Here is a 115,343-nt window from a genome sequence, read left to right on the forward strand (position 1 = left end):
CATAAGGAGAAATGTATATGGGAACTTATATTAGTCCCCAACGTTTTAAAATTAAGAGAAAGTGTAGAAAACTTGAGATTTAAGTGTGATATTTAGAATGTGGTGAAAAAAGTTCAAAGATAGTACCACCTAAAATATAACGGATGTAGTTAAAGATCAATGTAAAAACTGAATATTGTTAAGAGCGATATTGAATCCCTACTAAAGTAATTAGATAGTGTAATTTCTTCAAGGCAAATGATGGGAGAGATGATATGGAAAACGACTGGGACAAAGCTATGGGTTCTCTTTCTAAAATAAAAGTTTTTTCAAATCCAAATAACGAGCCGGTAACCATATGTGGTGAGGCTGATGATTTGAAGTGTATAGGTGTTGGTACAGATGCAGCTGTTTTTCAGTCTCTTTCCGCCCCGGCTTATGCATTTAAAATATATGCCAAAGACAAAGTACACAAAGTAAAAATTGAAGCAACTGTTTATCAAGTATTAGAAGAATCACCTTACTTTTCAAGATGTTTTGCTTCATACAACGAATATCTGGTTTTAAGTTACGAAGAAGGAAAAACGCTCTTTGACTGCATTCTTCAAGGTATTCACATTCCAAAACAGGTTGTAAATGAAGTGGAGGAAGCAAGAGAATATGTTCGGAGGAAGGGACTTAACCCTCGTGATATTCATTTGAAAAATATTTTACTACAAAATGGAAGGGCAAAAATAATTGATGTCTCTGAATACACTCTTCAAGGTAATGATCATCGATGGGAGCATTTAAAAAAAGGATATGAGCAATACTATCATTTAATAGATGGAAATTCAGTGCCATTTTGGTTAGTAGAAACGATTCGAAAGTGGTATAACCAGCGTGGAAAAAATTCTTCATTTGAAGAGTTTACAAAATATATTTTAAAACTTCTGTTAAAAAATAATTGAACTTACGGCTAGTTTAATAACAAGTAGGAGCCTAACCTCTTACGAGATTATTTCATATTGGTCAGTAACGCTACTCACACACTGAGTAGCGTATTTTTTAATAGTAAGAGGGTGAGAGTATGTCAATTTACTACAGCTATCATGATTATTATTATGATCCATTTTAAGTGTGATAGATTAATTAACAACTATAAATAAAATCATTGTTAAAAGCCTCCAATTGTATGGAGGTTTTTTATATGCATTTTACATTTTAGCTATATCTTGTTACTAAACGTCTTTAATATTGCTATCTACGTCTTTGTCTTTTAATCTTCTGAACATAGCTATGAAAAGCAGTAACAGCAATAGCTAGGGGCCAAGTCTGCTGGTTGTGTTTAACGGAATGAATGATGTTTGAATGAACAATTTGAGAAAGCGCTATGGAAATCATTCCAAGTGGTAGAATTACAACCGCAAAAGCTAGCCTTAAACTAATCTTAAAACGACGATAGACGCGCTGATAACCGGTGTGCCTCCAATAATTGTGTTTAATAAAGCTGTTGGGTTCGGATGAATATTTCTTAAAGTAAGAACATCCGATGAATTTAAAGGTGTTATTACTTGACCATTTTGCGGGTCGGAACCACCATTGCCTCCATAATTGGAACCTGCTATTTGGTTGTCGCCATTGAAAAGGGAAAATGCAAAAGGACCACCTGTAACGAACACTTCATAGGTAATAAGATAAATCCCCGTTTGATTGATAATGATAGGTTCTGTTCCTGGTACATGTGATACAAATCCCGCAGGTGTAATATTACCATTTGTATTGAAAGTAACTTGGCCATTATTCGGGATAGCTGGTTGTGCAGTTGTATCATAAATATAAGCAAACCCTGGAAGCCCCGTCCCTACAGGTTGTTGTGGAACCTGTACTCCATCATGAACATTTTTGTTAATACAACTTTTTTCACAATCATCATGAATTCTGCTAATTTTTTTATAAGTAGGTTCCTTTTCATTTCTATTGAAATTGTCAAAACCCAATTTATCACGCTCCTTGTTTTTACATTATTCAACAAAGAGATACATTTAGACCAAACCTTTATGTTTTATTTGCTCAAAATTATTAATTTATGGCGAAAATTTAATTAAAATCATGCTTTATTTCCACAAATTAATACTTGTCAAAACGTAAATATTTGTTCTGAAATAATAAAAACAAATGTTCTGTCGAAAGGGGGTTAATTATCGAAAAAACTAAAGCACCTCCTAAAAAGAAAGAGCCACAACATCCAGAGCGAGATGAGTTTGATTTAGAGGAACCTCAAAAGGTCATGACGTCTGTTTGGCTCTTGTATGTTTTATTGTTTTTCGTTTATACGGAAGTGTCGAGTTTGTATAAAGCCGGTCGTAGAGAATGTGTATTGATTATGTCATCCAATTTGGGATACTATCTATTCAGGCTAAACGATAATGATTATCACTGTAAACAATCGAATTGTTTTGCTACTATACATAAATTATGGGAGTGAATTTAATCATGGCAAGATTGATGCTTATGAAAACAGGATGGGTATCGCTTATAACCGCAGGAATGATTACGATGTCATGTTGCTCCTCGACAGGCGACCAAGCTGTGGGAACGGCCGATCAGCCTGCAAACGCAGCGGCAGTGTCAAGTGAAGGTACGCCTCAGATCGAAACACGCGTCGTAACCGATGGCTTCGGAGAGGTAGAAATTCCGATAAATCCGAAGCGTGTCTCAGCTCTTTATCGTGAAGATTATTTGGTTGCACTTGGGGTAACGCCTATTGTGCAATACTATAACCCGATGTGGGGCAAGCAGGATTATTTGAAACTGGATGTGCCATTGTTCGACGTGACTGGGAACATTGAAGCTTTGCTTGTATCCGAGCCAGATTTGATTATCGGCGCTGGAGAGGTAGATGCAGAACAATACGAGCTCTATTCTAAGGTTGCACCGACGTTCCGTTTGCCAGACGACGTACTTGTGGATACGCGCAAAACATTGACCTTAATCGCCGATTTGCTTGGTCTAAGCGATAAGGCGAAGCAGGTTCTTGCTGATTACGATGCACGTATTGCGGATGTGAAAACTAAGCTCAACGCGGCGATCGGCGATGAGAAGATTGTTGTTCTACGAATGAACGTCGTAGACAAATCGATTAATATTTTCGGCATTCATAACACGTTTGTTGGACAAATTTTGTATGAGGATCTTGGACTGAAGGCTCCGGGGTTCGCCGAGGCAATGACGGAGGGCAATATCGTCTTGTCGGAGGAGGTCATTCCAGAGCTTGACGCGGATCATATTATTTTGCTTCCATCCAATGGGACGTGGGAGGAAGAGAGCAACGCGAAAGCTTTTGAGGAAATGAAGGCAGATCGGTTATGGCAGACCGTTCCTGCATTTAAGAACGGCCATGTATATCCAGTAGAGAGATCGTATTGGCAGACGGGAGCCATTACGGCTAACGAGTTGAAACTGGATGATTTACTTCGATTACTGGCTCCTTAGTACGAAATACGGTGATGACGTTCCTTGGCATGACTTATCGCCATAATGGGAAATATAACTATACCTTTTATAAAGGACAATTTTAAGAAAGGCCGGGTACTTTTTTGAAGCTGCCGCTGTATTTTGCGGCAGCTTTTTCAACTTCCATTGACAATTTTTTCTTCTAAGCTTTCACCTTTTGACGAACGTCTTGTATTTGTTTTTTCGCATATCTTGTAAACTTTCTACTCTAGTTATACGTTAAGATGGTACGCCAACGTTTCCCCTGAATACGCTTTAAACCAATTCATTCAACATCTAAAACTGCTGCTTTAAAAATTTCTCTAGGTAATTTACCTTTTTCAGTTCTCCTAATAAAATGACAGTGACATATTTTTGTATATGTAATCGCTAGAATTGCATTTTAATGGTTCCTGTTTTTTTAGTAAAGTATCTATTGGACATTTCTGCATCGACTTCTTTTTTCTCCACTTAAAAAAGTACAGTTTAAGGTTGATGGGCGGCTCTTTTTGAATTACACTATATTCATTGAGAATGAATATCAATTAAAGGCGGTAGTTAGTAACAATGGATATCGAACAGTGCAAACAAGCCGAGATGGCTCCATTAGTCCAATATGTGCTGAGATCGATCCGCTTCATCGTTGTGGGCGATCAAGCCGAAATGAATGATTCAGATGGCAGCAATAGAAACGATAAGGAAAGCTTTGAACTCCTCTTTATTATGAGTGGCACGGGACAAGGAAAATGTTATTTAAAGGGGCCTGGCAGATATTTCACTATTGATCAAAAGATTTCGAACTGCAGTTACTATCAGGTGCGCTTCGTAACGAGAGGCTATGACGCAGCTTCGCGTTTACTGCCGGAAAAGCAAGAGCTTACCTGCTCACCATTCACAAAGACAATAGAGCTCCTTAATGAGTTATATGGACTCCGCAGAGCGAGCAACGAGCTCGAGCTGTTCCAACGATTTGTGAAATTCCAAGAGTTGCTGCTCTTTCTATTCCACCAAAATGCACCTGCAATCGAAGATAAGGGAACGAATACCGAGTATCCTGGGATCGAGCTCAGTATACGGCACATTCATCAATATTACCGTGAGCTTCTGACCGTGGAAGAGCTGGCCTCCCTCGCAGGTATTGATCGTTGGAAGTATACCCGTTTGTTCAAAGAGGCTACTGGTCAAGTACCGCTCCAGTACTTGAATGAAGTACGGATTAATCAAGCCAAGAAGTGGCTAGCGAGCGCCGATGACAAGTTGCTCGATATTGCTCTAAATGCAGGCTTCAGCAATGAATATTATTTCAGCCGTCGATTCAAGCAGACGGTAGGCATATCACCCGGACAATACCGTCGCAGTCGCAAGGAAAAGCTTAGAGTAGTAGCACCATATTTGGAGGATTTCATCGTCGCGCTGGATATGGAGCCTATCGCCCAATATTGGCATGAGAAATGGGGAAAACAAGACTATCTAGACTTAAACCATATTCCGACGTTTGACGAGAACAGCGGCAATCTTGACGAGCTTTCCTATTATAAACCAGATTTGATATTGCTTGTGGATCGTTACGAACAACAGCAATATGCTCAGTGCCGACGCATATCCAACACGTGCATCTTGCGTGAGCCGACCAATAATTGGCGTACACTGCTGCGTACTGTCGCCGATTATTTCGGGCGGGCGGAGTTGGCCGATGAAGCTATCGCAAATTATGATTTCAAAGCACGGAGTGCGAGTGATACGCTGAGTCATCTTATGAAAGGTCAGAATGTTGCTTTTTTACGTATCTCGGCGGACCAAATCATCCAATATACGGAAGGAGGGCAAGGCTTTGTTTCAACAGTTCTCTATGGCGATGTTGGTTTACGCTCCCACTCCGCAGTAGGTGTAGCCTCAAAAGGGAACAGGCCAGGTATGTTCACTCTCACTGTGGATGACCTCCGTATGCTAACCGCAGATCACCTGTTCATTACTTTCGATACATGGCATAGCCAGGAAGAAGGGAAGGAGAGGGAACTGCTCGAGAAGCCAGAGTGGCGTGATCTACCCGCTGTTAGAAACAAACGTGTGTACGAGGTTGATTTTCTAACTTGGATGAATAATGGAATTATTTCCAATGGCAAAAAAATCGATGATATACTGCGATCGTTAGCTTGATTTGGTTTTACTTGGGGGTCTCAGCTTTTACTGTTAACGGTAAGCACCTCATCCAAGGTATGCAGTCCACCGTTCTATTTTTTGCGTGCTTTTAAAGAAGCTACCAAACTTATATCCTAGGAGACATCTCATTTTTGGCAGTACCTTAAACGACCTCCTTCATAAACAAACACATCATTAATACTTTTTTTGAATTATTCTACACCGTTAGTTGAAAGATACGCCCTCTTTTGACTTTGACAGCTAGATTTTTCAATTTACGTCTATTTACTTTTTCTCCCTTTACTTTAATACGCTTCATATGAGTAAAAGTTCCATTTTAAAACAATTCGCCCAGTAAATATGATGTGTATGGCTAAAGACGACATAGTGTTACAAAGGCATATCAAGATTATTAAAATGTTATCTAACTACAGCAGGAAATGACATTGCACTACGCTATGCTAAAATGGCTTTTAAAGCACGAGTAGAAAATTATTAATCATTCACCAAAAAAGCCCAGGCACTCATCAATTAATTTTGAGCTTGGGCTTTTTGTGTATTTTCTTAAATACTTGACCATTCTATAATGGACAGGAGTGAAACAATGAACGATATAAGTTACTTACAAATAGCCAGTGAAACGGTTATAACTTTTTTTGTCCTTTTAGCTCTTACACGTCTCTTAGGAAAAAAACAATTAAGTCATTTAACTTTTTTTAACTATGTAACAGGAATAACAATAGGATCAATGGCAGCAAATATGGTTGTTCTTAGTACAAAAGATTACACAAAAGATCTACTCAGCTTAGTAATTTGGTGTTTACTTACTATAATAATTAGTTATATAAGTCTTAAGTCAGGGAAAATTAGAGTAATCCTTGATGGTCAACCTACAATTATTATAAAACATGGGGAGATAGACAGAAAAGCATTAAAAAGAACAGGTGTTAATATCGATGATTTAACGATGTTGACTAGGCAATATCAAATCTTTTCAATAACAGAAATAGATTTCGCCATTCTAGAACCCAATGGTAGACTTAGTATTCTCAAAAAGCCTGAATTTCAAGGAACACAAAAAAGTGACTTAAACCTATATCCTTCACCACCGACTTATTTACCGATTGAAATAATTACGGATGGAAAATTATTACCTAAAAATTTATTAGAAGTAGGTAAAAGTAGAGATTGGTTAAAAAATGAATTAAGCAAGGCCAATATAAAAGAGGTAGAAGAAGTGTTTTATGCTGAGATTCAATCTGATGGAAGCTTATTTATACAAAAATTCTAAACAAAAGTAACCAGGCACTCAAAGGACTACCTGGTCATTTTTTTGAAGCTCAGGCAGCAGCCAGTAAAAAATTTATCGAAGACTAGCTACGCAAGTAATAAAATATAGCTATATTTATTGACCTTCCCCTTACAGGAAACATTATATTTAAAGTAATTTATTAAAGGAGGTGATTATTATGCTTTCAATTGGTGAATTCTCGAAAATATCACATCTTACGTTGAAGACACTTCGATACTATGATGAAATTGAGCTTTTAAAGCCTGCTTCCATAGACAGTCAAAATAACTATCGCTACTATCATCTTTCCCAATTAAGAACGGCTCTTTTGATTACGCGATTAAAAAACTATTTATTTTCGCTTGAAGAAATTAAGGTTATTTTAGCAAATTTGGAAGATACGGACTTTTTAAACGCTAAAATGCAAACCAAGCAAGAAAAATTAACAAAACATATAACTGATTATTGTTCGCTATTAAAAAAATTAGAGCTTGATATTCAACGCTTAAATAAAGCGGAACCTATCATGGGTTACTTAGATAAAATAGAGATTAAACTTATGAATCACTTGACCTTTCATATATTATCTCAACGAAAACAAATGAATACCGCTGATTTTCTATTACACTTTAATGAATTATTGAGTAGAGCTTTGTTTGCAAATTTAGCACCTATTGCGAAACCACTTGCCATTTTTCATAGCTCAGAATATGTACCAGAACAATATGATGTAGAAATAGCAATTCCCTTGGAAGAGGCCACAAATGAAACAAAAGTGTTTAACCCCGGTCTTTGCGCAATGGCAACGCTTACCGGTTCTTATGATGAATTACCGTCTATTCATACAAAGCTACATATGTGGATTAAAGATAATAACTATAATCTGAATGGAGCGCCGTTTGAAGTTTATCAAACGAATCCATATAGTACATCGGAGGAAAATAATATTGTAGAAGTATATTTTCCTATCCAATAAATAGTTGAAGGAGTGTAATACAATGTATGGCATTAACCAGCCAACGATAAAAGAAAAAATCTTGATTGTAGTTGCTGAAATTGTCTATCTAGTCATTGCATATTATTTACTTTTCATTACTTATGACAAATCAGGCATTGCACTAGGGCTTTTTATTGCTTTGATCATTACAGCTTTACGATTAACGTCTATGATGTTTATATGGTTGACTAGAGGCATAGCATGGCAAGAAGCTATCATGAACAGTATTGCTTTTGGGATCTATTATTTAGGCTTCCCAATCTTAATGATTACTAGTAATCAAGATCCAAATGTTATAGTAGTTATTTTAGGTTGGGTATTATTTGTAGGAGGAAGTATGCTAAACACCGTTTCAGAGCTGTTAAGAAAGCCTTTTAAAGACAATCCTGCTAATCAAGGAAAGCTATATACAGGAGGATTATTTAAATATGCGATTCATATTAATTATCTAGGGGATTGCCTCTGGGTATTAGGTTTAGCGCTCATCTCTAACAATATTTATAGTTTACTTATACCACTTGGTCTAATTTTAGTATTTGTATTTGGATATATTCCAAAATCCGACGATTATCTACAGAGCAAGTATGGTGAACAATTTACAGTGTATAAACTGAAAACAAAAAGGTTAATTCCGTTTATCTGGTAAATCCGAAACAAGCGTTTCAAACAGAGCAAAATCACCCTTTAACTTAGGACAATTGCCTATTTTTATTCTATAAAAAATAATTATTAATATGTACCATTAACGGGTTTTGCTTGTTGCTTTGCATGTTTGGACTATCTAGTTCTTCGTCTTACAAAAATAAAAAAGCTGTGGCTTTCAATAAATGCCACAGCCTATAAAAAGTGCGTGCGAGGCACCAATATTAATGTATGTAATGGAATGTTCCTTATTACTTTTTAATTATTTCAACTAGGACGTGATGTTCTAAAATAAAGGATCTAAGAAGAAATGTACTTGTTATAATAAAAAACAAACGTCACTTTGAAATCTCTTCAGCTTCTTTAATAGAGAAAAACAATGTGAAGTTCATTTTATACTTCAAAAAGCTTATGGAGTGATGAGATTCCACAATAGCTTTGCGGGAGGATTCTTAAGAAAGAATGTAAATACAACCGGCAAAGGCTGCCGGTTGTTGATGATGAGTAAATTTACTTTGTATTGTTTTCGTTTGAAAATTGACCAGAAGCAAATTTTTTGTTAGCTTCAGCTTGTTGAATTTGCTGTCTGATTTCATTAACATCAGTCTCGTTTCCAAATTCTTGGCTCATCGAATTCGTTGAACCAGAAGCTTGCATTTTTTTAGCTTCAGCTTGTTGGATTTGTTGTTTAATTTGATTTACATCAGTTTCATTTCCAAATTCCTGGCTCATGGCATTTGGAGTTTTTGAGTTAAAGTTTTGATTGTTGTTCGCCATTAAAATCACCTCCTGAAATTAGTGTGTACAGAAGGTGTATTTGTATCCGTTTTTTTCCAAAGCTCGAACGTTTAAAGGTTTCGACCTAACAGAAGCTTGGCTTGAAGAGGCAGAAACAAAGTAATAATATAAATAGCACAAATCTCAAATATTGTAGATAGCCTAATAGAAATGACCAGCAAAGCCAATTTAGCGAAGCTGGTCATTTTAATTTACGTAGTTAATTATAGGTCTTAAGCCTGAAAGGGGATAAGTCTATCATTGTATTTACGAACATAGTATACTACGATATTCTATTTATAGTAAATATTTCTTTTTCCTAAGAAATGTATGCTTAAAATTAATTACTTCACTAAGGAGGAAATTTTTTTATGAAAATTAAATTATCTGGAGTATTAGCTGCTACATTAGCGTTAACGATGAGCCTACCAACAGGGGTTATGGCAGTTTCAGACAATCAGACTACGGTTGTAGTTAGCCAAGAAGTTGCTAGCCGTGAATTGAAAAAAATTGCAGCAGAGAAGGCAAATTTACTCACTCAGTCCTACGAGACGACTAGTGTACAGTATGCGCTAATTGATAATGGCAAAGTCATTTTGTCGGATCAAACAGGCAAGAACGACATGGAAGGGAAACAGCCGCTGACTAAAAATACCCTATACGGGATTGGCTCAGTTAGTAAAATCTATACAACGGCGGCTGTGATGAAATTGGTCGACGAAGGAAAAGTTGATTTAGATGTTCCAGTCGTTCATTATGTTCCTGATTTTCAGATGAAAGATGAGCGTTACAAACGCATTACGCCACGTATGCTGTTGAACCACTCATCTGGCTTACAAGGTACTGGGTATGGCAATAGTTTTTTATTTGAAGATAATGATACCTATGCCCATGATAACTTGTTGCAACAATTGTCCAAACAGAGCTTAAAAGCGGACCCTGGTGCATTCTCGGTATACTGCAACGACGGCTTTACGTTGGCTGAAATTATGGTAGAAAAAGTAAGTGGAATGAGCTTTACCGAATTTATACATCAGCAGTTCACGGAACCCTTAAAGCTCAATGATACGAAAACACCACAGGACATAGGGGAAAACGACAAGTATGCTGGGCTTTATTTTCCAACGTACGAAGGGCAGCTTCCTGCTGAATCGGTGAATGTGATTGGAACGGGAGGAATATCATCCACAGCAGAAGATATGGTGCGATTCTCACAAATATTTATGGGACAGGGAAAAGGAATTCTCTCTGATAAGGCATTCAAGGCAATGGAGCAAGAGGAATATAAAAAAGGAATGTGGCCAGGGGATGGAGATAGTATAGTCAACTATGGTCTTGGCTGGGATAGTGTGAAACTATATCCATTCAGTGAGTATGGGATAAAGGGCCTAGCTAAAGGTGGCGACACGGGACTTCAACATGCTTCACTGGTCGTACTTCCTGAACAAAAGATGGCAGTAGCTGTGTTGTCATCTGGCGGTAGTAGCTCTACAAATCAAATGATGGCGACAGAAATACTGCTCGCTGCGCTTAAAGAAAAGGGCGTAATAAAGGATATCAAGCCGAACAAATCCTTTGGCAAGCCAGTCGAGGCCAAGATGCCTCAAGACATAGCAAAGAAAGCGGGTTTATACGGCAATAGTTTCAGTCATTTCAACATAGAAATTACGAAGAATGGAGAACTAATTTTACCCGGTAATTCAGAAGAAAAATATGTATATACTGCGGATGGAAGCTTCATTCATGAAACAGGCACTTCCAAGCTCTACTTCATCAAAGAAAAGAATAACCGAACATATTTAGTGGAGAGCTCATTTATATCGTTACCAGGTTTAGGGCAAGTAGCGGTTACTCAATATTTAGCCGAGAAACTAGAAGACAATATGCTATCGAAGGAAACGACTGTCGCATGGGCACAAAGGGAAGGGGTTAAGTATTATCTCGTAAACGAAAAATATAGTTCTGCTCTATATCTCCTACCAATGATGCTGACAACACAAATTAATCGTAATGAAGGTCTAGATGGCTATTGGAATGGCAGAAAAATTACAGGTCCAAACACGGCTGCGCATGAGCTTCAGATTCCTGTAATGGCAGGTCGTGATACGACGGAAGCTCGTTTTTATAAGGAAGACGGTAATGATTATATGGAGATGGGCGGATTGTTATATGTCAGTGAATCCAACCTAAAATCACTTGATGCAGATCAATCATCCAAAGTGAAGCTACAAGCAAATGGGCATGCGGAATGGTTTACGATCCCGCAAGCGGCAGCAGGGAAAACGATCACTGTGTCGATGCCAGCCAAGGGTTCTTTCGCAGTGTATGATGAGGAAGGACTATGCGTCAATTTTACTGTTGTGAGCGGCAATAACAAAGTAAAGCTGCCGAAGAACGGAACGGTTGTATTTGCGGGTGCGCCGAACTCAGAATTTGCAATCACATTGAACTAGCTACTCTGATGATAAATTTAAACCACATAACGCATTAACTTGTGTCATGAAATATGTAGAAGATCATAAATAATACACAAATGAAAGATAAAATGTAGGGATTCAGTAAAGCCCAATTCTAGTAATACTGCAGGAGCAGAATTGGTCTTAAAAACATTCACTGCCTTTAACACCACGTTTTTTAATAAATAATATCATAAATAAATTGAAAATATAATTAGTCCATAATCGGGGCTATTGTTGTACAAAAGTAAAAGAGTGATACATATTAGTCATATGTATCACTCTTTATTTTTTATGACTTACAGGGAGGATGCAAAGTTTATAGGAAACTTGGGAAAGAACTAGAGCATAGTGGTCTTCTGTGTAGGTGTACTAAGTGGAAAATTGAAACATATTGTGCAGTAAAAATCTACAAATAAAATAATTCTTACTGCACAGAAAAATTAATCGGTAGTTGATGTGTTGATAAGGTGTTGGTGGATATACTCATTTACTTGATCAGGTCTATCTAAATTTGTTGCGTGATGAGCACTTTTAATTATTTTTAACTGTGACATTTTAATCTTTTTATGTAGATACTCTTGTTGCCTTTGAATCATAGTATCGTGGTCACCATGCAAAATTAAGGTGGGACAATTTACTTTATCTAATTCATTTCCACTTTCCATTCTAGATACGGCATTCCAAATTCGAATCCAATTCTTATAAGACATTGCTGCAACTGTGGAATAAATATAGTGTTTATTTGCTTCGTTAAACTTAGATAGTGTATAAGCCTGTATTTTTGCAGAAAGTGACATTGGAATGAACAAGCTAGAAAAACGATTAACAGGAACAAGTATCTTTTCATACCAGTTGAATTTGTTTGTAAAGGGTGTACCTATTAATATAAGTGATTTTACGTATTCTGGATAGTGAATGGCTGTTTGTAAAGAAATGTGTCCACCCATTGATAAACCACATAAATAAGCCTGCTTGATTTTTAGATGATTCATCAAACCGATTAAATCTTTACAGAAATCTTCAGCATGTACCTTCCCCTTTGGAAGAGAAGAAGCTCCATGACCACGAACATCCCAGGTTATGGTTTGATAATATTTAGAAAAATAATCCACTTGTTTATCCCATTGTTTATGATCCCATGATGCACCATGAGTAAAAATTAATGGCTCACCATTGCCTTTTGTTTCATAATACAAATCTACATTATTAATTGTACATTTTGGAATTTGGAACACCTCCCATTTAAATTTTAACATGAAAGGAATTGTCAGAGAAAAATATTCCAATTTTATATTTTGATTAAAAAAATGCTGTGAGGATATATAACAATGGTGGAATAACTGAACAAAATGAGATTTTCCTCCCTTGGTATTTATTTCAACCCTAAATAGTAGGAAAAGAAAGATTGACGACCAATCTGCGCCCTATAAACATGTTCAAGGCAAGACATACATACCGCCCTATTTTTAAAGGTAACTCTATGTGCACAAGATCCATCAAAAGTAATTTGCCATGCCTCTGCAAATCGCCCATCATTTACAGACGTTTTGTCCCATCATTGGCTGTAAATGCAATCGATCAAGCAAGTAGATGGAGGATTATGACGGGGAATAGTGAAACGACATTTAATCCAGACGGTTCCTTAACAAGGACGCAAGCCTTAAAAGTACTCAACCAATTATTTGAACGACCAGCTCAAAAAGGAATCACAACGTCTACATTTAGTGATGTCCCTTCTCCACATTGGGCGATTGGAGAAATTGAAGCGGCTGCAACAGAAAGAATAGTCAAACAATAAAAAGATACTACACATGGTATGAGCCAATGCTGACGTAACATGTGTAGTTTTTTATTGGCTTCATCCTTGCCAAGCTCTAATCAATCCCTTGCCCTTTACCCGTAATCGTCTACCTTTTTAGAGCAGTTTTAATCAAGCGTCCATATAAATCCGCATAGAAAAATGTATTTTTACAATGCGGTAAAGGGGAGGGAGGGGAATGGAGGTACGACATATAATCTCCTATAAAATATGAAAAGTACATGTAACCAAAAACCTTTAGAAAAAACACTCATTTTTCCCTAACATAAATACCAAGCTTTATTCAATAGCTCAATACCTTGATAAATCTCTTCTTCATCTAAGTTTGCAAACCCAATCATTACTTTTGCAGACAATTCTTCTGAAGGATTAGCGTAAAAAATGGAGGTTGGATATACTTTTACTCCTTCGATTTTTGCCTTTTCAATAAGTTCTTCCTCAGTCATATTATTATGGGGCTCTAGTAGTAAATGCAGACCACCACTGTCCCCATAGATTTTCACTTTATCACCGAATAGTTGGTGGATGGCTTTTATGAGGGCTTCATATTTTTTCTTATAACTATTTCTCGATTTATTGAGATGTCTCTCCCAATGGCCACTTTTCATAAATAGCTGTAATGTATATTGATGTAATCTCGATACAGTTTGAACATAATAACTGTTTTTACAATATACATTCATTAAATTCTTAGGTAGTACCATATAGCTTATTTTGATGGATGGAATTAAGGATTTAGAAAAGGTCCCCATATAAATTACATGATCAAATGAATCCAATCCCTGAAGTGCGGGTATTGGTTTTCCAGCATATCTAAATTCACCATCATAGTCATCCTCTATAATATAGGCATTCTCTTCTTTGGCCCACTCTAACAATTCTAGTCTTCTTGAAATAGGCATCACATTACCTATTGGGAATTGATGGGAAGGAGTGACATAAATAGCTTTTATTTGACTGTTTCTTAAATGGGTAATACTTATTCCTTTTTCATCTAATGGTATGGGTTTCATCTTTATTTGATGATCTTTAAATAGATAGCGAACTCGGTGATATCCTGGATCTTCCATTCCATAAAGCTCGTTTCTCCCAATTATGTTACACAACACGCCTAAAAGATACTGCAAACCAGCTCCTATGACAATTTGATCTGCTGAACATTTAACACCTCTAGCTTCATAAAGATAGGTTGCAATACATTGTCTTAATTCAAGCTCACCTTGTGCATCTCCATACATAAAAAGGTGACTCTGTTCTTCATGAAGGCTGTGCATACTCAATTTACGCCAAATTTTATAGGGAAAATCTTTTACATTAATATCTCCATATTTAAAATCAAGCTTAATGGCAGAGCTATCTTTTACTTGGTTAAATTTTTGGGGCATCCTCTCAGCTGATTCTAAACCAGAATTCTGAAAATAATGCTTCTCGAGTTCTACAACATAAAGCCCTTGTCGTTCCTTACTTACCACGTAACCCTCTGCAAGGAGTTGTTGATAGGCCGTATCTACAGTATTACGACTAATATTTAAGTGATTTGCTAGACTTCGTTGAGAGGGCAGCTTGGTTTTAGCGACAATATGGCCATTTTGAATTTCAGCTTTTAAATATGTATATAACTGAAAATAAAGTGGTTCTTCATTGTTTAATATGGGGGTAATTTCAATCATATGTTTCACTGGCTCCTTCCAAAATTACATATTTGGCTCTGTTAACAGGTGCAATCAACCTCTTATAATCAAATTACATTGTGAAAGAGAAACTGTAAACAAATTGAGGATCGTTATTTTTTGTTTCACAATGATTGTAAATAGGAGGGGTTATATGTTTATTCCAAAGTATTATAAAATAACAGATATGAAAGAAATTAAAGAATTTATTAAAATGAATTCATTTGCGACAATCGTGGCAATAAGTAAGGGGAGACCCGTAGCATCCCATGTTCCATTACTGCTTAATCAAGATCAGGATGACTATTACCTAACGGGTCACTTCGCTTACGGCAATCCGTTATGGAAAACGTTCGAGGAGACGGATCAACTATTAACTATTTTTAATGGTCCACATGCTTATATTTCTTCATCTTGGTATGAACAAGAAAATGTACCCACTTGGAATTATCAAGCCGTTCATATTTATGGGAAAGCAAGTATTATGGAAGGTAAGGAATTAGAACAGGATTTATCAAAATTACTAGAAAAATATGAGAAATTCCGTGAAAACCCTGTCCTGTGGGAAAAGCTATCTCCTGAAATGTTACAAAAAGAAATAAAAGGAATAAAAGGATTTAAAATAAAAGTAGAAGAGGTTCAGGCTGCCTATAAATTAAGTCAAAATCGAAATAGTACGGATTACGCCAATATTATTAAAGAGCTTTATCAAGAAGACGATCCACATGCTTCTGCAGTAGCTGAGGCAATGAAGAAAAACAGAAATGACTAAAACAAAAGGCAGAAACGAGGTATTAAGAGCGTTTCTGCCTTTTGATGAAATTGAGTGAGTGGAATCGAAGAAAGCGAAGAATAAAAATCAAAAAAGAGCTGTGCAATAAAAGAACAGCTAATAACTAGTAAAATTATTTAGCACATTTAAAAAGAGCTTTCCCCTTGTTGTATACAAATCTTTCCCACTTAGCTAACAGCCCATTTCCGTTCTCGCCATTATCTAATGATAACACGTGATTTTTAGGGGCGACCCTTTTATGATAAACATAGAAAAGGAAGTTATGATTATTTTACCTCGAAGAAGGGAGGGGATATGAAGACTATTAATTATTGCCCGACATTTATTTTGAGCAAAGCTAGCGCCTAGTACCGACAATAATTAATAGTATGAATAGGACAACGATTAGTGCGAATGATAAATTATCGTGTTTGTCATAGTTTGTACCCATTATAAATCCCTCCTTCCTATCATCTAGAATATGTAAAGTTATAGATAGAAGAGATGCTATTCATCTAATCAATGCTTTCTTTTGAAAAAATTAATATTAATATTTCGTCGATAAAGTTCCTATTCATTTCATGTAAATAGAAGATTGCTGAAATCAGTCGCTTAGTGCTGTAATATGAATCGATAATGTCAGTTCCTGCGCTTACCCGGGAAATTTTTTCTTATTTCCTAGGTGAGTAACCCAGTTGATTAGGGAAATATAGATTATGGCAGTGTATGAAATAATAGCGTATGAACGGATAACCGAGGAAATAAGGCTGTACAGGGAAAGTCATTTTGCAGTGAAATGATTGCTAGCATATAGAGAACAACTCTTCATTTTAAAAAAGAGGAAATAAACTTGTTATATTAATGCCTTTACAGATACAAAATTTGGTGGGAATCCAATTATCACTTTAAAAAGGTGAACTTTAATAAGCATACGGCTCTATAGAAATGAATTACGTTCTAAAAATGTTAAAAAACAGGATACAATTTGTGTTAAAATAATACAAAATTAAGGGGTGATTCATTTGATCAACTATCCATTTTTAAAACAGGACATGACCATTGGCGTTACAGCACCATCCTCTGGTGTACCCATTGAACTTCATGATTTATTGAAAACAGCCTGCATTCGTATGGAAAATAAGGGGTTTAGAGTCATTTGTGGAGAAACTGTTTGGACTCAGGATAAGGCAAAATCTGCCCCGGCTATTAAGCGTGCCGAAGAGCTTCAGCACATGATGGCTAATGATGATATCGATATTATTATTCCTCCATGGGGTGGGGAGCTTCTTATTGAAATACTTGAATATATTGATTTCTCCAATATTCAGCCAAAATGGATATTAGGGTACTCAGATGTTAGTCTATTATTGTTGTCAATTACATTAACAACGGGTATCGCTACTGCACATGGAACGAACTTAATAGATTTAAGAGGAGAGTACTCTGATGATACAACGGCCATGTGGCAATCAGTTTTATCCTTAAAAAAAGGAGAATCCATCGTACAGCATTCGTCAGACCAATATCAAAAGGAATGGCAGTTCGATAACCCTACGCCTTATGTTTTTAATTTTACGGAAAAAACGAAATGGCAATCTACATCAGTGGAGAGGGTGAAAATTGAAGGGCGTTTACTTGGTGGATGTATAGATACTATCCAACATTTGATTGGAACGAAATTCGGTGATGTTCAAAGCTTTCAAGAAACGCATATTCAAGGTGATTCTATTATATGGTACTTTGAAAACTGCGAATTATCCACGACTGATCTACGCAGAACCTTTGTACAAATGAAATTAGCTGGATGGTTTAATGATTGTTCAGGTATTCTGTTTGGTAGAAGTGCTGCTAATACATCCGTTGGAAATTATACAATTGAAGATGTCTATCAAGAACTTTCCGGGGAGCTACAAATTCCTATAATCTATGACATTGATTGTGGGCATGTGCCACCACAAATTACTTTTATAAACGGAGCATATGCAGAAATAGAATCATATAACGGTAAAGGGACTATTGTGCAACACTTTATTTAAGTAGTTCCCAATATAAAACCACCCTCTAAAAGATTTAGAGGGTGGTTGTTTGTATGGTTATGCGATTAGATGGAATTTCGATAAGCTTTTTGTGTGGTGAAGTACTTAGATTTTGATAAAATATTTTGGAGATTATGTTGCGCTAATGGTCCTAATTTATTACTATTAGAGCCCAACAAACCATCCTTAGCCGCATTTTTAAGTGTGTCAATTTGTTTAGTTGTGAGTTTAGAGGTTTTGCTGCTTTCAATAATTTTATTCACATGATCGATTCTCTCTTGTTTCTCTTTAGGAGTACGGTTAATGTCGTTACTGTTTTGGTTGTTTTGCTTTTGTTGTGTGAGACCTTGTTTATAAGATCGACGAGTCATTAAATATTGCATAGTTGATGATGAGTTTCTCGATGTTATCATAAAAAGTTTCCACCTTCCTAATTTTTTAGTATTTACCATACATATCCTATTATCGTCCAAAACTCTCTTCACATTAGCTTCAAAATTAAATTATGGAGAAGATGAACATGAAAATTAACTTAGCACAGATGAATTTAAAAACTTTACCTCATTTCAAGGAATCCCAAATAAAGGGAATAGGGGATTTGAATCTATTTGATAACGATTTGAGGGAAATACCTACACAAATCTTTGAAATGACGAATATAGAAATACTGAATATTTCAGTCAATAAAATTAACAATTTGCCAGCAGAAATCACGAACTTAAAGAATCTGAGAATGTTAGATGCAGGGCATAATCATATTGATCTCATTCCTCCTGAAATTGGTCATTTAGTGAATATGGAGGACTATTTGTATTTTCATCATAATCAATTGCAATCGATTCCTCCAGAAATCGGCCAGCTTACAAAAGTAAGATATTTAAACCTAAGTGATAATCTGTTGAGTGAACTACCAGAGGAAATTGGGAATCTAAATAAACTGGTAGAACTGCGAATAATGAATAATCGTTTAACGGAGTTGCCAGAAAGTTTGAGTAGATTAACGAATTTAAGAGAATTACATTTGAAAAAAAATAGCATGACCTTTTTGCCTGAGAAAATCGGAGAACTAGCATTATTACGGGTATTGGAGTTAGAAGAAAATCAATTACAGGAAGTACCTGATTCAATACATACATGTATAAAATTAAGACGGTTAAATGTAAGACAAAATAAATTGAAAACATTGCCAGCATCGATTGGTCATTTGAAAAATCTATTAGAATTAGATCTACGAAGTAATGATTTAACGGAATTACCTGAATCACTATTAGCAATGGAAAGCTTAGAACGACTAGATTTAAGGTGGAATCATGAATTAAAAATCCCGAGCTGGTTAGACGAATTAGAGGCAAGAGGCTGTATCGTATATTTGTAGAAGTAGAACAGTTGAGTATGCTTTGACCATATAAGTAAAGTTCGAAAAATACGTGAATAGTTCTCGCTAAACGTTTTTATCGTAAATAAAAAGGCCTTCCACAATCAAATGTGGAGGGCTATTTTTATGCAATTGTCTAAGGCTATCCAGTATGGTTAAAAGTTTTTTACCTTGATCAAATGGTCTTGATAAATTGTAGTTTCAACTATTTATCCTCTTTTTTTGTGCAAAAGTATCTTTCTTTTCAACAATAAAGATTTGTGTAACAGAACATATAGATTATTTTTACAATAGTGTTTAATTTCGCTTGTTATTGTAACAACAATAGTGTACGATACATAGTATGAATTATACACTGTATGTCATATAGTATAAAAAATTGAGGTGGGTGAATGAGTACACTACTGAATTCATTATCGACAGAACTTAGGAGAGGAACGCTGACATTAGCCGTTTTAAGTCAATTACGAACACCCCAGTATGGGTATTCCCTTGTTCAGTTATTAGAAGATTCGGGCATTAACATTGATCAAAGCACCCTATATCCATTGCTTCGCCGATTAGAAAAACAGGATTTAGTGACGAGCAGCTGGGATACATCTGAGAGTAGACCACGAAAGTACTATGTATTAAGTGAATATGGATTAGAAATCTTTTTGCAATTAAAAAGTGAATGGATTCATAATTCAAAACAACTCTATGAGTTATTAAAAGGGGATGAGGATAAAGATGAATCTGATTGATATTTATATTCAAGAGGTTACACGGAGATTGCCAGAAAAAAATCGTGAGGATATTGCACTGGAGTTACGCTCAACTATTAGCGATATGCTGTCTGATGATTACAGTGATGATGATGTAAAGGATGTTCTTGAAAAATTAGGGAATCCAGCAGAATTAGCGAGTGGCTATCGAGATCAACCTATGCATTTAATTGGCCCACGCTACTTTGATGTATATTTATCGTTATTAAAAATGATCTTACCAATTGCCGCTGTCATTGCGTTAATCTCGATGGTGGCTGAATATTTTATTGGTTTTGGAGGAGAAGAAGAGGTTATCAATGCGGTCCTCACACTTTTAGGTGAAGGCATATTTAGAATCATCGAAGTAGGAATCCACGTCTTTTTTTGGCTAACGCTTGTTTTTGTTATTGTTGAACGAACGGATAAAGATAAAGATCAGCATCCATTGTCAACGAGTCTTAAAAAATGGACCCCTGAAGATTTGAAAAACGTCATTTATATTCCTAAGAAAAAGGCGATTACGAAGCTTGAAGTATTTGGCTATTTAATGTGGACGGCGATTTGGGCAACTATTTATTTTAATGCCAATCACCTTTTAGGAATCTATGAAGGCGGGAGAAATGGACTCGAATTTGTAACTCCAGCATTTAATCAGGATGTATTCCTTCGTTATTGGCCAATTATAGTAGTTGTGATCGCACTTGAAATTGGGTTAGCACTCTACAAATTATTCAAAAGACAATGGACGAAAAAAATAGCCATCTTAAATGCTATTCTTGAGCTTTTATCAACGGTTGTCTTTATTGTGATAATAAGTAATCCGAATGTCATGAACCAAGAATTTATAACTCACATGAGTAAATTATTTACCACAACAACGAAGCAATTTGAAATATGGGTAGTTAGCGGGGGAATCATCATATTTATTTTATCTGTAGCCATCAATATATTCGATGGATTCCGTAAGGCTCGAATCCGTTAATTCTTTTTGTATCTTCCATTACTACATGTAACTTAAATGATTTTAGCTATTCCAAAAAAAGAACGCGAATATGAACGTTGAATAAGATAGCTTCCATCTGTTTTTTGTGTGCCAGCTCATGTTATAATGAGGAGCTTAAGTTAATTAAGACCTTGAACGGATGCCAAGAAAAGCCTCCGCAGAACGAGAAAGTATGGAGGTGTAAGAAAATGAATAAACGTTGGACGATTGGTAAAATTAAAGAATTTGTTGAGAACAATTCGGAAAGTAAGTTGCTATCGACGGAATATCACGGGTTTTCTCAAAAGTTACTCTTTAAATGTGCATGTGGTAGTAACTTTGAAAAAACATTTACTAAATTTAAAAATAAACATCAAAGAAAATGTGATGTATGCCAGCCACCAAAAGAGTCACGCTAAACGTAGTGCCGAGATTTAATAAAGCTATGTGTGACCTATAGCATAATAGCATAATAATTTTATATGAGTTTGATGTTAATCACCTTCCTCCTATAGTTTCTTTATAGAGGAGGTGATTTTTTGTGTCTGCTGCTGAAGTTTTTCCAAGCAGGATGCGGGAGGAGAATAGTGTCATCAAAAAGGAAGACATAGATACAGTAACGCTTATTAGTTATGAAAGAAATCTTCAGTAAGACGGTTTATCTGTTTTGGGTGTTGAACATCTGGAATGGAGAGAAGGGGAAAGTGTCATTTTTCATTCAAGCTATGCCACTACAAGAGTCAAATTGCGCTAGCCATTAAAAAGGCAGAAATGTTGCCTACACAACATTTCTGCCTTGTTTCGTTTATTTTTGGGTTATTCGTTGGAAAAATTCGCGTGTTCTATTCATATCTGATACATGCTCGTTACATGTTTGGCTATCTGCACAAATATAATTACTATGGTTAGTAAATGTACCAACGACTTGCCCTTTAATGGAAGTCGTAAATAAGCCAACATCTGAATGACGGTTACAGATGGCGCAAATACCGCGAACAGTATTGTTGGAAAATACCCCTTTAATCCCCTGTAGTTTGTCGTCTTGTTCGAGGACAACGTATTTTCGATGTGTCCCAACATCATCCCATGCTAGATAACAAATTTGTTGAAAATCAAGTTCATCTAAATTAGGTAGCTTCAGCTTTTTCTCCTTTTTAAACAATGATTTAAGCGTGCTAGCTGTTACTGGCTTAAACGGTATGACATAAGGCTTTAACTGCTCTAACAAGACATCGCCGTGCGCACGATCTGTGACGGTGAAAAGCTGTTCAACAAGCTGTGTTTCCTCAGTGGATAACTCTAATTTGGTAGTAATTTCCGTTTCGACAAGACCTCTTACTGCAAGAATGACACTTTTGTCCTTCGTTGTGGTAAGGGCATGTAAAATTTTACTCAATTGCTGTTCCAGTAAGTGATAGTTTGCGACCGTTAAGAACGGCTGAATTGTTTGTTTTTCCATTTGAAATCTCTCCTGTTTTATAGGCTAATTTTAAAAGCATTTGGCCTAAGAGATCATTCAATTTCTGTTATGGTTATAACTTAATTTAGACCTCTTTGACCTCAGAAGCCGTTCTAGAGCATGCATTACAAGTGAATGCGGACATTTCGATCCCTCCCTTAAGGATGATTGATTTATATAAGTTTTTTATTTTTAGTCTAAAAAGCGAATGATCTTGATTTTTTAATTTTATCAAATGTTACGCTTGATTTTCAATAGTCAAATGACCAGTGAAGTGGTGATAAGTATTTAAACATGTATGACCCAATTGCCTTCATTAACTATGGCATATGGATCGAAGTTATGTCTAAGACCATGTAAATTTATCAAGTTGAGATCGTTTATACTTTAAATAATTCAAGCATGATGTTTATGCGCGATTTTTTCTTTTTTGGAAGACTGAATGAGAATGTTTTAGTTTTTTACATCAAAGTACAATTGTTTATTAATGTAAATTTTATTTTACTCATCATCTATATAACAGCCTGTCTTTCTTGAAATCCAGAGCTTCTTAAGAGAAAACTTAGGATTGTTTGCTTATTTTTAATAAACTTATTATTTTTCTACCATAAAAAAGAATAAAGTAAATAAGGGTAACATCTATAAAGAAATAAAGTATATTAAATTGAATTGAAGTAATACCATTCCTGGTAAATAAAGAAAATACAGATGATAACTCATTCTCACCGATGTAACTTATAAATTGAAAAGGGGCTCCAAATTTATTGGTACCATAAGATACAAAGAAAATGGACAATAAGGTCATGATAATGCTAATCCATAATAACCCCTTTTTATTTGTAACTTGGATTAAGCCATCTCCTTTTTATATTTTAGCTACTCAATATAATTATTATTTCATAAAAAATGGAATATAGGAATATTTCGGTAATTAATATTTCAGTATTTAACTTTTGCATCCGCACAGAGTGTTAATGCGCATGAGCCAGTAGCACAGGAAGAAGTATCTACAGCTGAACAAGAGCTTAGAGAAATTCAACAAAAGTATAATATTTGCTAATTGCCCTATATATTTTCTGAATTGTTCGATAGATAAAAGATTGCTATAATGGAATGAATTGGTTAATAAAGGAGGAATTGTGATGACACAGAAAATGAATTGTCAACGAAACAATGCTTGGAGAATTTATTCAATTTAGGAGGCACTATGCTATTAAATCAACAAGGTTTTGATCTATGGGCGGATGGCTATGACCAAACCGTTCAACTTAGTGAAGAAAATCAGCAATACCCATTTGCAGGCTATAAAGACATTTTAAATAAAATTTTTAATGAGGTCATGCAAGTTCCGGCATCGACTGTATTAGATATTGGCTTTGGGACAGGTGTTTTAACAGCTAAACTTTATGAGCATGGGCACAAGATCGATGGCTTTGATTTTTCTTCGAAGATGATGGCTATTGCACAGGCAAAAATGCCACAGGCTAACTTACTCGAATGGGATTTATCGAATGGTCTACCTGCAACACTGATGAACAAACAATATGATGCGATTGTTAGTACGTATGCCCTACATCATTTTACTGATGAGCAGAAGGTTACGTATATCACGCAATTATTACAGCAACTAACACCCAATGGAAAAATTTTAATAGGCGATGTTGCCTTTCAAACAAGAGAGCAGCTAGAACAATGCCGTCAGGATAGCAAAGGCTATTGGGATGATGATGAGTTTTATTTTGTCCATGAGGAGCTAAAAACTAGCTTGCAGGATCGTTGTCAGCTACAATTTTATCCAATCTCGCATTGTGGTGGTGTTTTTGTCATATCGAACTATATAGAGGTAGAGAGATAAATGTTCATTAAAGACGCTTTATATGGAGAGTTCGAAATAGATGGTGTGCTAGAGGAACTTATCCAGTCAGCGCCTGTTCAACGACTAAAAGGAATTCATCAAGCAGGAGCTGGTTATTTGGTGAATCGTCAATGGGACATTACGAGATATGAGCATTCTTTAGGTGTTATGCTACTGATTAGACGATATGGAGGATCATTGGAGGAACAAATTGCGGGGTTATTACATGATGTTTCTCATACCGCATTTTCGCATGTAGTAGATGTGGTCCTTGAAAATACAGAGGAAGATTATCATGATACGATATTGCTAGATGTTATCCAGCCTTCTGCAATTCCTGGAATTCTTAGCAAATACCGTTATGACATGGAGAAAATTTTATTTGATATAACGAGATGGTCTTTGCTGGAGCAGCCAGCACCAGAATTATGTGCAGATCGAGTAGATTATACATTAAGAGATATGTTTCACTATGGAGAAGCCTCATTCGAAGAAATTCAACGATTTCTAGAGGATGTCTTCGTTTATCAAGGGAAGCTATGTGTAAAAACGATCGATAGTGCAGAATGGTTTGTGAAAACGTATTATCAAGAAGTGATTGATTTTTTCATGGAACCAATCAATATTTACGCAACGAATAAGCTAGCACATGTCCTACGGCTCGCCGTAGCAAAAGGAATTCTATCCATGGTCGATTTTCAGAAAGATGATGAAGCGGTATGGGAACAGATAAAAGCATCAAATGATGAGGAAGTTCAACGTTTATTACAGCAGCTTCACGAAAAGGTAGAAGTGATTGAGGATGTAGAGAACTTTGATATTCATAGTCGACAAAAAGTACGTTTGATTGATCCGAGCGTGTATCATCACCGGCAATTGTATAAGGCGAGCGATTTATCAGACTATGTAAAAGAAATAAATACCCGTGCGATTAAAAAGTTTGAGAAGGGTGTTTATGTGAGAATCATCAAAAGCTAGTCTATGACAGATAGGGCTAAGGTAAATAATGCAAAAGGGGCTGTCAAAAGATAGCCCTTTTGCTTGTTAGGCGAATATCGACAAAAAGTATTTGCCAGAAAACATAATAGCATAGACAACTAGCGCACTCATTAACGAAATTTTCATATTTTTCATTTGCATGCCCATGTTAATCAATGCCAAAATCGGCAGGGCTGAAATGATACCTGATTAAAATAAATAGTTGGATTGGCTTTGTCACCGTGCTAACACCAAGATGGTGCCGTCTACTAAAATATAGAAAGTATAACATAGAATGCCCTCAGTTAAATTCAGAATAGAGTAATAATAATGTCGAATATCCATGTCAACAAGTAGCAATAGATGCGCAAAAAATTAGATTTTTATGAAAATGAAATAGCATATTTTTGTTAACGAGAATCATCATATCTTTCTAAGTTGGTTCTTCTCATAGACTCCATTTGCCAATTTTGCTCTAGTAAACTATCTGAAAATATAAACTTTATGGGGAGTACTTTTAATGTATCGGTTTTTACGATATAATCGTATTCAACGATATATAGAAGGGGTACCAATATGATTACAAATATAAATGAGTATTTTACTACGATCTTTTATCATCTACATACAACACATGAAGATGTGATTTCTCACCAAAGCGTGCGGATTTTACAGATGATCCAAAAGGAAGAAGAGGTAACAGTACGCGATATTGCAGGGTTACTAAATATCTCTCCTAATACAGCATCAGAGCATGTGAAAAAATTAGAGCGACATGCCTGGGTGTCAAAAGAACGTGCGAGCGACGATCAACGTAAGGTTATTCTTCATTTGACAGTAGAAGGCTTACAAGTACTGAAGAAAAACTCAGAATTAGATGAAGAGAAGCTCGAGCATGCGCTTAATCAGCTAACAGAACAGGAACAACAAGCCATCCTACAGGCATTCCGACGTCTAAGTGAGGTGGCGAAATAGTGTATACATTGTTTAAAATTCTTAGCTCTGCAGCAATTATTGGTGTGGTCACAGAAGTGGCCCGAAGATTTCCTTCCTATGGCGGGGTCATTGCGGCATTACCTTTAGTGAGTATTTTAAGTATCATTTGGCTGACGGTTCAAAGTGAATCGAGTGAACATATTCAACGCTTTACAGTTGGTGTCATTGTTGGTTTACCGGCAACCATGTGCATGCTGTTTGTTATTTACATGGCTATGAAATCCTCTGTTCATATTGTCTTCGCTATTGGTCTAGGTATTCTTTCCTGGGCGGTTTTCTTAGGCATTCAAAAGGCCATTGCAGGCGTTTTTCATCTATCCATTTAACGAGGAGTTCAGACATGACGATCATTGAAATTAAACAATTACCGCAACAAAATGTGCTTTATTTTTTTAAGGAGCATTGGGGAACTACTGAAATGGTCATTTCAAGTGGGATCTATGACTGTAGTCAATTAGAGGGCTTTGCTTTTGTCAATGACCGTCAAGAGATGATAGGGCTTGTTACTTACATAATTCATAAGCAAGACTGTGAAATCATTTCTCTCGATAGCCTTGAAGAAGGTAAAGGTATCGGATCATCGCTTGTACAAGCAGTAGAACAAATTGCTGTGGATCACGGTTGTACAAGCATTAATCTTATTACAACGAACGATAATTTACATGCCTTAAAATTCTATCAAAAACGGGGGTATTACATCATCGAAATATTGCCTAATGCGGTGGAAAAGGCAAGAGCCTATAAGCCTTCCATCCCCCTTATCGGCAATGATGGCATTGTGATACGAGATGAGTTACGACTACAAAAACAACTTGACTTCTAAAAAGTCAGGTTGTTTTTTGTTATACTGGGAAAGTGGAAAGAGAGGGAACATATGAAAAAAATAGTATTTGCATTATTACTAAGTGTGCTTGTGGTGGGCGCCGCATTTATGATTTATCTTAAGAGTAATCCACCGCTTGTCATTCAAAGTTACACAAGTAAACAGGGCAATGAAGCGGTAAAGATCATTGCGATTGAAAATAAAGGATTACGTGAAATTAAGCTTAAGCAACTACTTGTCAATGAAAAACTTCCTGACAGTGCTGAGCTTGTCATTAGTAAGTCTGAACCATTTGAGGTCGAAACAAAACTAGAGGGAAATACCAATATGTCATTTCATAAATTAACGCAAGTTAAAGTTTTACCTCGTTCATACATAGATCAACAAGCAATTGGTAAACAGCCACAGCATTACGCGGTTCAAGTCAATGCAGCCGACATCAAAAAGGTGAAGATTCAATACGAATATTTACGAATACCTTTTACCCTAACGGCAGAACTTCAACAAGGTCAATAGACAGACGAGGCGCTAATTTTGTCTTATCATTTATGCCTGTGTCATTTCCTAAGAATGTTTGCTGAAAAGCACTAATTACTCCTAAATCATGGTAATATTATAGTAACAGCAATCGTGATACTAGGAGGGACCTAATGGCAATTATCATCATGGGTATAGTACTATTTATCTGTGTTATCACTGTGGCTTTAGTGTTAATGAAGAAGTTTTCGAAGAATGAAATTATGCTTGAAATAACAGCCACTTCAGAAGGAAAAAATGAATTAGATCAAGCCATAATGAAAATATATTTTACGTATTCTATCGGCAAACTTGCTAGTAGGAAAGGTCAAATCCTTGGCAGTGTTGAATGGTCTGATGGGTGGATGCCTGTTAGCTATAATCTAAAGGAGAATGGTGTGTATCGTGAGGAGAGACTACTTTATGCAACAAAAAATCAGTCCTACTCAACCTTTGAGATTCATGCACCCAATGCAATTGATGATCAAGGGAGAGGTGAAGGCTACGCTGTTCTTGTATTGGAAAATCCTGATATTTCCCATAGATCATCTAGAGCAGGTGTCATCCTTGCCGTCACAGCCAATATGATTACATATCAATTATCAGATTCCACTAGCTGGCACAATGAGGTTGTCATTAATTAACTTGAAAAAAAGCTATCCAAATTGGGTAGCTTTTTTTATTAGTGCTAAAAAGTAAAATTAGGCTGATTATGGAACTAAATGATGGGAATAACGTATAGAAAGAAGAGGGATTTGTAGGATAGAGGAGGATGTAGATGAACGAAATGTCAAGCACACACCAAAAACGATTGGCAATAGATGAGCAAATATGTGCGCTCTTATTTCAACGGAAAGAGCTCTCCGCTCATACAAAAGATAGTCCAACAGATGAAATGATGAAGGAATGGGCGCAAAAATATGGCCTCAATGACACATATTTAGCCATGATTTTCAGTGTGATCAAATCAGAAAAACACTATCAATCACGTGTCGAGCCAGTCGGATTTCGTCACTATATTCCGGTATTACAATCACAGCAAGTGGGAGATCGAATCTATACGATTTCCTATGTTCGCCAATACGAAAATGCAAGTGTCGTACAGCTTTTGATTGACTGGGATGATGAGGAAGATTCCTATCAAGATATTCGTCAAAGATTAAACCGCCATTATTTAGGGTTATTTATAGACCAACATTATGAATGTCACCATACAGGAGCAAGTGGCTCAGACCAGCATGAAAGTAATAGATATGTAGTGACACCGCCATTACCAGATGACATACAAGGACTCAGCTTTATTTTTACAGAATACAAAGATGTATTTGAAGAAAAGCCAACAGGATTGACTGTCACCATGCATTGTTAGGGGGAATAAAGAATGAAGAAATGGATAGTGCCAATGATTTTACTACTTCTGTTAACAGCTTGTCAGAGCGATGAGCAGGAAGTGCATTATATCGCCAAAAGTGAACATTGGAAAGCAATCTATCATAGTAATTCTGATCAAGGATTACGCTTATATTATCTTGATGAGAAGGATGATTTAGGACCCTTACAAATCACCATTGAAGGGGAAAAGGAATCTCAAAATATAGTGGATGTGCAATTAAATAAAGAGGGGTATTATTCCTTTACGAAAAAAGAAAGTGAGAAGTTTTTTAAACGGAGTGCTAAGCCAATTATTCATATGCAATGGCTATCCAAAAGTGAGACTTTAGAAATAAAGAATCATTAATGGATAATAATAATTCGATACTGGACTTTTGTGCTTATTGTTTCATTTGTTAGAGAGATAGCGTGTATGACGCGTTATATATGTAAGTTGAAATAAATGTAAGCGTTATAAATTTCGACCAGAACAACCGTGGTCATTGAAACGGACGATTTTTTTATTTCAAGGTTTGACAAAAAAAACAGGATTCGTTATAGTAATTAACAATTTCATACAAAAATGAAATGAGCCATGATAAGGACAAGAGATTCGATCAACCATTTTCAGAGAGGGAGGCATTCGCTGCAAGCTTCCTAATGTTGTGATCCCTTCTTACTACCTTGGAGCTGTGCTTGGAAACTTGCACCGTCTTTTGCAACGTTACAGCAAAATCAATGAGCCACTAGTCAATTTACTAGTGGGAATTTGGGTGGAACCACGGGTAATGAACACATACTCGTCCCTATGTAGGGGCGGAGATGTGTTTTTTTATTTTGATCCCCATTCTAAAGCTGAATGAGGTTCATGTCTCTGACAGGGCCATAGATTTTCGAATTGTATGCATAATCAGGATTTCTATGACACCAGAGCAAAATTGAAAAATATTAAAGGAGTCGAGAACATGTCAAATCAAATTATTCACATTCAATTTCCAGATGGTCAACAGCAAGCATTTACAAAAGGCGTGACACTAACCGAAATTGCCCAAGCGATTCGTCCTGAGCTTCGCAAAAAGGCAGTAGCGGGGAGTGTCAATGGAACCATCTTTGATTTGACGCGCCCGATTATGGAAGATGCTCAAATTACATTGTATGATGCAAGCTCTAAGGAAGGGATTGAGGTTATTCGTCATTCAACGGCCCATTTGTTAGCACAGGCTGTCAAACGTCTATACCCCCATGCACAGTTTGGGGTAGGGCCCGTGATTGAAAACGGCTTTTATTATGATATAGATATTGCTGATACACTGACACCCAGTGATTTACAACAAATTGAAAAAACGATGAAACAAATTGTGCGGGAAAATGTACAGATTAAGCGACGAGAGGTTTCACGGAATGAAGCCAAGGAGTTTTTTGCTCATGACGCATTAAAGCTGGAACTGTTGGAGTCTATTCCCGCTGATGAAACCGTGACGATTTATAAGCAGGGGGAATTTTATGATTTATGTCGAGGTTCCCATGTTCCGTCTACGGGGAAATTACAACATTTCCGATTAATGCATGTATCGGGTGCGTATTGGAGAGGCGATAGCAACAATCAGATGCTACAACGTATTTATGGGGTCGCCTTCGCAACAAAAGAAGAACTTCACCAATACTTCGTGTTTTTAGACGAAGCAGAAAAGCGAAATCATCGTAAACTAGGCAAAGAACTGTCATTGTTTATGTTTTCAGAGGAAGCGCCGGGAATGCCCTTTTATTTAGCAAATGGTCAAATTTTACGGAATGAGCTGGAATCCTATTTGCGAAATTTACAAGCTAAATATGACTATCGAGAAGTACGGACACCTCTAATGATGAATCAGCGCTTATGGGAACAGTCAGGTCATTGGGATCACTATAAAGACAATATGTACTTTACACAGGTGGATGATCAAAGCTTTGCCTTAAAGCCAATGAACTGCCCAGGACATATGCTCATCTTCAAAAATAACCTCCATTCTTACAGAGATTTACCGATACGAATGGCGGAATTTGGCCAAGTGCATCGCCATGAATTTAGCGGTGCGTTGAATGGATTGTTACGCGTTAGGTCATTTTGTCAGGATGATGCACATATTTTTGCGACACCGCAGCAAATTGAGGATGAAATTGCATTGGCTCTAAAAATAATAGATGAGGTGTACAACGTATTTGGTTTCCGATATACGGTAGAATTATCGACACGTCCAGATGACTATATGGGAGAATTATCGTTATGGGATCAGGCAGAAGAGGCGCTTGAAAATGTTCTGACTAATTTAGGCATCGACTATACGATTAATGAGGGGGATGGGGCTTTTTACGGACCGAAAATCGACATTCATATTAAAGATGCCATCCAACGAAGTCATCAGTGTGCCACAGTACAACTCGATTTCCAGCTACCTGAGAAATTCGATTTAACATATATTAATGAACACAATGAAAAAGTTCGACCGGTTGTCATCCATCGGGCAGTGTTTGGTTCCATTGATCGTTTCCTAGGTATTCTCATTGAGCATTTTGGAGGGGCGTTCCCCATTTGGCTTGCACCACAACAAGTGCAAGTCATTGCAGTGGCGGATGCACATCAGGATTATTCCAATCAAGTAGTAAAAGCCCTACAACATGAACAAATTCGGGTGAAACTTGACGATCGTCAGGAAAAGCTCGGTAAAAAGATTCGGGAGGCACAATTGCATAAAATACCGTATATCCTTGTTATCGGGGATCGGGAGACTGCCCATCAAAATGTGTCTGTTCGTAGACATGGACAACAAGCCACTGTTGAATATTCAGTGCCCCAATTAATAGAGGAAATGACAGAAGCCATCAAACAAAAGAGCATATAAAAGAAAGCTTGCTTTGAATAGATCTACTATTCAAGGCAAGCTTTTAAAAAAATTTTTCTATTTTTTTGAAATGACTACTAGAATCTAGATGCGATGCATACAATGAATTAAAGGTCCTTGGTCCTCTCTTGGAATTGGGATTGACCAAGTAATACTGTTTGTGTTTCAGCGTCGATGACTAGAAATTTTCGATAGGTCTCATCGGTATTGTGCTGAAAGGATGCTAAAAAATAAACTTGTCGATTGGGATGAACAAAAGTATGTTGAGAGAGGTCTATTGTTTCTTGTTTACTATTGGTTTGTAAATAAAAATTTTCTGTTGCCTCTGCTATATCTCTAAAGGCCATTTTCTGCCGAATATTCCATGAAGCATGGGGATACTCCTCGTAAATTGTACGATTAAGTTGCTGATAAAATTCGTCCTCATCACGAAACGATTGAAATTGGTTGTTTGGATATTGATATAGTGTATTTATTTCAGTTGGTGTGCAAAGTGTGGGTGCCGTATGGTCTACTGAATATTGGGGTGGCAATAATATTTTGGAAACAACCATAAAAGTTAAGATGAATACATGCATTATTCAACCTCCAGATGTCTTCTTATCAAAAACATCGCCTACTTTTTTGGGATCTATACATGTAGAGGTTGGCTAGCCGAATGCAAAGATAAAACCAGCCAGAATTCAGGTCTGGCTTTACCCATATCTATACTTTCTTCTATTATATGCCTCGTTATGATTAGGAAGCTTGTGCTTGTTTTAAATATCTATTTAGTAGGACGTCCAATTCTTGACTGTAATCTACCACAGCAGGATGAGTAAAACCAAGATCCTTTGCTTTTTTATACATAATTCTACGTTTGATCTCAATTTCCGCCTTCAAGAATTGTTTAAGCAATAAGTTTACCAAGATATTTTCCTCCTAATTTTTTATCCTTATTCATAAAATTAATTACTAATGACCTCGATTCAACTTTTTCATTGTATATCACTTATATTAAAAAAAATGTCATATTGTGTATCGTAAATCAAATTCGTAATTTAGTCACAGATAGGGACCTTCATCCTGTTATGTGAAAAACAAACTATTTTTTCTTAGTGGTTATAAAGTCATAGTTAAAATACCAATTAATGATTAAAAAATAAGTAAAATAACCCTTACAATTGAGTTGGTGGGGTTGTTTTTGTGTTTGGATTTAGAAAAAATTAAGTGAGAAAAAGAAATTGCATAAACCATTTATACTATGAAAAAAGTTGTTGTTTGAAATTGAATTTTCTAACAATTCATGGCGCTATACGTATCTTGTCACATTTTATCAAATTAGCTTTGATGTTGTTTAGAAATGGGGACATTTCATTGAGTGTGGAGAATTATTGAGAATTTTTGAAATTAATGGAATAATGGAAGGGGAATGAAAGGGTAACTTTATGTCGTTCGTTAGTTTTCCAAAAACCTAGCAGGAGGTGACCTCACAGGAGCCATCTATTGGAATTACCTTTAATAAAATAAGAAACGTATCATCTTTTCTTAAATTGGTAATATGGCTTAGTTGGCAAATACTTGAGCATATGCTGTCTCGTTTGGATGCATTATATGCAATTACATTTAGCAATCATGAATACAATAAAAGAATTGTTTGAGCAACCACTTGAAGTGGATTGGCTTGTTGGATGTAATGACGAATAGCAATGAAACGCACATATCTAAAATGTATGTTTATTTGAAAATTTCTGTGGATAGCTAGGGATCTTATTTCATTTATCCTGAATCAGCAAGTGATGAGTAGAGGAGACAAAAATGACAGAATTATATTTTGTGAGGCATGCACATGCCGATTATTCAGAGGATGAATATCATCGTCCGCTCTCATTAAAAGGGGTGAGGGATGTAGAGCGAGTGACATCTTTTTTCAACGATCACCGCATTGATGCAATATATTCGAGTCCTTATAAAAGAGCCATTCAAACAGTACAGGGTATTGCTAGGTATCGTGATGTACCAATCCAAACAATGGATGCACTAAAAGAACGACAGCTTGCCAATGGAGCAGTGGGAAATTTTCAGGAAGCGCTGCAACGAGTTTGGCAAGAGCCGAGTTTTGCGTGGTCTGGTGGAGAATCCAATCAGCAGGCAATGACACGGGCTGTACAGAGCTTACAATCTATCATTCTTTCTCACCCCCATGACAGCATTGTTATTGGTACACATGGCAATATTATGGTGCTGATGATGCAATCCTTTGATTCACAGTATGATTATGCTTTTTGGCAAAAGCTGTCTATGCCTGATGTCTATCGATTATCTTTCCAAGAGCTGACTTTAGTAGAGGTAGAACGAGTATGGCAATAGGGCTGACAGATAACTAGTGATGGTCTTATGGAGGGTCTATGTAAAAGGGCTATTATTGAGGCAGTTGGATAGAGCAACGTGGATGGATTCGTTAAATCCAGTCTGAGTTGGTGTAAAGAAAGAACCCCCAAAGAAGACACGATTTATATATCTCCCTTGGGGACATTTATTATCTGACTAGGGTCCATTCCGAACGCAATAAGCCAAATACTATTATGTCATGGAAGGTGCCGAAGCGGAATATTTCATTTCGTAAATGGCCTTCCTTCGTGAAGCCGCATTTTTCATAGGAGCGAATAGCTGCCGTATTAAAGCTGAATACTTGCAGTTTGATTTTTTGAATAGCCATGTATTGGAAAATAAATTCAATGAGTGTTTTCATAGCATCCGTGCCAAAGCCCTTTCCTTGCCATTGCTGTCCAATTGAAATGCCCACAGAGCAAGTGCTATTTTGCCAGTTAACAGCAAAAACACCACAGGAACCAATCAGTTGCTGAGTCGCTTTTTCATAGATACCAAAGAAGAATTCATCTTTTTTTCCACTGATAGAACGAAAGAAAGTGGAATGGTCCTCCATAGTTTGGGGGAAGGGAATTTCATCATTAGCTAGGAGTAAGGTTTTTGTCTCACTTTCAATGGCTACAAATGATTCTAAGTCAGCGGGGGCCATTTGCTGTAAAGTAATGGATTGACCCACTAAAAATGTTTTTAAATAATTATCCATGTATTATTCTCCCTTTAATAAGGGCTGCAAGTAACGTTACAACCCCTAGTTTGATAGCAAAACCTTAACGTCTACTACAATTTTCGCACTCATAGGCACAACTCCTTTAGTTTGAATGCTTAAATTGTACCATGACTACCAATTTCGGGGAATATTTTTCAGAGAGGAAGGAATGGCCGTGCATACAGCCTATTTTAAAAAGTTACTACAATATTTACCGCAAGAGGAGCAACAACAATTACAGAAAGCACATGGTGCCACAGACGCACAAATTGAAAGCTTACTAGATATATTTCCAAATAGTCCGCAATCCTTAATAGAACTATTAAAGGATGTCAATGGCACTTACCATTGTAAGCATGGACAAGAAACTATTAGTGTGCTTGTACTAGGTTCTGATTTGGGAGAATATCCGTATTATTTAAAGTCAGTTGAGCAAATCCTAGCAGATGTTCAAAATCAGCGTGAAACGATTTTTGAGCGTTATCAGGACTTTTTAGAGTATGTGGACATAGATAAAAAGATAAATATGCATGTACCGTTAAATGAACGACTATGCTTTGCAGATTGCATGAATAATGGAGGAACATCCAGTTTGTATCTTGATTTTTCGCCAACTGAAGAGGGCCAAATGGGGCAGGTGATTCGATATGTCCATGATCCCGATAGCTTTGAGGTCATTGCCTCTTCGTTTGATGAATATTTACAACAGCTTGTTGAGGGGGATTATGAGTTTACAGCTCTTTACGAGGAGGAGTTTTGATGGCTTTGACATTGAAGTTTTATGAGGACATGGCTCATTCATTAGTAGAGCAATATACCATTACAGAAGAGCAGCTTCGCTATACAAAGTCACCAAAGGATAGCATTGAGCTTGCTAAGGAGGATGACAGTAGACATGCTGTTCTAGCTTTAGATGGGGACAAGCTAGTGACCTTTTTTGTGTTACATGAAAAAGAAGGTGTGAAGCCTTATTCCTCGAATGAACAGGCATTACTAATTCGCTCATTTTCCACGGATTATCATGAGCAGGGCAAAGGCTATGCAAAAGCAGTTCTTCAATTGTTACCAGGCTTTGTTCGTCAGCATTTTCCATTGATTAATGAGCTAGTACTTGGCGTAAATATCCCAAATGTAACGGCACAGGCACTCTATATAAAATGTGGGTTTGTAGATGAGGGTAGACAGGCGACTGGCTTTGGCGAAGAGCTCAAGATAATGAGTAATTATATGAAGGATGTGGAGATTTGAGTGATATAAAAGTGGCAGGGTTGGAGCATTTGCAGGCACTATGTGCAATCGATCAAAAGGTGATTGGGAACTCATCCAGAAGTGATGAAATTCAGCAAGCTATCGAGGAGAAACGTTGTCTGCTTCACCATTTTGCTGATGACATTACAGGATTCTTAATTTCTACTGAGGACTTTTTTGGCTATGACTTCATTTCCTTGGTCATTGTTAAGCCATCAGCGCGAAGAAAGGGTATCGCCTCTGCCTTAATAAATGCCTATGTAAAAACAACCAAATCGTTGAAGGTTTTTTCCTCTACGAATCAATCTAACACAAATATGCAACATGTATTTCAGGCCTTAGGGTTTGTTAAAAGCGGCATTATTGATAATCTTGATGACGGAGACCCAGAAATTATTTATGTAAAAATAGCCTCACCACAGCAATAGGGTGAGGCTTGCCTTTATTTTTTGGCTTTTACAAATAAAAAGGATGGTCGGCGAAGTTCCTTTTCAATAGAAGGAAGCTGTTGAATAGCTTCCTCGCTTGGATGAGGTTCAACAATTTTGTCAATCGATAAGCCATGGTCGATTAATGTATTGATGATCGTAGCGATAGTGCGATGATATTTGACCACTCCGTCCACCAGCCATGTTTGTTGTCGTATGCCTTCCGCTTGGTAATCATCCATTGCATAATGTAGCTGTTTACCTTGTTCATCATAAATCCAATTATCCTCCGTCGTGCGGCGAGCAGTAGCAATCGGATGCTCCACGGAGAAAATAAAAAAGCCGTCTGGACGTAGCATTTGGGCTATTTGGCCAATGACTGCCTCAAAATTTTTAACATAATGAAGCGAAAGTGAGCTTGTTATACAATCAAAACGATTGGCGGTTGCTTCATAATCCTCAATGGCTTGTAGCTTGTAATCAATTTGTGGATGCGCATTTTCAGACTGAGCAATGGACAGCATATTACTTGAAACGTCCAAAGCAGTCACATGCTTGGCGTGGTGTTGAATACAGTATTGGGCGAAGTCTCCCATGCCACAGCCAATATCGAGTATTTCTAAATTCGTTAAAGATGGCAGTAATGATTTCATGGTAGGCTGCTCTAATAAGCGGTTATAATTAGTTGGTCTTTGACGTAATGCCTTGTATTGATGGAAAAATTCAGGATTGTCATAAATATTTTGTTTCATTTTAACCTCCAGCTTGTGAAACATAACGTTATGTCAATTGTGCGCACTATTATTTTCCCATGCGAGATGAAAAAGAAATAGACTTATAATACAATTTTTTGTAAGATGTAGATAGAGGCATGCCATCTTTCAATAGCGATAAAATTCCATATATTGACAAATGTATGCTTTGTTTTTGAGGAGGAAACTAATGAAAAATTATGTTCTACTCATGACGATGTTTTGTATATATAGCCTCACATTTTTGACTCATTATTTTCTAAATTTCTTAGAAAATGGTAGAGAATTTCTTGGTGTTAGCATGATCATCCCATTGCTATCAGTGATTATTGTTCAAAAGATTTCACCCAGCTATCCATTTTATCAACGTTTTCCTTCACAAAGCCTAAATGGTCATGGCTCCTAGCCAGTATTTTCATACCCTTTTCGTTAGGTCTCCTAGTACATAGTTATTTTTATTTGGCGTATCATCAATCCTTTCTCATCATCACCCCATCTCAATTGAGTATGTTATTACTAATTGGGCTCACCATTAGTACAGGCTCGGCTTTACTAGAAGAAATCATCTGGCGAGGCAATTTCCATGTTTATTTGCGGCAACGCTATAGCTTTTGGTCGACCGCTAGCCTTATCGGAGTAGGGTGGTCCTTATGGCATTTACCTATAGCTGTACTATATAAGCCCTATATGATGCCGGCTGTTGGAATACCTGCGTATTTGTTGCTCCTTTTTGGGTTATCCATCGTGCTTTCAATCATTCGAGAATTAGGTCAATCCATTGTGCCTGTTGCTATTTTCCATGGAATGATGAATGTCTTTTACTTAGGGGATGGACAGAATATGACCGTTTCTCCAGATAATCAAGAGATCGTCAAATGTCTTGCGATCATCGTATTCCTCTTCCTTTTTTGCCATAAAAATGTAACAATTTTTAAAAATTAAAAAATTTAAAAGGAAAATATGGCACTTCTTGTCATCTTTAGCGTTCTTATTATTTGGAAGCAAATTCCGTATTAAAAGACGTTGGAGGGATTTAGTTGAATCAAGAAACCTTATTATCCATTAGTAGCAATGCCTTATTCATGGCCTTCATTCTACTACTGATTGCGATTGTGCCATTAGGGCTTGCTGTCAAATCGAAAGGGAAGATGTTTGGCAAGCTGGGTATACTCCTTACTTATGCTGCCTTTGTCCTACAACTCGTTTATTTTGTAGTTAGGTGGGTAGCCGTGGATCATGCACCCGTCAGCAATATGTATGAATTTATGACGTTCTTTGGCATCATGCTTACAGGGAGTTATCTCATCATCCATTTTTTATACAAGCAACTTGTTGTGGGCTTATTTACGATACCTGTGTCCTTAATCATTCTTGGCTATGGAAGCGTTTTCGCAAAAGAAGTGTCACCACTTGTTCCTTCCTTGCAGAGTCACTGGTTAACGATACATGTGATGACCGTCGCTTTTTCCAGTGCGATTTTATCAGTGTCCTTTGCCACTGGATTAATATTTTTATTAAGAACATTGGATGTTTCTAAAAAATCCATCAGTACATATTCGTTAGAATTCGTCTTGTATTGCTTGGTTGTCGTAATTGGATTTATTGGCATTTCGACTTTTTTCAGCCTAACAGCGGATGACCTACAAGTACAATTCGAGAATGCTCAAGGCCAATCAGAAAAAGCAGTCTATTCCATGAAACCATTAATCGTGAATAAAGGAGCGGTCACAGAAAATGGTGATGCAGTGGGATTATTCGAAATGACAAATAAAATAGATGCTAAAAAGTTAAATTCGATTGTCTGGGCATTTATGATTGGTACGGTCTTATATACGGCTATTCGTCTCGTTACAAGGAAATCGGTGAGTGTCATATTAAAGCCATGGACGAGTCGCGTTCAACCACAATTAATGGATGAAATCTCCTATCGAGCAGTTGTCATTGGCTTCCCATTATTTGCATTAGGTGGTCTGTTGTTTGCCATGATTTGGGCACAAATAGCTTGGAGTCGTTACTGGGGATGGGACCCTAAAGAAGTTTGGGCACTCATTACTTTTTTATTCTACGCAGCCTTTCTCCATTTCCGTTTATCCAAAGGCTGGGAAGGGGAGAAAACAGCCTGGCTTGCCATCATTGGCTTCGGTATCATCGTGTTTAACCAGGTGTTTGTTAATTTAGTGATTGCAGGCTTGCATTCTTATGCGTAGGGACCCTTTGCTCATCTGCCATATGATGCCGATCTTAAGTAAACATAGGAGCAGCTCATTTAGATAGATAGTACGTAATTCGACCTATTCTAGCGAAGCCATACAGTGAAAGGAAAATTTATTGACTATGTCCTTTTTTCTAAAATTGAATATTGCTAGTCTGCTGTATGGTTTGATTTTCTTTTTTTCTATCGCATTACAACTCAACTATTATCGGCTACTACGACTTACTGGCTGGTCTGCGGGCAATTTGGATCTTTTCTTGCTAATTGTTCAATTAGTGGGGTTTATTGTAGCGACGATATTTATGTATAAACTCGCAGTTACATGGCTAGGGCATCGCCGCTCGGTTTATGCAACAATGATTCTATGGTTACCATATACTGTGATCTTCACAATGGTCTTTGCCTATTTGTTTCCTATTTCCGATCGAGGAGATATGCCAGTACCTGTACAAGGGCTTATTCTGTTGTTCATGCTTGGTGGATATCCGTTGTATATTGCTATCATAAGTCTTGCTGCGAGGACATGAAAAAAAGAGACATCCTTAAATAGGATGTCTCTTTTCATTTGCTCGTCTATGTTGGGTGAATATTATAGTTTCACTACATTCGTTGCTTGAGGTCCACGGTTGCCTTCTTCTACGCCGAATTCAACTTTTTGGCCCTCTTCTAAAGTTTTGAAGCCATCTGTTTGGATAGCTGAGAAATGTACGAATACATCATTGCCACCTTCAACTGCGATGAAGCCAAAACCTTTTTCTGCGTTAAACCATTTTACTGTCCCTTGTGTCATGTAAACACCCTCCCAAAAAAATTCAACAATCAATTTCTTCAATACATATAAAAAGCCGTATTCCCTTTGAATACCAGTTTTTAATCGTAGCAATGAAGTAATGTAATTATTAGCTTTATTATAGTACAGAATTGTTTGTATATCCAGTAAATTCCGTTTTTAGTAAGAAAAAATTTACAATTGTAATCTATTAGTAATGAAACGGTCTTCTAGCATTACTCAATCCATGCTTTTTCCTTTGCTACAATCACTGCCTCTGCACGAGATTCAACGTTTAATTTTACGAATAATTTTGATAAATAATTCTCTACGGTTCTTTGGGTAACACCGATAGCAGACGCAATGGCTTTATTCGTACAGCCTTGAGCCACGAGCTGTAAAATTTCCTGTTCTTTATCACTGAGTAATACTTCCTGCTGGGTATTCGGCAAATTGGATCGTTGCTGGACAAAATCTAAGAAGTCAGCTGCAAGTAATATTTCGCCACGTAGGGCAGCTTGAATCGTTTGGATGACTTGCTCTTTTGTTGCTAGTTTTGATAATAAGCCATCGATCTTTTTCTCAATTAATAGCTCATAATAATCGGAAAGCTCGTAGCCTGTATATAGAATAATGAGGGCCTCTGGTTGTTTTTTCTTAATCATTTCTGCTAGTTGGATACCGTTGATCGGTTTCATATTAATATCAATGAGAAATAACTGAAAGGCTTCTGTATCCATTCTTAGTAAAACTGCTGCACTATCCTGCTCTGTTTCAATCTGGACATTGACTAAATCCTGTAACAATGTTTTTGTACCATCTAAAACGACAGGATGGTCATCTATAATAAGTATGTTCATCATATGAATCCCCGTCCTCTTGTATTTGAATATAAATATGCATGCCTTCATTGTGGCTAGATTGGATGGTGATGTCTCCATTAAAGGCACGGACACGCTCACGAATTCCATTAATGCCCATGGAAGCTGAGGATTGAATTAAATCCTCTATATCACAGCCTACACCATTATCATCATATTGTAGAATAAAGCCTTTAGGTATCGCTTGTAGAGTTAGTGAAACTTCTGTAGCATTAGCGTGTTTAATCGCATTATTTAATAGCTCCTGTACTAGGCGATAGACGACTAGATGGAGTGTGACATCCTGAAATTCTACTCGTTCAATTTGCGAGCTTACTAAAAAGTCAGCCCGGATTTTTACCTTTTGAATTAATTTTTTTAAGGCTATTTGTAAGCCAAAGGTATCCAGTAATGGTGGGCTTAAATTCTCACAATACTCTCGTAGATCCTTTGTGGCATTCAGTAGCTGTTCACGAATATCCAAGATGGTGTCCTTTTGAATAATAGGGGTGCCAGCGAGGACATCGAGTTCTCTTGCTAAATGTAGCTGCTCCTGCAAAATCGTATCGTGTAGTTCCTGTGCTAAAATACTCTTTTCCTTCTCAATAATATTCCATAATAGTTTATCAAGCCAAGGAAGCGGCGTATCACTGGTATTTTTCATATGTTGAACTTCGAGTACTAAATCTTCAATTTGCTGTAAATTATTAATAGACATTGAAACATATAGTGCAAGTAGCTCGAGCCACAGTAGTTCTTCCTTTTGTAAAGTATGCTTTATTTCTAGCATTATTTTTTCATCACCTGCATCATGTAGTAGCAATTTTGTGTAGTGGCTTCCAAGCAGGGGAGCTGGTGTATCTTCTGTGACCGTACTTATAAGAAAGGCTGTCGTGCCTAACTTTTCAGTGATTTCATACTTAAAGCGTTCCAATAATTCTTGTTGATTTTTAGCCTTACCCATACGTTGAACGGCTGCATATAAATTATGTACATAATTCCCAGTAGAGGAAAAAATAATTTTTCGATACTTAAAATCAATACGTTCTTTAATATAAAAACTAGCCATCATCACCATGAAAACTAGTAAAAAAATACTTGTAACATGGACAATAGATAATTGAACCATAATCAAAAGGGCGATGCCAGTTGTCAGTAGAAGCGCACTGAAAAATGCTAGAGTCGAATAATAACGTAATCTTGTTAATTGGTATTCAATATCAAATAATCGTTCATTCACTTGGATGAACAGAAATGAAAAAGGGATAAATAATAAAAATAACGAGGCAATATCAGCATGTAATAACGGCTTATGGTCTAAAATTTCAGGTATCACGAAAAAGATCAGGAATGGTAAAAATGGAATGATAAAGGCAATGGCAATCAACCGAATTTTAGCTAGTTTTGTCTGTAAATAACTGGTTAATAAAATGTAAATAGCATAAAGCACGAGTATTGCGAATATACCTAAGTTCAGGAGAGGGGTAATCTCTCTGAATGATGGTTTAAAACCTTCCAGTAAGTAACAAAATGGGATGATTAATGATGATAAATAAAGCCATTTGCTGTCAATATAAGACCATTGGATTTGAAGGTAACGGAAAAAGTGCTGTAAAAAATGAATGAAAAGCACCATGCACAAAATAATACATATGCCAATAACAAACTGGCCAATAAGATTGCCCCTTGCCGATGCCCCTGTACTAATATAGGCCAACGAACAGGTTAACAAAAATAAAGTCAATAAAAATGTCGGAGGGTTATCCTTATTGCGTCGCCATAAATAAATGGCCACACCGAAAGCTAAAAGAAAATAGAAGATCGGGAATAGAATTTGCAAATATAATTCTTCTGGCATATCTATATGCTTTACATCAATTGTTTGTATTGTCCCATCAAACTTTTGGATAGTTAATTGTTTAGCACTTCTAATCAATGAGAACAGTCGCACAGAGCGATTTTCCCAGGCTGGCTGCCCATCAATAGCCAGAACAATATCACCCTGTTCAATATTTTTTTGATGAGCCCATGAAGTGTAGTAGCTATCCTTAATAGCTGCTTGCCCATTTGTTGTATCAAGGGTAAGACTAATAAACGGTGTTTTTATGGCAATTGCTAATACGTAAATGCCGAGAATTAAATAGGTAAGAAAAATACAATATATCCATTTTTTCATTTTGAAACCTCTGTTTGCTAGATGATAATAAACTCCTATATATTATCGCTAATTATTGATAAATTTGGAATACCGAAATATAGGCTTTCGGAAAACCACTATTGCGTTTTCGGAATGACGAAATAGTTTTTTCGGACATGGCTATGATAGTGTAAGTTTAATAATCATGACGAAAAGGGGGACTATGACGTGAAAAAAGGCGTTTTAACACTAATTCTTTTTTTCTTAATCGCTTTGATTACGATCCCGTTGACCACGAAGGCAAAGATGGTTAATGAAGATAAAGTCGAGGTTGAAATTTGTCTAATCGGTAGTGATAACCATTTTGTTTATAAAATTCCAAAGAGATTACATAAAGATATACCATATTCGGAGATGAGAAATGGCATTCAAGCATCTTTAGCCAGTCATTGGGAAATTGAAGAAGCACGTTACGATACGAATAAATCGAATGTTTCCTATACTTTTTATATTCAGGATTTATTCCAAGAAAAGCAAGATGGGCAGCTAAAAGTAGCAATTCCATATAGTATCTTGGTAGGGATGTTTGGAGAGCAAGATCCGATTCAATTGAAAATTTTAGCGAGTAAGTTATCGAATTGGACGGTTAATACGAAGGATTGGACAGCGCTCGGTTTTATGGAGCCTTTTACTTTTTTAAGTGAACGTCAATATGTTTATGAAGGAGCCGTTAATGATTTATTGAACCAAAGAGTAGGTCATTTTGATGGTACGATTCAGAAACGTCCATTTATCCTTTACGCGGTCATCTATTTTAGTTTTATGGTGGTCCAATTGCTTGCTTGTTTAATTTTATCGAGACGATTAAAAAAGAAAGTCATCAACAATCCAGCCAATTTACATCAGTTCCGTAAACTAAATTACATGTACCAATCATTGCCAATCATGATTATTGTTGCGCAAATTATTTTCCTTGTACTTTCGGGGTTGATTACGGCATTCGGTCTTTATTTCAGTCCAGGCATCGATTTATTAGTTATTGTTGGACCTGTTTTATTAAATATCATCTTACTTCCTACCTTTTTTGTCACAACAGAGAGTGAAATTTCAAGAGAGATGAAGAACACTTCCTCTCATTCTGGCTTCTAATGAAATAATTTCTTCATACGAAAATACGTGATGAAATGGTATAATGGTCAACAGCAAACTGGAAGGAGCTGTTGAAGAAAAATGACGCATCCAGAAATGGCGTACTTAAATTTACTACAACATATATTAGAAAATGGCACGAAAAAAGAGGATCGAACTGGGACGGGTACATATAGCGTCTTTGGTTATCAAATGCGTTTTGATTTAAGTAAAGGATTTCCTCTCTTAACGACAAAGCGCGTACCTTTTAAGCTTGTCGCGAGCGAATTATTATGGTTCATCAAAGGGGATACGAATATTCGTTATCTATTGCAACATAATAATCATATTTGGGATGAATGGGCATTTAAAAAATGGGTTGAATCAGATGACTATAAAGGACCAGATATGACGGATTTTGGTCGACGTTGTTTAGTCGATGACGCATTTAATACATTGTACCAACAAGAGTTAACATCCTTTTGTGAGCGTGTCTTAGCAGATGATGACTTTGCTCAAAAATACGGAGAGCTTGGCAATGTCTATGGTAAACAATGGCGTCATTGGACAGCATCTACTGGTGAAAGTATCGACCAGTTGCAGGATGTCATTCATCAAATAAAGCATAATCCAGATTCACGCCGTATTATTGTCAATGCGTGGAACCCGGAGGATGTTATCAATGCAGGTGCGAAGGGCAGTAAAGCCGCATTGCCACCATGTCATGTTATGTTCCAATTTTATGTATCTAATGGTAAATTAAGCTGTCAGCTTATGCAAAGAAGCTTGGACACTTTATTAGGCTGTCCTTTTAATATAGCTTCTTACGCATTGTTAACACATTTGATTGCACATGAGTGTGGATTAGAGGTGGGCGAATTTATTCATAGCATTGGGGATGCTCATATTTATGCGAACCATGTGGAACAAGTAAAGGAACAGCTAGCTCGGGAGCCAAAGGAACTACCAACGCTACACATCAATTCAAATAAAACATCGATTTTTGATATCGAGCTCGAGGATTTATCAATCGAGGGGTATGATCCACATCCGGCTATTAAAGCGCCGATTGCCGTCTAACAAAAGCAGCAGCCATTTTGGTTGCTGTTTTTTTGCCACTATAAGTGGGTCAAAATATATGTTTTGCTAAATAGGCTAGTAGTTGGATGACTGATAGCTAGGAAGTTGATTATAGTAATTGTGGGATTGTTAGCATTATTTGGTATGGAAGGTCGGTCAAATTTATGGTAGAGGTGAAAGTTGTGAAGAAAACAATGGTCCAAGTAGAAGAAAATGAGCAACAGTCCGATCATCTAAAACGAAAAAAGGTTTCCGAGCAACAAGTGCAGGACGCTAACACCTCCAATTTATCCCGGCAACAACTTTTCGACATGATGCAAGTGATTGAAGAAATCCGTATTAAAGGCTATAAAGAAAGACTATAAATGTAAGCACCTTCTAAGCTATAATGGCTGAGGAGGTGTTTTTTATGAACGTAATCTTTGTAGATTCAATCACGGGCGATGAATTATTACACATGGTATCACACGATGTGGCAGGTATACTTGCGGCAGCACAGGGGGAAAGTGTGACTTTTCCAGTGGGTCATTTTAAATATGAATTTCATAATTTAGATTTTTATGAGGACAATGGGCAAATACGACAGGAACTATTGATTTATGTAAATAAAATCTAAATGAATGTATAGATAAGTAAAGAAACGGAAAAATAAAGACAGGTAGCGAAAAGCAAAGTGCTTGCTTTTTTATCTACCTGTAACTATAATAGTTACAACAGGTGGTGATACATATGGTGAACAGTCGATTTTCGGTGGCGATCCATATTCTTTCGCTAATTGCTACAACATCTGATAAAAGCTTACTTACGTCCGATTTTATCGCTGGAAGTGTAAATACAAATCCAGTGGTTGTAAGACGTATGATTGGTGTTCTGAAAAAGGCCGGCTTACTTTTATCACATTCAGGGGTTGCGGGGTATGAGCTTTTAGTGGAGCCAAAGAATTTAACACTTTTAGCAATTTATCAAGCAATCGATGGGCCAGAACAGCTTTTTGCGATTCATGATGAGCCGAATCCAGCGTGTGCAGTGGGGCGAGAAATCCAACATACTTTGGAAGATGTGTACACATCTATTTGGCAGGCAATGGAAGCGCAGCTACAGGCACAGACTTTGCAGGATGTGCTAGATCAGCTTCGTACTTAAGCGAAGATGGTCTTTCTGTATCTAACCTGTAACTAAAATGGTTACAACTATAAATAAGGAGGAACATACAATGAAAATTGCTGTCATTGGTGCAACAGGTAAAGCAGGACAAAAAATAGTAGAGGAAGCGGTGCAACGTGGTCATGAAGTAACAGCTATCGTTCGTTCTGCAGCAAAAGTAACAACAGCTATCCCCGTAATAGAAAAAGACGTGTTTCATTTAACACAAGACGAAATGAAAGACTTCGATGTTGTAGTGAATGCGTTTGGCGCACCAGCTGGTCAGGAAGATTTACATGTGAAAGCTGGTCGTCATTTAATCGGAATTTTCGAAGGCATTGATACAAAATTATTTGTTGTAGGAGGGGCAGGTAGTCTTTTTGTAGACCCAGAAAAACAAATCCGTGTAATGGAAACACCTGATTTCCCAGCTATGTTCCTAGCAACTGCGCAAAATCAAGGACAAAATCTACAGGACCTACAACAATCGGCTATCCAATGGACATTTTTAAGTCCGTCTGCATTTTTTGATCCAGAAGGTCCACGTACTGGTCACTATATAACAGGGGTAGATCATTTATTAGTAAATGAAGCTGGTGATAGTTATGTAAGTTACGCAGATTATGCAGTGGCAGTATTGGATGAGCTTGAAAATCCCCAACATCAAAATAGCCGTTTTACTGTAACATCGAATAAATAATAGAAGAATGAACAAACCAATAGAATGAACCTTGTCGGTTATTCTATTGGTTTTTTAATTGCTTAACGAGGACAGTATCTGTTTTAATGCTATTTCAAACAGTTGCCTAATTATTTTGCATCGAACCTTTATCGGCTAATAATGCTAGGGCATTATTAAAATGTGCTCGGTTTTTAGCGATTTCTTTGCTTTTTTGAAGGATTTTTTTCGTTTACAGAAAAATGACTGTTTACAATACGACTTTTATTAGCTACTATCAAGTGTGAGTATTACATAAAAGGAGACGACAATGATGTCAACACAACGTATAGAAAAAGATTTTTTAGGTGAGCGCGTATTACCAGCAGAGGCTTATTACGGAATTCAAACACTACGTGCAACGGAAAACTTCCCAATTACAGGCTACACAATTCACTCTTCACTTATTAAGGCGATGGGGATTGTGAAGAAAGCAGCTGCTTTAAGTAATATGGAAGTACACCTATTATCAAAAGAAATTGGTGAGGCAATTGTCGAAGCAGCACAAGAAGTAATTGATGGCAAATGGGATGCAGAATTCCTTGTAGACCCAATCCAAGGTGGAGCAGGTACATCTATCAATATGAATGCAAACGAAGTCATCGCCAACCGTGCCCTAGAAATTTTAGGGAAAGAAAAGGGTGACTACCATACAGTTAGTCCAAACAGTCATGTCAATATGTCACAATCAACAAATGATGCTTTCCCAACAGCCATTCATATCGCTGTGTTAAATTTAATAGATGAATTATTAGAAACAATGGATTATATGCAATCCGTTTTCCATCAAAAAGCAGAGCAATTTGCACATGTCATTAAAATGGGACGTACGCATTTACAAGACGCTGTGCCAATTCGCTTAGGACAAGAGTTCGAAGCTTATTGCCGTGTCATCAACCGTGATATTGTACGTATTCGTCAAACACGTCCAAACTTATATGATGTAAATATGGGTGCAACTGCAGTAGGTACAGGCTTAAATGCTTTCCCAGATTATATTAAATCTGTCGATGAGCATCTTGCTGAAATCTCTGGTTTACCATTAAAGGGTGCGACACATTTAGTGGATGCTACACAAAATACAGATGCTTATACAGAGGTATCTGGTGCGTTAAAAATTTGTATGATTAATATGTCGAAAATTGCTAATGACTTACGCTTAATGGCTTCTGGTCCACGTGCCGGCTTAGGGGAAATCCTTTTACCAGCTCGTCAACCAGGTTCTTCGATCATGCCAGGTAAAGTGAACCCTGTTATGCCAGAAGTACTGAACCAAGTGGCGTTCCAAGTAATTGGTAACGACCATACAATTTCATTAGCTTCTGAAGCTGGTCAATTAGAGTTAAATGTGATGGAGCCTGTATTAGTATTTAACCTTATCCAATCTATCAGCATTATGAATAATGTTTTCCGTGCGTTTACAGAAAACTGCTTAAAAGATATCGAAGCAAATGAAGAACGTATGAAAGAATATGTAGAGAAAAGTGTAGGGGTATTAACTGCTGTGAACCCTCATATTGGCTATGAAGTTGCTGCTCGTCTTGCACGTGAAGCGATTCTAACAGGTCGTTCAATCCGTGAGCTTTGTATTGAAGCGGGTGTTTTAACAAAAGAACAACTAGACCTAATTTTAGATCCATATGAAATGACACATCCAGGTATCGCTGGCTCAAGCATCATGAACTTAAAATAATAGTATGGACTGTAGATATGCCTTTGTGGCTGTCTACAGTCTTTTTTTATGAGATTTTTAGAACTTTACTCATGTAAAAAGGGGCTTTTTCTTATGTTTTTTAGGAATATTCAACTATAATACTGGTATGGAAGTAATATTTTAGTTGGAGGAATTTGTTATGAGTTTACGAAATAAGAGTTTACTTGGCTTTTCAGCTTTAAATGTGTTAATGATTATTATTTTATTTTTAGATTTAGCCAATGTAACAACATTAGAATGGCTTGCAACCGTTTTAACTATCTTGGGAATTGCCATTACACTTTCGTATACGGTCTATGTTCATTTTAAAGTGATACAGCCCATCAAACAGTTAACGGAGGCTGCACAAGGGATTACCACAGGCAAATTGGATACAGTTGTCATCGAGGTACATGATAATGGGGAAATCTCTCAGCTAGCACAATCTTTTTTAGATATGAAAAATCAATTACGAACAATGACACAAAAAATTGCGAATAGCTCTACGGATTTATCGACAAGTATTGAAGAACTATCAGCAAGTACAAGTGAAATTACGCTTGCTGTGGAAGAAGTAGATCAGCAGATAGAGAAAACATCAGATGGCTTGAAGCAAGCTGCACAATCCGCTAGTGATAGTGCCCATGCCATGCAAGAAACTGTCGATGGAATTGAACGTATTACCGTTGCCACACAGGATGTTTTTAGTCATGCCAAAGAGGCCAATGAAATTGCCGGGAACGGGGTAGCCATTTTACATGTAGCAAAAGAACAGATGCAATTTATTTCATCGTCTACTGACAAAACAAGTGGACTTATGCAGCAACTATCGACTAAAATGTCAGATATTAAATCGATGACAGATATGATTACAACAATTACCGATCAAACAAACCTATTAGCTTTAAATGCAGCCATTGAAGCTGCACGTGCGGGAGAACATGGTAAAGGATTTGCAGTAGTAGCAGAAGAAGTCCGCCAATTAGCTGAGCAATCGAAGCATTCCGCTACGCAAATTGTTGACTTAGTAGTAGGCATTGAACATGATACAAAACAAGTCGCTTCATCGGTGGAGGAGGATTTGAAAAATGTTCAGCAAGGTGTTTATGTCATTGATGAGGCGACAAAATCATTTGGGACGATCACACAGCATGTAAGTCGCATGAATAACCAGCTTGAAGACATTTCCGCAACAGCCGAACAGCTTTCCAGTAGCGCTAATGAAGTGGCATCAACGGTCATAACTATTGCGGATGGAATGGGCCGATTATCGAATTACACAGAGGCTGTTTTGCAGTCAATGGATGAGCAAACTGCCTCCATGCAAGCTGTCAATCACGTCACACAGAATTTAAGTGTGCAAGCTGATAGTTTAAAAAAGTTAACCAATCAATTCGAGGTTTAAGAGGTAGGTGGGAAATTTCAAGGGTTTATAGCCCTGAAATAATGATCCTAAACAAATAAATTTACAAGTTTTTTAGTATAATTTTATTTTCACTTTACTCAACTTGATAAGAGGCTTTTTTACAGTTGACCAATTTTCTGTAAAATAAGCCTCTTTTTTTATGAATTATTAATAAAACTTGTAAATTCACAGATAAATAAAAATGTTGAATTTTTTAATTTAGTTTCTTATAATGGACTAGCTGTTACCTCTATTACTCACTTCAACTATTGCAACCCGCGTTCGCCGGGTCAACAAGTCTTTTCTATTTCTCTTCGCATATCCCTTGCGAAATCATAATTTGTAAGACAACAATTAAATGCAAAAAAACTAAATGGTATTAAAAAGCTCATGTAATTGAAAGGAAGTATGCTTCGAAAAATATTATTGAAAGATAATTCTGAATATAGGAAGAGAGAGATTCATTTGAAGCTATCACCAGTAGAACAAGAAAAACTACTCCTCCATGTGGCAGGAGAACTTGCGCTGAAAAGAAAAGCTCGCGGCTTAAAGCTAAATTATCCAGAAGCTGTTGCCCTAATTAGTAGTTTCATAATGGAAGGTGCTAGAGATGGAAAAACTGTTGCACAGCTAATGAGTGAAGCTAAGCATGTTCTGACAGCAGAGGACGTAATGGAAGGTGTCGGTGACATGATTTCAGATGTACAGGTAGAATGTACCTTCCCAGATGGAACAAAACTTGTCACAGTTCACCGTCCAATTCAGTAAAGGAGTGTTGGCAGATGATTCCTGGAGAAATCCGACCAAAAAATGGTGTGATTGAAATCAATGTTGGCAGGGCAACAAAAAAGGTTCTAGTAGCCAATACAGGTGACCGCCCGATTCAAGTAGGTTCACATTTCCATTTTATCGAAGTGAATAGATTTCTAGAATTTAATCGTGAAGATGCAATCGGTATGCATTTAAATATTCCATCAGGGACGGCAGTTCGCTTTGAACCCGGAGAAGAAAAAGAAGTAGAGCTTGTCGAATTTGGTGGGAAACAGCATGTCTTTGGCTTAAATAAACTAACAGAAGGGTCAACTCACCATAAAGATGAAATTTTAGACAAGGCAATTGAAGGTGGCTTTAAAGGAGCGGAAGAAAAATGAAGGTAACACATGAAGCTTACGCGAAAATGTTCGGTCCTACAGTCGGCGACAAAGTGCGTTTAGCCGATACGGATTTGTGGATCGAAATTGAGAAGGACTATACATCCTATGGAGATGAAGGTGTCTTTGGTGGTGGTAAATCTTTGCGTGTTTCAATGGGGCAAAACGGTAAAAATACACGCAATGAAGGTGTGCTAGATACAGTCATTACTAACGTCATCATTATCGATTATACGGGTATTGTGAAAGCTGATATAGGTATTAAAGATGGCCGAATTATTGGCATCGGCAAAGCAGGCAATCCGAATAGTATGGATGGTGTCGATCAGGACATGATTATCGGCGTAGGGACAGAGGTTTATGCAGGGGAAGGGCTCATAGCAACAGCTGGCGCCATTGATACACATATCCACTTCATTAGTCCCGATCAAGTAGAAACGGCCCTATTAGCAGGGACAACAACTTTTATTGGTGGCGGAACAGGACCAGCGGCAGGTTCAAAGGCGACAAGCTTAACTGCTGGTGAATGGCATCTACATCGTATGTTACAGGCTGTGGAAGGCTTTCCAATCAATGTTGGATTACTTGGAAAAGGTAGTGCTTCAGACCCGGCGCCAATTATCGAGCAAGTTCGTGCTGGTGCCATTGGATTGAAGATTCATGAGGACTGGGGGGCAACACCTTCTGCACTTGACCAAAGCTTAACCGTTGCAGACGAATACGATATTCAAGTAGCCTTGCACTCCGATACATTAAATGAAGCGGGATTTGTGGAAGATACAATCAATGCCATCGATGGCCGTGTTATTCATATTTTCCATACAGAAGGTGCTGGTGGTGGACACGCGCCAGACCAGCTAGTAATGGCATCTTTACCAAATATTTTGCCAGCCTCGACGAACCCTACGAAACCATTTACGATGAATACGATTGATGAGCATTTAGATATGCTGATGGTATGCCATCACTTAAAGCATGATGTGCCTGAAGATGTCGCATTCGCAGATTCACGTATCCGACCTGAAACGATTGCAGCAGAAGATATTATGCAGGACTTAGGAATATTGAGCATCATGTCTTCGGATTCACAGGCGATGGGTCGTGTGGGAGAGGTGACAATACGGACGTTCCAAACAGCAGATAAAATGAAAAAGCAACGTGGACCTTTACCACAGGATGAGGACAAGGAACACGATAATTATCGCGTCAAGCGCTATATGGCGAAGCTAAATATTAACCCAGCGATCGCACATGGTATTAGTCATGAAGTTGGTTCACTGGAAGAAGGGAAATTAGCTGATATTGTCCTATGGGAACCAGCGTTCTTTGGCGTAAAGGCAGAAGTGGTCATCAAGGCTGGTATTGCCGTTTATGGCATTACAGGTGATCCAAATGCATCTATTCCAACACCACAGCCAATGAAAGGCCGTCAGACTTATGGCTTCTATGGGCAAGGTCCTCAAAATTGTGGCATGACATTTTTACCGAAAATTGCAGTCGAAGAAGGACTGCCGGAAAAATTAGGCTTAAAACGAATGATTGGGACGGTTTCGAATTGCCGAAATATTCGTAAATCTGATATGAAGCTAAATAACGAGACGCCAAAAATTGATGTGAACCCAGAAACATATGAAGTAAAAATTGATGGTGAATTAGCAACATGTGAGCCGGTAGATGTACTACCAATGGCTCAACGATATTTCTTATTCTAAGCAATTAAAGTGAGAGTAACAGCCAATAAAAAGACAATGAGGTGCTAAACGTATGTTAATCGACAAAATCATTGGGAATATTGCCCACGAAGAGGAACATCAACAAAAGACAACAGAATGGATTGAGCTAGAGTGGGAGGAATTAAGCAAACGAATTCTTCGCACAGAAACAGATCAAGGTACAGACATTGCTTTACGTTTAGAAGGTGAGGAACCATTAAAATATGGCGATTTATTATTTGAGGATGATCACCGTCGTATAGCAATTCGTACAAAATTAGAGCCTGTCATTGTCATTACACCAAAAGACATGCATGAAATGGGAAAATCAGCTTTCGAATTAGGGAATCGCCATACACCTTGCCTAATTGAAAACGATGAAATCATCGTACGAGCAGATCATACGATTAATCCATTATTAGATGAAATAGGGGTGCACTATGAAACAACAGAAAGACGTTTCAAGCAGCCATTCAAATACCGTGGACACTCTCACTAATTTATCGATACTGCAACTATTGCAAATTCATGATTCGGCATTTCCAATAGGTTCATATACACATTCCTATGGTATGGAAACGTATATTCAGGAAGATCTCATTCGCACAAAGGACCAATTAATCGAATTTTGTCAGGGCTATTTATTTCATAATTTAGTGCACGGTGATGCGATTCTTATTCAAGAAGCGTTCTATGCAGCAAAAGACAGAGATATTGCTCGTCTTACAGAGCTGGATGAACTTTGTGGAGCTATGAAGCTTGCCAAGGAATCTAAAGAGGCGAGTGTCAATGTAGGGAAGCAATTTGTGCGAACAGTGACACCGCTTATGGAATGCCCTTTTTTATCGCAGTGGAAGGAGAAAATCGAGCGTGAAGAAGTGAAGGGACATTACGCCGTGCTTTATGGAATCTATTGCGAGGCGCTAGGTGTCAATGTCTTTCACGCAGTGATGACCTTTATGTATGCTTCAATTAGTGGCTTAGTACAAAATGCTGTACGTGCAGTACCGTTTGGTCAAAATACAGGTGTCCAAGCTTTGAATGAGCTATTGATTTCGGTAGAAGAAGCAGCGCAAACAGTGATGTCATTAACGATGGATGATTTAACGAATAATGCGTTAGGGATTGAATTGGCTTCCATGAAACACGAGTTTTTATATTCCAGATTATTTATTTCATAGAAAGAGAGAGGATAAGAATGAAACCAATACGTATTGGTATCGGCGGCCCAGTTGGGTCAGGAAAAACATCATTAGTAGATCAATTAACACGTGTGATGCATGAGCATTATCATGTAGCGGTTATTACAAATGATATTTATACAAGGGAAGATGCTCAATATTTAATAACGAATGGTGTTTTAGAGGAAGATCGTATTATTGGGGTGGAAACAGGTGGTTGTCCTCATACAGCTATTCGTGAGGATGCATCGATGAATTTTGCAGCGATTGATGATTTAAATAAACGCTTCAAAGATTTAGATATCATTTTCATTGAAAGTGGTGGCGATAATTTATCTGCAACATTTAGTCCTGAGCTAGTGCATGGCTATATTTATGTAATTGATGTGGCAGAAGGACAGGATATCCCCCGTAAAGGTGGTCCAGCGCTAACACGTTCAGACTTACTGCTAATCAATAAAACATCATTGGCGCCTCATGTTGGAGTGGATCTAGAAATAATGGATCAGGATGTAAAAAAAATGCGTGGTGGCCGTCCATATATTTTTGCAGATGTTCGTTCACAAACGAATGTAGATAAGGTGGTTGAATGGATTCAGCACCATATGCTACTTGAAGGTGCCGAAGCCATTGACAACCATGCTTAATCAACAAACGATCAATCATTTCGGCAAATTAGAAATGGCCTTTGAGCCTAGGAGGGGCTATACACGACTAGTTCATGTGTACCAGCAGCCTCCCTTAAAGGCTAGCCGCGAATTATATGAAGGTAGTGATCCAACTGCTACAGTATTTTTAATGGAATCCTCTGGTGGGATGGTAGCGGGAGACCGCAATGAAATCAACGTCAAACTGGCGCCAGAAAGCCGAGTAAGGCTGAAGCAACAATCGGCATTGAAAATCTATCCTTCGCATACAGGCGATCATTGTACCCAGGCTATTACAGTTGAGATTGCTGATGAGGCACGGTTAGAATGGCTTCCTGAAGTGACCATTCCATTTGAACGAGCCAAGTTTCAAGCGGATACAACCATTCGCATGAAGGAGAGCTCGACATTAATTTGGGGTGAAATTATTGCACCAGGTCGAGAAATGCGAGGGGAGGTCTTTGATTATCAAGCCTACCAATCTAAATATAAGGTGTATGTAGAGAATAAACTAATTGCGTTTGACTCCATCCATTTTAAGCCACAGGAAATGAATTTTGCAGCGCTTGGCTTGCTAGAAAAGGCCCTCTATATCGGTTCTCTATGGATTGTATCACCACTAGTAAAAAATCTTAATATGAGAGATTTGCAGGATTTGATTCAACAGGAGCAGTCTCTACAGGCAAGCGTAACAAAGCTAACAGATCAGGCGATTCATTGTAGATGGCTCGCCAAAGAGCAACGAACACTTCACAAGGAAATAAACCGTATGTTTGAACATATGACAGCATTACTGTAATTTCTGTTGTGATAAAGGAGATAGTGAATTGAAAAAGTTTACAGTATGGATCCTTCTAATGATCCTTTGTCTTGCAGGCTGTACGAAAGAGTCCAGTCAAGGCGAAGAGAAACAGTCATCTGCTTCGTCATCTTCTCAGGCAAATGAGCTTGTTTTTGCTTCAGAGTCTGAGTTTGCAGGTTTAAATCCTCTTTTAGAGGAAACGAATTTGGATGCCTTTTTATTTAGAGGTTTGATGCGTTTCGATGAACAAAATGTACCTATATTTGATATTGCTAAAAGTATTAATATATCAGATGACCAGATGACATATACAATTGTGATTAATGATAATGTGACATTTCATGATGGACAGGCTTTAACAGTCGACGATATTATTTTCACCATCGATAGTATTCTTGACGATGCGAACGGCTCCTATTTAAAATCAGATTTTATCCATGTGACGAGCATGAAAAAAATCGACGACACGACAATGACCATCCAATTAGATGAACCATTTACGCCGATGCTAGACAAATTAACTGTGCCTATTTTACCAAAGCATGCCTTCAAAGGACAGGATATGAGAACCGCGCCATTTAATCAACAACCAATCGGTGCCGGCCCTTATATGTTTGAACAATGGGATAAAGGGACAAGTCTGACACTCAAAGCATTTCCTACTTTTTATGGTACAAAAGCTTCAATTGAACAAGTTATTTTTAAATTTATCCCTGATAGCAATGTGCGTGCCTTACAGCTAAAATCTGGTGAGGTTGATATTGCGTTACTTGATCCCAATCAGGTAGAGGAACTGTCAAAAGTAGAACATTTAAAAATGTATGAGGTTGAATCCGCTGATTATCGTGGTGTTTTATTCAATATGAAGTATCCTATTTGGAAGGATGTTTCATTAAGAAAAGCGATTAGCTATGCAACGGATCGTGCTGGCATTGTAAAAGGTATTTTACATGGCTACGGCACAGAAGCTTATTCGCCTCTACAAAAACATAATTTTGTGAATGAAAATATCGAACATTATACTTACGATGTACAAAAAGCAAATGAGCTGCTCGAGCAGGCAGGCTGGCAATTAGCCAATGATGGTTTCCGCTATAAGGATGGTCAAAAATTAACTTTTACCATTACCGCGCCAATTACTGATACTGTGCGTGTGAATATGGCCAATTATGTGGCAGAGGGCTATAAAGCTGTTGGGGCAGATGTGAAAGTTGCTGCACTAGATTGGAGCAATATTGTCATTGAAGAAACAGAAGCCTTTATGGTTGGATGGGGAAGTCCATATGATGCGGACCATCATACGTACAGCCTATTCCATTCGGGAGAATCCAGTCTCACGAGTGCTGGCTATAATTACGGCAGCTATGCCAATGCAAAAGTAGACGCATTGCTGGAGGAAGGTCGTACTACGGTCGATCCTGAGCAACGTAAGAAAGTCTATATGGCATTGCAGGAGGAGCTAGCTCAAGACCCACCGTTTGCCTACTTTGCTTATGTAGATGCTGTATATGGTATCGATAAACAGATTAGTGGTGTTAAAGAGCGAATTTTAGGTCACCATGGAGCAGGCTTCTTATGGAATGTCGAGGAGTGGAAATGGAATGATCGCTAAATGGCTTGGGAAGCGAGTGATAATGGGGACAATTGTCCTCATTATCGTGAGCTTCCTCTCTTTTTTCATGATGCATGCCGCTCCTGGCAATCCCGCAGCAGCTTATTATGGAGGCAATGCCCAAACATTAACGACGGCTGAGAAAGAGCGTATTGAACAAGCCTTTGGACTCGATCAACCCGTTCTCTTACAGTATGGGACTTGGTTAGGTGAAGCATTACAGGGTAATTTGGGATACTCAGCTAAAGAGGGAAGGCCTGTTTTGACGATTTTACTGGAGCGGTTACCCAATACGCTACAGCTCGTTACTTTAACGTTAGTCCTAGTAACCATTGCCTCTATTTGGCTTGGCTTACAGGCTGGCATGAAGGAGGGCTCATTACTCGACCGTGGACTTTCTATCTTTAGTATTGCTAGCTCCGCGATACCACCATTTTGGCTAGGCATATTATTCATCATGGTCTTTTCCATAACATTAGGTTGGTTTCCGTCTTCGGGAATGAATGATGTGCGAGGAGATGGGGGGTTCGGGGACCGTTTATATCATATGGCACTCCCACTAACAGTCCTCGTTATTTCCCATGTTGGCATCTTTGCCCGTTTTTTGCAGGATAGTGTGAAAGTAGAGAATCATAGCTACTATATACAAGTGGCACGTGCTAATGGAGTATCTGAACGTGAAATTCGAAGTATAATTTTACGAAATGCAGTCATTCCTTATATCAATTATGTCGGTGTGACCATCCCATCATTTTTCGGAGGCTCCATTGTGGTCGAAACATTATTTGGTTGGTCAGGCTTAGGTCAGCTTTTGGTAAAATCCGTCATGATCAAGGATTTCCCCGTTTTGATGGGGGCTATATTGATCATAGGCGTGGTTGTGGTCATCTGTTTATTCGTCATTGATATACTGATGATTGGTTTGAACCCTCGATTAAGAAGAGGGGGATTTGTGTGAGAAAACAGCGGAAGTACCCGATCTTTTGGCTTGTGCTTTTAGCTCTCATTTTTACAACGACCATTTTTTCTTCATTATTAGCGCCTTTTGAGCCTAATGTAATGGATATGAATCAAATTTATCAAGCACCCAATGCCACACATTTATTAGGGACTGACCAGCTGGGTAGAGATGTTCTTTCGCGCTTATTAGTTGGGGGAAAGGTGACGCTACTCATTGCCACTGTGTCGGTTGTGCTATCTAGCATAATTGGCATCATCTATGGGGGCATAAGCGGTTATTTCGGCGGTGTCATTGATGCTGTAATGATGCGTATTCTCGAAGCCTTTTTAACAATTCCTTCATTAGTCATCGTCCTAGCTCTACAGGCTATTATGCAGGGCAGTGTGTGGCGAATGGCGATGATTATGGGGATCACGGGATGGTTTGTTACGGCTCGTATCGTCCGCTCTGAGTTTATCCGATTAAAGGAACAAGAATTTGTGCAGATGGCGAAAATGTTCCGCACGCCGTTATGGAAAATTCTCTTTGGACATTTATTGCGTAATTGTATCCCTGCGATTTTTGTGGTGACCATCTTTAATTTTGCTGGGGCTATTTTTACTGAAGTTTCCTTAAGCTTTTTAGGAATTGGTGTCCCACCAGCTACTCCATCATGGGGAACAATGCTGTACACAGCACAAAATGATTTACTTGTAGGGGCTTGGTGGATGGGACTTTTCCCTGGGCTGTTAATCTTTATAACGATTTTATGTGTGCAAGTTATTGGAGGTACTTTCAAACAAGGAGGGAGCCGATCGCATGTTTGAGGTTGACAATTTGGCTGTTCGATTATCTGGCAAATCCCTTATTCAAGGTGTGACTTTTACTGTGCCTAAAGGACATATTACCGCTATTATTGGCGAGAGTGGTAGTGGCAAAAGTACGACTCTTTCAGCTCTGCTTGGGATGCTGCCAGCAAGAGCAAGTATGGAAGGTTCGATTTTATTTAATGAAAAAAACATCATGGCAATGTCAGAACAGGAGCGTGTGGAGCTACGCAAAAAGCATTTCTTTACCATTTTCCAAGATGCCACGAATAGTTTTTCGCCAACCCAAAAAATGAAGCAACAACTCTATAGGTTGACGGCTTCGAGGTTAGGGCAAAAGGAAGAGGGATTTTTAAGTAAAATCACTGCCATTTTAAAGGATTTAAACTTACCAGAGGATGTGTTAAATCGCTATCCATTTGAGCTTTCAGGAGGCATGCTACAACGCTGCATGCTTGCCTGCGCCTTCTATAATGAACCAGATGTTTTGATGGCAGATGAACCGACCTCTGCTCTAGATATGCTCCATCAACAAGAATTTATCAAATTGCTAAAAAATCTCCATGCCCGCCTTGGGACGACCATTCTACTAATTACACATGATTTAGGAGTTGCTAAAATTGCTGATTCTATTCTGGTGATGAAAAATGGCGAAATTGTAGAAAGCGGGCAAATGTCGGAAATTTTTAGGGAGCCCAAGCATCCATACACGAAGCGGCTTGTCGCTCATCATTTTTAGGAGGCGTTGTTATTGTTGCTTCACGTTGATCATGTGAATAAAAGCTATCGAGCAGGACAGCAAGTATTAAAAAATATAAACCTAACAGTGGGAAAAGGTGAAATCGTAGGGCTTGTGGGAGAAAGCGGTAGTGGCAAAAGTACTTTGGCCAAAGTGATTATGCAGCTAGAAAAGCCTGAAAAAGGGGCTGTTTTTTTTGAAGATCAATTAATGACGAAGCAAAATCGCTCATATTTTTATAAAAATTGCCAAATCATTTTTCAAAATGCTACGGCTGCCTTAAACCCCGTGTGGACAGTCAGAGAATTGTTACGCGAGCCCATACAGGTGGCATACAAGTCTTTCACTGACCGTGAACTACAGACAATGCTTGAAATGGTGATGCTCCCAACAGATATTTTAAAAGCCCTGCCTTCTGAGCTAAGTGGAGGGGAGCGACAACGGGTTAATTTACTAAGATCGATTTTAGTCGAACCCCAACTATTAGTATGTGATGAAATCGTTTCGAGCTTAGACCGCTTGATTCAAAGAGAGATGATCGATTTATTAATGACTTTAAATAAAGAAAAAAACATGGCGATTTTATTTATCTCGCATGATTTAAAGGCCGTTTCTTATTTGTGCAATCGCATTTATGTGATGAAATCGGGTGAAATTGTTGATGAGAGCCGTAAATGTGAAGGTGGCTTTGCTTTTACAGACAAGTATGCGCAAATGCTCTTTCAAGCCGTAGAAAGCGAATAAAATATCCATGTTATAAATTGAAGATAAACCGAAAAACACTTTCCTTTCTTGAATGGAGAGTGTTTTTTATTCTTGTACCAATGATCTTAGTGGGGCGGTCAAATCCTCAGAGATGCTAAAAATTGTATGGGTATCCTTTACGTTCATCAACGTACTTTTTTGACCTATTTCCCCTAAACAAAGATGAAAGCCATATTGGTTTCCAGCCGTGTCCACTACTTCTACATCCAATTGTGGGGCAGCCATATTGACAATCCCCTCATTTTTCACAGCTGTCGTCATTCTTTCATGGAATATGTTGAGAGAAGCCTCATCCTCATATCCTTTCATAAAAGCAGTATGCACAGAGCCAAATTCAACGCTGTTAGAAATGTTGACCTTAGCCAATTTGCCAATTGCTAGTTCTTCATCCGTATAGCCTAAAACAACTGTAGCTAATAGGGACATGACAATGATTAGGTATGTTCGTAATAAGCCTCCTCCTTACACGATAATAATACAAAAACTTGGAGTCGTAGCTCGGTCCTCTTCATAATATAGTAAACAAATAAAAGCTGAAAGGAGATAAAGCATGGGTTTATTTGATGGATTAATCGGCAATGCAAGCGAGGTGAATTTAGAAAAATTACAGGAGGAGGTCAATGATTTACTAATTCCAAACGAAACCATCAAAAATGCCTATAAAATTATTAGAGACATATTTATTTTTACGAATAAACGATTAATCCTCATTGATAAGCAAGGAGTTACGGGGAAGAAGACGGAATACCATTCGATTCCCTATAAAAATATTGTCCATTTTTCAGTAGAAACGGCAGGTACATTTGATTTAGATGCTGAGCTCAAAATATGGGTATCAGGCAGTTCATTACCCATCCAAAAAAACTTCAATAAGGCGACCAATATTTATAAAGTGCAAAGTGTTTTAGCGCAGTATGTTTTAGGCTCGAATTGATGGTATAATAGTAGTAACAATAGGAAAACACATCCAAAGCCCGCATGTATGCGAGGCTTTTTTTGTTGTGCTTAGAAAGGGGTAGTAAGGATGGGGAAAAACCTTCGCGTAACTGATTCTAGTCCTTCTCTATTCTTTGGAAATCGAACATCAATTAAGCGCTAAATAAATTCACCTCTCATCCTGTCATGACTTGGATGCCCTCTTAAAAAGGAAAGCTTTAACAGGGAGCTAATTAGTCAAAATCCTTCCAGAAGGAGGCTGGGCTCACAAGTGCGTCTCACTGTGCCGATGTTTTAATACGAAGATGATGCTATTTTGTATATCGGTAATAATGAGATTTTATTCAAGTGGGATGATGAAACACGCTCTATCTTCTCTGAATTGGATACAGCAGATCTTATCGAATTGCTAGCGATCCTTGCGCAATCACAGAAAGAATTAGCTTAAATTGAATCATACTCGCGCCAACTGGCTTAAGCGATGAATACGAAGAATCGTTGCGCCAACAGTGGTCATTGAAAACTAGGTGCCCCAATGCCTAATTTTTCTATTCTAATAAGCAGAATATCCGTTAATGGAATAGAAAAATCCATCATAAATATTGAAGAATTAAATTATATAATGCTATGGAAAGCCCTAAAATACTAGCTTTCATTTTAGCTGGATGATTTTTTTCACTTCGAAACAAGTAAAAAAATACTACTATAAATCCTAAAGGAATCCAAAGCTGAAAGATACCATCTTTTGTGCTGCGAGAAAAGATTGGAGCAATGTAAGTACTAATTAGAAAGTAAAAGTAAATACTAAAACGTCTTGTTTCTAATTGCTTGCTCCACTTTACTAAAAGGAAAATAACGATTATGGCGATAATCGTAATATGTAAGGGTGGTAGAAAAATAGAACCGCCACCAAATTTAAATTCCACTATGTATTCCCTCCTTTATTACAGTATATCACCATTTATAGTAAAAATTGTGTTTTTAAGGGGATCTCATCCAGAAAGGTGTTTGAGTTCGGGTATATATAGTAGGGAGTTTATCGCCTTCATTTCGCCTTTATAAACGTGGCTAAGAACAGCTTCATTTCGCAAGTAGACGTATTTATCCGAAGCTAGAACGCTTAAAACAAAGGAGAATTTACGAACTAGTTTTAAAATAGTGCAAAAAACTCCTTATTACGTTATTGGCTCTAGCTGAAGTGTAACGCAATTTATTCATAGAGCGAACGCAAGAAGGTAAAGCAATCGCAAAACAACGCGATGATTTCCACGAAGGTAGACCGAAGAAATTTACGAAGGAGAAACTCAAACACGCAATGTAGTTAATTAGAAAGTAATAGCTACAAAGAAGTAGCAGCAATAACTGAAATCTTTGTCTCAACTTTAGCGAGAGAAAGAAGAAAACGAAAAGCTAACGAATTGATTAACGATTGAGCAAACGTGCTTGATCGATTTTTTGCTTGAAAGTTCGTGACCCCGGAGTCCTTTATTCTGAATGTGCTTTCTAGTCTTCTTATTTTGCACATCAATTTTAACTATATTGTAAAATAATAGATTTTTTTCAAAAAGATTGCTAAAATTTACATAACGGAACTGGTTTGTTGAAGACGTGTGAATAGTAAAACCTTATAGTGAAGGGTGAGAAAAATCGTTGGAAAAATTGAAACGAATAGTAAATCTATAATTTCATTAACGCTTGGTATTCTTTCTATTATAGTACCACTTATTGGATTAGTTCTTGGAATTCTCGGAGTAGTTTTATCAAGAATAGCAACAAAGGAAATTTCTAAAAGAAATGAAAATGGTAGAGGATTAGCAATTTCTGGTTTAATTTGTAACGTGATTGGGATTATCATTCAAACCTTTGCAGTATTGTCTATTATCGCTTTTTATTCATTAACTAGTATAAGTTAGTATTGCAGGTTCTTATTTACTAACGGGTGTTTTAGCTTACTAGTTGACCTCAGAAAATTCCACTTTAACTGAGGCAGTCAATGGCAAACTACAGTATTGGCAATGATGAACTTCACAAAATTTATAAAGTAAGTGTAGTAGAGTTTGTGTGTACGCTAATGAATGGAGAATATTTAATTGAGGATGCATGTGATTTAGCAGAATTAACGAATTATAGGGAAAGAGAATAACAAGTAAATTAAGTATAACTTCAATCCGAGATAAACAAACTACAAGATAAAGTTTTAAAAAATGGAATATTTTATGTTATTTGACATTGGAAATAGACTACCTTACAATTGATTTTAATAGTCTATAAGGAATGTATACAACATTTCATTCCTTCACAACTGAATAGCGTGTAGTAATAGGTGTAAATTGCGTGCAATTTGCTTAAAAGGGAAGTCGGTGTGAATCCGACACTGTCCCGCAACTGTAAATGTGAGCGACTTTTCAGCAACCACTGTCAAATGATGGGAAGGGGAAAAGTGGCGATGACCATGAGTCAGGATACCTGCCTAGTTACGAGTACACACCATAAACCTACGAGGAATAGGAGGTGGCATGTTGACAAAACAGAATGCTCTGTTCGTCACAGTACGTCAAACGCCCAAAGTTCATGAAAGGGTTCATTTTAGAACTTCTTCGCATTTACTTAGGGTTTGTTTGGCATTGTGTGATGAAGCACATTAAAGCGAAGGATTTCCTCAAACATAGTAGGAAGTCCTTTTTGTTTTGAAAATATGTACGCAAAGGGGATGCACATAGGATGAATATTCATGCAACGACAACACAGGAAACGCCTTTTGTAGATATGACGATTTGTAAGCAGCCACGGACAGAAATTGCCAAGAAAGCGAAAACCAGAATGGTGGTTGAATCACTAATTGATCAATTATTAGCAACGAGACTGATTCGCAACGATCGCTTTTTTGGGCAAATCTTATATAATAAAGACATTATTTGGATACAAAATGGGGAGGTAGAGGGCCATCTTTTTGCACAGGCAACGTTAACGGATCAACTGAAAACGAAGACGAATAGCTTTATGATGTATATGCCAACCAACCCTATTGTTTATGAGGTGAATGGGGAGCAGTACCACTTAATTACACGCATTGATTCAACACGAGCAAAGCCTAATCTTGACCGTCTTTCACAGGAGCCCAATCCAGTGTTAAGCGCTGCACGTGTCAATGATTTACTGTGCTCGATTGTCATTCGTTTTTATGAAACGTATATGAACGATTTAGAGAAAATTCCTCATCAGGATAAACTAATCGCATTTGTACAGCAGGAATACACACAGTTTCTTCAAGCCGTTCAGGAATTAAATGATTATCACTTTAATTGGCATCCACGTGGGAACGGCCACCAGCTATTATTAACATTAATTGATCAACTACAAATATTAAAAAGTCAGCCTGGAAAAGTAGTTATCGACTTCACGAATACGCAAGGTTACGTGGTGGTTGAACCTGCCTATCCAGTGCACAAGCCTTCAAAGAAAGCTGTTGGTGCCATATAAAAACAAGCCCTCCATGAAGCGGAGGGCTTGCTTTATTTTTTGCAAGACATCTGAAATACAAGTCCAACACATCTGCCATGCTAGTACAGGAAACTTAGCTCTGACAATGCATGGCTGCTTGCGCCTCTTGCCAGGGGACGGAATAGCCTTTACCTTTTGCACAAAAAATGCTGGAAGAACTGTATTCAGGGTCGACATTTTTATCATAGCCTATTTGAGTTATTACTTCTTCTGCATTATGACACACATCATAGCCATCAAATTGGAGGGTAAGCGCACCTTTCCCATTTGTATAGGCGGCAAAAATCGTGCTATAGCTCATGAAGGTCGCTACTGGTGCACGTCCTGTTAATACAACGTCTGTTTCAGTGAGTACAGGGTCGTCAAAGGTGCCAGCAGCCTGTTGAATGTCGGTCATCATACGGCCAATAAAATCATTGGAAGCCTTCATTTTAAAGCGATAATACGGCTCAAGCAGGACGTTCTGTGCTTGTTCCAGTCCTTGGCGCAGTGCTCGGAAAGTGGCTTCTCGGAAATCACCGCCAGACGTATGTTCATTATGCCCACGTCCCGTTAAGAGCGTAAAATGAATATCTGTTACTGCGTAGCCTGTGAGTAAGCCATGATGATCACGTTCAAACAAATGCTTTTCTACGAGGCGTTGGTTGCCCACTGATAAATCATCTGCATGACAGGCATTGCTAAAGGTAATGCCTGTCCCACGTTCATTTGGCTCCATTAATAAATGAATTTCTGCATAATGCTTTAGTGGTTCAAAATGTCCGTAGCCTGTAACAGTTGTCGCAATTGTTTCCATGTATAATATTTGCGGCTCTCCAAAAGAGATGTTTAATGTAAAGCGCTTCATAAATATTTCAATCAGGACCTCTAACTGAATGACACCCATTATATGCACATGGATTTCCTGAAACTTTTCCTGCCATACGACACGCAATGATGGCTCTTCGGCCTCTAGTAAACGGAAAATCTTTAATACTTCTTTAATATGTTGCTCACCCTCATATTGAACTTTTGCCTGTAATGTAGGGACAAGCTCATAGGGCTGTGATAGCGTGTTACTGCCAATGTGATCGCCAATGTTTGCCTGGCTGAGTCCTTTAACAGCGAAGATTTCACCAGCCTCAACATGCTGAACAGTTTCAAATCGACTGCCGTTATAAAGACGAATTTCTGTTACTTTCTCTGTAAGGTCTCCAAACGTAAATTCATCTCGAACTTGTAATTTGCCTGTTAAAGCCTTGATGAATGTTAGACGCTGATGGCCGTCATGTCGTATTTTAAAAACCTCTCCTTGAAACGGTGCTTCCGGCTCGAAGTGAGTATCAGTTATGAGTGGAAGTTGAGCAATAAATTCTTGAATGCCTTCATCCTTCAATGCAGAACCTGTAAAGCAGGGGAAGGCGTATTCATTTTTAATCATCGATTGTAACTGATTGATGCACTGGCCATGCGCCAATGTTTCATTCAAAAAGGCATCCAGCAGCTCTTCATCACGCTCCGCCAGCCATTCCATGATTGTCCTTGAAACATAGTTTTCCTGAAGTGGTTCATCTACAAATAATACATGTTCAGAGAAATCTTTATGGAGCTGAGTCATCACAGCCCTTACATCTGCTCCGTCACGATCTATTTTATTAATAAAAAAGAATGTAGGGACATGATAGTTCCGTAAAAGCTGCCATACCGTTTCAGTATGACCTTGTATACCTTCTACTGCACTAATAATAATGATAGCATAATCCATGACACGGATGGCACGCTCCATCTCTGGGGAGAAATCGACATGTCCTGGTGTATCAATCAACGTATATGTATCGTCGCCAATAGTCATGCGTCCTTGCTCGGCAAATATCGTAATGCCCCGTTTGCGCTCAAGCTCATGATTATCTAAATAGGCGTCCTGATGATCGACACGCCCCCGCGCTTGTATACTATTTGTATGAAAAAGCATTTGCTCGGAAAAGGTTGTTTTTCCTGCATCAACATGAGCAAGAACCCCAATCGTCTTGTACATAATAAATCCTCGTTTCTATAAGTGGCTATCTTCTCATTGTATCAGAATACTAGCACAACTATTTCTTGTAAAATGATTCGTCTTTTTGTCGAAATAGTGCTAATATAATGATGATTATATTTTTTGCATTCTACTACAGATTGTGAAATAACTCATGAACTGCTAGTCTATCAATAGCATGAATAGAACATATTGGTGCAAATGGCCTTTGTCATTTGCTTAAAAGGGAAATCGGTGCAATTCCGATGCTGTCCCGCAACTGTAAATGGGGAGTCTATACAGCATGCCACTGTAGTTTTACTATGGGAAGGCGTATAGATGATGAACCTAAGCCAGGATACCTGCCAGTATATGTATGTTAACTAAGAACCACGAGGATGGGGATAGTGATAAAGGTACTAATACCGTTTTTTCACTATGCAACTCTCTTGGCGACAAGAGGGTTTTTTTATGCCCTTCCAATTATCCTGGTAGCAAAGAAGTCTCTGATTTCTTTCTATATTTATCACAACAAAGGAGAAAAGGACATGAAAAAATGGAGAAGTATATGGCTAGTCATGGTCATCGCCTTAATCGCTGTATTAGGAGCGTGTGGCGCAAAGGACAAGCCTGAATCAGCAACACAAACTGAAAAAGTTGAACCGTCTGAGGCGACAGCATCTGAAGTCATCATTGAAAATAATGAAACTACCCAAACCTATAAGGAAGCACCTAAAAAGGCCATTAGCCTAAATCAACATGTAACAGAAATTATGCTTGCATTAGGCTTAGAGGATTCCATGGTAGGGACAGCTTATTTAGATGATAAAATCTACGAGCCGCTTCAAGCAGCCTACGATAAAGTTCCAGTTCTTTCAGATCAATATCCAACGAAGGAGCAAGTCATTGATGCCGAAGCAGATTTCTTGTATGCAGGCTGGAAAAGTGGCTTTGGTGAAAAAGGGGTAGGAACACCAGAGGAGCTTGAGGAATTAGGAATTCATACGTATCTACATACGGCTTCCAATATGACAAAGCCAACATTAGAGGATATTTTCACTGATATTCGTCATATCGCGGAAATATTTCGCGTGGAAGATCGTGGCGAAGCATTAATTGAACAAATGACAAAAGGTGTCGAAGAAGTTCAAGCTCAATTACCAAAAGACAGCGAAAATTTACGTGTGCTTGTCTTTGATAGTGGTGATAAAGATGTGTTCACGGCTGGTCAAAACTTTATGAATGAGCTAGTAACAATTGCTGGCGGTCAAAATATCTTTGGAGATGTGGAGTCAGGATGGACAACGGTATCGAAGGAAGATGCAGTAGATCGCAATCCAGAGGTGGTTGTTGTCATTGATTATGGTGAAACAACTGCCGAACAAAAGATAAATTTCTTAAAGAATGATCCAGCGTTGAAGGAAATGGAAGCAGTCAAAAATGATCGCTTTGTCATCCTTCCACTTTCAGCGGCATCTGAAGGAGTACGTGCCGCAGAGGCCATTCAAATTTTAGCCAAGGGCTTCTACCCAGCAAACTTTTAAAAACATTCGAGCTAGCGCTTTGCTAGCTCCTTTTTCTTAAGGAGCGATAACAATGAATGCATTTCGTCAAAACATACCAGATAAAACGTTTGAAACCCTTAATCAGCAAGGTGGATATTCACGATTAGCAGTAAGCCCTGGCATTATTAATAAGCATTACACGCCAGCCCAATTTCAAAAAATAGCTGAAATTGTAGGGGAGAAGGGGGCCATTAAATATTCGGCTTCCTATAGCCTATTATTATCGATCCCCTCTAGCGAACTGACAGAAGCTACCCATGCCTTACAGGAGGCTGGGCTGTTTGTTGCTTCGTCAGGTCCTCATATAGCCATGAAGGCATGTGATTTTTGTGATGGCGAAAAAATGGAGGCAGTTCCTCAAACAGAACAGCTCTATCAGGCGTTGGACGTTATAACTGTGCCTGCAAGAGTTCGAGTCAATGTGAATGGCTGTGCATCGGCTTGTTATAATCCTACATATGACGATATAGGACTAGTCTATCAGCATGAGAGCTTTGATGTTTATTTAGGATCCATTCCAATGGGGGCAAAGGCACAGGCGGGTACTCTCTTTGCGAAGAGAGTAGGGATCGACCATATTGAAGATTTCTTGCTACAAATCATTCGTCTCTACCAGGACCAAGCTCGTGCCAATGAACCTTTTTATAAGTTTTATAGCAGAACAAAATCGAATGCTGATTGGGAACTAGTAAAAAAATTGATAGAGTAGCAGGAATAATACTTAGGGTGTCGAAATATTGTAGTAGAGCATAGAAAATGACAATATAAAGGAGTAAGAACATGACATCTAAACAAGGGATTCAACCAGAAGATCTTTATCACTTGAAATCAGTGGCAGATCCACAGCTCTCACCTGATGGGACTGAGGTAGTTTATGTAGAGACACGGATTGATGAGAAGAAAAAAGACTATGTATCTAACTTATTTTATTTAAATTTAAAAGACAAACGTCCTCAGCAATGGACATATGGTGAATATCGTACAAGCTCTCCTGTATGGTCGCCAGATGGCAGTCAAATTGCTTTTTCCTCTACAAGATCAGGCAAGCCGCAAATTTTTGTACTGTCGAAAACAGGGGGAGAGGCGAAGCAAGTGACGTATTGTAAAAACGGTGCGTCAACGCCTGTCTGGTCTCCATGTGGAGAGAAAATTGCGTTTTCAGTGATGCTAGGTAAAGATGAAACTATCCTAGATAAAGCTGAAGATGACAAGAAAGAAGAAAAAGAACTCAAGCCACTTGAAATCGATAAGATGAAACATAAATCGGATGCTGGTGGATTTATGGATATGGACCAATATACTCACATTGCCATTGTCGATTTAAAATCTGGTGAATTAGAGCAAGTAACAGAAGGGAACGAGCATTTCCATCTGAGTACATGGTCGCCAAATGGCAGTTATCTTACTTACTTAGCAGATCGAGCAGAGGACTTAGATTTTTCGTTTAATGCGGATATTTATTTATTCGATCTAGAAACAAAACAGAGTCGTAAGGTAACAGAGGGGATTGGCTCTTATTACCAAACGTCTTGGTCGCCTAATAGCCGCTTCCTTTCCTTTGTTGGAGGAAAACGTGAGTTCGAAAATGCCACACAAGCGAAGCTATGGATTTATGATATGGAACAAAATCTGCTAAGCTGTGTAACAAGTGAATTTGATGCCCCTGTCGGTGATTATGTCATCGGTGATTTCCTGCAAGGGGTAGCAGCACCAAGTGTACAATGGATGAATGATAATCATAGTTTCTATTTCCAAGTAACAGATCACGGCAATGCGGCAATTTACTTTGGGAATGTAGATGGTGAAATTTATCCAGCTATTCATGATGATCAATACGTTTATGGTTTTTCATTAGATGCTCAAAATGATCAAGCCATTGTCGCCATAAGTACGACAACGAATCCGGGCGATTTATATTACGTTAACTTAAAAACGGGTGAAAAAGAACGATTGACGACAGTCAATGAAGACATTTTAAAGACGAAAGAGTTAGCTGTGCCAGAGAGCATTGAGTTTGAAGGAGCTGAGGGCTGGAAGGTCAACGGCTGGATCATGAAGCCAGTAGGCTATGAAAAAGGAAAGAAATATCCCCTTATTCTTGAAATCCATGGTGGTCCGCATGCGATGTATGGCAACACCTATTTTAATGAATTCCAAATCCTAGCTGCTCAAGGCTTTGCAGTCCTATATACAAATCCGCGTGGAAGTCATGGCTATGGGCAAACATTTGTGGATGCCGTACGTGGTGATTATGGGGGCAATGACTATCAAGACCTGATGGCCGCTGTTGACTATGCTTTAGAGCAATATGATTTCATTGATCCAGATCGACTAGGTGTAACAGGTGGGAGTTATGGTGGCTTTATGACAAACTGGATTGTTGGGCATACCAACCGCTTTAAGGCAGCAGTTACACAACGCTCTATTTCGAACTGGATTAGCTTTGCAGGAGTTAGTGATATCGGCTATTACTTTACAGACTGGCAAATTCAAGCGGGGCTCGATAATATTGAGAAGCTATGGCATCATTCACCATTGAAATATGTAGACAATGTTGAAACACCTTTGCTCATTTTACATGGTGAAAAAGACTATCGTTGTCCAATTGAACAGGCGGAGCAATTATTTATCGCCTTGAAGTATCGGAAAAAAGAAACGAAATTCGTCCGTTTCCCTGAAGCAAATCATGAACTGTCAAGAAGCGGAAAGCCAACATTAAGAATTAATCGTCTCGAATATATACGAGATTGGTTTGTGGAAAAACTTTAAAAAAGAAGTGGCTTAAGAAGTGAACATACTTCTTAAGCCATTTTTTATAGAAAAAAGAATCACAGCAAAGTGTGATTCCAGATCAGTTAGTCCATTTTTTGAATAAAAACGACCTTCAAATAATTAAATTCAGGATATTCACGAGGCACACGGAAATCCTTTGGTAAACTGTATTCTTCTACAATTTTATAGCGTGTACGAGTCTCTTTAAATGCTTGGTCGATAAACCCTTTAAACTTTTTCATACCGAAGCTTGCGTTGTTTGTAGAAGCAACAATAATGCCATTTTTGGCTGTAATCGCAATTGTATCCTTCAGTAATTTCGGATAGTCCTTCGCCGTTGAGAACGTCATTTGCTTTGTGCGGGCAAAGCTTGGTGGATCTAATACAACAAGGTCAAATTTTAATTCGTGACGCTGTGCATATTTAAAGTAATGAAAAACGTCCATTACTTTTATATCCTGAGCTTCGTAATCAATTTGATTGACGCTAAACTGCTCAATCGTTTTGGCTAAACTGCGCTTCGCAACATCGACACTTGTTGTTTTAATAGCTCCTCCAAGCGAGGCTGCTACAGAAAATGCCCCTGTGTAGGAAAAGGTATTTAGCATATTTGTTGTGTTCGCATAGCGCTCACGAATAGCTAATCGTACTTCCCGTTGATCAAGAAAAATCCCAGTCATCGCACCATCATTTAAATGGACTGCATAGGTCATCCCATTTTCCTTAACCATGATTGGAAATTCGCCAGGAGTCCCCATAACAAAATCATCCTGTTCCATATATTGCCCTTTACTATCGAATCGTTTTTTCTCATAAATGGCTTGGTAGTTGATGGTTTCAGCAAGCGCCTCATAAACGACTTCTTTCAACGAGTAAATGCCCTCGCTATACCAACTCACCATATAGTAGCCATTAAAGAAATCGATAGTTAGACCACCGATGCCATCACCCTCGCCATTGAAAACACGGAAGGCTGTTGTATGTTCATTTTGGAAGAATGCTTCTCGTAGCTGTATGGCTTTTTTGAACTTTTTAATGAAAAAAGCTTTATCGATGGTTTCATCTATATCTGTCGTCAGTACCCAGCCAATCCCTTTATTTTGAATACCGTAGTAACCTGTACCAATAAAACGATTATGGTGATCCATCAGCTTAAGCAGTGTCCCTTGCTCGGAAGGTAGTTGTCGTGCATCCACTGCATCTTTTGAAATTAATGGGTAGCCTTTTTTTACTTGATCAGCAAAAGGCTGTTTTAATTGTAGTGCAATTGTTTGTGTCATGTTGTCATCCTTTAAAAACGTTTTGCTCTATTATCGCACTGTTTGGATGGGATAGCCAAACTTATTTCAGGAATTCAGCAATTTTTGCCACCGTTTCGATTGTTGCCTCTTCAAAATAATTCATTTTGCTAAAATAACTATGAATTAAACCAGACATGGTCATATGCTCCACAGATACTCCAGCGTCGGTCAGTTTTTGGGCATAACTTAAACCTTCATCAAAGAGAACATCTGCCTCTGCAGCAATGAGGAGGGTTTTAGGCATATGGCTTACATCCTCGAGCTGTAGGGGAGACACCAATGGATTTGTAAAGTTCGATTCATCCGTATAGTGTTGAGAAAACCATTGCATGCCCTGTTTATCTAGGCCGAAATTTTCCCCATAAGCCTGATAGGAAACGGTTGTAAAATCCACATTCGTAACAGGATAAATGAGTGCTTGTGCTTGCAAAGAGGGTCCACCTGAAGTTACAGCTAAGTAGGCCACAACAGTTGCTAAATTTCCGCCGGCACTATCCCCAGCCACTGTCAACCGAGCAGCATCGCCGCCAAATGCTTCGATATGGTCATTCACCCATACTAAGCTATCGTAGGCATCCTGCAATGGAGTTGGAAAAGGAAATTCAGGAGCCAAACGATAATCCACTGAAACGACAATTGCTTGCGCTTGCTCTGCTAAAAGCTGACAGCCAGCATCAACAGACTCTAAATTGCCATATACCCAGCCACCGCCATGATAATAAACAATAACAGGTAATGGTTGATCATGAGTAGGTATATAAAGTCGTAGCGTAATTTGAGCCCCATCACGCATGTTAATTAGTTGATCTTGCATCGCCGCTAATGTTGGCTTATGGGGCGATTGCCATGGCGTAACCGTACGCATCGCGCGAGCTTCCTGTGGTGTAACTTGATAGTAGGGTGTGGCAACTTGTTGATCTTCAATATAATGAACAGCTTCTTTTCTTAAAGTAGTCATCCTCATCAGTCCTTTATCGTGACGTTTATTACTTATATTATAAACTATTCATATAATTTTACTAGGATTTAATTTTAGAAAAAGAAAATTCTTTCATAATAGAGGTGAAATTAGCGAATTGTGTTTATAATAAAAGGGAAGAAAGTATTTGGAGGGACAGTATGATTTCTTTAATTGTGGCACATGATGACAACCATGTAATTGGTTATAATAACGGAATGCCTTGGCATTTACCGGGAGATTTGCAGTATTTTAAAAACAAAACAATGGGCAAGCCAATGATAATGGGACGAAAAACGTTTGAATCCATTGGTCGTCCACTACCAGGACGTCGCAATATTGTTATTACACGAGATGAAAATTATCACGCAGAAGGCATTGAAACTGTGACAAGCCTAGAAGAAGCAATAGCGGTAGCAGGGGATGTAGAGGAAATCATGATTATTGGCGGCGAGCAAATTTTCCGTTTATCGATGGAAATGGCAGATCGCTTATATATTACAAAAATCAATCATTCATTTCAGGGCGATACCTTTTTCCCGAGCTATGAGGAGGCTTTTGTAGAGGTTTCTGCTGAACAGCCCGAAACAGCTTCAGAAGGCTATACTTTCCAATATCAAATTTTTGAACGTAAATAACATGGGAAACGCACGGTTTTGATAGACCGTGCTACTTCTGTATTTAGGGGAGATATTGATGCGCAACATAATATTATCGAGTGGAGAAATTGCTCATGTTGATTGCTTGAGCTGTGCAATCATAAGTGGACAGGTCGAGCCCAATGGTGGTGTTGTTATTGAAACGGATTATTTTCACGCCCACCAGGATATAGCTTATCCAATAAAAGGATTAATTATCTTAGCTTCAAAGCGTCACATCTATTGCTTTGATGAATTAAATAATGGCGAAAAACTGGATTACATCAATCTCTTAACAAAAATTAGAAAAGCTCAAAGGGAAGTATTGGGCATAGAATACGTTTATTATTTTTACAACGAAGATACGACTCATCATTTCCATACTTGGATGGTGCCTCGCTATGACTGGATGAATGCATTCGGGCGATCCGTTGAATCCTTGAGGCCAGTGTTACTTCATGCAAGAAATAATTTGAGTAATGAGCAGCATGAAAAAGAAGTAAGGGAAGCTATTAAGCTTTTAAGAGAATCCATAAAAAATCGCTCCTTATGAAGGGAGCGATTTTTTTATAAATAGAAGTATACACAAGCGTACATGGAAGCACAGCCAGCTAACACAAAAAGATGCCATATTGCATGGTTATAAGGTAGAGAACGCCAAGCATAAAAGAGGGCTCCAATTGTATAGAACAGTCCACCTGCAAATAGTAAAGCAAAGCCGTAAAATCCTAAGTATAAATAAACAGGCTTAATAGCAAAGATGATTAGCCAGCCCATGCCAATATAAAAAATTAAGGATAGCACTTCAAAGCGATTAATGAAGAAACATTTAAAAAGAACACCTAATATTGCGAGGGACCAAATAATACTTAATAAAGTTATGGCTAGGGTGCCACCAACAGCAATTAATAAAAACGGCGTATACGTACCGGCAATTAAAATGTAAATGGACGAGTGGTCCAAAATAGCGAAAAAGTGTTTATATTTTTCTGGCATACTGTGTAGCAATGTGGACATTAAAAACAGGATGATGACAGAGGCACCAAAAATACTAAAAGTAGTAATATGTAGAGCATTACCTGTTTGCACAGCTGTAAGCAGTAAAACAACTAGAGCCGGAATACTTGCAATAAAGCCAATACCGTGTGTAATGGCATTCCACAGCTCTTCCTTCCAAGATTTATAGTCAAATGAATCAATCATTTACAACACTCCTTTCGTTCATGTATTTACTATACCCCAATAATTTATACATGAACATTTACATTTGTCATATATTTCATATCAAAAATGTCATAAGGCTGTCATATTCTTTTAGGGGCTTTGATAGACAAGAGATAAAGGAAACGCTATAGTATCAAAGGTAGCGTTTACATTCTCAAGAAATCAATGCTTTGCCTAATGACAAATGTCATGTTTACATAATGATTCATTAGTCTATATAATAAATTTTAATGAAGTAAAAGGATGTGTCGAAGTGGGACGAATTCATATAGTAACGGACTCAACTTGTGATTTAACAAAAGAAGAAGTAGCACAGCATGGCATACATATCGTGCCATTAACAATTCAAATTGATGGTGAAACATATATAGATGGTGTGGATTTAGAGCCACAACCTTTTTTAGGCTTAATGAAAAATGCTAAAAATTTACCGAAAAGTTCACAGCCTGCGCCAGGGAAATTTAAGGAATTATATGATGAGCTAGGCAAGGAAGGCGATCAAATTATCTCCATCCATATGACAGGTGGTATGAGTGGCACGGTAGAGTCAGCACGACAAGCGGCTCAAATGACAGACGCTGATGTGACGGTGATTGACTCCCGCTTTATTGCGATCGGTTTAGCTATTCAGCTACGTGAGGCAATTAAAATGCGCGATGCAGGAGCAACAGTTGAGGAAATCGTAGCTCGTCTGGATAAAGTACGTGCAAATACACATTTATATGTGATTGTGGATACGCTTGAAAATCTTATTAAAGGTGGTCGAATTGGTAAAGGAACGGGCTTTATCGGTTCATTGCTGAACATTAAAGTTATTGCTAACCTAGAGGGTGGCGTTTACAATCCTGTTTCTAAGGTGCGTAGCCATAAACAGGTAGTGAATTACTTATTTAAACAATTCCAAGCAGATACGGCTGGGAAAACAGTCAAAGCTGTCGGTATTTCTCACGCAGATGGTCTCATCACAATGGGGAATCCATTAAAAGAGTTAATCGAAGGTACTGGTTTTAATGATGTTGAGATTGCCTTTACATCTCCAATTATTTCGACACATACTGGACCGGGTGCCATCGGATTTATTTATTTTGCAGAATAATAGTGAGGAGCTACTACATAAGTAAATGTAGTGGCTTTTTTTCGTTTTGGCTCTTAAAGCTGGATGCTTGTTCGACTATTTGGAAAAGAGGAAATTTGGCAACAACACAAAATTATGGAGAACAGAGGGTAAGTCACTTTTCATTAGGGTATGAACTATTCTATAATAGAAGGTACAGAAAGGGATGGAAGGTGGTCAAATGGACATTTGGCGATTTATGTTGTCATGTTTGACCGTCTTAGTACTAAGTGGTTGTGCAATATCAATCGATGAGCCGAATCCGCAAGCAGAGCCTGACGGTGAGCAAGCAGAAACGGAGCAAGATATGACGCAGGATGAGCAACAAACAGTAGAAGAGGAAAAAACCTCCAAGAATATGTTGACGCAAATTTTTGAACATTTTTTTGAGCCATCAGCAGAGGATTTATCGCAAATTGATGAGGAAAATGCAAAGCAACTGCATTATCTGGCACTAGGAGATTCATTAACAGATGGTGTCGGTGATGAGTATAGTCAAGACGGTTATGTTGGAAGATTAGCAGATTCATTGCTTACGTGGCCCTCGATTTCCGAGGTAGATGTTGATAATCGTGGCAAACGGGGCAGACGTAGTGATCAGCTACTAAAATTAGTGAAAAAAGGGCATTATGATGAAGAGTTGCAACAAGCGCAGCTCGTTTCTTTAACAATGGGTGGCAATGATGTCATGAAAGTTGTTAAACAGGATTTGTTTAATTTAAAGCGTGACGCATTCGATAAAGAATTGCGGACGTATAAGCTTCGCTATAGCAAAATCGTTGAAGGCATTCGTGCAAAAAATCCGACAGTGCCCATTCTACTCATTGGTTTCTATAATCCGTTTTCGATTGTGACCAATGAGGCGAATGAATTCGATACAATTATCACAGAATGGAATAATGTGATTGAGGAAGTAGCGAGTGAAGATTCCAATGCTTGCTATGTATCGGTGGAGGATTTATTTGATTCAAATGAAGAGCTCGTCTATCATACAGATTTTTTCCACCCCAATGCAAAGGGATATGAAAAAATGACAGAACGTATACTAGCGGCAATGGAGCAGTGTGGTATGGAAGAAAAGATTAACAAGGCAATAGGCTTCGAGGAGTGACAAAATGAATAAATGGAAAGTCGCGTTTTTCGCCTTAGCAGGCACAGTGCTTTTTGCAATCCTCCTCGTCGTTTTTTTAGCAACTAGACCAGTAGATGGAGTCGATGTTGCCAAGAGTTCAGCAGGTGAAAGTGAAAGCAAAGGAAATGTACTCGTGGTGCAAACCACAACAAAGGAATTAGAATCGATTTCCAAAAAATATTTAAAGGATGCAGCAAAAGGCTCGCCTTTACCACTTGATTTTACAATCGGTGATGATATTCAATTACGAAGCACGCTTACGGTATTTTACACGGAAATCCCAATTTCCATGAATTTTGAGCCCATTGTGGATGACAAGGGTAATATTATTTTAAAGCAGACGGGAATGAATGTCGGGCTATTAAATATTCCGCCGGAGACGACGATGAAAATTATGCGGGATTCGGTGGAATTCCCTTCATGGATTACCGTGAACCCGAATAAAGCAGAAATCTATATTGATTTATCGCGCGTTAACATTGCATCCGGATCACGTGTCCGTGCTAAAGAATTGGACTTACCAAATGACAAAATTTTATTAGAAATTATTGTTCCTGGTGAATAAGGAGTGAAATGAATGGCAAAGCAATATGCAACATTTGCAGGAGGCTGTTTTTGGTGTATGGTCAAGCCATTTGACGAAACACCTGGCATTGAGTCGGTGCTATCAGGCTATACAGGTGGACATGTTGTCAATCCAACCTATGAGCAAGTGTGCTCAGAAACTACTGGTCATGCAGAAGCTGTGCAAATCGTATACGATGATGACCTTTATAGCTATGAGCAGCTACTGTCTATCTATTGGACCTTAATAGACCCGACAGATGCAGGAGGACAGTTTTATGACCGCGGCGAATCCTATACAACAGCCATTTACTATCATAATGAAGAACAACGTCAATTAGCAGAGCGTTCAAAGGCTGATTTAGAAGCCTCTGGAAAGTTTAATAAACCGATCATGGTGAAAATCTTACCTGCTAGCACATTTTACCCGGCTGAGGACTATCACCAATATTATTATAAGAAAAATCCAATGCACTACGAACGCTATTCGGTTGGAAGCGGTCGCCGAGCATATCAAGAGCATCACTGGGGGAATAAACATGAATAAAGAACAACGTTTAAAAGAACTGACAGACATGCAATATTATGTGACACAGGAAAATGGCACAGAACCACCGTTTCGCAATGAGTTCGATGAGCATTTTGAAGAGGGCATCTATGTGGATATCGTCTCTGGAAAACCGCTATTCAGCTCATTGGACAAATACAACTCAGGCTGTGGCTGGCCAGCCTTTACGAAGCCCATCCAAAAAGAAGAAGTAACCGAGCACTTCGACACAACCCACGGTATGCGCCGGGTAGAAGTACGCAGTAAAGAAGCAGACTCCCATCTAGGACATGTCTTCCCAGACGGCCCAAGCGAACTAGGAGGCCTACGCTACTGCATTAACTCAGCATCCCTTCGCTTCATAGCAAAAGAAGATCTAGCAAAAGAAGGCTACGGCCAATTCCTAACATTATTCAAATAAAAAATCCTAGCAAGAGCAATCTTGCTAGGATTTTTTTGTTTGGGTGGATACGGATCGAGCCGTAAGGGTGGGGAGAGGTAGAGGAAGAATTCTAATGAATGGAGGGAATTAGCAATGAAGCGGATGGAATTATCAAAGTGGCGGATAGAAAGTGAAAAGCGCCGGATAGCTCACTCAAAGAGAGGGATATAACTCAAAAATTGAAGGAAAGCCGGATTAAGAGAGAGGATCATCCAAAATAATGGAGGGAATTAACTAAGAGGTGGATAGAACGGGCAAAGAGACAGATAGAACTCCGAAAGTGACGGTTAGCTCGCTCAAAGAGAGGGGCATAACTCACAAAGAGCCGATTAACACCATGACCGTGACTAAGCCACCTCTCCCCAATGGAAGCATTCCCCAGCCAAAAAAAGAGGGGATCCTTTCAACGAAAAGATCTCCCTCACAAATTCGTAATAAAAAACTTAAACTTTAAATGCACCTACTAAATTACGGAGGCTGTCTGCTTGTTGGGCAAGCTCTGTGGCAGCCGCATTGATTTCCTGCATGGAAGCGGAGCCCTGTGTGGCAGCGGCGGCGGATGTTACGGTGTTAGCTGCGGACTGCTCGGCATAGGCATTGACGTGAATGAAGTCGCTTGCTACCGCGTTGCTAAAGTCCAGTGTCGACGCAATTTTATCCACCATGGCTGCAATTATCGTTGTAGTTTCTTCTGTATGCGATAAAATGTTGGCCAAGGATTGATTGGTTTCATTGGTCACTTCTACGCCACGAATAACAGTAGTGACCCCTTCATGGTTTTGGGCAATGATGGATGTGACTTCATCCTGAATAGATGTCACTATAGCAGTTACTTCCTTGGCAGCACTTTGGGATTGCTCTGCTAGTTTTCGAACTTCATCCGCTACCACGGCAAAGCCTCGACCATGCTCCCCAGCTCGAGCCGCTTCAATCGCTGCATTTAAAGCTAATAGATTTGTTTGCTCGGAAATGGCCGTAATGGTACCAATGATCGATGTAATGTCGGCAGATTTACGACCTAACGCCTCGACCGTGGATGTTGTGGAAGCCATTGTTTCTTCGATTGATTGCATAACAAGCGAAGATTGCTCCACAGAAAGGCTTCCTTCATCGGCTGCTTGCTGCATGGCTATAGAGGCACGATGTACGGCACTCGCTTGCTCGTTTAATTGATGCATAGAGTGCTCTAGGTCGCTCATTTTTTGTTGCGCACTATTCATACTAGAAATGGTATTATCACTATCGCTTGCAATATCTGCGGTTGCATCTGCAATATCTTGAATAGTACGAGCATTTTCATCTGCTAATGACATGAGTTCCTGACTACTACTTGATACATGATCAGCCAGTTCGCTTACACGTCGAATTAAATTAGAAATCGATTCAATCAACGTATTTGTGGAAGCAGCAATAATGGAAAATTCATCGCGATTTCGCACTTTCACACGTCTAGTTAAATCGCCTCCTGCCTGAGCAATATCAAGGATGGAGTCATTAATCGCTTGTGTATTACGTTTCAAAGATTTAAATAACATGAATCCGAAAATGATGATCGCTAAAAAGCCGATAATGGATACGATAAAAAATGTAGTGATCGAAAGGTTGACTTGCTGATTAAGCTTGTCTAACTTTGCTTTATTCGACTCATCCATCACGATATTTATGGATTCGATATTATTATCAATATGTGTTTTCATTGTTTCCCCAGTAGCACCCATCATGAGCTTGCGAGCCTGCTCAAGACCAAGTTCATCACGCATAGTCATTACTTTTTTTGAATAATCCAGGTAATTTCTATAATACTGATCAATGGCCTGCATATGACCAAGTTCAACTTGCCGATCCTGAAATTGTTCATTTAATGCTGCTAATTTTTTATTAATGGTGTCAATTTTCAAATGATATGAGGTAGAATAAATGCCATTCCCTGTTATTAAGTAACTTTGCTCCAAATTCGTCAACCTTGCTATTTCATACGCAAGTTGGTTAACTGTTAATTGCTCAAGGACATTCTTCTTAGTGAAGTCCTCCATCTCCTGCTGAAGCTTCTGTATATTGGCGTAAGACAATATACCCATTACACCGTTAATTACAATAAGAAGTGCGAACATAATAAGCACTTTGCCTCGAATTAAATGGTAAAAACGTTGTCGTTTTTCTTTCATAGGAGGGGGATTAATCCCGGTTTCCTCTTGTATAGAGGCTTTCTTACTCTTAAAAAAGCTAAAAGTGAAGAGAGTCGGGCGTTTTTTTGCTGCATCATGAGTTTTTTTAGTCTTTTTCATCGCATCACCTTCCTATTTTTTAGTAATCGATTTCAATTTTATCTTATTTTACTAGATTTTTCTATGTTTTTTCTAAAAATTAAAATTTTTCTGATAGATACAACTGTGTCAAAAGTCAGGACGTCCAAGAAAATAGTTCTAAAATTATGAATAGGTAATATATCTTAGTAGTGGGAATTATGACGAATAACGTTTTTTCTGATACACTATCGAAAAGTAATGCAAAAAAAGGGGAAATTGTGTGATGAAAAAAAGCTTTTATTTATATGTCCTTACATTTCGGGGCGGCGACTGGTCAGATGCCAAGGTACGGTTTGCAGAGGAAATGTTTCATGAGCATAATTTTCCAAAGCAAAGTACAGACTTTAATGAGTTATCTAACTACATTGAATCCTATGCAACAGAAAATTTAACAATTGAAGCTTTTGATCATTTGTGGGAGCTATATGAGGGACAGGCATAATTGTACGAAAACTATAAATAATTTTTAAGTTGCTAGACGTCTAGCATTGCGTAAATGACAGAAACACAGTATTATTTATAGTGATAACTGACAGAAAAGAGGGATTGCAGTATGAGTGTTCATATTAATGCAAAAAAAGGTGAAATCGCTGACACAATTTTACTTCCAGGAGATCCACTTCGTGCAAAATACATCGCGGAAACATTTTTAGAAGATGTAACTTGCTACAACGAGGTACGTAATATGTTTGGTTATACGGGTACGTATAAAGGCAAACGTATTTCAGTACAAGGAACTGGTATGGGTGTGCCATCTATTTCAATCTATGCGACAGAATTAATGCAAGAATATGATGTTCAAAAGTTAATCCGTGTAGGTACTTGTGGTGCAATTCAAAAAGATGTGAAAGTGCGTGACGTGATTTTAGCGCAAGCAGCAACGTCTGATACACGTATGAACCAAATCATTTGGGGCGGTGCTATCGACTTCGCACCAATCGCAGACTTTGACCTATTATTAAAAGCGTATAACGCAGGAAAAGATGCTGGACTTAACTTACAAGTGGGGAATATCTTCACAGCAGATTTATTCTACTCAGATGAGCATCAAAATGAAAAATTAGCACAATACGGTGTACTAGCTGTAGAAATGGAATCAGCAGCTCTTTACACATTAGCAGCTAAATTCGGCCGTAAAGCACTTTCTGTTCTAACAGTAAGTGACCACATTTTAACTGGCGAAGTAACAACATCAGAAGAACGTCAAACGACTTTCAACGACATGATGGTTGTAGCGTTAGAGGCAGCTATTCAAGACTAGTTGATATAACAAGGTTTTCAACATGTATTAAATACCTTAATAAGAGCAACCGACCAAAAACCGACCGTTTTTTATAAAATGGAGTTGAAGTAGTCGGTTGCTTTTTCTTTATCTTTCATAGTTAAGTGGCTATAAGTATTAATCGTTCCTTGAATGCTAGCATGTCCAAGTTGTTCTTGAATAATTTTAAAATTTACATTTTTACTAATCATAAAAGATGCGTAGGTATGCCTTAAACCATGAAATTTTATTTTAGGTAAATTGTGACGGTCTACAATCTCACGCCATCTTCCAGACATACTATCTGGATGTGAAGGAATTGTTTTTGTAAATAGTAGATTTATTGAGTTGCCCTCATTATCCTTCATCGGCGTCTAAGCTTCACCTGATGCGACCACCTTAAGTGGAATGTAAGTTCTGTTTGAGAGTAAAAAATAATTAGTAGTATAAAATAATTATCATGATCCGTATTTTTGATGTTCAGTCGGCGAAGTAGTCAAAACAACCACGGGGTAGATTGTGGAAGACCATACCTAATCCTTATTCTTGTTATATAGAAATGGCCATTATCGTTGATGGGTGTGAAGCAAGTGTGATCATGCCATATAAGTATAAATGGGTACAAAAATACAAACGTGAGGGATGGTTTACTAATAAAGAGTATATAAAAAGTTGCCGAAAACGATTAAGTAAAGTGCAGCTGGAACTAATTCACGAATTAGGTTGCTGAATAATATGAGGATAGAAAAAAGGGTCACTCACGGTTAGAAGTGACCCTGTAATGGGATGATGTGACGGTCAACTAGCGTCACAATCTGGTAAGTGCTTGCGATACTCAACCTTAATTTGTGCAAATCGAGATCTCTTATACATTAAGAAAGCCGCAACGTTTGCAGACGCCACAGCTTTCTTAAGTGAACAATATGAGAAGGGTCACTTGGGATAACCAACTAATAAGAGAGGTTTTGTTAAACTAGTTTAGCTTACCACTACTATTTATATGTCGAGTTAACTTGGGTTTTATAGTTTTTGGCCTTTGAAAAAATTAAAAAAAGCTATAACGGCAAGATCGTTACAGCTTCGAGTAGTGTATGAAGACAATTTCATCATTTCTAAATTAAATCTAAATTATACACATTTAATAGAAAATGCCTCTTATTTTTTAAGAAAGTGATCAGATTAACGAAATTACTAAGTATTATCAACTGAAAAGTGATGTTTTGAGTGTTCTTTTAATTTTAAGTACCAATAAAAACTTGTGGCTACAATTAATGCCACAGTCTGTAAAAAGCGCGTGCGAGGCACCACTATTAATGTATGCAACTTAATTTGCCTTATATGTATCTTGGGATAGCTTAGCTCAGTAATCGTGGGGCGATATTAGAAACAGTTTGCTATCCCAAGTAAAGGGTTTTACACATTACCATTATAAAAATATTATTATTCCGTTCTGAATATGACTAAATAGGTATGACTGTAAAGTTTTAAAAATAAAAAGGAACAGTATCGATATAGAGAAGTCTGGCTGCTATGGTGTTGAATACTTCTAAGCATCTCTGCGGAGTGCTTTTTAATATCTTTATATTTCTAGTAGAGAAACCTGATACCATTCGCGCTATGATTAGTGTATAAAGGGGTGCATATATGCTAATTGAATACTATAATTTTAGAAATGGGGAAGAAAAACATAAGGTGGAAATTGATATTGAAGAAGATATCTATGGAGATAATTTAGAAGAAATTCAAATCATCAACCAGAAGATTTCAGAAGCTGCCAATTTACCAATAGGAACTTTTAAATTCCGTAGAGTACTTTAATAATACTTGAAGCAAGCATCTCAAATGAGGTGCTTTTTATTATGCCACGAAGTCCGTTAGATGTATTAAATGGACTTTGCGAGTAGGACTATGAATTGTGGAGGGAATAATTAAAAGGATCACCTTGAGGAAGTGACCCTAAAGAATAGAGGTGTAAGGATTATATAAAGTTATCACATCGGAGGATTTTGTTTTTACGGTCGGGTCAATGGTTCAAAATAAATTAATATGAATTATACATGAAAGCAGCACCAACAATTATTAGAAGAATGAATAGAACTACAATAAGGGCAAATCCTGAACCACTACCATAACCACCGCTACCGCCATAGTTTTGGGACATGAAAAATGCACCTCCTTTCCATAATTTTATTATATGTATAATTTTTGATAGGAGTTGTGACAACTGTCATAGAACCTAAAAGGATAATTAAACATATCAATTTAAGTTGTATCCCAAAAAAGGTACGGCTTTTTATTTTTTTAAGATAAGGGACAGCAACTAGAAAAAATTATGATGGCAGGGTTAGAGACAGCAAAGTCCCGAACTTTGCGATACCAAACGATTATTAGTTAAAGAAAACGTACTGCTCCAACCTTTCATGGCTTGATAAGTTTGACAAAGGAGCTATGGCAAGTGGTGATTTTAAAGGGTTGAAGATTATCATTGCACAACGTTAAAGAGAAAAGCCCGTTACCTTAATTGGTAATGGGCTTTACAAAATTATTGTTTATTTCTAGCTATTAATGAATCTTACCAATGAACTTGAAGTTTATTACCAGTTGGGTCATAAAAGTGGAAAAAGGCATGACCATTATCTTCTTTAATATCTTCTACCTTAACTTGATTATCAATTAAGTGTTGGTGAAATTTGGATAGCTCTGAACTTGTAAAGCCAATGCTAAATTCTTGTTCATTATCAATTGTAAAATGTGCAAATGTTTCATCTTTGGTTGGAACTAAGATAAGTAAGAAAGGCCCTTCATTTACTTTTAATATCGCAAGTTCCTCAGTAATGTTTAATAACTGTAACCCTAATACGTCTTGATACCATTGTACAGATAGTTCTAAATCTTTTACTGGAATTCTAACATAATGCACTTGTTCAATAAATGATTTACTCATGCCTCTCTCCTTTAATTTAATATGGTATATCAAATAGTTCCCTTTCTATATACATTTTTCCTTCCAATTATCAAATTAACCTGCACCGTAGAATAAGTATCAGTTTCACAACTTTCAAGCAGCGAGTAATAATGCTGACAATGCTCCAATGTAAAATAATTTCTTGTATAAAATCTCCCTTGTTATTACCATTTTAGGAAATAACGCAAAGAAAGTATACAAAAAACAGACAACCTTGTTTAGTTATCTGTTGAATGATAAAAAGTTTATTTTGTAATCTTTACATTATTAAATTTGTAGTCTTCCCAGTTAACAGTAATCGCAATGTTAATTGAATCTGCATTGACAGGCTCAAAGAAAATCACATTCTCAGCAGTTACACCTGGTTCTATAGATGAATCAGCGTGAGGAACATCTTTTTTATACCATCTTTTAAAATTGAAGTCAGAGTTGTAACTGTATTGTTTTCCATTTGCAACTACCTTAGACAAAGAAACAGTAGTATTTACTTCATCATCTGAATTATTAACATAGGTTAAATAAACTCTTAAAGAATCTGAATCCTGAATTACTTTGTCAATTTTAACAGTTACTCCATCAATAGTTTTCGTCAATTCAGATTGAGTAGTAGATTCAGTAGCGTTGGTTGAAATAGCAAATGTTTTAGTTTTGCCATCGTAAGTTAGTTTACCTTCAAATAGTTTAGTAACTTCAGCTAACGGTACATATGCAATATTATTAATATACTGTATATCAGTAGATTGCTTTTTTCCGTTAAAAGTTAAATTGTATTTAGTTGCAGCGTAAGCGCCCATACTAAAGGTAAAAAGTAAAATAATTACACTAAATATAACTGTTGATTTTTTCAAATTAAATCCCCCCTTTTTTAACTATATTAGGGAATTTAACAGGCCTTGTACATAACAAAAAACAGACAACTATATTAGATATCTGCTCTTTAAAACTGAGTGATTTCGGAATCGTCGTCGATTTTAGAGCTTCGTCGATTTTTTCTAATGCATACTTCTTATAAAAGTCTCTTCTGATCCCAACTTCGTTTTCCATAAATCTAGTCCGTACAAAGACTGTTATCGATCGATGAAGAAATTAGTGAAGTTAGGAATCATTGAAAAAGTACCAAGCATTAAATTGTACGGCATAAAAGGGACTAATAATTATCGCATTTTCGTATGTCCCAACGAGAGAAAGTCGATGAAGCTAATAATGACAAGGTTTGCCCTCCACAATCTCAGAATCAAGCACTTAATTCTTTTAAGTTCTTTCATGAATATTTTGCCATTGGCTGATAACTTGAAAGATGAATTTCACAAGGTTGTATTGGCTACTCAGGTTCAAAATGCACCTGACTTTATAAAAGCAAAGAACGTGCTATTTAAAATTGCCATGGATAGTAAAGAAGGTACTTTGTATAGTAGCAAGTACATTGAGAGCTGTATTTGTAGGAGCGTATAACAAGGTTGTAGAGTGTTCAAAAGTGAATCCTAATAAAAGCATCATCTATAGAAGAAACTTCTTCTAAAGAACGTCCAGTACCTTTCAACAATTGGTTAGAGGGACTAGGCGCTCAACTACTTTTTAATAAGGAGATATTGTTTTAGAAAATTTGAATGTTGATGTATGTAGCTTGTGCACTATCGAACCAAGTTAAATAGTTGTTTTTAACTGCTTTCATTACATCTTGTAGCTGAAATATGTATCTTTTCTATCTTTGCTGTAAAATTGCTTTCTCAAAGAGAAGGGGATGGTCCTATTGAAATTACGATATAGAAAAGGTACTTGTGCAATAGAGAGACAAAAGTACCTAGAATCTATATTTAGGGTTTTAAAACTACTTTAATACAGTCTTCCTGTTTTGTATCGAATATTTCATAACCATGTTTTGCTTTTTCAAGAGGAAGTACGTGTGTAATGATATCACCTGGATTTACTTTACCATCAGCGATTAAGTTATAGACATAAGGCATGAGATGAACAACTGGAGCTTGTCCAGTACGAATTGCTACATTGCGCTGGAAAATATCTCCTAGTGGGAAGGCGTTGTATCGACCACCATAAACACCAGTAATTTGGATAGTTCCACCTTTACGTACAGCTTGACTGGCTGTTACAATGGCTCCCATAGCACCACTTTGAAGTTTTACGCCACTTGCAAGAAATTCGAGAGGCGTCATTTTTCCGCTCATACCAACACAATCAATGACAACGTCTGCACCACCCTTTGTAATCTCTTTTAAATATTCACCACAATTTTCATGGTCTTCAAAATTAACGATTTCGACGTTATTTGTCTTCTTTGCATGTTTAAGACGATATCCGATGTAGTCAACTGCGATTACTCTTTCTGCTCCTTTCAACCAAGCAAATTTTTGTGCTAATAGTCCAACAGGGCCGCAGCCAAGAATAACAACGGTATCTCCTTTCTTTACACCGGCATTATCTACACTCCAAAAAGCAGTAGAGGCAGCATCAGCAAGGAGAACTAGACTTTCATCAGGAACTTCAGATTTCTCCGGAATTTTGAAAGGGATAAAATTGCCATATGGAACCCGCATATACTCTGCCTGTCCTCCCGGAAAACCGCCTGTTGTGTCTGAATAACCAAAGTAGGCACCCATTTCACCATTATCGTTTGCATTATCACACTGACTTTCCAAATCATGATTGCAATACCAGCATTCCCCGCATGCAATATTAAAAGGAATGACAACTCGGTCACCCTTTTTAACTTTCGTCACACTTTTGCCAACTTCTTCTACAATGCCCATCGGTTCATGGCCAATGACATAGTCTTGTCCAATATTTGGGATCATTCCATGGATCAAATGCAAGTCTGACCCGCAAATGGCAGTAGTGGTTAAACGAACAATAATATCATCGGCTTTTTTAATTTTAGGGTCTTTTACTTCCTTAACCTCAACATTTTTTATACCTTGAAAAGTGACAGCTTTCATAAAAAATTCCTCTTTTTCGTTTATTTTTTCGGTGGGGTAGGGAACAATCCTTTTCGATTCATGCTTTTAGGGAATAAATCCAACTGAGCAATACTAATCGCATTTTCGGCAGATTTAATATCCAGTTCTTTTTGACCTTCTAGATCATAAGGTTTTAACCATTCTTTTTTTAGCATCAGTTCAGAAATTTCAAAGTATAAATCAATCATGACATCCAGCTGTGTTTTCATGATTTTCCGAAGCGCAGGAGAAGCTGTTTCTGTTAAGGCAATTGAAAGATTTCTAATACCAGTCTTTGTTGTAAGTAAAAACTCCAGAGCAAGCCCCGAATCAGTTAGTTCAGGCATTCCAATTGAATTTATAGGATCTAAATAGTCTTTCATACAATTGTCCTCCTAATATTCTAATTCCGATTTAGAGTAGAGCTTAACCATAGCAGTGAGTGCGGGTGTAGATAATTTTACATTTTTGTCCAATAATGCTCTTAAATCATCATCAAAGACCACACCTTGACTCAGCTTCGATTTAAGTAAACTAGTTGTCATAAAGTTAATGACTTCATGAAATTCCATTGTTTCATGAAGTGCTAATTTTTTCTCAAACACGTATTTCCCACCTCCAGAATTTTCTTTAAAAAGTCTACCCTGTAGGAAGTCTATTTATACAAATTCGCCTTAGGGTTTAGATTAAATTGTAATTCTGAAAAATATTTTGATAGCTAGAAATCATGTATTAAAGCATGGTTTAATTGAAATAACCGTAGAAAAGCAAAGAGAACTCTGAATTTAAATTGATTATCCTCCATTAGTGACTATTTAAAAAAGACCACTCCATGATGGGTGGTCTTAAATGATAAAAAATCAACCGATTAACCGACTAAAAACTGACCAATTCATGATTTTTAAAGATTATTTATGATGATTCTTGAGGATTAACGAAAGCTTGAAGACAATAAAATACGGTTATATCAAGCTTTTGTCCAGTATTTGTTACAACTAACTATTAACAATCTTCTTTTTGCATAAATGTTGCGCCAACAATAATAAGTAGAATGAATAGAATAACGATTAAGACAAATGTTGAACTATTACCTTTGCCGTGGTCCATGCAGTAGCCCATGCTATATTCATTCCCATAACCGCTGTAACAACAACTGTAATTACCTACACTACCATAATATCCTGCGTTTCCTACGTTTCCGTAATATCCCATGAAAACCTCTCCTTTCTTCAGTTTATAGTATGTAATTTGTCATTGAAGGAAGTGGGGTATTCGTCTAATGTAAGCTAAAAAAGAGTCACTGAAATAATAATGGTCTACTTCGCATACATAATTAAACGCCAATGTAATCCAATTTGAGGTACTATGTAAGTAACAAGAGAAAAGGAGAAATAAAAAATGTTTACCTTTCTTAAAAACGACATGAAATTTGTGGAAACCGAAAAGAACATTATGAATTCGAATCAGGAATATAATTTAATCGCCTATGATAAAAAAGTTCTTGGGAATGAGGATATTCTAGATATACACGAAGAAACAGAAGAATTACAGATTGAAAGATATTTGGTGAAAAAAGGGGATGACTTTATTGCTATTTTGGATTATGGATTGTCAAGCCCCCGTCATCAAAAACCGTGGATAAGTTTATTGGCAGTACACAAAAAATATCAAGGTTTAGGATATGCAAAAAAAATTTACTTGTTGTATGAGGAACTGATGAGAACCCAACAAGTAAACTGTATCCATATTGCTGTACATTCTACCAATAAAAGCGCTTTAAACTTCTGGACGTCGCTTGGTTTTATACAGTTTGATGAAAGAATTTACGAAGATAAAGTTATCTTAAGTTTTGAGAAGACTTTAGATTGAAAAATTTACTTTACTCATGTTTATTTTAAACGAGTAGAATAAACATGAGTGGTAAACATTAGAATTTTTTGAATGCACCGACAAGAAGTATAACCAGTCCGACGAGAAATAAAGTGGGAAACAAGATGGCCATAAGTCCTACTGTTGCAAAACCATCGCCTTCTTTTATGCCATACAAAATAGAAATGACCCATGCAAACAGTGGAACTATGATTAACATTATAGTGATTCCCCAAATAATTAATGTCGTTTTCTTCGATTTACCAAGGCATATAATAAAAACAATGGATACGATCAACACCAAAGCAATAACAACTACGCCAATCGCCAACTTTCAACCCTCCTAATCTGTAATTAATGGCTGCAAATTCATTTGGGTACTTTTATTCATTCAATAATAGTTCAATTACTTTAGTGATATCATCCCATTCAAAAACTAACTCCTCTAATACTTTGCCACCAATATTGATTTCTAGGCTTGTTATAAGCTTTGCACCAAAATGTTCGTAGAAATATTTTGTTTTATTGTCAGCCAACACTTCTACATATATGGTTTGATAGTTATTCTGCTGAAAGAAAAGGAAGAGTTCTTTCAATAAAAGCTTACCTAGTCCTTTCCCCTGATAGGCTTCTAGGAGATAGAGTGTTTCTAAATAAATCGAATTGGGAAAAGGAGCTGTTTCCCTCTTACCAGCAGAAGAAAAGCCAATAATATCTCCGTCGTCATTTTCAACTACAAGTATCAATTTAGTAAGATCTTCAAGATGACGTTCCCATAAAAGTGTTCGTTGTTTATAAGATAATTTATTTAAAAATTCATCTGGAACAATATCTTTATAGGTAGTTCTCCAACTATCTACATGTACTGTCCCAATGCCTTCAGCATCTTGTACGATTGCCTTTCTAATTTTCATTATGAATCCCTCCAATAATATAGCTTTTAAGTAATATAACATACCATTATTTGGGTTAATAATATAAAATAGGAGATACATATAGTGCAAATTAGTAAAGATCAACTTTTCTTGCAACAAAAATACGAACATCTAATTTCATGAATAGGAGGTTTTCCATGAGTAGCAACTATCAGGTAAGAGACAGCTATTTTATACTTGTTGGTCCACTTCCAATTATTATTATCGGAATGACTATGGTATTTCTAATGATGTTTGTTTTAGTCTTGTGGAAAAAAAGAAAAAACGTATGACAGACCTCACTTGTTTGGGGCGATATCATTATTAATGTAGAAGGGATAATCCATCCCAACGTTTTTATGAAATAAAATCCAGTGATTTAAAAATGAAAATTAAAAATGAAACCATGGTCTATCTGCATAACCATAATAGAAAGGAAGGGTTCTATGGAAATGATTCAATCTATTCCTATTCAACCCGCAGTGAAAGTATTATTATCCTATGCCACATCAAAAACAAACGTGGATCAAGAATATGATTTGTATATATATTCTCCAGCAAGAAAATTATATGGCTATTACATGGATCAAGAACTTGTTGGCTGTATAGGTATTGAAATAGGTGATGCACATCAAAGTGTCATTAAACATATTGCCGTATCGTCAGCGCTTCGTGGGAAAGGAATTGGGCGTGAGATGGTTCAGTTTATTAACCATCATCATTCGTTTTCTTCCATTTATGCTGAAACGGATAGAGATGCTGTGATTTTTTATAAAAATATTGGATTTCACATTACGAGTTTAGGAGAAAAATACCCAGGTGTGGAGCGATTTGCATGCCTATTATCTGGTCCTCCATTGCAGCATACAACTTCCAACTAGTACATAATAATTATCAATCTATGGGGAAAGGAGCGGCATCTATTAAGAGGAAAATGTGGTTGACCATGAGTGTCTTGGCATTTTTAATAGCGGGCTATTCTATCGTCCAATATATTTTGTTGGATGCAAAGCAAGCAGGTTTTGTTCAATTAAAGCTCATGTTAAGTGATACTTTAAACTCATTTTGGTTCATCATGCTGTATATTCATATTATTTTTGGAGTGCTAGCGTTAGTAATTGGCCCTTTTACCTTGTCCTCAAAATTAAGAGAGAACAATGTGAAGTCTCATCGAATATTGGGGAAAATTTATTGTGCCAGTATTTTATTTGGGGGCAGTACAGGTCTTTATTTAGCATTTAACGCCACAGGAGGATGGGTCACGAAATTAGGATTTTGTGTATTATCGATAGGTTGGTTATTGACAATGTTGCAAGCGCTCATAAAAATCAAACATCGAAACATTCAAGCCCATCAAAAATGGATGCTAAGAAATTATGCTTTAACGTTTGCAGCAGTATCCTTACGCATTTGGTTACCTTTGTTTACCATCCTATTTGGGGGTGAAAATTTTCAGTATTATTATGCTGTTATTGCTTGGTTATGTTGGGTGCCGAATTTAATCGTAATCGAATGGTATATCCGGCGTAAACTCGGACCAATTCTTGTGAACATGTATTGAAAAATAATCAGACATTGAGTTCTAATTAGAGCCCAATGTTTTTTTTTATGTTATGGCCAAATACAAAAGCACTCATCTATAATTAACCAAATAGTCAATAAACTAGGTGCATTAATTATCCCCATAGTAAACTTTCGAATATGATGCAAAAGAATGGGAGGTGAAATGTTTGAGATTTAGTTACAGCCGTAATTTTGATAATTTCAAATGTGATTCCAAATGTAACTATCCCATGAAGTATAAGTGTAATGAATTTGGGTGTAATGGATATCCATATGATTTATCTGGCATCCAAGATCCTATAGGTGTAACAGGAGCAACAGGTGCCACGGGTGCGACAGGCATGACAGGTCCTCAAGGTGCACTGGGATTGCCAGGGGCAATGGGACCCCAGGGCATAACGGGCACAACTGGAGTGACAGGTGCCCAAGGACTAGCAGGAGAAACTGGCAATACAGGTCCACAAGGAGCGGCAGGAATAACCGGAGCAATGGGACCTCAAGGGCTTGTGGGAGCAACTGGTGAGAGAGGATTGCAAGGACTAGCAGGATTAATCGGTGCTACGGGATCTCAGGGAGCAACAGGAATAACAGGTGCAACAGGACCACAAGGAGAAATAGGAATAACAGGTGCAACAGGACCCCAAGGAAAGATAGGTATAACAGGAGCGACAGGACCCCAAGGAGAAATAGGAATAACAGGTGCAATGGGACCACAAGGAGAAATAGGAATAACAGGTGCAACAGGACCCCAAGGAGAAATAGGACTAACCGGAGCAATGGGACCACAAGGGATAACAGGGTCAAGAGGTGCGACAGGGCCCCAAGGAGAAATAGGTCTAACCGGAAGCATGGGACCACAAGGGATAACGGGATCAACAGGAGCGACAGGACCCCAAGGAGAAATAGGACTAACCGGAGCAATGGGACTACAAGGGATAACAGGGTCAACAGGAGCGACAGGATTACAAGGAATTACTGGCCAAACAGGAGCCACGGGATTACAAGGGATAACAGGTCAAACTGGAGCCATAGGCATTCAGGGAGTGACAGGACCTCAAGGGGCAGTAGGGAATACAGGGGCGACAGGCCTCCAAGGACTAGTAGGAAATACCGGAGCAACGGGACTACAAGGTACAACCGGTGTCACAGGAGTGACAGGGAATACTGGGGTAACTGGGATTACAGGAGCAACGGGTCTCCAAGGACTAGTAGGAAATACCGGAGCCACTGGGCAACAAGGTACAACCGGTGTCACAGGAGTAATAGGGAATACTGGGGTAACTGGGATTACAGGAGGAACAGGCCTCCAAGGATTAGTAGGAAATACCGGAGCTACAGGACAACAAGGTACAACAGGTATCACAGGAGCGACAGGTATTACTGGAATCACAGGGGTTACGGGGGCAACTGGAGCAAGAGGGACTACGGGTGTTACTGGTATAACGGGCACGACTGGCTCTACGGGTCCGAGTGGTTCAGGTCTCATGGAAGTATACTTATCTACAGATCAATCAGTTGGCAATAATGATTTTCTAGGAACAGGCAATTCGTCAGCTTCTTTTGTCAGAAGTTCAATCGTTATTCCGGAAAATGCTATCATTCGAAGCTTAACTTTGAATATACGGGATCATTCACTTAGCGCAGGACAAACCGCTTCGGCACAAGTATTTATAAGCACGAATGGTGGTTTCACTGCCCCAACTGCAACAGGGATTATTGCGACAGTAACAGGACCAAGTTCAATAACTACTCCAAATAGTTGTGCGAAGGCAAATGCAAACTATTCAATTAATAGTTGTACACTTCTTTCTGTGCAAGTGACTACAACTGGTGGAGCCTTTTCAAATGGCGTTTCGGCAACCATCATTTTGACCACTATTTAGTTTCGTTCGATGTGACTCATTTAATATAGGGAAAAACTGCAAATTGTCATGTTGATCGATGGTTGCTATGAGTATATTTTTTATATTCATTTTATGAGTTGTCGTTAGTTGTTCATGTATCTAGTCCTCCGTATGTTCAGTTTTTTGTAGCTCATGATAATCAATTTTTTCTTCTTTAATAAGAATAATTGGTAGAAAAAGGGGCTGAGGGTTTAGGTTCAAATCTGTACGCATAGTTGTTTGGTGTTGTGTGTGTAAAAAACTAGAGGTGGAGGATCCGTCTGGTTCCCAAAAAGCAACCGCAACATTTTGAACCTCTTCTATTGTTTCTTTTCTTCATTCAGTCAATAAAAAATCTACTGTTATTCGAGCTTTACGTAAGTTTTCGGATATGATTTTCCCATTTTAATATTGGGGAAGCGTCGATAAAATGTCGAAATGTTAACCATTTCGGACTCAAAAAAACACCAATCAGATATAAAAAAACTAAAACGGTTATGGTAATCATGGAACCCTTCATACCTAACCTTCATCAGATAAGGGAAGGGCGATAATAAAATCAAATGTAATGGCCATAGCAAAGTCCAATAATCTTAGTTGTGAAGTAGAACGCTGCCCCATTATTTTTGCTGCAATGAATAAGAAGAAAAAGGCTACAATTGCTCGAAGTGCCCATTGAATGGCAGTAACTTCGACTTTAGAAGAAATTCACATGACACATCCAATCTATATTGTTAAAATAGAAAGAGTTATTATTTAGAAAATTTAATAAAATTAGGAGAATCTGTATGAATACAAAATTACATAACATCATAATGAACATTCAACAGAAGGTTGATTTTTCAGGGACAGTGCTTGTGGAGAATCGAGAGAAGGGTGTCTTAGTCAATCAAAGTTTTGGGTATGCAAACCGTTCTGAGCAAATCAAAAATCAGGCAAAAACTCGTTTTGGAATTGCCTCTGGTTGTAAAATTTTTACGGCAATAGCTATTTGTCAGCTAATAGAACAAGGAAAATTTTCTTTTGACACGAAATTATATGAATGTCTCAACCATCATTTTGCACATTTTGATAAGGACATAACGATTAATCATTTACTGACGCATACTTCCGGGATACCAGATTATTTTGATGAGGAAGAAATGGAAGATTTTGAAGAGTTGTGGGTTGAAAATCCGATGTATCATTTTCGAACATTAAGTGATTTTTTACCTTTATTTCAAAATCGCCCTATGAAATATAAAGTAGGCGATAGATTTCACTACAACAATGCAGGCTATATTTTATTAGGATTAATTGTCGAGCATACATCTGGTATGGTTTTTTCAGAATACATTCAACACTATATTTTTGATCGAGTGAAAATGACGGAATCGGGCTATTACTCGTTGGATGCTCTGCCGTCAAATACAGCCTTAGGTTACATTGACAACCCAGACGGTACATGGAAAACAAATATTTACTCATTACCCGTGAAAGGTGGTTCTGATGGGGGAGCATTTGTCACAGTAGGTGATATGGCGAAGTTATGGCATGCCCTGATGAACTTTGAACTTTTAAATGAAGATTTAACGCAGCAACTTCTAACAGCACATGTAGAAACGGGTGAAAATAATGGCTATGGACATGGTGTATGGATTAAGAAAAATAGCAAACAATCTATTCTGAAATATCATGTTATGGGGTATGATCCTGGGGTCTGCTTCCACTCAGCATATTACCCCGAATATTCTCTCAGGGTAGTGATTTGTTCCAATAAATCAAATGGAGCCATTGATATTATGAGAGGAATAGAAGAGGCATTATTTTCAATTTAAGAGACTTGAATTGTGCGTATTTCGAAAAAAATTTTAAGAAGGAAACCGATTTTGTTTTTTTAATTTTTTCTGCTTATAAGTAATATAAGAGGTTTTCAAAGAAGCATAACTACCAATTGCCGCATAGCCATAAAACCAGCCCATAAATAATCCAGCTAACAAATTGTGGCGATGGCTAATGAAGACGGAAATGAGTAAGCCGATAACTAAAGCGATGGAGGGAACCCAAAAAGGCTTAATATTACACATTCTCTTAATCAATTGTGTTAGAATCATCACTACTGGAACGGCAATTACGGCATCCCAAAAGTTTGTATGTATTAGTGGGAAATGTTCCATACTTTATCACCTCGATTTGAACGATTTAAAACTATTGTTAGCCGTAAATAATATTTTATACTCAAAATGATGGAGCATTGCCTAGGAGGTAACGAATGAAATTAGTTCTTATATTTGGTCCTCAAGCTGTTGGGAAAATGACAGTAGGGCAGGAATTAGCAAAAATAACAGGTTTAAAGCTATTTCATAATCATATGACGATTGATTTGGTTAGTCATTTTTTTGACTATGGTACGAAAGAGGGGAAGAGGCTAGTCAATTTGTTTCGACAGGAGATATTCGAGGAAGTTTCGGCTAGTCAATTATATGGATTGATTTTTACATATGTTTGGGCGTTTGATTTTCAAGAGGATTGGGACTATGTGAAGCAAGTTGCTGAGCTTTTTGAATACAAAGGTGGCATGGTGTACTATGTAGAACTTGAGGCTGCTTTAGAGGAGAGACTTCAGCGCAATAAAGGCACTAATAGACTTGAGCATAAACCTTCAAAAAGGGATCTTATTTGGTCTGAACAGGACTTGTTAACCTCTATAGAAAAATACAGAATGAATTCAGTCGATGGTGAAATTCAATTCCCTAACTATATAAAAATAAACAGCACAAATTTAGGGGCTGAAGACGTTGCAAAAATGGTCCAAGAAAAATTCCGTTTATAAAAAAAACGCTTGGCACCCAAGCGCTTTTTTATTCAGAGGAATCTGGTCTTTTAATTTTAATGATTTCAGAAAACGTTTTGCGCCCTGGGTTTATTTGCGAAACGTCAATAGAAATTTTACGAATAGTATTCTCTTGTAAAGGAATTTTTCCATCTGTCTCCAACTTTTTCCATGCTTTGACGTTGTCGCGATAAAGCACCTCTGATAATCGAAAAATATCTACATCTAATTTTAATCCCTCATTATAGGTTTCACGAATTTCCTGTTTCACTTCCTTAATAATTTGTTTTTTCAGTTCTTTTTCGCTGACTTTTCCTTTAAAACCATTGACGGTTGCACGAAGTTTTAATTCCACATCAAAATAAACATCCTCTTTGTTCACTACAGGTATTTTTTTAACCTGTAATTTGTCAATACTGACGGTTAATTCCTCTTTACCGTCTGTTCTTAATTTAAAGGTGATTTCACCTCTGTTTGTGTAATTATGCATCCATTGATTACCTCGGGCAGCCTCATCCTTCACAAACCCTTTAAAGCCGTCTTTCGATAAAATGCCGACACCAGAAAAATAGGTTTCTTCTACTTTTTCCTCGTCCGTTTGCCAATCTTTTTTGATGGATACATAAGGTACTGTCACTTCATGATTTGGCTCATTTAATCCAATAACGATTTCTCGTAAATTTTTTGGTTCAACAAACGTTTCTTGTTCTGTTGGGTTGATCGGATTACTTAGTTTTGAGGAAGACAGTGAATTTTTTAATATTGGTGAGACAAGGAGGACATCGTGCACTGGATCCTTTGTACAATACATCCAAATTTGATACCTTGTATCTCGAAAACGAATAAACGTATCAATAACGGGGATAAATCGCTCATTTTCCAAGGCGCTCTCCGAGAAAATTATATATCTCATATGCCCCCAAAAAATTTGTTGGTCAGACGATCGATACAATTTGTAGATAGCTTCCTCTACGGTTCTTCCTTTGGCATGGCCGATTTCAGCAGGATCAGCATTTGAACTAGGTTGAACGGATTTAGCGACATCAGCAAAATTGATAATTTGTAAATACACCTCATATTCATCATCAACATAATCAACACCGACTGCATTGACATAGTACATTCTTTGTGGCTCTGTAATATCCCAGCAACCTGCGAGCAGGGTTGTTAGAAAAATCATCACTATAAATTTGAAGGTTGTTTTCATCGTTTCTCCACTCTCAAGTAGCTATTTTATAATAGTAGCTTGGACAAAAGCTGGTGTTTTTATAAAAAAATGTAGGGGGTATTAATACGTTTTGATTGTCTATAAACCTAGGGGAAAATGAATCGAAGAAAATGAAATAATTTTTTATTTTATTTGTAACTTTTTTTAGCGGAATACGCCTAATCCATTAGTAGAATACAAAAAACTAAAGCAAAGTAGTAAAATTCACTTTTCACAAAATGACCAGGGCTCACAATCGAGTACCTGGTTATTTTGTGTTTATTGAAAAAAGGACATGCGTTATTTGCATGTCCTCAGTCCTTTAATCGTTAAGCATAGCTTTTAATGTTCGTTTTTGCCAGCCTAGCTTGAAGTAGGCATACTGCATAATAAAATGTACACAGAAGGTAATTGGGTAGGCTAACCATACACCATTTAGGTCTAGTGAAGTGTGGTGAGATAGTAGGAAGGCTAATGGTACCTCAACTACCCAAATCGTAATAACTAAGAAGATTGTAGGCCATAAAACGACACCTGTTGCACGCATCGTAGCTGAAACCGTTTGTGTATGACCGAAAATTAAATAACTCCAAAATGCGATATATAAATAATTTTTGGCAATGAGCACAGTATCATGTGAATCGATAAAGAAGGCCAAAATTGGCTCAGCAAATAGATACATAATAAGTATAATGGAGCCTCCTAAAAGATAATTGATACGTACACCCATTTGGCGAATTTTTTTAATCATCTCTGTAGAATTTGCACCTAATGCCTGTGCGACAAATACAGATGTAGCAATGGCAATACTCATCGCAGGTACCTGTGCATAGCTAGCTACCTGATTAACAACGCCGTAAGCCGCCGTTGCATTGGAGCCATAGACGTTGACAAAGCCAATGACAGCAATTTCTGCGACAGAGATAGCGACCATACTAATACTAGATGGGATCGCTAGCTTTAATAATGAAGCTAAAATATCTTTCTTCCATTTAAAATGCTGTAAAATAGATTTGTCTAAACGCAGTAAATGCTTTGTTTTATGCAAATACGCCAGTAACAGAATCATTGTTACTAGGTTTGATAAAACGGATGCATAAGCGGCACCATTTAAGCCAAATGCAGGTAAGCCAAACCAACCGAACAGTAGTGGAGGAAGGAAGGCGATATTTAAGACAACACTAATAACTAAAAATAGGAATGGTGTTTTCGAATCACCAACTCCACGCATAAATGTTGTATACACCATATACCAGAACATAATTGGTAATGTGAAGAATAAAATTTGGGCATAGCTAATACTCATGTCTAATATATTTGCTGGTGTTTGCATAAAACGTAAAATCCACTCAATAAAGAAGCCGCCGAAGATTGCCACTACAATGGATAAAATTGTTGTGAAGGCGAGAGTTACCCCAACAACTTCCTTCATCTTAGCATGATTACCAGCCCCGAATGTTTGCCCGACTAAGATGGAGCTACCTGATCCAATGCCAATGGCAAATGCCATTAAAAAGAAGAAAAATGGGAAAAAGGCTGAAATCGCTGCAAGTGCATCGACACCTAAATTACGGCCCACTAAAAACATAGCAAAAACTTGGCCAACGGATTGCAGGACATTCGCCAACATAACAGGAATTAAAAAATTAAAAAAGGCTTTCTTAAGTTGTTGATCATCTTGTAACATTTGTGCATTCATCAATAGGTTCCTCTTGAGTTTTAATAACCCATTTCTTTTAAGATTCGTGACAATGTGCGCAGTCGTTCACCGATTAGCTCACCATCATTATTTAACGCTTGCTGAAAAAGTTGAATATCTTCATTGATTTGCTCATTTTCCGTGCAAACTTCCACAGTCATGGCATCTCCCTGTAAACCTACACGCTTAATCACAGGGTTTTCCTCATCATATAAATGCTCGAAGCGATAGGCCTCTTTAAAATGGAGTTGCGCCTCACATACTAAAATAGCAAGGTCGAGCACACGATGTAGAGGAAGTTCTTCTGATTGACGAGACCATTTGCCACCCGTATGGCGCCAAACTTTTGCTGAAATATCCACCTTACCTCTGTCATTCCACTGTGCTAAACCGAGAGAAAGCCCTTGAGCATCAGTTTGATAAGCTGTACGTCCATCAATATTGGCATAGTTTTCGGCAACAATTACAGGTTTATGTTTTAAATGTGTTGGGATGTTCATGTTAAAAAACTCCTTATCATTTGGATTTAGTAATTTACTAAATTACTGCTTTAGTAAATTTAGCATTAGCGACTTCATAAGTCAATCCAAAATTAGTGGAGTTAATTGTATGACATTGGCTATGCAATGGTACGCTAGACAAATTGAGGGTTATGATGCATGTTTTTATGATCCTAAGTTGACCCTGTTTTTTCTGGATGAATCGCATCGTTGTATGGAGCGTTATTATTTATATTGCATATGCAAATCGAAGAAGGATTACGAGATATTCGTATGTACAAGCAGTGGAGGGATATACATATTCTAAAAGTATGCTGGATGCTTTGGACTATGTCTTGTGATTTATTCTCATCGCTTACCTTGGAGGAATCGTTTAGGTGTTCATCCAAAAGATTTAAATGTAGAATTGAAATAAAGTGCGATGTTTATAAAAAAGATACGATGTTTAAAATAAAGTCGCGACGATTATAAAAAAGTTACGATTAATAACCCAGGTATTGGCTCAGTGGGCCACGTCCGGACGATGCCAGGTATGTGCTTTCCTTGTAGGTCGCCGTTTACATGCTTCAGGATGAGTTTGGAACGGTATCTGAAACCTTATTCCCGCAAGTTTTTCATCTTGTTCAAGGGCTGTTACTAGAAGATGAATTGCTTTACATTGAGAGAACGCTTGAAAAGCGCTTTGGTAGACCTCAAGTGAAAATAAAACATGCACAAACGACGAAAAGAATAGGAAATTGAAGGGAATTTTAGAAACTGCATAAATTTTTATGCAGTTTTTTCTTTACTTTCAAATAATTATTTTGTAAGATAAAGCCAACTTCAAAAGTGGCCAGACCACTTTTGGATTCATTCAGTAAGAGACGCCATCAACTGACGGTGGTGGATTTAGTTTCTTTATAGTAGGTATCCAAACACCTACTGAATGAAGATAAAGCCTTTGGATGTATTGTTTATCTGCGCGAAAGGAAAGCGACAGCAATAATTATTCCAAGGCGAATAGATTGATCGAGGAGTTGATCGTATGGATAAAAAAACCGAACAAAGGAAAGTGTTTTTAGATATCGTCCAACAATTACGACAACTTATTAAAATAGAAAAAATATCCTTCCGAACGAGTCCTTTCAGAACGTCTAGGTGTCGGGCGATCCTCTGTGAGAGAGGCATTGCGAAGTTTAGAGTTATTAGGTCTTATTGAAACGAGACATGGGGAAGGTACGTTTCTAGCTTCTACATAAATCATCAGCTCGTAGAAATCTTGTCGATGTTTATATTAGAAGATGAAAAATCAAAAAAGGATGTCAAATTAACGCGACAAATTCATGAAAAGGAAGCCATTCGCGTTATAAGTTGTACAGAGACTCTGTGAACACTACCAGTGTGGGGCAGTTTTTTTGTAAAGCTAGAGATAGAAAGTACGATTAATTGTCGGGATGTTTTACGAGAAATAATCATCACGGAAGGAAATCGTCTTTCACTAAAAGTCTGGTTTCAGTTAGCAATTTATGCCGGTGACCGTTTAAATCGAAACTCAACAGAAGAAGAAAAATTAATCATTCAAACTATGCTGAAATCGATGCAACTTTGCTATGAAAAAGAAGCATTAATAGCTTACGAACAGTGGATAAATGCTGAACAAGGCATTTAGACAACAAAGGGGGAGTAAAACATGGCAATACGTAGCTTATTTAGTAAAAAGAATGAGGACGGACAGGAAAAGGGATTTCCAGAAGGGCTTATGACAAAATGTCCAGAATGCCGTCACATTCAGTTAACAAAGGAATTAGAAAAAAATCATAGAGTGTGTACAAAATGCGACCATCATTTCAAAATGACTGCACAGGAGCGCGTAGCATATTTCTTAGATGAAGGTTCATTTGTTTCAATGGATGATCATTTACAAACAAGTAATCCACTTAATTTCCCTGATTATGTAGAAAAAATTTCAGTGGCTAAACAACAAACGGGATTAAGCGAAGCTGTACTGACTGGGGTAGGTACTCTTGATGGAGAAGAAATTGTTGTAGCCATTATGGATTCTCATTTCCGTATGGGCTCAATGGGCTCCGTTGTAGGAGAAAAAATCACACGTGCCGTTGAAAAAGCTATTGAATTACGTGTACCGGTTATTATCTTTACTGCTAGTGGTGGAGCGCGCATGCAAGAAGGTATTCTATCATTAATGCAAATGGTAAAAACGAGTGTGGCATTAAAACATCATAGTGAAGAAGGACTATTATTTATTTCGATCATGACGCACCCTACATACGGTGGCGTTTCAGCAAGCTTTGCTTCTGTTGGAGATATTAATATTGCTGAACCACAAGCATTGATTGGCTTTGCTGGTCGCCGTGTCATTGAAGAAACATTAAGAGAAAAATTACCAAGTGATTTCCAAAAATCAGAGTTTTTACTAGAGCATGGTCAGCTTGATGCAGTTTTCCATCGGAAGGATTTACGAAATCAAGTAGTAATGCTTGTAAAAATGCATACAAGAAGCGGTGTGCAACATGTTTAAAAATTTAGCTTTTGAAGAACCAGTAATACAATTACGAGAAATAATTGATGAATTAAAAACGATTGCTACAGAGGCAGATGTAGATATGACAAGCGAAATCGAAAAGCTTGAAACACGTCTAACACAGCTAGAACAATCTATTTATGCCAATATGAAGCCATGGGATCGTGTACAGGTTGCTAGAAATCCAGAACGACCAACAACTTTACAATATATAGAAGCTATGTGTGAAAACTTTATTGAGTTACATGGAGATCGTACATTTGGTGATGATGCAGCTATTCTTGGAGGAATTGCTCTCTTTGAAGGACAGCCCGTAACAATTGTTGGACATCAACGCGGAAAATCAACTAAAGAAAATATTCGACGAAATTTTGGTATGCCACACCCTGAAGGATATCGTAAGGCATTACGCTTAATGAAGCAAGCTGAGAAATTTAAGCGCCCAATTATTTGTTTTATTGATACAAAAGGAGCCTATCCGGGTAAGGCAGCCGAGGAACGCGGCCCAAGTGAAGCCATTGCTAGAACTCTCTCCGAAATGGCGATTCTAACAGTACCAGTTATTAGTATTGTTATTGGGGAAGGCGGAAGTGGGGGTGCCATTGCATTAGGGGTAGCTAATCGCGTCTTTATGTTAGAGAACTCAACGTATTCGGTTATCTCGCCTGAAGGGGCTGCATCGATCTTATGGCGAGATGGTAACCTAGGGAAGCAAGCCGCAGAAGCAATGCGTATAACAGCACCTGACTTAAAAGAGCTCGACGTTATTGATGGAATAATCCCTGAAATAACTGGTGGTGCACACCGCAATGTTGCGAAGCAAGCATCATATATAAAAGAATGTATAAGCGTCACACTAAAAGCATTGAATTCTCTAAATGGCGAACAATTAATTGAAGATCGCTATGAGAAATTCAGAAAGATTGGACAATATACAGAAGTTTAAATTCATTTTTAGGTTATTGGATATGTGTTTGCTCGTAAAGAGATAAAAATTGTTTCTTAAAATAAATTAATATCCTAATGATGGAAGAAAAAAGAGTTGTAGTTTGTAAAAAAGATTGATCAATTAAAATCAAGTTCGATTATTTATAATAAAGATCGATAATTTGTAATATAGTTTGATAAAAATAACTTCGCATTTAAATAAAACCCATTCATTTTGATCAACCTTTTTTCAAAATGCATGGGTTTCTTCTATTATAAAATCAACGTTTGCAACAAACTATTAATCAAACTTTTTTCCAAACCAACATTAAAAACTTTTAAATAAGCTGTAACTTTTCTAGCGAGAAGACGACTACTGTAATAGTAGGATACAAAAACTAAAGCAAGCTAGTAAGTTTCACTTTTCACAAAAAGACCAGGACTCCCAGTAAGGTGAGCATCCTGGTCTTTTTGTGTTTAGAGAAAGAGTTTGCCTGTAATTTGCTTGATTTTCATGATAGTATGGAATAAACATTTAGAAATTTCTTACAGAAATATACGTAGGGATTAGATAGTTAGTATGATTAGTGTCATGTATAACAGACAAATTCAACAATTACTGCGGTATTTGTGTCATTAAACAAAGGGGTGAATAAGGATGGAAGTAGTATATTTTGCAGGTGGTTGCTTATGGGGAGTTCAAGCTTTTATAAAAACCTTACCAGGCGTTGAATTTACAGAGGCAGGAAGGGCCAATGGTACAAGCTATACGCTTGAGGGTGATTACGATGGGTATGCTGAATGTGTAAAAACAGGATTTGATCCGTCCGTTGTAAGTATCCAGGAATTAATGGGATATTTTTTTGAAATTATTGATCCTTATAGTTTGAATAAACAAGGACAGGATGTTGGCGAGAAATACAGAACGGGAGTTTATAGTGAAAAACCTGAACACTTACTAGAGGCGAAGGCGTTTATTGGTGAGAGAAATGATTATGATTTGATCGTTGTTGAAGTATTACCTCTAACAAATTATGTGAGAAGTGCAGAAGAACATCAAGATAGGTTAGCAAAATGTCCAAATGATTATTGTCATATTCCAGAAGAACTATTAAATAAGTATAAATAAGATAGATTATTAGTTTGGGAGGCGAAAAATTGACTACTACTTATGTAAATTGGGGAGAATCAAAAGTTAAATTAACTTGGCAAAAAAATACCTTACTGCCCCCATATCATTTAATAACAAGTGTCCACGGCTTTTGTTTTCAAGAGGATCAATTATTATTGGTGGATGTAAATGATAGAGGATGGGATTATCCAGGAGGACATATTGAAACTGGTGAAAGCCCAGAAGATTGCTTTAAACGGGAAGCGCGGGAAGAGGGCTATGTGGAAGGAGAATGTAAGTTGTTAGGACACATCATCGTTGACCATAGTGAAAATCCATTATGGACAGAAAGCAGTTTCTATCCCAAAATGGGCTTTCAAATATTCTACAAAATGACTATAACAAATCTGCTCCCATTTGAAGGGGAATTTGAATCTGCTCAACGGATGTTTGTAAATCCGAATGATATTGCCTCTTATTATCACAAATGGAACATTCTTTATAAGGAAATAGTAGATTGTGCAATACAATAAAGACCCTCGGATCTATTAAATATACATGGAGTCTTAAGAGCTCGAATTTAAATGGAAGTTCCAAAATGGTGATGAAGTATACAGTATTTTTAGAAAAATGAAACTTTTGCCAATAGGATGCGTAAGGAAAGAAAGAAGGGGATTTTAGAATGAATCCAAAACATTTTGTTATGATGGTTATTGCATTTATTGTAGAATTTGCCCTAACTTATTGGATTGCATCTGTATTTTCTGTCAGGTTTATAGAAGTTATGTTTTTCACAGGGGCTGCCTTTACATTAGGAACGCTCTACTTTACAAGTAGTGGTGGAGCTATGTCAAGATTTTTTGCAGCTCAATCTGGAGCCGTAACAGGCATTATCCAGGAGCGAGACCGATTTCAATTTAAAGCGGGTCCTGTATTTATAGCATCACTTATATTTGTACTAATAGGTTTAGTATTCTTTATCTTACTTGTTACAGGCATCATCCCGCCGCAGAAATGATAATATGTAAGGGAAATCAAGATAGTCTCTAGACTGTCTTGATTTTTTTAGGGGGAAAATAGGTTGTTCAGATTCTGTATAAGTAGGCTTGGTAGAATAAGAGGTTATGGGATTACTTTTAGATTTAGGAGGTTATGATCATTTACTATGAAACATAGAAAAATAGCTGTCATCATTATATTGTTTATAGTCTTCTTAACAGGTTCTCGTATTTTATGGCTTCATTCATTTACCCAGCCAGATCAACCATATGCCATGAAAGGGCAAATGGATGTCCGTAATTTTGATTTTCATCAAAGTGCATTAACACTTGATGGCGAATGGTCCTTCTATCCATCGCAATGGTTGATGGAAAATCATTCTTCTAACCACACATACATACAAGTCCCAGATGGTTGGGACAAAGTTTTTCAGGAAGGGGAGCAAAGCCCATTTGGATATGGCTCTTATCATCTAAAAATACTGGTTAATACAGATGAGACAAAAACCTTTAGTATAAGAGTACCAAGTATTCGCAGTGCTGCAGAAATATATGTGAACGATCGCTTAATTGCGAAATCAGGAGAACTAGGTGAAAATCGGGCACAAACGGTGGCTAAAAATGTACCGTTTACAGCCTCATTTGAGACAAATGGTGAAAGTGAAATCGAACTGATTATTCAAGTAGCCAACTTTCAAGATCCTCGTAATGGGGGAATTGTACGTTCTATCAAATTTGGACAAGAAGATGTGATCAATCGGGAGACTCAATTGTCCGTCACAATGCAGCTATTAGTGGCAGTTGTTTTAGTCTTGCATGCCATTTACTCTGTTATTCTCTATTTAGTTGGAAATAAAGATAAACGCTTACTATTCTTTTCAATCTTAACCGTAAGTATCATGTTTTATTATTTATTAGGAAGTGATGATAAACTTCTTTCATTTTGGTTTCCAATAAATTATGATTGGGGATTTATATTAGTCCATCTTTCTATGGTGGGCATTGGCTATTCGTTACTGCAATGTATAGATCACTGGCTACCGCCACATTTACAGCTCTATAAACGTGTGTACACTTTTTTCTGCATTGTAGCGATCTTATTAGCCTTTACTTTACCTATACGTTATCTTGTTTCCATGCAAGCTTTTTATATTGTTATTTTAGGGGCTCCAATAGTTATTACTTTAATCTTGATGATTGGAAAATCAATAAAGGATATTCGCGGGAATGTTTTTATTTTATTAGGGATAGTGGCCTTTGTGAATAGTATGATTTGGGATGTCATGCTGCTAATTACAGGAATAAAAGTCATTTCTTATCCATTTGATTTGATTGTGACAATTGCCTGTTTAGCGACATTGTGGTTTAAAGATTACGCAAAGGTACATGCCGATACGAAGGAGCTTGCTCATAAATTGCAAGAGACTGATAAAATCAAGGATGAATTTTTGGCAAGTACCTCTCACGAATTACGTAATCCACTTCATAGCATCATCAATATGTCAAAAGCAGTACTTGATCGTGAAGCCAATATGTTAACTACAAAAAGCGTGAGTGATTTAGAAACTGTCCTGTCCGTTGGTAATCGAATGTCTTTGTTGTTAAATGATTTGCTAGATGTCATGAGCTTGAAAGACGATACACAAAAATTACAACTAAGTATGGTTTCCATTCATTCTATTGTTGTAGGTGTATTTGATATGCTGCGCTTTATGATTGAAGGGAAGCCTGTTCAGTTCGTCCTGAAAATACCAGAAGATTTTCAAAGAGTGCTGGCTGATGAAAATCGTGTGATTCAAATAGTCTTTAATTTAGTGCATAATGCTGTGAAATTTACGAATGAAGGGTCGATTACAATTTCGAGTTATACGCGCAATGGGATGGCCAATATCGTTATTACAGATACAGGCATCGGTGTGGAAGATGAAACCTTGCGTCGAATATTTGAACCATATGAGCAAGGTACGATCAGTAAAACTATGGTAGAAGGAGGGTTTGGGCTAGGGCTTAATATCTGTAAGCGGCTCATTGAATTACATGGGGGGACATTGGAAGTGCAATCCGTTGTAGGACGAGGCTCGACCTTTACTTTTACATTGCCCCTAGCGGATGAATCGAATGTCCAAGAGCCACTTGAAAAGGTACGACAGAGCGTTAGCAAGAGTTCAGAGCGCACAACAAATTTACAAGGTGACTTGGAGCACGATCAGAGTGTGGAGTGGAATTATCCGCGTATTTTAGTAGTGGATGATGAGCCTATTAATTTGCGAGTAGTTGAGACCATTTTAGCAAATGAACCATATGACATTGTTACGGTGACCAGTGGTATAGAAGCGCTAGTATGTATTCAGTCGTATGAGTGGGATTTAGTTATTTCAGATGTGATGATGCCGAAAATGTCAGGGTATGAATTAGTGCGTCTCATTCGGAAGCAATTCTCCATCACCGATTTACCTGTATTATTACTGACAGCGCGTAGTCAACCCCGGGATCTTGAAAATGGTTTTTTAGCAGGTGCGAATGATTATGTGACCAAGCCTGTCGATGCTCTAGAGCTACGATCACGAGTAGCGGCATTAATAAAGGTGAAGCGATCCATTCAGGAACGTCATCGTATGGAGGCTGCCTGGCTGCAGGCACAAATTGAGCCTCATTTTCTTTTTAATACGTTAAATGCCATTTTAACGTTGAGTGAGATGGATAGTGAACGAACAAGTAGATTAGTAGAGGCACTCAGTGATTTTTTAAGAGAATCCTATAATTTTCAAAATGTTGAAGCACTTGTGCCGTTAGAAAATGAACTTACGTTAATTCAAGCTTATCTCTATATTCAGCAAGAGCGCTTCGGCGATCGTATTCAGGTTAAATGGGATTTAGAGGCATCTACCGATGTGCTCATCCCATCATTAACTATTCAGCCCTTAGTTGAAAATGCCTTACAGCATGGTATTTTAAAAAGGACAGAAGGGGGAACAATCCATATTCGGATTTTTGAAAGTGAATCGCAGCTTGAAATTACAGTGTCGGACAATGGTGTTGGCATGGATGAACTACGTTTGTCGCAGTTACTTCAAACAAAGCAAAAGCCGTCCAAAAGCATTGGTTTAATGAATACCCATCTTCGCCTTCAACAGCATTATGGGCAAGGATTGAATATTACGAGTAAACTTCATGAAGGAACATCTGTTTCTTTTGTAGTTCTTGTTAAGAAGCCTGTAAAAAAAGATGCATGATACTTCTAAGTGCCATGCATCTTTTCTTTATAGTATAGCCTGTGGAACTTTTGTTTTAAAATGGGTGAATAGATAGCATCCCATAATGACGATAAGTCCACCTATTCCCTGGAGCCAAGACATATTTTCTCCAATAAATAAATAGGCGAGAAGGGCAGTGAAAATGGGATTGAAGTTTAAAAAAATCCCTGATGTTGTCGCGCCTAACTTCTGTACACCTATATTCCAAAATACCATACAAACAACCGTGGAGATAATGCCGGTATATAGCATGGAAAGAATGAAAGATGTATTGACATTCGTGAAGGTAAAATCTGTAGTTGTAAATGGTAGGAGCAGTAGCACACCAAATATCCCCGCATACAAAGTAGCCATTAATGGGGAGGTTGTTTGCATAGCCCATTTGCTACATACGGAATACAGTCCCCAAACACACACGGCTGCCAGCATCCATAAATCGCCTGTATTCAATTGGAAATCTAGCAACAGCTCTAAATCTCCTTTTGAAAGAACTAGAACTACCCCGAACAATGATAAAACCATGGCCGATAACTGCCATTTAGTTATTTTTTCTTTCAACAAGACAAACGAAAAAAGGGCAATGGATATTGTATTCATAGTAGAAATAAGCCCAGCATTAGTAGATGTCGTACGCTCTAATGCTAAAAATTGAAAAATATTAAAGAAAGCAACCCCTGTAACACCCATTAAAAGTAACGGGACAATGGCTTGTTTTGGGGGAATTAATTTTTTTTCTTTCCACCAAACCAAAGGGACCAGGACAATGATGGCAATTAACCATCTAACCATTGTCAATGTCATAGGAGAAGCATGAGCAACAAGCGTCTTAGCAACAACAAAATTCCCTCCCCATAGTAAACTTGTGACAAGCATTAGACCCATATACAATTTAACCAAATCTCGTAACACCCCTCTTAACCTTATGTATATTAAGAATCATAGCATTAACAGTTGTTTGGCTGTATAATATTTTGTGAAAGTGATTAAATTCGAAATAAATTAAAGTATATGTGGTTTTATTTGAATAATCTTCGGAAAAGAAGCTCTGTGGATACGTCGCGAAAAATAATCAAAAGGGGAGTCATCAATGGAGGATAGCAAAAATAAAGAACTAGACAGTATGGATCTTCAAATTTTAGATATTTTGCAGAGAGAGGTTCATATTAGTAATGCAGAATTGGCTAGACGTGTCAACTTATCGCCACCAGCGACTCATACAAGAGTCAAACGATTGGAAAACGAAGGCTACATCAATCAGCAGGTCGCTATTTTAAATCAGGAAAAACTGGGCTTTGATTTACTGTGCTATGTTTTTATGAGTACGGATATCCATCAAGCGAAGGAAATAGAGGAATTGGAAGCAAGCTTAAAAACGATGACAGAAATATTGGAATGTCACTGTTTAACAGGTGCCTATGATTATTTATTAAAAATCGTCATTCGAGATCGTCAAGAATTGAATCAATTTATTCGGAAATTAAATAAGTTAGGCATCTCTAGAATTCAAACAAATTTATCGTTACGGGAAATCAAATATTCCACGGTGTTACCCTTATAAAAACACAGCAAGTGTGAGTGATCTACTCATGCTTGCTGTGTTTTTTATCATACATCTATAGAAATGTATATACTTAAACCTGTATCGTTTATACTTATTGGCAACTAATAGGTTGCTTATTGTTGACACGCAACCTGAAAGTTGCCTATAATCGATTTATGAAATGGGACAAAGACGCTATATTTAAAGCACTTGCAGACTCTACTCGGAGGCTTATAATTGACGAACTATGTGAACGAAATGAAATGACCTTATATGAGTTGACGGTTCGTCTACTTATGAAGTATGAGCTTTCCATAACGAGACAAGCAATTGCTAAACATCTTGCTGTTTTGGAGGGGGCAGGGCTTGTCACTTCCAGGCGGAAGGGCAAATATCGAGTTGTTAGGTTTAACAATGAGCCACTTAAAGATTTATTAAAAGGATGGGTAGAGTAATTTTTCGACCATCATACACTAGGGCGGACAAGTATTTTGCGCCAACTAGCAGAGGAGGCTATTCAAATGAACATTATCGTGAACAGTATATTTGTAACAGACCAAGCAAAGGCATTGTCATTTTATACAGAAAAGCTTGGATTTGTTAAAAAGGAAGATGAACCATTAGGAAAACATAGATGGCTGACGCTTGTATCGCCAGATGATCAAGGTGGAACTGAGCTTTTACTAGAGCCGGATGAGCACCCTGCCGCAAAGGATTATCAAAAGAGAATCTTCGCTGAAGGTATTCCTGCAACGATGTTTGGTGTTGGAGATATTCACGAAGAGTACAAGCAATTATTAGAAAAGGGCGTGGAATTTACAATGGCGCCAACAAAAGTGGGCGCCGTCACAATAGCTGTCTTGGATGATACTTGTGGCAACCTTATTCAGATTATCCAAAAATAATTCATGATGAAAGCGTGTTTTGAGTCATTTCAAAACACGCTTTTTATTTATTCATGTATTGCTAAACCTCGGTCATTTTCAAACAAATCGAGGTTTTCTTTTGGTTGTGCATTTACGGTTTGTTCTTTAGCTTCAGCTTCTTCGCTTGGCGGTGCTTCTTCCGATGAACAGGCTGCTAAAGCAAATAGTAATAGTAATACCAAACTAATTGACAGTAATTTCTGCATGAGGCAAATCTCCATCCATAAATCGTTGATATGAATATTTTGCACATTTTCATACAGAATATGTTTAGTTTTCTGTTATTTTTTAAACAACGGTATTGCTAATAATTTTGTTAAATCCGTTAGTAGTGGCAGCATTCATAAGCCTTTGAATAGCCTGCACTGCATTATCTGAGAATATGTACCAGCTATTTTCATCAAAATTATGGAGAAGATATTCTGAATAGCCTTCTAATAGTTCCTCAGGGAATGGGCCATTTAACGTATAAATATCAAACTGCTCAACGCTTTTATTATCAATGCTCATAAAATCATATTGTCCAAGCTTGTAATAAGATCCTGGTGAATCTAGGTTAAAGTGCCAATAATATTCTTTTGGTTCGTCTACTTTATCACCTTTTTGTTCTTGAAAGATCTTATAAATTGCTTTGTTATAAGCATTTCCTTTAATCTCTTGAATAATTCCACCCATTGTCATGTGATATTCATAACGAAGAGTATTTACTTTTTCGTTTTCAAGTAATAGTGGTTCAGTAACTATACTAACAACACCTTGTTTGTAATCAACCTGACTGCCAAAAGTTTCTGCAAAAAAACGAATAGGTAGGTAAATACGATCACTTTTAAGGTATGGCTTTACTTCCAATTGTTCCGTTTTGCCATTTTTAATAACTGTCTTGCTGTCAGGATTTAAAGTAATAGTATCCTTGTTCAAAGTAATAGTAATTTTGGAATTACTCCACTGAACTTGAGCACCTAAATTTTCACTGATTACTCGTAAAGGGACCATTGTTCGATTGTTTTTTAATTCTGGAGCAGCATCTGTTTTTAGCACGACATCATCAATTTTAATTTGAGTCGTTGCTGCGTCAGCAGGTGAAGCTGCCCATAACATTGATGTTAAAACTATCCCTGTAATAATTTTTTTCATGGTAATTAACCTCCTCATCATCGAAATTTTACCATAATATTCTTATGTATATCATAAAAATTTTACAATTTTTTTATAATAACTACTTTTTTACAACGAATAAGATGATTTTCAAATCGAATACTAAACGTGAAAGGAGGTTTTTTTGTGAAATTTTTAACATGGGGCATAGTTGGTGCAGCATTGTTTGCTGCGATGAAAGGCTACGGGAAATCCAATCAAGGACAGAAGGATAGCTACCAACAAACGACAACACCTGTTCAATTAGTAGCTAATGCAAATCCTTTAACAGCGAATACACCGAAACAGTAAAAGGCAGGCATCACAGCTTATAGATTACTTTGATCTATAAGCTTGTTTTATTTTACATAAAAATCCTATGGTTTTTATATGAAAGATGGATAGAATATTTGTTTCATTCACGATCACTTTGAAAAGCCTCAGACAGAGACTCGTTAAGAATCCGATGAATCGTTAAGATGGCCTGCACATGCATGCCCTCATGGAAAATAGTCCGCACTAGTACTTGTTCTATAGTTTGCATGCCCATCTCAATAGGAGGGAATTCTTCCATTAATCGATCACCATATTGTTCCTTTAGCTGTTCGGGCTGCTGTGCCAATAACATTTTTAATGCGTCAAAAGATGGGGTTTTTTCATCAAAATGATCCGGTGAGGTACCGAATCCAAACCAGTTGGTGAAATTGTCTAGTTCCTTATGTTTGTCTTTTGTTAGTGCCTCTATCCATAAGTATTGATCGAGATATAAATGTCCCATATTCCAGCGGATATTATTATGGAAGCCAGTCGGAATGATATTGGCCTTTTCCTCTGTTAGTTGATCAAGTATTTGTAGTAACTCGCTTCGGTAATGCTGTAGTTGTTGAAATAAATTTTCTTGCCGCTGATTCATTGTAAAAACCTCCTTTTAGTATGTATTAGCTATTTCCGTCAATTTTCCTCCAAAAAAAAGAAGAACTCCGATTTTGGGTTCTTCTCGTCATTTATTTGCTTTGTGTTTGTAGGGCTAATCTGACACCTAGGCCGATATAGACAAAGCCAACCGTTTTCTCAAGCCAACGGGAGCTTCCGCTTGTTTTCGTAAAGATCTTTTCACCAATAAAGCTTGTTACAACAGCTAGTAAAATAGTATACAACGCACTCATCACAACAAATGTAATGCCGAGTGTTAGCAGTTGGACTGTAACAGACGTCTCATTATGCTGGATAAATTGCGGCAAAAAGGCAAGGAAAA

General features: G+C 37.6%; 128 protein-coding genes, 1 pseudogene and 2 riboswitches (1 of these 131 only partly in view). Of the genes and pseudogenes, 89 read left to right on the forward strand and 40 right to left on the reverse strand.

What is annotated here, in order from left to right:
- Positions 1-254: 254 nt before the first annotated feature.
- The gene (locus tag B3D94_RS18025; protein WP_291758919.1) at positions 255-929 is read left to right on the forward strand and encodes a serine/threonine protein kinase; all 675 of its coding nucleotides are present in this window, start codon (positions 255-257) and stop codon (positions 927-929) included.
- A 468-nt stretch (positions 930-1,397) separates the two neighbouring features.
- On the opposite strand, the gene B3D94_RS18030 is transcribed toward B3D94_RS18025, so the two are convergent.
- Entirely contained in the window at positions 1,398-1,958 is a 561-nt protein-coding gene (locus B3D94_RS18030) for a hypothetical protein (protein WP_083244659.1), read from the reverse strand.
- A 496-nt stretch (positions 1,959-2,454) separates the two neighbouring features.
- Here B3D94_RS18030 and B3D94_RS18035 point away from each other — a divergent pair, with 496 nt between their 5' ends.
- From B3D94_RS18035 to B3D94_RS18055, 5 genes are all read left to right on the forward strand, one after another.
- Complete coding sequence (locus B3D94_RS18035) at positions 2,455-3,453, forward strand: ABC transporter substrate-binding protein (protein ID WP_291758922.1); 999 nt, start codon at positions 2,455-2,457, stop codon at positions 3,451-3,453.
- 567 nt (positions 3,454-4,020) lie between these two features.
- Entirely contained in the window at positions 4,021-5,610 is a 1,590-nt protein-coding gene (locus B3D94_RS18040) for an AraC family transcriptional regulator (protein WP_291758925.1), read from the forward strand.
- A gap of 586 nt (positions 5,611-6,196) precedes the next feature.
- Positions 6,197-6,883: a DUF421 domain-containing protein gene (locus tag B3D94_RS18045; protein WP_069481150.1), complete on the forward strand. Its 687-nt coding sequence runs from the start codon at positions 6,197-6,199 to the stop codon at positions 6,881-6,883.
- Between the two features lie 178 nt (positions 6,884-7,061).
- Positions 7,062-7,859 carry a MerR family transcriptional regulator gene (locus B3D94_RS18050; RefSeq protein ID WP_069481151.1) on the forward strand — a complete coding sequence of 266 codons (798 nt, stop codon included), beginning with the start codon at positions 7,062-7,064 and terminating at the stop codon, positions 7,857-7,859.
- Positions 7,860-7,881: 22 nt separating this feature from the next.
- Complete coding sequence (locus B3D94_RS18055; protein WP_291758930.1) at positions 7,882-8,526, forward strand: methyltransferase family protein; 645 nt, start codon at positions 7,882-7,884, stop codon at positions 8,524-8,526.
- 506 nt (positions 8,527-9,032) lie between these two features.
- On the opposite strand, the gene B3D94_RS18060 is transcribed toward B3D94_RS18055, so the two are convergent.
- A complete protein-coding gene (locus B3D94_RS18060; RefSeq protein WP_069481153.1) occupies positions 9,033-9,299 on the reverse strand; it encodes a gamma-type small acid-soluble spore protein in 267 nt (88 codons plus the stop codon).
- Positions 9,300-9,670: 371 nt separating this feature from the next.
- Between B3D94_RS18060 and B3D94_RS18065 the strand changes: the two genes are divergently transcribed.
- Positions 9,671-11,752, forward strand: a complete 2,082-nt coding sequence (locus B3D94_RS18065) for a serine hydrolase domain-containing protein (protein WP_291758934.1) — start codon at positions 9,671-9,673, stop codon at positions 11,750-11,752.
- 446 nt (positions 11,753-12,198) lie between these two features.
- On the opposite strand, the gene B3D94_RS18070 is transcribed toward B3D94_RS18065, so the two are convergent.
- Complete coding sequence (locus tag B3D94_RS18070) at positions 12,199-13,014, reverse strand: alpha/beta fold hydrolase (protein WP_291758936.1); 816 nt, start codon at positions 13,012-13,014, stop codon at positions 12,199-12,201.
- A 224-nt stretch (positions 13,015-13,238) separates the two neighbouring features.
- Here B3D94_RS18070 and B3D94_RS18075 point away from each other — a divergent pair, with 224 nt between their 5' ends.
- The gene (locus B3D94_RS18075) at positions 13,239-13,556 is read left to right on the forward strand and encodes an S-layer homology domain-containing protein (protein ID WP_291760653.1); all 318 of its coding nucleotides are present in this window, start codon (positions 13,239-13,241) and stop codon (positions 13,554-13,556) included.
- 281 nt (positions 13,557-13,837) lie between these two features.
- Here the strand turns inward: B3D94_RS18075 and B3D94_RS18080 are convergent, their stop codons facing one another.
- Positions 13,838-15,247: a PLP-dependent aminotransferase family protein gene (locus B3D94_RS18080; protein ID WP_291758939.1), complete on the reverse strand. Its 1,410-nt coding sequence runs from the start codon at positions 15,245-15,247 to the stop codon at positions 13,838-13,840.
- Between the two features lie 154 nt (positions 15,248-15,401).
- Here B3D94_RS18080 and B3D94_RS18085 point away from each other — a divergent pair, with 154 nt between their 5' ends.
- Positions 15,402-16,019 (forward strand): FMN-binding negative transcriptional regulator, encoded by a 618-nt coding sequence (locus tag B3D94_RS18085; protein WP_291758942.1) that lies wholly within the window; start codon positions 15,402-15,404, stop codon positions 16,017-16,019.
- Positions 16,020-16,377: 358 nt separating this feature from the next.
- Here the strand turns inward: B3D94_RS18085 and B3D94_RS18090 are convergent, their stop codons facing one another.
- Positions 16,378-16,470 carry a YjcZ family sporulation protein gene (locus B3D94_RS18090; protein ID WP_080709335.1) on the reverse strand — a complete coding sequence of 31 codons (93 nt, stop codon included), beginning with the start codon at positions 16,468-16,470 and terminating at the stop codon, positions 16,378-16,380.
- Positions 16,471-17,041: 571 nt separating this feature from the next.
- Here B3D94_RS18090 and B3D94_RS18095 point away from each other — a divergent pair.
- On the forward strand, positions 17,042-18,055 hold the full coding sequence (locus B3D94_RS18095) for a S66 family peptidase (protein ID WP_291758949.1): 1,014 nt from the start codon (positions 17,042-17,044) through the stop codon (positions 18,053-18,055).
- Between the two features lie 65 nt (positions 18,056-18,120).
- Here the strand turns inward: B3D94_RS18095 and B3D94_RS18100 are convergent, their stop codons facing one another.
- Positions 18,121-18,468, reverse strand: a complete 348-nt coding sequence (locus tag B3D94_RS18100; RefSeq protein ID WP_069481159.1) for a hypothetical protein — start codon at positions 18,466-18,468, stop codon at positions 18,121-18,123.
- 107 nt (positions 18,469-18,575) lie between these two features.
- Between B3D94_RS18100 and B3D94_RS18105 the strand changes: the two genes are divergently transcribed.
- The 4 genes from B3D94_RS18105 to B3D94_RS18120 all read left to right on the forward strand — a co-directional run bounded on the left by B3D94_RS18105 (position 18,576) and on the right by B3D94_RS18120 (position 21,577).
- Positions 18,576-19,430 carry a leucine-rich repeat domain-containing protein gene (locus B3D94_RS18105; RefSeq protein ID WP_291758953.1) on the forward strand — a complete coding sequence of 285 codons (855 nt, stop codon included), beginning with the start codon at positions 18,576-18,578 and terminating at the stop codon, positions 19,428-19,430.
- Between the two features lie 392 nt (positions 19,431-19,822).
- A complete protein-coding gene (locus B3D94_RS18110; protein WP_069481161.1) occupies positions 19,823-20,173 on the forward strand; it encodes a PadR family transcriptional regulator in 351 nt (116 codons plus the stop codon).
- Positions 20,160-21,158 carry an HAAS signaling domain-containing protein gene (locus B3D94_RS18115; RefSeq protein WP_291758958.1) on the forward strand — a complete coding sequence of 333 codons (999 nt, stop codon included), beginning with the start codon at positions 20,160-20,162 and terminating at the stop codon, positions 21,156-21,158. The genes B3D94_RS18110 and B3D94_RS18115 overlap by 14 nt, the downstream gene beginning before the upstream one ends.
- Positions 21,159-21,367: 209 nt before the next feature.
- On the forward strand, positions 21,368-21,577 hold the full coding sequence (locus tag B3D94_RS18120) for a hypothetical protein (RefSeq protein WP_025117169.1): 210 nt from the start codon (positions 21,368-21,370) through the stop codon (positions 21,575-21,577).
- 386 nt (positions 21,578-21,963) lie between these two features.
- Here B3D94_RS18120 and B3D94_RS18125 read toward each other — a convergent pair whose 3' ends face one another.
- The gene (locus B3D94_RS18125) at positions 21,964-22,617 is read right to left on the reverse strand and encodes a FusB/FusC family EF-G-binding protein (protein WP_069481163.1); all 654 of its coding nucleotides are present in this window, start codon (positions 22,615-22,617) and stop codon (positions 21,964-21,966) included.
- A 1,207-nt stretch (positions 22,618-23,824) separates the two neighbouring features.
- Between B3D94_RS18125 and B3D94_RS18130 the strand changes: the two genes are divergently transcribed.
- From B3D94_RS18130 to thrS, 10 genes are all read left to right on the forward strand, one after another.
- Positions 23,825-24,472: a class I SAM-dependent methyltransferase gene (locus tag B3D94_RS18130; RefSeq protein ID WP_291758967.1), complete on the forward strand. Its 648-nt coding sequence runs from the start codon at positions 23,825-23,827 to the stop codon at positions 24,470-24,472.
- Positions 24,473-25,450, forward strand: coding sequence for an HD domain-containing protein (locus B3D94_RS18135; protein WP_291758970.1), 978 nt, complete (start codon positions 24,473-24,475; stop codon positions 25,448-25,450). It abuts the gene before it with no gap.
- 576 nt (positions 25,451-26,026) lie between these two features.
- On the forward strand, positions 26,027-26,425 hold the full coding sequence (locus tag B3D94_RS18140) for a MarR family winged helix-turn-helix transcriptional regulator (protein ID WP_069481167.1): 399 nt from the start codon (positions 26,027-26,029) through the stop codon (positions 26,423-26,425).
- Positions 26,425-26,772 carry a DUF3147 family protein gene (locus B3D94_RS18145; protein ID WP_069481168.1) on the forward strand — a complete coding sequence of 116 codons (348 nt, stop codon included), beginning with the start codon at positions 26,425-26,427 and terminating at the stop codon, positions 26,770-26,772. Before B3D94_RS18140 ends, B3D94_RS18145 begins: the two co-directional genes overlap by 1 nt.
- 14 nt (positions 26,773-26,786) lie before the next feature.
- Positions 26,787-27,269: a GNAT family N-acetyltransferase gene (locus B3D94_RS18150; protein ID WP_291758976.1), complete on the forward strand. Its 483-nt coding sequence runs from the start codon at positions 26,787-26,789 to the stop codon at positions 27,267-27,269.
- Positions 27,270-27,320: 51 nt separating this feature from the next.
- Positions 27,321-27,785 (forward strand): hypothetical protein, encoded by a 465-nt coding sequence (locus B3D94_RS18155; protein WP_069481170.1) that lies wholly within the window; start codon positions 27,321-27,323, stop codon positions 27,783-27,785.
- Between the two features lie 134 nt (positions 27,786-27,919).
- A complete protein-coding gene (locus B3D94_RS18160) occupies positions 27,920-28,429 on the forward strand; it encodes a hypothetical protein (RefSeq protein ID WP_069481171.1) in 510 nt (169 codons plus the stop codon).
- A gap of 134 nt (positions 28,430-28,563) precedes the next feature.
- Positions 28,564-29,154 (forward strand): hypothetical protein, encoded by a 591-nt coding sequence (locus B3D94_RS18165; RefSeq protein WP_291758981.1) that lies wholly within the window; start codon positions 28,564-28,566, stop codon positions 29,152-29,154.
- Between the two features lie 12 nt (positions 29,155-29,166).
- Entirely contained in the window at positions 29,167-29,523 is a 357-nt protein-coding gene (locus tag B3D94_RS18170; RefSeq protein WP_069481173.1) for a hypothetical protein, read from the forward strand.
- A 598-nt stretch (positions 29,524-30,121) separates the two neighbouring features.
- The gene (gene thrS, locus B3D94_RS18175) at positions 30,122-32,035 is read left to right on the forward strand and encodes a threonine--tRNA ligase (protein ID WP_291758985.1); all 1,914 of its coding nucleotides are present in this window, start codon (positions 30,122-30,124) and stop codon (positions 32,033-32,035) included.
- Between the two features lie 107 nt (positions 32,036-32,142).
- Here thrS and B3D94_RS18180 read toward each other — a convergent pair whose 3' ends face one another.
- Both B3D94_RS18180 and B3D94_RS18185 read right to left on the reverse strand, forming a co-directional pair.
- Positions 32,143-32,613 carry a hypothetical protein gene (locus B3D94_RS18180; RefSeq protein WP_258268589.1) on the reverse strand — a complete coding sequence of 157 codons (471 nt, stop codon included), beginning with the start codon at positions 32,611-32,613 and terminating at the stop codon, positions 32,143-32,145.
- A 160-nt stretch (positions 32,614-32,773) separates the two neighbouring features.
- Positions 32,774-32,944 carry an aspartyl-phosphate phosphatase Spo0E family protein gene (locus B3D94_RS18185; protein WP_025117185.1) on the reverse strand — a complete coding sequence of 57 codons (171 nt, stop codon included), beginning with the start codon at positions 32,942-32,944 and terminating at the stop codon, positions 32,774-32,776.
- A gap of 888 nt (positions 32,945-33,832) precedes the next feature.
- On the opposite strand from B3D94_RS18185, the gene B3D94_RS18190 reads away from it, so the two are divergent.
- The gene (locus tag B3D94_RS18190; RefSeq protein ID WP_291758996.1) at positions 33,833-34,384 is read left to right on the forward strand and encodes a histidine phosphatase family protein; all 552 of its coding nucleotides are present in this window, start codon (positions 33,833-33,835) and stop codon (positions 34,382-34,384) included.
- Between the two features lie 169 nt (positions 34,385-34,553).
- Here B3D94_RS18190 and B3D94_RS18195 read toward each other — a convergent pair whose 3' ends face one another.
- Positions 34,554-35,108, reverse strand: a complete 555-nt coding sequence (locus B3D94_RS18195) for a GNAT family N-acetyltransferase (RefSeq protein ID WP_291758999.1) — start codon at positions 35,106-35,108, stop codon at positions 34,554-34,556.
- 172 nt (positions 35,109-35,280) lie between these two features.
- Between B3D94_RS18195 and B3D94_RS18200 the strand changes: the two genes are divergently transcribed.
- The 3 genes from B3D94_RS18200 to B3D94_RS18210 are packed head-to-tail and all read left to right on the forward strand — an operon-like array spanning position 35,281 to position 36,787.
- Positions 35,281-35,871 carry an SMI1/KNR4 family protein gene (locus B3D94_RS18200; RefSeq protein WP_069481177.1) on the forward strand — a complete coding sequence of 197 codons (591 nt, stop codon included), beginning with the start codon at positions 35,281-35,283 and terminating at the stop codon, positions 35,869-35,871.
- Positions 35,871-36,359 carry a GNAT family N-acetyltransferase gene (locus tag B3D94_RS18205; RefSeq protein WP_291759003.1) on the forward strand — a complete coding sequence of 163 codons (489 nt, stop codon included), beginning with the start codon at positions 35,871-35,873 and terminating at the stop codon, positions 36,357-36,359. Before B3D94_RS18200 ends, B3D94_RS18205 begins: the two co-directional genes overlap by 1 nt.
- Entirely contained in the window at positions 36,356-36,787 is a 432-nt protein-coding gene (locus B3D94_RS18210) for a GNAT family N-acetyltransferase (RefSeq protein WP_069481179.1), read from the forward strand. Before B3D94_RS18205 ends, B3D94_RS18210 begins: the two co-directional genes overlap by 4 nt.
- Before the next feature lie 14 nt (positions 36,788-36,801).
- Here B3D94_RS18210 and B3D94_RS18215 read toward each other — a convergent pair whose 3' ends face one another.
- Positions 36,802-37,539, reverse strand: coding sequence for a class I SAM-dependent methyltransferase (locus B3D94_RS18215; RefSeq protein ID WP_069481180.1), 738 nt, complete (start codon positions 37,537-37,539; stop codon positions 36,802-36,804).
- 190 nt (positions 37,540-37,729) lie between these two features.
- Here B3D94_RS18215 and B3D94_RS18220 point away from each other — a divergent pair, with 190 nt between their 5' ends.
- The 4 genes from B3D94_RS18220 (at position 37,730) to B3D94_RS18235 (ending at position 40,278) form a co-directional block, all read left to right on the forward strand.
- A complete protein-coding gene (locus B3D94_RS18220; RefSeq protein ID WP_291759006.1) occupies positions 37,730-37,945 on the forward strand; it encodes a hypothetical protein in 216 nt (71 codons plus the stop codon).
- Positions 37,946-38,046: 101 nt separating this feature from the next.
- Entirely contained in the window at positions 38,047-38,481 is a 435-nt protein-coding gene (locus B3D94_RS18225; RefSeq protein ID WP_291759008.1) for a CPBP family intramembrane glutamic endopeptidase, read from the forward strand.
- Between the two features lie 140 nt (positions 38,482-38,621).
- Complete coding sequence (gene ccsB / locus B3D94_RS18230; RefSeq protein ID WP_291760656.1) at positions 38,622-39,746, forward strand: c-type cytochrome biogenesis protein CcsB; 1,125 nt, start codon at positions 38,622-38,624, stop codon at positions 39,744-39,746.
- Positions 39,747-39,873: 127 nt separating this feature from the next.
- The gene (locus B3D94_RS18235; protein WP_291759011.1) at positions 39,874-40,278 is read left to right on the forward strand and encodes a hypothetical protein; all 405 of its coding nucleotides are present in this window, start codon (positions 39,874-39,876) and stop codon (positions 40,276-40,278) included.
- Positions 40,279-40,340: 62 nt separating this feature from the next.
- On the opposite strand, the gene B3D94_RS18240 is transcribed toward B3D94_RS18235, so the two are convergent.
- From B3D94_RS18240 to B3D94_RS18250, 3 genes are all read right to left on the reverse strand, one after another.
- Entirely contained in the window at positions 40,341-40,541 is a 201-nt protein-coding gene (locus tag B3D94_RS18240; protein WP_012294314.1) for a cold-shock protein, read from the reverse strand.
- A gap of 215 nt (positions 40,542-40,756) precedes the next feature.
- Positions 40,757-41,383, reverse strand: a complete 627-nt coding sequence (locus B3D94_RS18245; protein WP_069481181.1) for a response regulator transcription factor — start codon at positions 41,381-41,383, stop codon at positions 40,757-40,759.
- The gene (locus tag B3D94_RS18250; protein ID WP_291759019.1) at positions 41,358-43,556 is read right to left on the reverse strand and encodes a sensor histidine kinase; all 2,199 of its coding nucleotides are present in this window, start codon (positions 43,554-43,556) and stop codon (positions 41,358-41,360) included. Before B3D94_RS18250 ends, B3D94_RS18245 begins: the two co-directional genes overlap by 26 nt.
- Before the next feature lie 189 nt (positions 43,557-43,745).
- Here B3D94_RS18250 and B3D94_RS18255 point away from each other — a divergent pair, with 189 nt between their 5' ends.
- The 20 genes from B3D94_RS18255 (at position 43,746) to B3D94_RS18350 (ending at position 61,039) form a co-directional block, all read left to right on the forward strand.
- Positions 43,746-44,666, forward strand: a complete 921-nt coding sequence (locus B3D94_RS18255; RefSeq protein WP_291759022.1) for a hypothetical protein — start codon at positions 43,746-43,748, stop codon at positions 44,664-44,666.
- A gap of 81 nt (positions 44,667-44,747) precedes the next feature.
- Complete coding sequence (locus tag B3D94_RS18260) at positions 44,748-45,725, forward strand: thymidylate synthase (RefSeq protein WP_291759025.1); 978 nt, start codon at positions 44,748-44,750, stop codon at positions 45,723-45,725.
- A 182-nt stretch (positions 45,726-45,907) separates the two neighbouring features.
- On the forward strand, positions 45,908-46,090 hold the full coding sequence (locus B3D94_RS18265; RefSeq protein WP_069483334.1) for a hypothetical protein: 183 nt from the start codon (positions 45,908-45,910) through the stop codon (positions 46,088-46,090).
- Positions 46,091-46,134: 44 nt separating this feature from the next.
- Positions 46,135-46,341, forward strand: a complete 207-nt coding sequence (locus B3D94_RS18270) for a thymidylate synthase (RefSeq protein WP_069481185.1) — start codon at positions 46,135-46,137, stop codon at positions 46,339-46,341.
- 113 nt (positions 46,342-46,454) lie between these two features.
- Positions 46,455-46,868 carry an Rrf2 family transcriptional regulator gene (locus tag B3D94_RS18275; RefSeq protein WP_025117200.1) on the forward strand — a complete coding sequence of 138 codons (414 nt, stop codon included), beginning with the start codon at positions 46,455-46,457 and terminating at the stop codon, positions 46,866-46,868.
- A 70-nt stretch (positions 46,869-46,938) separates the two neighbouring features.
- Entirely contained in the window at positions 46,939-47,568 is a 630-nt protein-coding gene (locus tag B3D94_RS18280; RefSeq protein ID WP_291759032.1) for an NAD(P)-dependent oxidoreductase, read from the forward strand.
- 289 nt (positions 47,569-47,857) lie between these two features.
- Positions 47,858-49,279, forward strand: a complete 1,422-nt coding sequence (aspA, locus tag B3D94_RS18285) for an aspartate ammonia-lyase (RefSeq protein ID WP_008174855.1) — start codon at positions 47,858-47,860, stop codon at positions 49,277-49,279.
- Positions 49,280-49,439: 160 nt separating this feature from the next.
- Complete coding sequence (locus B3D94_RS18290; RefSeq protein ID WP_291759035.1) at positions 49,440-50,684, forward strand: methyl-accepting chemotaxis protein; 1,245 nt, start codon at positions 49,440-49,442, stop codon at positions 50,682-50,684.
- Between the two features lie 465 nt (positions 50,685-51,149).
- Positions 51,150-51,452 carry an urease subunit gamma gene (gene ureA / locus B3D94_RS18295; protein ID WP_012294325.1) on the forward strand — a complete coding sequence of 101 codons (303 nt, stop codon included), beginning with the start codon at positions 51,150-51,152 and terminating at the stop codon, positions 51,450-51,452.
- 14 nt (positions 51,453-51,466) lie between these two features.
- Positions 51,467-51,835, forward strand: coding sequence for an urease subunit beta (locus B3D94_RS18300; RefSeq protein WP_008174848.1), 369 nt, complete (start codon positions 51,467-51,469; stop codon positions 51,833-51,835).
- Entirely contained in the window at positions 51,832-53,547 is a 1,716-nt protein-coding gene (ureC, locus tag B3D94_RS18305) for an urease subunit alpha (protein WP_291759042.1), read from the forward strand. Before B3D94_RS18300 ends, ureC begins: the two co-directional genes overlap by 4 nt.
- Positions 53,548-53,599: 52 nt before the next feature.
- On the forward strand, positions 53,600-54,046 hold the full coding sequence (locus tag B3D94_RS18310; protein ID WP_069481189.1) for an urease accessory protein UreE: 447 nt from the start codon (positions 53,600-53,602) through the stop codon (positions 54,044-54,046).
- Positions 53,988-54,728, forward strand: a complete 741-nt coding sequence (locus B3D94_RS18315; RefSeq protein ID WP_291759045.1) for an urease accessory protein UreF — start codon at positions 53,988-53,990, stop codon at positions 54,726-54,728. Before B3D94_RS18310 ends, B3D94_RS18315 begins: the two co-directional genes overlap by 59 nt.
- Positions 54,729-54,745: 17 nt before the next feature.
- Positions 54,746-55,375 (forward strand): urease accessory protein UreG, encoded by a 630-nt coding sequence (gene ureG, locus B3D94_RS18320; RefSeq protein ID WP_069481191.1) that lies wholly within the window; start codon positions 54,746-54,748, stop codon positions 55,373-55,375.
- Complete coding sequence (locus B3D94_RS18325; protein WP_291760659.1) at positions 55,368-56,174, forward strand: urease accessory protein UreD; 807 nt, start codon at positions 55,368-55,370, stop codon at positions 56,172-56,174. The genes ureG and B3D94_RS18325 overlap by 8 nt, the downstream gene beginning before the upstream one ends.
- 28 nt (positions 56,175-56,202) lie before the next feature.
- Positions 56,203-57,789: an ABC transporter substrate-binding protein gene (locus B3D94_RS18330; RefSeq protein WP_291759048.1), complete on the forward strand. Its 1,587-nt coding sequence runs from the start codon at positions 56,203-56,205 to the stop codon at positions 57,787-57,789.
- Entirely contained in the window at positions 57,779-58,747 is a 969-nt protein-coding gene (locus tag B3D94_RS18335; RefSeq protein ID WP_291759051.1) for an ABC transporter permease, read from the forward strand. Before B3D94_RS18330 ends, B3D94_RS18335 begins: the two co-directional genes overlap by 11 nt.
- Positions 58,744-59,556, forward strand: a complete 813-nt coding sequence (locus tag B3D94_RS18340) for an ABC transporter permease (protein ID WP_069481193.1) — start codon at positions 58,744-58,746, stop codon at positions 59,554-59,556. Before B3D94_RS18335 ends, B3D94_RS18340 begins: the two co-directional genes overlap by 4 nt.
- Positions 59,549-60,295 (forward strand): ABC transporter ATP-binding protein, encoded by a 747-nt coding sequence (locus B3D94_RS18345; protein ID WP_291759053.1) that lies wholly within the window; start codon positions 59,549-59,551, stop codon positions 60,293-60,295. The genes B3D94_RS18340 and B3D94_RS18345 overlap by 8 nt, the downstream gene beginning before the upstream one ends.
- Positions 60,296-60,307: 12 nt before the next feature.
- Positions 60,308-61,039, forward strand: coding sequence for an ABC transporter ATP-binding protein (locus tag B3D94_RS18350; protein ID WP_291759056.1), 732 nt, complete (start codon positions 60,308-60,310; stop codon positions 61,037-61,039).
- 66 nt (positions 61,040-61,105) lie between these two features.
- On the opposite strand, the gene B3D94_RS18355 is transcribed toward B3D94_RS18350, so the two are convergent.
- On the reverse strand, positions 61,106-61,486 hold the full coding sequence (locus B3D94_RS18355; protein ID WP_291759058.1) for a hypothetical protein: 381 nt from the start codon (positions 61,484-61,486) through the stop codon (positions 61,106-61,108).
- A gap of 124 nt (positions 61,487-61,610) precedes the next feature.
- Between B3D94_RS18355 and B3D94_RS18360 the strand changes: the two genes are divergently transcribed.
- Together B3D94_RS18360 and B3D94_RS18365 are read left to right on the forward strand one after the other, a co-directional pair.
- Positions 61,611-61,994, forward strand: coding sequence for a PH domain-containing protein (locus B3D94_RS18360; protein ID WP_069481197.1), 384 nt, complete (start codon positions 61,611-61,613; stop codon positions 61,992-61,994).
- Between the two features lie 318 nt (positions 61,995-62,312).
- Positions 62,313-62,444, forward strand: coding sequence for a hypothetical protein (locus B3D94_RS18365; RefSeq protein ID WP_291759061.1), 132 nt, complete (start codon positions 62,313-62,315; stop codon positions 62,442-62,444).
- Positions 62,445-62,589: 145 nt separating this feature from the next.
- Here B3D94_RS18365 and B3D94_RS18370 read toward each other — a convergent pair whose 3' ends face one another.
- Positions 62,590-62,922: a hypothetical protein gene (locus tag B3D94_RS18370; RefSeq protein WP_258268612.1), complete on the reverse strand. Its 333-nt coding sequence runs from the start codon at positions 62,920-62,922 to the stop codon at positions 62,590-62,592.
- Positions 62,923-63,633: 711 nt separating this feature from the next.
- On the opposite strand from B3D94_RS18370, the gene B3D94_RS18375 reads away from it, so the two are divergent.
- The 3 genes from B3D94_RS18375 (at position 63,634) to B3D94_RS18385 (ending at position 65,476) form a co-directional block, all read left to right on the forward strand.
- Positions 63,634-63,909, forward strand: a complete 276-nt coding sequence (locus B3D94_RS18375) for a DUF4190 domain-containing protein (protein WP_349679805.1) — start codon at positions 63,634-63,636, stop codon at positions 63,907-63,909.
- 80 nt (positions 63,910-63,989) lie between these two features.
- Positions 63,990-64,139, forward strand: a complete 150-nt coding sequence (locus B3D94_RS18380; protein WP_291759064.1) for a hypothetical protein — start codon at positions 63,990-63,992, stop codon at positions 64,137-64,139.
- 161 nt (positions 64,140-64,300) lie between these two features.
- Positions 64,301-64,484, forward strand: a riboswitch (cobalamin riboswitch).
- A 233-nt stretch (positions 64,485-64,717) separates the two neighbouring features.
- On the forward strand, positions 64,718-65,476 hold the full coding sequence (locus tag B3D94_RS18385; RefSeq protein ID WP_291759067.1) for a hypothetical protein: 759 nt from the start codon (positions 64,718-64,720) through the stop codon (positions 65,474-65,476).
- A gap of 94 nt (positions 65,477-65,570) precedes the next feature.
- Here the strand turns inward: B3D94_RS18385 and B3D94_RS18390 are convergent, their stop codons facing one another.
- Positions 65,571-67,511 (reverse strand): elongation factor G, encoded by a 1,941-nt coding sequence (locus B3D94_RS18390; RefSeq protein ID WP_291759070.1) that lies wholly within the window; start codon positions 67,509-67,511, stop codon positions 65,571-65,573.
- A gap of 176 nt (positions 67,512-67,687) precedes the next feature.
- A riboswitch (cobalamin riboswitch) is annotated at positions 67,688-67,874 on the forward strand.
- A gap of 164 nt (positions 67,875-68,038) precedes the next feature.
- On the opposite strand from B3D94_RS18390, the gene B3D94_RS18395 reads away from it, so the two are divergent.
- The 3 genes from B3D94_RS18395 to B3D94_RS18405 all read left to right on the forward strand — a co-directional run bounded on the left by B3D94_RS18395 (position 68,039) and on the right by B3D94_RS18405 (position 71,824).
- Positions 68,039-69,034, forward strand: a complete 996-nt coding sequence (locus B3D94_RS18395) for an ABC transporter substrate-binding protein (protein WP_069481221.1) — start codon at positions 68,039-68,041, stop codon at positions 69,032-69,034.
- A 52-nt stretch (positions 69,035-69,086) separates the two neighbouring features.
- Complete coding sequence (locus tag B3D94_RS18400; protein WP_069481222.1) at positions 69,087-69,764, forward strand: precorrin-3B methylase; 678 nt, start codon at positions 69,087-69,089, stop codon at positions 69,762-69,764.
- A gap of 71 nt (positions 69,765-69,835) precedes the next feature.
- Positions 69,836-71,824, forward strand: coding sequence for a S9 family peptidase (locus tag B3D94_RS18405; protein ID WP_291759073.1), 1,989 nt, complete (start codon positions 69,836-69,838; stop codon positions 71,822-71,824).
- An 86-nt stretch (positions 71,825-71,910) separates the two neighbouring features.
- On the opposite strand, the gene B3D94_RS18410 is transcribed toward B3D94_RS18405, so the two are convergent.
- A complete protein-coding gene (locus B3D94_RS18410) occupies positions 71,911-73,107 on the reverse strand; it encodes a class I SAM-dependent rRNA methyltransferase (protein ID WP_291759076.1) in 1,197 nt (398 codons plus the stop codon).
- A gap of 61 nt (positions 73,108-73,168) precedes the next feature.
- Positions 73,169-74,086: an alpha/beta hydrolase gene (locus B3D94_RS18415; protein ID WP_291759078.1), complete on the reverse strand. Its 918-nt coding sequence runs from the start codon at positions 74,084-74,086 to the stop codon at positions 73,169-73,171.
- Between the two features lie 161 nt (positions 74,087-74,247).
- Here B3D94_RS18415 and B3D94_RS18420 point away from each other — a divergent pair, with 161 nt between their 5' ends.
- The gene (locus tag B3D94_RS18420) at positions 74,248-74,724 is read left to right on the forward strand and encodes a dihydrofolate reductase (protein WP_069481226.1); all 477 of its coding nucleotides are present in this window, start codon (positions 74,248-74,250) and stop codon (positions 74,722-74,724) included.
- 58 nt (positions 74,725-74,782) lie between these two features.
- A complete protein-coding gene (locus B3D94_RS18425) occupies positions 74,783-75,277 on the forward strand; it encodes an HIT family protein (RefSeq protein ID WP_069481227.1) in 495 nt (164 codons plus the stop codon).
- A gap of 14 nt (positions 75,278-75,291) precedes the next feature.
- Here B3D94_RS18425 and trhA read toward each other — a convergent pair whose 3' ends face one another.
- Positions 75,292-75,927, reverse strand: a complete 636-nt coding sequence (gene trhA / locus B3D94_RS18430) for a PAQR family membrane homeostasis protein TrhA (protein WP_069481228.1) — start codon at positions 75,925-75,927, stop codon at positions 75,292-75,294.
- 274 nt (positions 75,928-76,201) lie between these two features.
- Here trhA and B3D94_RS18435 point away from each other — a divergent pair, with 274 nt between their 5' ends.
- From B3D94_RS18435 to msrB, 5 genes are all read left to right on the forward strand, one after another.
- Positions 76,202-77,044 (forward strand): DegV family protein, encoded by an 843-nt coding sequence (locus B3D94_RS18435; RefSeq protein WP_193831843.1) that lies wholly within the window; start codon positions 76,202-76,204, stop codon positions 77,042-77,044.
- 199 nt (positions 77,045-77,243) lie between these two features.
- Positions 77,244-78,173 (forward strand): GDSL-type esterase/lipase family protein, encoded by a 930-nt coding sequence (locus B3D94_RS18440; protein ID WP_291759083.1) that lies wholly within the window; start codon positions 77,244-77,246, stop codon positions 78,171-78,173.
- Between the two features lie 4 nt (positions 78,174-78,177).
- The gene (locus B3D94_RS18445; RefSeq protein WP_193831845.1) at positions 78,178-78,759 is read left to right on the forward strand and encodes a YpmS family protein; all 582 of its coding nucleotides are present in this window, start codon (positions 78,178-78,180) and stop codon (positions 78,757-78,759) included.
- A gap of 12 nt (positions 78,760-78,771) precedes the next feature.
- Positions 78,772-79,305 carry a peptide-methionine (S)-S-oxide reductase MsrA gene (gene msrA / locus B3D94_RS18450; protein ID WP_291759087.1) on the forward strand — a complete coding sequence of 178 codons (534 nt, stop codon included), beginning with the start codon at positions 78,772-78,774 and terminating at the stop codon, positions 79,303-79,305.
- The gene (msrB, locus tag B3D94_RS18455; RefSeq protein WP_291759089.1) at positions 79,298-79,726 is read left to right on the forward strand and encodes a peptide-methionine (R)-S-oxide reductase MsrB; all 429 of its coding nucleotides are present in this window, start codon (positions 79,298-79,300) and stop codon (positions 79,724-79,726) included. The genes msrA and msrB overlap by 8 nt, the downstream gene beginning before the upstream one ends.
- Before the next feature lie 464 nt (positions 79,727-80,190).
- Here the strand turns inward: msrB and B3D94_RS18460 are convergent, their stop codons facing one another.
- The gene (locus B3D94_RS18460) at positions 80,191-82,032 is read right to left on the reverse strand and encodes a methyl-accepting chemotaxis protein (RefSeq protein WP_291759092.1); all 1,842 of its coding nucleotides are present in this window, start codon (positions 82,030-82,032) and stop codon (positions 80,191-80,193) included.
- A gap of 244 nt (positions 82,033-82,276) precedes the next feature.
- On the opposite strand from B3D94_RS18460, the gene B3D94_RS18465 reads away from it, so the two are divergent.
- Positions 82,277-82,495 carry a YozE family protein gene (locus B3D94_RS18465; protein ID WP_069481235.1) on the forward strand — a complete coding sequence of 73 codons (219 nt, stop codon included), beginning with the start codon at positions 82,277-82,279 and terminating at the stop codon, positions 82,493-82,495.
- A 111-nt stretch (positions 82,496-82,606) separates the two neighbouring features.
- The gene (gene deoD, locus B3D94_RS18470) at positions 82,607-83,314 is read left to right on the forward strand and encodes a purine-nucleoside phosphorylase (RefSeq protein WP_008174795.1); all 708 of its coding nucleotides are present in this window, start codon (positions 82,607-82,609) and stop codon (positions 83,312-83,314) included.
- Between the two features lie 71 nt (positions 83,315-83,385).
- Here deoD and B3D94_RS18475 read toward each other — a convergent pair whose 3' ends face one another.
- Positions 83,386-83,682: a tyrosine-type recombinase/integrase gene (locus tag B3D94_RS18475; protein ID WP_069481236.1), complete on the reverse strand. Its 297-nt coding sequence runs from the start codon at positions 83,680-83,682 to the stop codon at positions 83,386-83,388.
- A gap of 1,276 nt (positions 83,683-84,958) precedes the next feature.
- Between B3D94_RS18475 and B3D94_RS18480 the strand changes: the two genes are divergently transcribed.
- Positions 84,959-85,132, forward strand: coding sequence for a hypothetical protein (locus B3D94_RS18480; protein ID WP_291759100.1), 174 nt, complete (start codon positions 84,959-84,961; stop codon positions 85,130-85,132).
- Between the two features lie 223 nt (positions 85,133-85,355).
- Here B3D94_RS18480 and B3D94_RS18485 read toward each other — a convergent pair whose 3' ends face one another.
- The 7 genes from B3D94_RS18485 to B3D94_RS23070 form a co-directional block, all read right to left on the reverse strand.
- A complete protein-coding gene (locus B3D94_RS18485) occupies positions 85,356-85,475 on the reverse strand; it encodes a YjcZ family sporulation protein (RefSeq protein WP_083244667.1) in 120 nt (39 codons plus the stop codon).
- 411 nt (positions 85,476-85,886) lie between these two features.
- A complete protein-coding gene (locus tag B3D94_RS18490) occupies positions 85,887-86,258 on the reverse strand; it encodes a VOC family protein (protein ID WP_069481237.1) in 372 nt (123 codons plus the stop codon).
- Between the two features lie 266 nt (positions 86,259-86,524).
- Complete coding sequence (locus tag B3D94_RS18495) at positions 86,525-87,127, reverse strand: hypothetical protein (protein WP_069481238.1); 603 nt, start codon at positions 87,125-87,127, stop codon at positions 86,525-86,527.
- Positions 87,128-88,093: 966 nt separating this feature from the next.
- Positions 88,094-89,230 (reverse strand): zinc-dependent alcohol dehydrogenase, encoded by a 1,137-nt coding sequence (locus B3D94_RS18500; RefSeq protein WP_291759105.1) that lies wholly within the window; start codon positions 89,228-89,230, stop codon positions 88,094-88,096.
- A 20-nt stretch (positions 89,231-89,250) separates the two neighbouring features.
- Positions 89,251-89,613, reverse strand: a complete 363-nt coding sequence (locus B3D94_RS18505; protein WP_069481241.1) for a spore coat protein — start codon at positions 89,611-89,613, stop codon at positions 89,251-89,253.
- 12 nt (positions 89,614-89,625) lie between these two features.
- Entirely contained in the window at positions 89,626-89,835 is a 210-nt protein-coding gene (locus tag B3D94_RS18510; protein WP_016993944.1) for a hypothetical protein, read from the reverse strand.
- A gap of 397 nt (positions 89,836-90,232) precedes the next feature.
- Positions 90,233-90,442 carry a YjcZ family sporulation protein gene (locus B3D94_RS23070; protein ID WP_069481242.1) on the reverse strand — a complete coding sequence of 70 codons (210 nt, stop codon included), beginning with the start codon at positions 90,440-90,442 and terminating at the stop codon, positions 90,233-90,235.
- 186 nt (positions 90,443-90,628) lie between these two features.
- On the opposite strand from B3D94_RS23070, the gene B3D94_RS18520 reads away from it, so the two are divergent.
- Positions 90,629-91,099 (forward strand): GNAT family N-acetyltransferase, encoded by a 471-nt coding sequence (locus B3D94_RS18520; RefSeq protein ID WP_291759125.1) that lies wholly within the window; start codon positions 90,629-90,631, stop codon positions 91,097-91,099.
- A 58-nt stretch (positions 91,100-91,157) separates the two neighbouring features.
- Here the strand turns inward: B3D94_RS18520 and B3D94_RS18525 are convergent, their stop codons facing one another.
- Complete coding sequence (locus B3D94_RS18525; protein WP_291759128.1) at positions 91,158-91,430, reverse strand: hypothetical protein; 273 nt, start codon at positions 91,428-91,430, stop codon at positions 91,158-91,160.
- Positions 91,431-91,482: 52 nt separating this feature from the next.
- Entirely contained in the window at positions 91,483-92,013 is a 531-nt protein-coding gene (locus tag B3D94_RS18530) for a GNAT family N-acetyltransferase (RefSeq protein ID WP_291759131.1), read from the reverse strand.
- A 158-nt stretch (positions 92,014-92,171) separates the two neighbouring features.
- On the opposite strand from B3D94_RS18530, the gene B3D94_RS18535 reads away from it, so the two are divergent.
- The 5 genes from B3D94_RS18535 (at position 92,172) to B3D94_RS18555 (ending at position 97,276) form a co-directional block, all read left to right on the forward strand.
- Entirely contained in the window at positions 92,172-92,306 is a 135-nt protein-coding gene (locus B3D94_RS18535) for a hypothetical protein (protein WP_291759133.1), read from the forward strand.
- A 153-nt stretch (positions 92,307-92,459) separates the two neighbouring features.
- Positions 92,460-92,894 carry a GNAT family N-acetyltransferase gene (locus B3D94_RS18540; protein WP_291759136.1) on the forward strand — a complete coding sequence of 145 codons (435 nt, stop codon included), beginning with the start codon at positions 92,460-92,462 and terminating at the stop codon, positions 92,892-92,894.
- A gap of 41 nt (positions 92,895-92,935) precedes the next feature.
- Complete coding sequence (locus tag B3D94_RS18545; protein ID WP_069483340.1) at positions 92,936-93,574, forward strand: DUF2306 domain-containing protein; 639 nt, start codon at positions 92,936-92,938, stop codon at positions 93,572-93,574.
- 169 nt (positions 93,575-93,743) lie between these two features.
- Positions 93,744-95,459 carry an exosporium protein gene (locus B3D94_RS18550; RefSeq protein WP_291759139.1) on the forward strand — a complete coding sequence of 572 codons (1,716 nt, stop codon included), beginning with the start codon at positions 93,744-93,746 and terminating at the stop codon, positions 95,457-95,459.
- Positions 95,460-96,247: 788 nt separating this feature from the next.
- Positions 96,248-97,276 carry a serine hydrolase domain-containing protein gene (locus B3D94_RS18555; protein WP_069481248.1) on the forward strand — a complete coding sequence of 343 codons (1,029 nt, stop codon included), beginning with the start codon at positions 96,248-96,250 and terminating at the stop codon, positions 97,274-97,276.
- Positions 97,277-97,309: 33 nt separating this feature from the next.
- On the opposite strand, the gene B3D94_RS18560 is transcribed toward B3D94_RS18555, so the two are convergent.
- The gene (locus tag B3D94_RS18560) at positions 97,310-97,615 is read right to left on the reverse strand and encodes a hypothetical protein (RefSeq protein WP_291759143.1); all 306 of its coding nucleotides are present in this window, start codon (positions 97,613-97,615) and stop codon (positions 97,310-97,312) included.
- Positions 97,616-97,710: 95 nt separating this feature from the next.
- Here B3D94_RS18560 and B3D94_RS18565 point away from each other — a divergent pair, with 95 nt between their 5' ends.
- Positions 97,711-98,271 (forward strand): AAA family ATPase, encoded by a 561-nt coding sequence (locus B3D94_RS18565; RefSeq protein ID WP_291759145.1) that lies wholly within the window; start codon positions 97,711-97,713, stop codon positions 98,269-98,271.
- Positions 98,272-98,299: 28 nt separating this feature from the next.
- On the opposite strand, the gene B3D94_RS18570 is transcribed toward B3D94_RS18565, so the two are convergent.
- The 3 genes from B3D94_RS18570 to B3D94_RS18580 form a co-directional block, all read right to left on the reverse strand.
- A complete protein-coding gene (locus B3D94_RS18570) occupies positions 98,300-99,478 on the reverse strand; it encodes a Ger(x)C family spore germination protein (protein ID WP_069481251.1) in 1,179 nt (392 codons plus the stop codon).
- Positions 99,479-99,800: 322 nt separating this feature from the next.
- On the reverse strand, positions 99,801-101,177 hold the full coding sequence (locus tag B3D94_RS18575) for an MATE family efflux transporter (RefSeq protein ID WP_069481252.1): 1,377 nt from the start codon (positions 101,175-101,177) through the stop codon (positions 99,801-99,803).
- Between the two features lie 20 nt (positions 101,178-101,197).
- Positions 101,198-101,677: a DUF6530 family protein gene (locus B3D94_RS18580; protein WP_036225502.1), complete on the reverse strand. Its 480-nt coding sequence runs from the start codon at positions 101,675-101,677 to the stop codon at positions 101,198-101,200.
- A 561-nt stretch (positions 101,678-102,238) separates the two neighbouring features.
- Here B3D94_RS18580 and B3D94_RS18585 point away from each other — a divergent pair.
- From B3D94_RS18585 to B3D94_RS18620, 8 genes and pseudogenes are all read left to right on the forward strand, one after another.
- A complete protein-coding gene (locus tag B3D94_RS18585; protein ID WP_069481253.1) occupies positions 102,239-102,418 on the forward strand; it encodes a hypothetical protein in 180 nt (59 codons plus the stop codon).
- Positions 102,419-102,701: 283 nt separating this feature from the next.
- Positions 102,702-103,325: pseudogene (locus tag B3D94_RS18590) on the forward strand (FadR/GntR family transcriptional regulator).
- 21 nt (positions 103,326-103,346) lie between these two features.
- Positions 103,347-104,195: an acetyl-CoA carboxylase, carboxyltransferase subunit beta gene (gene accD / locus B3D94_RS18595; protein ID WP_291759151.1), complete on the forward strand. Its 849-nt coding sequence runs from the start codon at positions 103,347-103,349 to the stop codon at positions 104,193-104,195.
- Positions 104,188-105,144, forward strand: coding sequence for an acetyl-CoA carboxylase carboxyltransferase subunit alpha (locus B3D94_RS18600; RefSeq protein ID WP_291759153.1), 957 nt, complete (start codon positions 104,188-104,190; stop codon positions 105,142-105,144). The genes accD and B3D94_RS18600 overlap by 8 nt, the downstream gene beginning before the upstream one ends.
- 639 nt (positions 105,145-105,783) lie before the next feature.
- Positions 105,784-106,254, forward strand: coding sequence for a peptide-methionine (S)-S-oxide reductase (locus tag B3D94_RS18605; RefSeq protein WP_069481256.1), 471 nt, complete (start codon positions 105,784-105,786; stop codon positions 106,252-106,254).
- A 29-nt stretch (positions 106,255-106,283) separates the two neighbouring features.
- A complete protein-coding gene (locus tag B3D94_RS18610) occupies positions 106,284-106,769 on the forward strand; it encodes an NUDIX hydrolase (RefSeq protein WP_291759157.1) in 486 nt (161 codons plus the stop codon).
- Positions 106,770-106,918: 149 nt separating this feature from the next.
- Entirely contained in the window at positions 106,919-107,254 is a 336-nt protein-coding gene (locus tag B3D94_RS18615; RefSeq protein ID WP_069481258.1) for a hypothetical protein, read from the forward strand.
- A 147-nt stretch (positions 107,255-107,401) separates the two neighbouring features.
- Positions 107,402-110,467, forward strand: a complete 3,066-nt coding sequence (locus B3D94_RS18620) for a hybrid sensor histidine kinase/response regulator (RefSeq protein ID WP_291759161.1) — start codon at positions 107,402-107,404, stop codon at positions 110,465-110,467.
- Positions 110,468-110,494: 27 nt separating this feature from the next.
- Here the strand turns inward: B3D94_RS18620 and B3D94_RS18625 are convergent, their stop codons facing one another.
- Positions 110,495-111,370, reverse strand: coding sequence for a DMT family transporter (locus tag B3D94_RS18625; protein ID WP_291760668.1), 876 nt, complete (start codon positions 111,368-111,370; stop codon positions 110,495-110,497).
- 205 nt (positions 111,371-111,575) lie between these two features.
- Between B3D94_RS18625 and B3D94_RS18630 the strand changes: the two genes are divergently transcribed.
- The 3 genes from B3D94_RS18630 (at position 111,576) to B3D94_RS18640 (ending at position 112,933) form a co-directional block, all read left to right on the forward strand.
- Positions 111,576-112,046: an Lrp/AsnC family transcriptional regulator gene (locus B3D94_RS18630; RefSeq protein WP_069481261.1), complete on the forward strand. Its 471-nt coding sequence runs from the start codon at positions 111,576-111,578 to the stop codon at positions 112,044-112,046.
- A gap of 158 nt (positions 112,047-112,204) precedes the next feature.
- Positions 112,205-112,483 carry an ArsR/SmtB family transcription factor gene (locus B3D94_RS18635; RefSeq protein ID WP_193833664.1) on the forward strand — a complete coding sequence of 93 codons (279 nt, stop codon included), beginning with the start codon at positions 112,205-112,207 and terminating at the stop codon, positions 112,481-112,483.
- A 66-nt stretch (positions 112,484-112,549) separates the two neighbouring features.
- Positions 112,550-112,933, forward strand: a complete 384-nt coding sequence (locus tag B3D94_RS18640) for a VOC family protein (RefSeq protein ID WP_193831874.1) — start codon at positions 112,550-112,552, stop codon at positions 112,931-112,933.
- 47 nt (positions 112,934-112,980) lie between these two features.
- Here the strand turns inward: B3D94_RS18640 and B3D94_RS18645 are convergent, their stop codons facing one another.
- Both B3D94_RS18645 and B3D94_RS18650 read right to left on the reverse strand, forming a co-directional pair.
- Positions 112,981-113,160 (reverse strand): hypothetical protein, encoded by a 180-nt coding sequence (locus tag B3D94_RS18645; RefSeq protein WP_069481265.1) that lies wholly within the window; start codon positions 113,158-113,160, stop codon positions 112,981-112,983.
- An 82-nt stretch (positions 113,161-113,242) separates the two neighbouring features.
- A complete protein-coding gene (locus B3D94_RS18650) occupies positions 113,243-114,088 on the reverse strand; it encodes a copper amine oxidase N-terminal domain-containing protein (protein WP_291759166.1) in 846 nt (281 codons plus the stop codon).
- A 147-nt stretch (positions 114,089-114,235) separates the two neighbouring features.
- Here B3D94_RS18650 and B3D94_RS18655 point away from each other — a divergent pair, with 147 nt between their 5' ends.
- A complete protein-coding gene (locus B3D94_RS18655) occupies positions 114,236-114,400 on the forward strand; it encodes a hypothetical protein (protein ID WP_175423022.1) in 165 nt (54 codons plus the stop codon).
- A 103-nt stretch (positions 114,401-114,503) separates the two neighbouring features.
- Here the strand turns inward: B3D94_RS18655 and B3D94_RS18660 are convergent, their stop codons facing one another.
- Both B3D94_RS18660 and B3D94_RS18665 read right to left on the reverse strand, forming a co-directional pair.
- Complete coding sequence (locus tag B3D94_RS18660) at positions 114,504-115,001, reverse strand: DinB family protein (RefSeq protein ID WP_069481267.1); 498 nt, start codon at positions 114,999-115,001, stop codon at positions 114,504-114,506.
- Between the two features lie 91 nt (positions 115,002-115,092).
- Positions 115,093-115,343 carry the 3' end of a LysE family translocator gene (locus B3D94_RS18665; protein WP_069481268.1) on the reverse strand. Its footprint extends 367 nt past the window's final position, so 251 of the gene's 618 nt are visible here — the last part of the coding sequence; its start codon lies off the right edge, out of view; it ends in the stop codon at positions 115,093-115,095.

This window comes from Lysinibacillus sp. UBA5990, assembly GCF_002429815.1.
In the GTDB taxonomy this organism is placed as follows: Bacteria; Bacillota; Bacilli; order Bacillales_A; family Planococcaceae; genus Lysinibacillus; species Lysinibacillus fusiformis.

Excerpts from the sequence above, each read along its gene's own strand:
- B3D94_RS18380 (WP_291759064.1), top strand. The coding sequence starts at position 63,990 with ATGGCAAACTACAGTATTGGCAATGATGAACTTCACAAAATTTATAAA.
- B3D94_RS18535 (WP_291759133.1), top strand. The coding sequence starts at position 92,172 with ATGAGTAGCAACTATCAGGTAAGAGACAGCTATTTTATACTTGTTGGT.
- B3D94_RS18075 (WP_291760653.1), top strand. The coding sequence starts at position 13,239 with ATGTGCACAAGATCCATCAAAAGTAATTTGCCATGCCTCTGCAAATCG.
- B3D94_RS23070 (WP_069481242.1), bottom strand. The coding sequence starts at position 90,442 with ATGGGATATTACGGAAACGTAGGAAACGCAGGATATTATGGTAGTGTA.
- B3D94_RS18555 (WP_069481248.1), top strand. The coding sequence starts at position 96,248 with ATGAATACAAAATTACATAACATCATAATGAACATTCAACAGAAGGTT.
- B3D94_RS18300 (WP_008174848.1), top strand. The coding sequence starts at position 51,467 with ATGATTCCTGGAGAAATCCGACCAAAAAATGGTGTGATTGAAATCAAT.
- B3D94_RS18585 (WP_069481253.1), top strand. The coding sequence starts at position 102,239 with ATGCTTCAGGATGAGTTTGGAACGGTATCTGAAACCTTATTCCCGCAA.
- B3D94_RS18070 (WP_291758936.1), bottom strand. The coding sequence starts at position 13,014 with ATGTTAAAATTTAAATGGGAGGTGTTCCAAATTCCAAAATGTACAATT.
- B3D94_RS18225 (WP_291759008.1), top strand. The coding sequence starts at position 38,047 with ATGTTATTACTAATTGGGCTCACCATTAGTACAGGCTCGGCTTTACTA.
- B3D94_RS18140 (WP_069481167.1), top strand. The coding sequence starts at position 26,027 with ATGATTACAAATATAAATGAGTATTTTACTACGATCTTTTATCATCTA.
- B3D94_RS18065 (WP_291758934.1), top strand. The coding sequence starts at position 9,671 with ATGAAAATTAAATTATCTGGAGTATTAGCTGCTACATTAGCGTTAACG.
- B3D94_RS18640 (WP_193831874.1), top strand. The coding sequence starts at position 112,550 with ATGAACATTATCGTGAACAGTATATTTGTAACAGACCAAGCAAAGGCA.
- B3D94_RS18060 (WP_069481153.1), bottom strand. The coding sequence starts at position 9,299 with ATGGCGAACAACAATCAAAACTTTAACTCAAAAACTCCAAATGCCATG.
- B3D94_RS18085 (WP_291758942.1), top strand. The coding sequence starts at position 15,402 with ATGTTTATTCCAAAGTATTATAAAATAACAGATATGAAAGAAATTAAA.
- trhA (WP_069481228.1), bottom strand. The coding sequence starts at position 75,927 with ATGATTGATTCATTTGACTATAAATCTTGGAAGGAAGAGCTGTGGAAT.
- deoD (WP_008174795.1), top strand. The coding sequence starts at position 82,607 with ATGAGTGTTCATATTAATGCAAAAAAAGGTGAAATCGCTGACACAATT.
- B3D94_RS18240 (WP_012294314.1), bottom strand. The coding sequence starts at position 40,541 with ATGACACAAGGGACAGTAAAATGGTTTAACGCAGAAAAAGGTTTTGGC.
- B3D94_RS18410 (WP_291759076.1), bottom strand. The coding sequence starts at position 73,107 with ATGACACAAACAATTGCACTACAATTAAAACAGCCTTTTGCTGATCAA.
- B3D94_RS18360 (WP_069481197.1), top strand. The coding sequence starts at position 61,611 with ATGGGTTTATTTGATGGATTAATCGGCAATGCAAGCGAGGTGAATTTA.
- B3D94_RS18090 (WP_080709335.1), bottom strand. The coding sequence starts at position 16,470 with ATGGGTACAAACTATGACAAACACGATAATTTATCATTCGCACTAATC.
- B3D94_RS18600 (WP_291759153.1), top strand. The coding sequence starts at position 104,188 with ATGTTTAAAAATTTAGCTTTTGAAGAACCAGTAATACAATTACGAGAA.
- B3D94_RS18200 (WP_069481177.1), top strand. The coding sequence starts at position 35,281 with ATGGCCGTGCATACAGCCTATTTTAAAAAGTTACTACAATATTTACCG.
- B3D94_RS18130 (WP_291758967.1), top strand. The coding sequence starts at position 23,825 with ATGCTATTAAATCAACAAGGTTTTGATCTATGGGCGGATGGCTATGAC.
- B3D94_RS18050 (WP_069481151.1), top strand. The coding sequence starts at position 7,062 with ATGCTTTCAATTGGTGAATTCTCGAAAATATCACATCTTACGTTGAAG.
- B3D94_RS18275 (WP_025117200.1), top strand. The coding sequence starts at position 46,455 with ATGGTGAACAGTCGATTTTCGGTGGCGATCCATATTCTTTCGCTAATT.
- accD (WP_291759151.1), top strand. The coding sequence starts at position 103,347 with ATGGCAATACGTAGCTTATTTAGTAAAAAGAATGAGGACGGACAGGAA.
- B3D94_RS18190 (WP_291758996.1), top strand. The coding sequence starts at position 33,833 with ATGACAGAATTATATTTTGTGAGGCATGCACATGCCGATTATTCAGAG.
- B3D94_RS18490 (WP_069481237.1), bottom strand. The coding sequence starts at position 86,258 with ATGAGTAAATCATTTATTGAACAAGTGCATTATGTTAGAATTCCAGTA.
- B3D94_RS18335 (WP_291759051.1), top strand. The coding sequence starts at position 57,779 with ATGATCGCTAAATGGCTTGGGAAGCGAGTGATAATGGGGACAATTGTC.
- B3D94_RS18325 (WP_291760659.1), top strand. The coding sequence starts at position 55,368 with ATGCTTAATCAACAAACGATCAATCATTTCGGCAAATTAGAAATGGCC.
- B3D94_RS18440 (WP_291759083.1), top strand. The coding sequence starts at position 77,244 with ATGGACATTTGGCGATTTATGTTGTCATGTTTGACCGTCTTAGTACTA.
- B3D94_RS18025 (WP_291758919.1), top strand. The coding sequence starts at position 255 with ATGGAAAACGACTGGGACAAAGCTATGGGTTCTCTTTCTAAAATAAAA.
- B3D94_RS18315 (WP_291759045.1), top strand. The coding sequence starts at position 53,988 with ATGAAACAACAGAAAGACGTTTCAAGCAGCCATTCAAATACCGTGGAC.
- B3D94_RS18605 (WP_069481256.1), top strand. The coding sequence starts at position 105,784 with ATGGAAGTAGTATATTTTGCAGGTGGTTGCTTATGGGGAGTTCAAGCT.
- ureG (WP_069481191.1), top strand. The coding sequence starts at position 54,746 with ATGAAACCAATACGTATTGGTATCGGCGGCCCAGTTGGGTCAGGAAAA.
- B3D94_RS18650 (WP_291759166.1), bottom strand. The coding sequence starts at position 114,088 with ATGAAAAAAATTATTACAGGGATAGTTTTAACATCAATGTTATGGGCA.
- B3D94_RS18485 (WP_083244667.1), bottom strand. The coding sequence starts at position 85,475 with ATGTCCCAAAACTATGGCGGTAGCGGTGGTTATGGTAGTGGTTCAGGA.
- B3D94_RS18135 (WP_291758970.1), top strand. The coding sequence starts at position 24,473 with ATGTTCATTAAAGACGCTTTATATGGAGAGTTCGAAATAGATGGTGTG.
- B3D94_RS18660 (WP_069481267.1), bottom strand. The coding sequence starts at position 115,001 with ATGAATCAGCGGCAAGAAAATTTATTTCAACAACTACAGCATTACCGA.
- aspA (WP_008174855.1), top strand. The coding sequence starts at position 47,858 with ATGATGTCAACACAACGTATAGAAAAAGATTTTTTAGGTGAGCGCGTA.
- B3D94_RS18290 (WP_291759035.1), top strand. The coding sequence starts at position 49,440 with ATGAGTTTACGAAATAAGAGTTTACTTGGCTTTTCAGCTTTAAATGTG.
- B3D94_RS18150 (WP_291758976.1), top strand. The coding sequence starts at position 26,787 with ATGACGATCATTGAAATTAAACAATTACCGCAACAAAATGTGCTTTAT.
- B3D94_RS18580 (WP_036225502.1), bottom strand. The coding sequence starts at position 101,677 with ATGAACATCCCAACACATTTAAAACATAAACCTGTAATTGTTGCCGAA.
- B3D94_RS18035 (WP_291758922.1), top strand. The coding sequence starts at position 2,455 with ATGGCAAGATTGATGCTTATGAAAACAGGATGGGTATCGCTTATAACC.
- B3D94_RS18205 (WP_291759003.1), top strand. The coding sequence starts at position 35,871 with ATGGCTTTGACATTGAAGTTTTATGAGGACATGGCTCATTCATTAGTA.
- B3D94_RS18565 (WP_291759145.1), top strand. The coding sequence starts at position 97,711 with ATGAAATTAGTTCTTATATTTGGTCCTCAAGCTGTTGGGAAAATGACA.
- B3D94_RS18615 (WP_069481258.1), top strand. The coding sequence starts at position 106,919 with ATGAATCCAAAACATTTTGTTATGATGGTTATTGCATTTATTGTAGAA.
- B3D94_RS18125 (WP_069481163.1), bottom strand. The coding sequence starts at position 22,617 with ATGGAAAAACAAACAATTCAGCCGTTCTTAACGGTCGCAAACTATCAC.
- B3D94_RS18475 (WP_069481236.1), bottom strand. The coding sequence starts at position 83,682 with ATGAAGGATAATGAGGGCAACTCAATAAATCTACTATTTACAAAAACA.
- ccsB (WP_291760656.1), top strand. The coding sequence starts at position 38,622 with ATGGCCTTCATTCTACTACTGATTGCGATTGTGCCATTAGGGCTTGCT.
- B3D94_RS18575 (WP_069481252.1), bottom strand. The coding sequence starts at position 101,177 with ATGAATGCACAAATGTTACAAGATGATCAACAACTTAAGAAAGCCTTT.
- B3D94_RS18500 (WP_291759105.1), bottom strand. The coding sequence starts at position 89,230 with ATGAAAGCTGTCACTTTTCAAGGTATAAAAAATGTTGAGGTTAAGGAA.
- B3D94_RS18570 (WP_069481251.1), bottom strand. The coding sequence starts at position 99,478 with ATGAAAACAACCTTCAAATTTATAGTGATGATTTTTCTAACAACCCTG.
- B3D94_RS18355 (WP_291759058.1), bottom strand. The coding sequence starts at position 61,486 with ATGTCCCTATTAGCTACAGTTGTTTTAGGCTATACGGATGAAGAACTA.
- thrS (WP_291758985.1), top strand. The coding sequence starts at position 30,122 with ATGTCAAATCAAATTATTCACATTCAATTTCCAGATGGTCAACAGCAA.
- B3D94_RS18420 (WP_069481226.1), top strand. The coding sequence starts at position 74,248 with ATGATTTCTTTAATTGTGGCACATGATGACAACCATGTAATTGGTTAT.
- B3D94_RS18120 (WP_025117169.1), top strand. The coding sequence starts at position 21,368 with ATGAATAAACGTTGGACGATTGGTAAAATTAAAGAATTTGTTGAGAAC.
- B3D94_RS18405 (WP_291759073.1), top strand. The coding sequence starts at position 69,836 with ATGACATCTAAACAAGGGATTCAACCAGAAGATCTTTATCACTTGAAA.
- B3D94_RS18560 (WP_291759143.1), bottom strand. The coding sequence starts at position 97,615 with ATGGAACATTTCCCACTAATACATACAAACTTTTGGGATGCCGTAATT.
- B3D94_RS18520 (WP_291759125.1), top strand. The coding sequence starts at position 90,629 with ATGTTTACCTTTCTTAAAAACGACATGAAATTTGTGGAAACCGAAAAG.
- B3D94_RS18400 (WP_069481222.1), top strand. The coding sequence starts at position 69,087 with ATGAATGCATTTCGTCAAAACATACCAGATAAAACGTTTGAAACCCTT.
- B3D94_RS18045 (WP_069481150.1), top strand. The coding sequence starts at position 6,197 with ATGAACGATATAAGTTACTTACAAATAGCCAGTGAAACGGTTATAACT.
- B3D94_RS18160 (WP_069481171.1), top strand. The coding sequence starts at position 27,920 with ATGGCAATTATCATCATGGGTATAGTACTATTTATCTGTGTTATCACT.
- B3D94_RS18540 (WP_291759136.1), top strand. The coding sequence starts at position 92,460 with ATGGAAATGATTCAATCTATTCCTATTCAACCCGCAGTGAAAGTATTA.
- B3D94_RS18310 (WP_069481189.1), top strand. The coding sequence starts at position 53,600 with ATGTTAATCGACAAAATCATTGGGAATATTGCCCACGAAGAGGAACAT.
- B3D94_RS18625 (WP_291760668.1), bottom strand. The coding sequence starts at position 111,370 with ATGGGTCTAATGCTTGTCACAAGTTTACTATGGGGAGGGAATTTTGTT.
- B3D94_RS18180 (WP_258268589.1), bottom strand. The coding sequence starts at position 32,613 with ATGCATGTATTCATCTTAACTTTTATGGTTGTTTCCAAAATATTATTG.
- B3D94_RS18260 (WP_291759025.1), top strand. The coding sequence starts at position 44,748 with ATGACGCATCCAGAAATGGCGTACTTAAATTTACTACAACATATATTA.
- B3D94_RS18645 (WP_069481265.1), bottom strand. The coding sequence starts at position 113,160 with ATGCAGAAATTACTGTCAATTAGTTTGGTATTACTATTACTATTTGCT.
- B3D94_RS18345 (WP_291759053.1), top strand. The coding sequence starts at position 59,549 with ATGTTTGAGGTTGACAATTTGGCTGTTCGATTATCTGGCAAATCCCTT.
- B3D94_RS18220 (WP_291759006.1), top strand. The coding sequence starts at position 37,730 with ATGAAAAATTATGTTCTACTCATGACGATGTTTTGTATATATAGCCTC.
- B3D94_RS18215 (WP_069481180.1), bottom strand. The coding sequence starts at position 37,539 with ATGAAACAAAATATTTATGACAATCCTGAATTTTTCCATCAATACAAG.
- B3D94_RS18080 (WP_291758939.1), bottom strand. The coding sequence starts at position 15,247 with ATGATTGAAATTACCCCCATATTAAACAATGAAGAACCACTTTATTTT.
- B3D94_RS18195 (WP_291758999.1), bottom strand. The coding sequence starts at position 35,108 with ATGGATAATTATTTAAAAACATTTTTAGTGGGTCAATCCATTACTTTA.
- B3D94_RS18395 (WP_069481221.1), top strand. The coding sequence starts at position 68,039 with ATGAAAAAATGGAGAAGTATATGGCTAGTCATGGTCATCGCCTTAATC.
- B3D94_RS18445 (WP_193831845.1), top strand. The coding sequence starts at position 78,178 with ATGAATAAATGGAAAGTCGCGTTTTTCGCCTTAGCAGGCACAGTGCTT.
- B3D94_RS18530 (WP_291759131.1), bottom strand. The coding sequence starts at position 92,013 with ATGAAAATTAGAAAGGCAATCGTACAAGATGCTGAAGGCATTGGGACA.
- B3D94_RS18280 (WP_291759032.1), top strand. The coding sequence starts at position 46,939 with ATGAAAATTGCTGTCATTGGTGCAACAGGTAAAGCAGGACAAAAAATA.
- B3D94_RS18270 (WP_069481185.1), top strand. The coding sequence starts at position 46,135 with ATGAACGTAATCTTTGTAGATTCAATCACGGGCGATGAATTATTACAC.
- B3D94_RS18170 (WP_069481173.1), top strand. The coding sequence starts at position 29,167 with ATGAAGAAATGGATAGTGCCAATGATTTTACTACTTCTGTTAACAGCT.
- B3D94_RS18105 (WP_291758953.1), top strand. The coding sequence starts at position 18,576 with ATGAAAATTAACTTAGCACAGATGAATTTAAAAACTTTACCTCATTTC.
- B3D94_RS18115 (WP_291758958.1), top strand. The coding sequence starts at position 20,160 with ATGAATCTGATTGATATTTATATTCAAGAGGTTACACGGAGATTGCCA.
- B3D94_RS18390 (WP_291759070.1), bottom strand. The coding sequence starts at position 67,511 with ATGTACAAGACGATTGGGGTTCTTGCTCATGTTGATGCAGGAAAAACA.
- B3D94_RS18245 (WP_069481181.1), bottom strand. The coding sequence starts at position 41,383 with ATGATGAACATACTTATTATAGATGACCATCCTGTCGTTTTAGATGGT.
- B3D94_RS18425 (WP_069481227.1), top strand. The coding sequence starts at position 74,783 with ATGCGCAACATAATATTATCGAGTGGAGAAATTGCTCATGTTGATTGC.
- B3D94_RS18165 (WP_291758981.1), top strand. The coding sequence starts at position 28,564 with ATGAACGAAATGTCAAGCACACACCAAAAACGATTGGCAATAGATGAG.
- B3D94_RS18630 (WP_069481261.1), top strand. The coding sequence starts at position 111,576 with ATGGAGGATAGCAAAAATAAAGAACTAGACAGTATGGATCTTCAAATT.
- B3D94_RS18480 (WP_291759100.1), top strand. The coding sequence starts at position 84,959 with ATGCTAATTGAATACTATAATTTTAGAAATGGGGAAGAAAAACATAAG.
- B3D94_RS18620 (WP_291759161.1), top strand. The coding sequence starts at position 107,402 with ATGAAACATAGAAAAATAGCTGTCATCATTATATTGTTTATAGTCTTC.
- msrB (WP_291759089.1), top strand. The coding sequence starts at position 79,298 with ATGAATAAAGAACAACGTTTAAAAGAACTGACAGACATGCAATATTAT.
- B3D94_RS18100 (WP_069481159.1), bottom strand. The coding sequence starts at position 18,468 with ATGATAACATCGAGAAACTCATCATCAACTATGCAATATTTAATGACT.
- msrA (WP_291759087.1), top strand. The coding sequence starts at position 78,772 with ATGGCAAAGCAATATGCAACATTTGCAGGAGGCTGTTTTTGGTGTATG.
- B3D94_RS18505 (WP_069481241.1), bottom strand. The coding sequence starts at position 89,613 with ATGAAAGACTATTTAGATCCTATAAATTCAATTGGAATGCCTGAACTA.
- B3D94_RS18250 (WP_291759019.1), bottom strand. The coding sequence starts at position 43,556 with ATGAAAAAATGGATATATTGTATTTTTCTTACCTATTTAATTCTCGGC.
- B3D94_RS18110 (WP_069481161.1), top strand. The coding sequence starts at position 19,823 with ATGAGTACACTACTGAATTCATTATCGACAGAACTTAGGAGAGGAACG.
- B3D94_RS18635 (WP_193833664.1), top strand. The coding sequence starts at position 112,205 with ATGAAATGGGACAAAGACGCTATATTTAAAGCACTTGCAGACTCTACT.
- B3D94_RS18040 (WP_291758925.1), top strand. The coding sequence starts at position 4,021 with ATGGATATCGAACAGTGCAAACAAGCCGAGATGGCTCCATTAGTCCAA.
- B3D94_RS18460 (WP_291759092.1), bottom strand. The coding sequence starts at position 82,032 with ATGAAAAAGACTAAAAAAACTCATGATGCAGCAAAAAAACGCCCGACT.
- ureC (WP_291759042.1), top strand. The coding sequence starts at position 51,832 with ATGAAGGTAACACATGAAGCTTACGCGAAAATGTTCGGTCCTACAGTC.
- B3D94_RS18415 (WP_291759078.1), bottom strand. The coding sequence starts at position 74,086 with ATGACTACTTTAAGAAAAGAAGCTGTTCATTATATTGAAGATCAACAA.
- B3D94_RS18055 (WP_291758930.1), top strand. The coding sequence starts at position 7,882 with ATGTATGGCATTAACCAGCCAACGATAAAAGAAAAAATCTTGATTGTA.
- B3D94_RS18465 (WP_069481235.1), top strand. The coding sequence starts at position 82,277 with ATGAAAAAAAGCTTTTATTTATATGTCCTTACATTTCGGGGCGGCGAC.
- B3D94_RS18385 (WP_291759067.1), top strand. The coding sequence starts at position 64,718 with ATGAATATTCATGCAACGACAACACAGGAAACGCCTTTTGTAGATATG.
- B3D94_RS18155 (WP_069481170.1), top strand. The coding sequence starts at position 27,321 with ATGAAAAAAATAGTATTTGCATTATTACTAAGTGTGCTTGTGGTGGGC.
- B3D94_RS18235 (WP_291759011.1), top strand. The coding sequence starts at position 39,874 with ATGTCCTTTTTTCTAAAATTGAATATTGCTAGTCTGCTGTATGGTTTG.